Origin of the sequence: Rhodococcus sp. RD6.2, from assembly GCF_001040705.1 — a bacterium.
In the GTDB taxonomy this organism is placed as follows: Bacteria; Actinomycetota; Actinomycetes; order Mycobacteriales; family Mycobacteriaceae; genus Rhodococcus_G.
Window position 1 is genome coordinate 570,997 of the sequence record NZ_CVQP01000007.1, and the last position, 113,187, is coordinate 684,183.

At 68.4% G+C, this 113,187-nt stretch carries 109 protein-coding genes and 1 pseudogene (2 of these 110 cut by a window edge); 72 read left to right on the top strand and 38 right to left on the bottom strand.

Annotation, left to right across the window (positions count from 1 at the left end):
• A protein-coding gene (locus tag RHCRD62_RS16240) for a class I SAM-dependent methyltransferase (protein ID WP_050065711.1) crosses the window boundary here: on the bottom strand, positions 1–875 show its 5' portion. 190 nt of this gene lie to the left of the window's left edge; 875 of the gene's 1,065 nt are visible here — the first part of the coding sequence; its start codon is at positions 873–875; its stop codon lies off the left edge, out of view.
• A gap of 98 nt (positions 876–973) precedes the next feature.
• Complete coding sequence (locus RHCRD62_RS16245; RefSeq protein ID WP_050065712.1) at positions 974–1,429, bottom strand: SRPBCC family protein; 456 nt, start codon at positions 1,427–1,429, stop codon at positions 974–976.
• Positions 1,430–1,539: 110 nt separating this feature from the next.
• On the opposite strand from RHCRD62_RS16245, the gene RHCRD62_RS16250 reads away from it, so the two are divergent.
• Positions 1,540–2,013, top strand: coding sequence for a DUF309 domain-containing protein (locus tag RHCRD62_RS16250; protein ID WP_050065878.1), 474 nt, complete (start codon positions 1,540–1,542; stop codon positions 2,011–2,013).
• Between the two features lie 76 nt (positions 2,014–2,089).
• Here the strand turns inward: RHCRD62_RS16250 and RHCRD62_RS25905 are convergent, their stop codons facing one another.
• Together RHCRD62_RS25905 and RHCRD62_RS25910 are read right to left on the bottom strand one after the other, a co-directional pair.
• The gene (locus RHCRD62_RS25905; RefSeq protein WP_157050952.1) at positions 2,090–2,227 is read right to left on the bottom strand and encodes a hypothetical protein; all 138 of its coding nucleotides are present in this window, start codon (positions 2,225–2,227) and stop codon (positions 2,090–2,092) included.
• A 490-nt stretch (positions 2,228–2,717) separates the two neighbouring features.
• A complete protein-coding gene (locus RHCRD62_RS25910; protein WP_157050953.1) occupies positions 2,718–2,888 on the bottom strand; it encodes a hypothetical protein in 171 nt (56 codons plus the stop codon).
• Between the two features lie 365 nt (positions 2,889–3,253).
• On the opposite strand from RHCRD62_RS25910, the gene RHCRD62_RS16255 reads away from it, so the two are divergent.
• From RHCRD62_RS16255 to tuf, 13 genes are all read left to right on the top strand, one after another.
• The gene (locus RHCRD62_RS16255) at positions 3,254–4,045 is read left to right on the top strand and encodes a TIGR03084 family metal-binding protein (protein ID WP_050065713.1); all 792 of its coding nucleotides are present in this window, start codon (positions 3,254–3,256) and stop codon (positions 4,043–4,045) included.
• Positions 4,042–5,772 (top strand): acyclic terpene utilization AtuA family protein, encoded by a 1,731-nt coding sequence (locus tag RHCRD62_RS16260; RefSeq protein ID WP_050065714.1) that lies wholly within the window; start codon positions 4,042–4,044, stop codon positions 5,770–5,772. Before RHCRD62_RS16255 ends, RHCRD62_RS16260 begins: the two co-directional genes overlap by 4 nt.
• The gene (locus RHCRD62_RS16265; protein ID WP_050065715.1) at positions 5,769–6,920 is read left to right on the top strand and encodes an acyl-CoA dehydrogenase family protein; all 1,152 of its coding nucleotides are present in this window, start codon (positions 5,769–5,771) and stop codon (positions 6,918–6,920) included. The genes RHCRD62_RS16260 and RHCRD62_RS16265 overlap by 4 nt, the downstream gene beginning before the upstream one ends.
• Positions 6,921–6,978: 58 nt before the next feature.
• The gene (locus RHCRD62_RS16270) at positions 6,979–8,577 is read left to right on the top strand and encodes an acyl-CoA carboxylase subunit beta (RefSeq protein WP_050065716.1); all 1,599 of its coding nucleotides are present in this window, start codon (positions 6,979–6,981) and stop codon (positions 8,575–8,577) included.
• Between the two features lie 7 nt (positions 8,578–8,584).
• The gene (locus RHCRD62_RS16275; RefSeq protein ID WP_050065717.1) at positions 8,585–10,597 is read left to right on the top strand and encodes an acetyl/propionyl/methylcrotonyl-CoA carboxylase subunit alpha; all 2,013 of its coding nucleotides are present in this window, start codon (positions 8,585–8,587) and stop codon (positions 10,595–10,597) included.
• Between the two features lie 5 nt (positions 10,598–10,602).
• Complete coding sequence (locus RHCRD62_RS16280) at positions 10,603–11,763, top strand: acyl-CoA dehydrogenase family protein (protein WP_050065718.1); 1,161 nt, start codon at positions 10,603–10,605, stop codon at positions 11,761–11,763.
• A complete protein-coding gene (locus tag RHCRD62_RS16285) occupies positions 11,763–12,545 on the top strand; it encodes an enoyl-CoA hydratase family protein (RefSeq protein ID WP_050065719.1) in 783 nt (260 codons plus the stop codon). Before RHCRD62_RS16280 ends, RHCRD62_RS16285 begins: the two co-directional genes overlap by 1 nt.
• 15 nt (positions 12,546–12,560) lie before the next feature.
• A complete protein-coding gene (locus RHCRD62_RS16290; RefSeq protein ID WP_050065720.1) occupies positions 12,561–13,160 on the top strand; it encodes a TetR/AcrR family transcriptional regulator in 600 nt (199 codons plus the stop codon).
• Positions 13,161–13,267: 107 nt separating this feature from the next.
• Complete coding sequence (locus tag RHCRD62_RS16295; RefSeq protein ID WP_050065721.1) at positions 13,268–14,689, top strand: wax ester/triacylglycerol synthase domain-containing protein; 1,422 nt, start codon at positions 13,268–13,270, stop codon at positions 14,687–14,689.
• Between the two features lie 300 nt (positions 14,690–14,989).
• Positions 14,990–15,364, top strand: coding sequence for a 30S ribosomal protein S12 (gene rpsL, locus RHCRD62_RS16300; protein WP_007531705.1), 375 nt, complete (start codon positions 14,990–14,992; stop codon positions 15,362–15,364).
• On the top strand, positions 15,364–15,834 hold the full coding sequence (gene rpsG, locus RHCRD62_RS16305) for a 30S ribosomal protein S7 (protein WP_050065722.1): 471 nt from the start codon (positions 15,364–15,366) through the stop codon (positions 15,832–15,834). Before rpsL ends, rpsG begins: the two co-directional genes overlap by 1 nt.
• 137 nt (positions 15,835–15,971) lie before the next feature.
• Positions 15,972–18,074, top strand: coding sequence for an elongation factor G (gene fusA, locus RHCRD62_RS16310; RefSeq protein ID WP_050065723.1), 2,103 nt, complete (start codon positions 15,972–15,974; stop codon positions 18,072–18,074).
• Between the two features lie 107 nt (positions 18,075–18,181).
• Complete coding sequence (gene tuf, locus RHCRD62_RS16315) at positions 18,182–19,372, top strand: elongation factor Tu (protein ID WP_050065724.1); 1,191 nt, start codon at positions 18,182–18,184, stop codon at positions 19,370–19,372.
• Between the two features lie 306 nt (positions 19,373–19,678).
• Here the strand turns inward: tuf and RHCRD62_RS16320 are convergent, their stop codons facing one another.
• The 5 genes from RHCRD62_RS16320 to RHCRD62_RS16340 are packed head-to-tail and all read right to left on the bottom strand — an operon-like array spanning position 19,679 to position 22,181.
• Positions 19,679–20,254 (bottom strand): hypothetical protein, encoded by a 576-nt coding sequence (locus RHCRD62_RS16320; RefSeq protein ID WP_050065725.1) that lies wholly within the window; start codon positions 20,252–20,254, stop codon positions 19,679–19,681.
• The gene (locus RHCRD62_RS16325) at positions 20,251–21,252 is read right to left on the bottom strand and encodes a DUF6286 domain-containing Asp23/Gls24 family envelope stress response protein (RefSeq protein ID WP_253277340.1); all 1,002 of its coding nucleotides are present in this window, start codon (positions 21,250–21,252) and stop codon (positions 20,251–20,253) included. Before RHCRD62_RS16325 ends, RHCRD62_RS16320 begins: the two co-directional genes overlap by 4 nt.
• Positions 21,245–21,424 carry a hypothetical protein gene (locus RHCRD62_RS16330; RefSeq protein ID WP_050065726.1) on the bottom strand — a complete coding sequence of 60 codons (180 nt, stop codon included), beginning with the start codon at positions 21,422–21,424 and terminating at the stop codon, positions 21,245–21,247. The genes RHCRD62_RS16325 and RHCRD62_RS16330 overlap by 8 nt, the downstream gene beginning before the upstream one ends.
• Positions 21,421–21,753 (bottom strand): hypothetical protein, encoded by a 333-nt coding sequence (locus RHCRD62_RS16335; protein ID WP_050065727.1) that lies wholly within the window; start codon positions 21,751–21,753, stop codon positions 21,421–21,423. The genes RHCRD62_RS16330 and RHCRD62_RS16335 overlap by 4 nt, the downstream gene beginning before the upstream one ends.
• The gene (locus RHCRD62_RS16340; RefSeq protein WP_050065728.1) at positions 21,750–22,181 is read right to left on the bottom strand and encodes an Asp23/Gls24 family envelope stress response protein; all 432 of its coding nucleotides are present in this window, start codon (positions 22,179–22,181) and stop codon (positions 21,750–21,752) included. The genes RHCRD62_RS16335 and RHCRD62_RS16340 overlap by 4 nt, the downstream gene beginning before the upstream one ends.
• A 149-nt stretch (positions 22,182–22,330) precedes the next feature.
• Here RHCRD62_RS16340 and RHCRD62_RS16345 point away from each other — a divergent pair, with 149 nt between their 5' ends.
• From RHCRD62_RS16345 to RHCRD62_RS16370, 6 genes are all read left to right on the top strand, one after another.
• Entirely contained in the window at positions 22,331–22,873 is a 543-nt protein-coding gene (locus RHCRD62_RS16345) for a hypothetical protein (protein WP_050065729.1), read from the top strand.
• A gap of 44 nt (positions 22,874–22,917) precedes the next feature.
• A complete protein-coding gene (locus RHCRD62_RS16350) occupies positions 22,918–23,388 on the top strand; it encodes a hypothetical protein (RefSeq protein WP_050065730.1) in 471 nt (156 codons plus the stop codon).
• Positions 23,389–23,479: 91 nt separating this feature from the next.
• Positions 23,480–24,682 carry an NAD(P)/FAD-dependent oxidoreductase gene (locus tag RHCRD62_RS16355; protein ID WP_050065731.1) on the top strand — a complete coding sequence of 401 codons (1,203 nt, stop codon included), beginning with the start codon at positions 23,480–23,482 and terminating at the stop codon, positions 24,680–24,682.
• Between the two features lie 68 nt (positions 24,683–24,750).
• Positions 24,751–25,179: a Zn-ribbon domain-containing OB-fold protein gene (locus tag RHCRD62_RS16360; protein ID WP_050065732.1), complete on the top strand. Its 429-nt coding sequence runs from the start codon at positions 24,751–24,753 to the stop codon at positions 25,177–25,179.
• Positions 25,176–26,264: a thiolase C-terminal domain-containing protein gene (locus RHCRD62_RS16365; protein ID WP_050065733.1), complete on the top strand. Its 1,089-nt coding sequence runs from the start codon at positions 25,176–25,178 to the stop codon at positions 26,262–26,264. The genes RHCRD62_RS16360 and RHCRD62_RS16365 overlap by 4 nt, the downstream gene beginning before the upstream one ends.
• A gap of 151 nt (positions 26,265–26,415) precedes the next feature.
• Positions 26,416–27,204, top strand: a complete 789-nt coding sequence (locus RHCRD62_RS16370) for a glutamate racemase (protein ID WP_050065734.1) — start codon at positions 26,416–26,418, stop codon at positions 27,202–27,204.
• Here the strand turns inward: RHCRD62_RS16370 and RHCRD62_RS16375 are convergent.
• Both RHCRD62_RS16375 and RHCRD62_RS16380 read right to left on the bottom strand, forming a co-directional pair.
• A complete protein-coding gene (locus RHCRD62_RS16375; RefSeq protein WP_172671075.1) occupies positions 27,190–27,798 on the bottom strand; it encodes a TetR/AcrR family transcriptional regulator in 609 nt (202 codons plus the stop codon). The two genes, RHCRD62_RS16370 and RHCRD62_RS16375, sit on opposite strands and share 15 nt — an antisense overlap.
• A gap of 65 nt (positions 27,799–27,863) precedes the next feature.
• Positions 27,864–28,235: an SPW repeat domain-containing protein gene (locus RHCRD62_RS16380; protein ID WP_050065735.1), complete on the bottom strand. Its 372-nt coding sequence runs from the start codon at positions 28,233–28,235 to the stop codon at positions 27,864–27,866.
• Between the two features lie 125 nt (positions 28,236–28,360).
• Here RHCRD62_RS16380 and RHCRD62_RS16385 point away from each other — a divergent pair, with 125 nt between their 5' ends.
• Entirely contained in the window at positions 28,361–29,146 is a 786-nt protein-coding gene (locus RHCRD62_RS16385) for a DNA alkylation repair protein (RefSeq protein ID WP_050065881.1), read from the top strand.
• On the opposite strand, the gene RHCRD62_RS16390 is transcribed toward RHCRD62_RS16385, so the two are convergent.
• The 3 genes from RHCRD62_RS16390 to mftR form a co-directional block, all read right to left on the bottom strand.
• On the bottom strand, positions 29,118–30,173 hold the full coding sequence (locus tag RHCRD62_RS16390) for a ferredoxin--NADP reductase (RefSeq protein ID WP_050065736.1): 1,056 nt from the start codon (positions 30,171–30,173) through the stop codon (positions 29,118–29,120). The two genes, RHCRD62_RS16385 and RHCRD62_RS16390, sit on opposite strands and share 29 nt — an antisense overlap.
• Before the next feature lie 139 nt (positions 30,174–30,312).
• Entirely contained in the window at positions 30,313–30,993 is a 681-nt protein-coding gene (mftR2, locus tag RHCRD62_RS16395; protein WP_084734322.1) for a mycofactocin system transcriptional regulator MftR2, read from the bottom strand.
• A 138-nt stretch (positions 30,994–31,131) separates the two neighbouring features.
• Positions 31,132–31,755: a mycofactocin system transcriptional regulator gene (mftR, locus tag RHCRD62_RS16400; RefSeq protein WP_050065883.1), complete on the bottom strand. Its 624-nt coding sequence runs from the start codon at positions 31,753–31,755 to the stop codon at positions 31,132–31,134.
• Between the two features lie 107 nt (positions 31,756–31,862).
• Between mftR and mftA the strand changes: the two genes are divergently transcribed.
• From mftA to RHCRD62_RS16460, 13 genes are all read left to right on the top strand, one after another.
• On the top strand, positions 31,863–31,961 hold the full coding sequence (gene mftA, locus RHCRD62_RS25535; RefSeq protein WP_084734304.1) for a mycofactocin precursor MftA: 99 nt from the start codon (positions 31,863–31,865) through the stop codon (positions 31,959–31,961).
• Entirely contained in the window at positions 31,946–32,242 is a 297-nt protein-coding gene (mftB, locus tag RHCRD62_RS16405; protein ID WP_007531746.1) for a mycofactocin biosynthesis chaperone MftB, read from the top strand. The genes mftA and mftB overlap by 16 nt, the downstream gene beginning before the upstream one ends.
• Before the next feature lie 39 nt (positions 32,243–32,281).
• Entirely contained in the window at positions 32,282–33,517 is a 1,236-nt protein-coding gene (gene mftC / locus RHCRD62_RS16410) for a mycofactocin radical SAM maturase (protein WP_050065737.1), read from the top strand.
• A 10-nt stretch (positions 33,518–33,527) separates the two neighbouring features.
• Positions 33,528–34,706 carry a pre-mycofactocin synthase MftD gene (gene mftD, locus RHCRD62_RS16415; RefSeq protein WP_050065738.1) on the top strand — a complete coding sequence of 393 codons (1,179 nt, stop codon included), beginning with the start codon at positions 33,528–33,530 and terminating at the stop codon, positions 34,704–34,706.
• A 4-nt stretch (positions 34,707–34,710) separates the two neighbouring features.
• Positions 34,711–36,666, top strand: a complete 1,956-nt coding sequence (locus RHCRD62_RS16420) for a mycofactocin system FadH/OYE family oxidoreductase 1 (RefSeq protein WP_050065884.1) — start codon at positions 34,711–34,713, stop codon at positions 36,664–36,666.
• The gene (locus RHCRD62_RS16425) at positions 36,663–38,615 is read left to right on the top strand and encodes a mycofactocin system FadH/OYE family oxidoreductase 2 (RefSeq protein ID WP_050065885.1); all 1,953 of its coding nucleotides are present in this window, start codon (positions 36,663–36,665) and stop codon (positions 38,613–38,615) included. Before RHCRD62_RS16420 ends, RHCRD62_RS16425 begins: the two co-directional genes overlap by 4 nt.
• Before the next feature lie 118 nt (positions 38,616–38,733).
• The gene (mftE, locus tag RHCRD62_RS16430) at positions 38,734–39,444 is read left to right on the top strand and encodes a mycofactocin biosynthesis peptidyl-dipeptidase MftE (protein WP_050065739.1); all 711 of its coding nucleotides are present in this window, start codon (positions 38,734–38,736) and stop codon (positions 39,442–39,444) included.
• Between the two features lie 25 nt (positions 39,445–39,469).
• Positions 39,470–40,867 (top strand): mycofactocin biosynthesis glycosyltransferase MftF, encoded by a 1,398-nt coding sequence (gene mftF, locus RHCRD62_RS16435; RefSeq protein WP_050065740.1) that lies wholly within the window; start codon positions 39,470–39,472, stop codon positions 40,865–40,867.
• Positions 40,864–42,312 (top strand): mycofactocin dehydrogenase MftG, encoded by a 1,449-nt coding sequence (gene mftG / locus RHCRD62_RS16440; RefSeq protein WP_050065741.1) that lies wholly within the window; start codon positions 40,864–40,866, stop codon positions 42,310–42,312. The genes mftF and mftG overlap by 4 nt, the downstream gene beginning before the upstream one ends.
• Positions 42,313–42,373: 61 nt before the next feature.
• Positions 42,374–43,711: a transcriptional regulator gene (locus RHCRD62_RS16445; RefSeq protein WP_050065742.1), complete on the top strand. Its 1,338-nt coding sequence runs from the start codon at positions 42,374–42,376 to the stop codon at positions 43,709–43,711.
• 83 nt (positions 43,712–43,794) lie between these two features.
• Complete coding sequence (gene adh, locus RHCRD62_RS16450) at positions 43,795–45,318, top strand: aldehyde dehydrogenase (RefSeq protein WP_050065743.1); 1,524 nt, start codon at positions 43,795–43,797, stop codon at positions 45,316–45,318.
• 145 nt (positions 45,319–45,463) lie between these two features.
• The gene (adhP, locus tag RHCRD62_RS16455; RefSeq protein ID WP_172671076.1) at positions 45,464–46,489 is read left to right on the top strand and encodes an alcohol dehydrogenase AdhP; all 1,026 of its coding nucleotides are present in this window, start codon (positions 45,464–45,466) and stop codon (positions 46,487–46,489) included.
• Complete coding sequence (locus RHCRD62_RS16460) at positions 46,486–47,007, top strand: DUF779 domain-containing protein (RefSeq protein WP_050065744.1); 522 nt, start codon at positions 46,486–46,488, stop codon at positions 47,005–47,007. Before adhP ends, RHCRD62_RS16460 begins: the two co-directional genes overlap by 4 nt.
• 22 nt (positions 47,008–47,029) lie before the next feature.
• Here RHCRD62_RS16460 and RHCRD62_RS16465 read toward each other — a convergent pair whose 3' ends face one another.
• From RHCRD62_RS16465 to RHCRD62_RS16490, 7 genes and pseudogenes are all read right to left on the bottom strand, one after another.
• On the bottom strand, positions 47,030–48,001 hold the full coding sequence (locus RHCRD62_RS16465; RefSeq protein WP_050065745.1) for a glycine betaine ABC transporter substrate-binding protein: 972 nt from the start codon (positions 47,999–48,001) through the stop codon (positions 47,030–47,032).
• On the bottom strand, positions 48,001–48,738 hold the full coding sequence (locus tag RHCRD62_RS16470; protein WP_172671077.1) for an ABC transporter permease: 738 nt from the start codon (positions 48,736–48,738) through the stop codon (positions 48,001–48,003). The genes RHCRD62_RS16465 and RHCRD62_RS16470 overlap by 1 nt, the downstream gene beginning before the upstream one ends.
• Positions 48,735–49,964, bottom strand: coding sequence for an ABC transporter ATP-binding protein (locus RHCRD62_RS16475; protein WP_050065746.1), 1,230 nt, complete (start codon positions 49,962–49,964; stop codon positions 48,735–48,737). The genes RHCRD62_RS16470 and RHCRD62_RS16475 overlap by 4 nt, the downstream gene beginning before the upstream one ends.
• A complete protein-coding gene (locus RHCRD62_RS16480) occupies positions 49,961–50,605 on the bottom strand; it encodes an ABC transporter permease (protein ID WP_050065747.1) in 645 nt (214 codons plus the stop codon). Before RHCRD62_RS16480 ends, RHCRD62_RS16475 begins: the two co-directional genes overlap by 4 nt.
• A 475-nt stretch (positions 50,606–51,080) precedes the next feature.
• Positions 51,081–51,161, bottom strand: a pseudogene (locus RHCRD62_RS26440) (LLM class F420-dependent oxidoreductase); the annotation flags it as partial.
• 43 nt (positions 51,162–51,204) lie between these two features.
• Positions 51,205–52,032, bottom strand: a complete 828-nt coding sequence (locus tag RHCRD62_RS16485; protein WP_050065888.1) for a class I SAM-dependent methyltransferase — start codon at positions 52,030–52,032, stop codon at positions 51,205–51,207.
• Between the two features lie 119 nt (positions 52,033–52,151).
• Positions 52,152–53,441: an MFS transporter gene (locus RHCRD62_RS16490; RefSeq protein WP_050065889.1), complete on the bottom strand. Its 1,290-nt coding sequence runs from the start codon at positions 53,439–53,441 to the stop codon at positions 52,152–52,154.
• A 270-nt stretch (positions 53,442–53,711) separates the two neighbouring features.
• Here RHCRD62_RS16490 and RHCRD62_RS16495 point away from each other — a divergent pair, with 270 nt between their 5' ends.
• Positions 53,712–55,178 carry a glycoside hydrolase family 5 protein gene (locus RHCRD62_RS16495; RefSeq protein WP_050065890.1) on the top strand — a complete coding sequence of 489 codons (1,467 nt, stop codon included), beginning with the start codon at positions 53,712–53,714 and terminating at the stop codon, positions 55,176–55,178.
• Between the two features lie 58 nt (positions 55,179–55,236).
• On the opposite strand, the gene RHCRD62_RS16500 is transcribed toward RHCRD62_RS16495, so the two are convergent.
• A complete protein-coding gene (locus RHCRD62_RS16500) occupies positions 55,237–56,592 on the bottom strand; it encodes an MFS transporter (protein WP_050065748.1) in 1,356 nt (451 codons plus the stop codon).
• A gap of 50 nt (positions 56,593–56,642) precedes the next feature.
• On the bottom strand, positions 56,643–57,035 hold the full coding sequence (locus tag RHCRD62_RS16505; RefSeq protein ID WP_050065749.1) for a carboxymuconolactone decarboxylase family protein: 393 nt from the start codon (positions 57,033–57,035) through the stop codon (positions 56,643–56,645).
• Between the two features lie 299 nt (positions 57,036–57,334).
• On the opposite strand from RHCRD62_RS16505, the gene RHCRD62_RS16510 reads away from it, so the two are divergent.
• Both RHCRD62_RS16510 and RHCRD62_RS16515 read left to right on the top strand, forming a co-directional pair.
• Positions 57,335–58,018, top strand: coding sequence for a TetR/AcrR family transcriptional regulator (locus RHCRD62_RS16510; protein WP_050065750.1), 684 nt, complete (start codon positions 57,335–57,337; stop codon positions 58,016–58,018).
• A 56-nt stretch (positions 58,019–58,074) separates the two neighbouring features.
• Positions 58,075–59,295: a serine hydrolase domain-containing protein gene (locus RHCRD62_RS16515; protein WP_050065751.1), complete on the top strand. Its 1,221-nt coding sequence runs from the start codon at positions 58,075–58,077 to the stop codon at positions 59,293–59,295.
• Here the strand turns inward: RHCRD62_RS16515 and RHCRD62_RS16520 are convergent.
• Positions 59,292–60,296 carry an AraC family transcriptional regulator gene (locus RHCRD62_RS16520; protein ID WP_050065752.1) on the bottom strand — a complete coding sequence of 335 codons (1,005 nt, stop codon included), beginning with the start codon at positions 60,294–60,296 and terminating at the stop codon, positions 59,292–59,294. The genes RHCRD62_RS16515 and RHCRD62_RS16520 overlap by 4 nt on opposite strands.
• A 204-nt stretch (positions 60,297–60,500) precedes the next feature.
• Here RHCRD62_RS16520 and RHCRD62_RS16525 point away from each other — a divergent pair, with 204 nt between their 5' ends.
• From RHCRD62_RS16525 to RHCRD62_RS16555, 7 genes are all read left to right on the top strand, one after another.
• The gene (locus RHCRD62_RS16525; protein WP_050065753.1) at positions 60,501–61,475 is read left to right on the top strand and encodes a quinone oxidoreductase family protein; all 975 of its coding nucleotides are present in this window, start codon (positions 60,501–60,503) and stop codon (positions 61,473–61,475) included.
• A gap of 35 nt (positions 61,476–61,510) precedes the next feature.
• Positions 61,511–62,404, top strand: coding sequence for a TauD/TfdA dioxygenase family protein (locus RHCRD62_RS16530; RefSeq protein ID WP_050065754.1), 894 nt, complete (start codon positions 61,511–61,513; stop codon positions 62,402–62,404).
• A 50-nt stretch (positions 62,405–62,454) separates the two neighbouring features.
• The gene (locus RHCRD62_RS16535) at positions 62,455–63,510 is read left to right on the top strand and encodes a beta-keto acid cleavage family enzyme (RefSeq protein WP_050065755.1); all 1,056 of its coding nucleotides are present in this window, start codon (positions 62,455–62,457) and stop codon (positions 63,508–63,510) included.
• 93 nt (positions 63,511–63,603) lie between these two features.
• Complete coding sequence (locus tag RHCRD62_RS16540) at positions 63,604–64,188, top strand: RBBP9/YdeN family alpha/beta hydrolase (protein ID WP_050065891.1); 585 nt, start codon at positions 63,604–63,606, stop codon at positions 64,186–64,188.
• Positions 64,185–64,973, top strand: coding sequence for a CoA transferase subunit A (locus RHCRD62_RS16545; protein ID WP_050065756.1), 789 nt, complete (start codon positions 64,185–64,187; stop codon positions 64,971–64,973). The genes RHCRD62_RS16540 and RHCRD62_RS16545 overlap by 4 nt, the downstream gene beginning before the upstream one ends.
• Entirely contained in the window at positions 64,970–65,665 is a 696-nt protein-coding gene (locus tag RHCRD62_RS16550) for a CoA transferase subunit B (protein ID WP_050065757.1), read from the top strand. The genes RHCRD62_RS16545 and RHCRD62_RS16550 overlap by 4 nt, the downstream gene beginning before the upstream one ends.
• A complete protein-coding gene (locus RHCRD62_RS16555; protein WP_050065758.1) occupies positions 65,659–67,224 on the top strand; it encodes a long-chain-fatty-acid--CoA ligase in 1,566 nt (521 codons plus the stop codon). Before RHCRD62_RS16550 ends, RHCRD62_RS16555 begins: the two co-directional genes overlap by 7 nt.
• On the opposite strand, the gene RHCRD62_RS16560 is transcribed toward RHCRD62_RS16555, so the two are convergent.
• Entirely contained in the window at positions 67,196–68,095 is a 900-nt protein-coding gene (locus RHCRD62_RS16560; protein WP_050065759.1) for a LysR family transcriptional regulator, read from the bottom strand. The two genes, RHCRD62_RS16555 and RHCRD62_RS16560, sit on opposite strands and share 29 nt — an antisense overlap.
• 102 nt (positions 68,096–68,197) lie before the next feature.
• Here RHCRD62_RS16560 and RHCRD62_RS16565 point away from each other — a divergent pair, with 102 nt between their 5' ends.
• The 6 genes from RHCRD62_RS16565 (at position 68,198) to RHCRD62_RS16590 (ending at position 75,764) form a co-directional block, all read left to right on the top strand.
• Positions 68,198–69,250, top strand: coding sequence for a YeiH family protein (locus RHCRD62_RS16565; RefSeq protein WP_050065892.1), 1,053 nt, complete (start codon positions 68,198–68,200; stop codon positions 69,248–69,250).
• A gap of 44 nt (positions 69,251–69,294) precedes the next feature.
• Entirely contained in the window at positions 69,295–70,173 is an 879-nt protein-coding gene (locus RHCRD62_RS16570; RefSeq protein ID WP_050065893.1) for an alpha/beta fold hydrolase, read from the top strand.
• A gap of 99 nt (positions 70,174–70,272) precedes the next feature.
• Complete coding sequence (locus tag RHCRD62_RS16575; RefSeq protein ID WP_050065894.1) at positions 70,273–70,764, top strand: hypothetical protein; 492 nt, start codon at positions 70,273–70,275, stop codon at positions 70,762–70,764.
• Between the two features lie 122 nt (positions 70,765–70,886).
• Complete coding sequence (locus RHCRD62_RS16580) at positions 70,887–72,254, top strand: MFS transporter (RefSeq protein ID WP_050065760.1); 1,368 nt, start codon at positions 70,887–70,889, stop codon at positions 72,252–72,254.
• Positions 72,255–72,496: 242 nt separating this feature from the next.
• Positions 72,497–74,086 carry an AMP-binding protein gene (locus RHCRD62_RS16585; RefSeq protein ID WP_084734324.1) on the top strand — a complete coding sequence of 530 codons (1,590 nt, stop codon included), beginning with the start codon at positions 72,497–72,499 and terminating at the stop codon, positions 74,084–74,086.
• Between the two features lie 13 nt (positions 74,087–74,099).
• On the top strand, positions 74,100–75,764 hold the full coding sequence (locus RHCRD62_RS16590; RefSeq protein WP_050065762.1) for a sigma-54-dependent Fis family transcriptional regulator: 1,665 nt from the start codon (positions 74,100–74,102) through the stop codon (positions 75,762–75,764).
• Between the two features lie 16 nt (positions 75,765–75,780).
• On the opposite strand, the gene RHCRD62_RS16595 is transcribed toward RHCRD62_RS16590, so the two are convergent.
• Genes RHCRD62_RS16595 through RHCRD62_RS16605 form a run of 3 tightly spaced genes read right to left on the bottom strand, consistent with a single transcriptional unit; the run spans position 75,781 to position 77,856 of the window.
• A complete protein-coding gene (locus RHCRD62_RS16595) occupies positions 75,781–76,026 on the bottom strand; it encodes a helix-turn-helix transcriptional regulator (protein ID WP_084734306.1) in 246 nt (81 codons plus the stop codon).
• Positions 76,016–76,867, bottom strand: a complete 852-nt coding sequence (locus tag RHCRD62_RS16600; RefSeq protein WP_050065763.1) for an ABC transporter permease — start codon at positions 76,865–76,867, stop codon at positions 76,016–76,018. Before RHCRD62_RS16600 ends, RHCRD62_RS16595 begins: the two co-directional genes overlap by 11 nt.
• Positions 76,864–77,856: an ABC transporter ATP-binding protein gene (locus tag RHCRD62_RS16605; protein WP_050065764.1), complete on the bottom strand. Its 993-nt coding sequence runs from the start codon at positions 77,854–77,856 to the stop codon at positions 76,864–76,866. The genes RHCRD62_RS16600 and RHCRD62_RS16605 overlap by 4 nt, the downstream gene beginning before the upstream one ends.
• Positions 77,857–78,013: 157 nt before the next feature.
• On the opposite strand from RHCRD62_RS16605, the gene RHCRD62_RS16610 reads away from it, so the two are divergent.
• The 4 genes from RHCRD62_RS16610 to RHCRD62_RS16625 all read left to right on the top strand — a co-directional run bounded on the left by RHCRD62_RS16610 (position 78,014) and on the right by RHCRD62_RS16625 (position 81,794).
• Positions 78,014–79,516, top strand: coding sequence for an aldehyde dehydrogenase family protein (locus tag RHCRD62_RS16610; protein WP_050065765.1), 1,503 nt, complete (start codon positions 78,014–78,016; stop codon positions 79,514–79,516).
• Between the two features lie 28 nt (positions 79,517–79,544).
• Complete coding sequence (locus RHCRD62_RS16615) at positions 79,545–80,654, top strand: NDMA-dependent alcohol dehydrogenase (RefSeq protein ID WP_050065766.1); 1,110 nt, start codon at positions 79,545–79,547, stop codon at positions 80,652–80,654.
• Positions 80,655–80,815: 161 nt separating this feature from the next.
• Positions 80,816–81,085, top strand: a complete 270-nt coding sequence (locus RHCRD62_RS16620) for a GlsB/YeaQ/YmgE family stress response membrane protein (protein ID WP_050065896.1) — start codon at positions 80,816–80,818, stop codon at positions 81,083–81,085.
• Positions 81,086–81,134: 49 nt separating this feature from the next.
• Positions 81,135–81,794 (top strand): YoaK family protein, encoded by a 660-nt coding sequence (locus RHCRD62_RS16625; RefSeq protein WP_253277341.1) that lies wholly within the window; start codon positions 81,135–81,137, stop codon positions 81,792–81,794.
• Here RHCRD62_RS16625 and RHCRD62_RS16630 read toward each other — a convergent pair.
• From RHCRD62_RS16630 to RHCRD62_RS16645, 4 genes are all read right to left on the bottom strand, one after another.
• Positions 81,775–82,104 carry a YnfA family protein gene (locus RHCRD62_RS16630; RefSeq protein WP_050065768.1) on the bottom strand — a complete coding sequence of 110 codons (330 nt, stop codon included), beginning with the start codon at positions 82,102–82,104 and terminating at the stop codon, positions 81,775–81,777. The genes RHCRD62_RS16625 and RHCRD62_RS16630 overlap by 20 nt on opposite strands.
• Positions 82,105–82,125: 21 nt before the next feature.
• Positions 82,126–82,899 (bottom strand): maleylpyruvate isomerase family mycothiol-dependent enzyme, encoded by a 774-nt coding sequence (locus tag RHCRD62_RS16635; RefSeq protein WP_050065769.1) that lies wholly within the window; start codon positions 82,897–82,899, stop codon positions 82,126–82,128.
• Between the two features lie 35 nt (positions 82,900–82,934).
• Positions 82,935–83,318 (bottom strand): hypothetical protein, encoded by a 384-nt coding sequence (locus RHCRD62_RS16640; RefSeq protein ID WP_050065770.1) that lies wholly within the window; start codon positions 83,316–83,318, stop codon positions 82,935–82,937.
• 103 nt (positions 83,319–83,421) lie between these two features.
• The gene (locus RHCRD62_RS16645) at positions 83,422–84,036 is read right to left on the bottom strand and encodes an SACE_7040 family transcriptional regulator (protein ID WP_050065771.1); all 615 of its coding nucleotides are present in this window, start codon (positions 84,034–84,036) and stop codon (positions 83,422–83,424) included.
• Positions 84,037–84,165: 129 nt separating this feature from the next.
• Here RHCRD62_RS16645 and RHCRD62_RS16650 point away from each other — a divergent pair, with 129 nt between their 5' ends.
• The 9 genes from RHCRD62_RS16650 (at position 84,166) to RHCRD62_RS16690 (ending at position 97,117) form a co-directional block, all read left to right on the top strand.
• A complete protein-coding gene (locus tag RHCRD62_RS16650) occupies positions 84,166–85,698 on the top strand; it encodes a carboxyl transferase domain-containing protein (RefSeq protein WP_050065897.1) in 1,533 nt (510 codons plus the stop codon).
• 26 nt (positions 85,699–85,724) lie between these two features.
• Positions 85,725–87,734: an acetyl-CoA carboxylase biotin carboxylase subunit gene (locus tag RHCRD62_RS16655; RefSeq protein WP_050065898.1), complete on the top strand. Its 2,010-nt coding sequence runs from the start codon at positions 85,725–85,727 to the stop codon at positions 87,732–87,734.
• Complete coding sequence (locus RHCRD62_RS16660; protein WP_050065772.1) at positions 87,731–88,894, top strand: acyl-CoA dehydrogenase family protein; 1,164 nt, start codon at positions 87,731–87,733, stop codon at positions 88,892–88,894. The genes RHCRD62_RS16655 and RHCRD62_RS16660 overlap by 4 nt, the downstream gene beginning before the upstream one ends.
• Complete coding sequence (locus RHCRD62_RS16665) at positions 88,891–89,382, top strand: MaoC family dehydratase (protein WP_050065773.1); 492 nt, start codon at positions 88,891–88,893, stop codon at positions 89,380–89,382. The genes RHCRD62_RS16660 and RHCRD62_RS16665 overlap by 4 nt, the downstream gene beginning before the upstream one ends.
• On the top strand, positions 89,382–90,224 hold the full coding sequence (locus tag RHCRD62_RS16670; RefSeq protein WP_050065774.1) for an HpcH/HpaI aldolase/citrate lyase family protein: 843 nt from the start codon (positions 89,382–89,384) through the stop codon (positions 90,222–90,224). Before RHCRD62_RS16665 ends, RHCRD62_RS16670 begins: the two co-directional genes overlap by 1 nt.
• A gap of 1 nt (position 90,225) precedes the next feature.
• Complete coding sequence (locus RHCRD62_RS16675) at positions 90,226–92,190, top strand: acetoacetate--CoA ligase (protein ID WP_050065775.1); 1,965 nt, start codon at positions 90,226–90,228, stop codon at positions 92,188–92,190.
• Between the two features lie 208 nt (positions 92,191–92,398).
• Positions 92,399–93,631, top strand: coding sequence for an ABC transporter substrate-binding protein (locus RHCRD62_RS16680; protein ID WP_050065776.1), 1,233 nt, complete (start codon positions 92,399–92,401; stop codon positions 93,629–93,631).
• Positions 93,632–93,659: 28 nt separating this feature from the next.
• Positions 93,660–96,374 (top strand): branched-chain amino acid ABC transporter permease/ATP-binding protein, encoded by a 2,715-nt coding sequence (locus tag RHCRD62_RS16685; RefSeq protein ID WP_050065777.1) that lies wholly within the window; start codon positions 93,660–93,662, stop codon positions 96,372–96,374.
• Positions 96,371–97,117, top strand: coding sequence for an ABC transporter ATP-binding protein (locus RHCRD62_RS16690; RefSeq protein ID WP_050065778.1), 747 nt, complete (start codon positions 96,371–96,373; stop codon positions 97,115–97,117). Before RHCRD62_RS16685 ends, RHCRD62_RS16690 begins: the two co-directional genes overlap by 4 nt.
• Positions 97,118–97,335: 218 nt before the next feature.
• Here the strand turns inward: RHCRD62_RS16690 and RHCRD62_RS16695 are convergent, their stop codons facing one another.
• The gene (locus RHCRD62_RS16695) at positions 97,336–98,220 is read right to left on the bottom strand and encodes an alpha/beta hydrolase (protein WP_172671078.1); all 885 of its coding nucleotides are present in this window, start codon (positions 98,218–98,220) and stop codon (positions 97,336–97,338) included.
• 94 nt (positions 98,221–98,314) lie between these two features.
• On the opposite strand from RHCRD62_RS16695, the gene RHCRD62_RS16700 reads away from it, so the two are divergent.
• On the top strand, positions 98,315–98,788 hold the full coding sequence (locus RHCRD62_RS16700; protein WP_050065780.1) for a MarR family transcriptional regulator: 474 nt from the start codon (positions 98,315–98,317) through the stop codon (positions 98,786–98,788).
• 6 nt (positions 98,789–98,794) lie between these two features.
• Here the strand turns inward: RHCRD62_RS16700 and RHCRD62_RS16705 are convergent, their stop codons facing one another.
• Both RHCRD62_RS16705 and RHCRD62_RS26630 read right to left on the bottom strand, forming a co-directional pair.
• The gene (locus RHCRD62_RS16705; protein WP_050065781.1) at positions 98,795–99,259 is read right to left on the bottom strand and encodes a GNAT family N-acetyltransferase; all 465 of its coding nucleotides are present in this window, start codon (positions 99,257–99,259) and stop codon (positions 98,795–98,797) included.
• A 135-nt stretch (positions 99,260–99,394) separates the two neighbouring features.
• Positions 99,395–99,526 carry a hypothetical protein gene (locus RHCRD62_RS26630; protein WP_301280724.1) on the bottom strand — a complete coding sequence of 44 codons (132 nt, stop codon included), beginning with the start codon at positions 99,524–99,526 and terminating at the stop codon, positions 99,395–99,397.
• A gap of 292 nt (positions 99,527–99,818) precedes the next feature.
• Between RHCRD62_RS26630 and RHCRD62_RS16710 the strand changes: the two genes are divergently transcribed.
• From RHCRD62_RS16710 to RHCRD62_RS16725, 4 genes are all read left to right on the top strand, one after another.
• The gene (locus RHCRD62_RS16710; RefSeq protein ID WP_050065782.1) at positions 99,819–101,045 is read left to right on the top strand and encodes an ABC transporter substrate-binding protein; all 1,227 of its coding nucleotides are present in this window, start codon (positions 99,819–99,821) and stop codon (positions 101,043–101,045) included.
• Positions 101,046–101,072: 27 nt separating this feature from the next.
• Entirely contained in the window at positions 101,073–103,814 is a 2,742-nt protein-coding gene (locus tag RHCRD62_RS16715; protein WP_050065783.1) for an ABC transporter permease subunit, read from the top strand.
• Positions 103,811–104,536: an ABC transporter ATP-binding protein gene (locus RHCRD62_RS16720; RefSeq protein ID WP_050065784.1), complete on the top strand. Its 726-nt coding sequence runs from the start codon at positions 103,811–103,813 to the stop codon at positions 104,534–104,536. Before RHCRD62_RS16715 ends, RHCRD62_RS16720 begins: the two co-directional genes overlap by 4 nt.
• A gap of 134 nt (positions 104,537–104,670) precedes the next feature.
• Positions 104,671–105,426 (top strand): FadR/GntR family transcriptional regulator, encoded by a 756-nt coding sequence (locus RHCRD62_RS16725; RefSeq protein WP_050065785.1) that lies wholly within the window; start codon positions 104,671–104,673, stop codon positions 105,424–105,426.
• Between the two features lie 36 nt (positions 105,427–105,462).
• Here the strand turns inward: RHCRD62_RS16725 and RHCRD62_RS16730 are convergent, their stop codons facing one another.
• Together RHCRD62_RS16730 and RHCRD62_RS16735 are read right to left on the bottom strand one after the other, a co-directional pair.
• On the bottom strand, positions 105,463–106,386 hold the full coding sequence (locus RHCRD62_RS16730; protein ID WP_253277342.1) for a DUF6777 domain-containing protein: 924 nt from the start codon (positions 106,384–106,386) through the stop codon (positions 105,463–105,465).
• A 151-nt stretch (positions 106,387–106,537) separates the two neighbouring features.
• On the bottom strand, positions 106,538–107,974 hold the full coding sequence (locus RHCRD62_RS16735) for an MFS transporter (protein ID WP_367379648.1): 1,437 nt from the start codon (positions 107,972–107,974) through the stop codon (positions 106,538–106,540).
• Positions 107,975–108,185: 211 nt separating this feature from the next.
• Between RHCRD62_RS16735 and RHCRD62_RS16740 the strand changes: the two genes are divergently transcribed.
• Entirely contained in the window at positions 108,186–109,079 is an 894-nt protein-coding gene (locus RHCRD62_RS16740; RefSeq protein ID WP_050065787.1) for an SDR family oxidoreductase, read from the top strand.
• A gap of 56 nt (positions 109,080–109,135) precedes the next feature.
• Here RHCRD62_RS16740 and RHCRD62_RS16745 read toward each other — a convergent pair whose 3' ends face one another.
• A complete protein-coding gene (locus tag RHCRD62_RS16745) occupies positions 109,136–110,032 on the bottom strand; it encodes a TetR-type transcription factor C-terminal domain-containing protein (protein WP_050065788.1) in 897 nt (298 codons plus the stop codon).
• Between the two features lie 233 nt (positions 110,033–110,265).
• Here RHCRD62_RS16745 and RHCRD62_RS16750 point away from each other — a divergent pair, with 233 nt between their 5' ends.
• The 3 genes in view from RHCRD62_RS16750 to RHCRD62_RS16760 are tightly spaced (each overlapping or abutting the next) and all read left to right on the top strand, a layout consistent with a single transcriptional unit that may run on beyond the window.
• The gene (locus RHCRD62_RS16750; RefSeq protein ID WP_050065789.1) at positions 110,266–111,471 is read left to right on the top strand and encodes an acyl-CoA dehydrogenase family protein; all 1,206 of its coding nucleotides are present in this window, start codon (positions 110,266–110,268) and stop codon (positions 111,469–111,471) included.
• Positions 111,471–112,493 (top strand): phosphotransferase family protein, encoded by a 1,023-nt coding sequence (locus tag RHCRD62_RS16755; protein WP_050065790.1) that lies wholly within the window; start codon positions 111,471–111,473, stop codon positions 112,491–112,493. Before RHCRD62_RS16750 ends, RHCRD62_RS16755 begins: the two co-directional genes overlap by 1 nt.
• A protein-coding gene (locus RHCRD62_RS16760) for an SDR family NAD(P)-dependent oxidoreductase (RefSeq protein WP_050065791.1) crosses the window boundary here: on the top strand, positions 112,490–113,187 show its 5' portion. The gene runs 43 nt beyond the window's last position; only the first 698 of its 741 coding nucleotides appear in the window; it begins with the start codon at positions 112,490–112,492; the stop codon falls past the right edge of the window. The genes RHCRD62_RS16755 and RHCRD62_RS16760 overlap by 4 nt, the downstream gene beginning before the upstream one ends.

Below are 113,187 nucleotides of genomic sequence, written 5' to 3' on the forward strand. Positions count from 1 at the left end.
TCGGTCTCGTTGCCGGGCGCAGTGAATTCGTGTGCGACGGCCTCGTCCATGACAACGACGGTGCCGCCCGGACGGAGCGACCGCCGGGCCGCGGCGAGCACGTCGACCGGGTCGGGCATGTCGTGTACGCATTCGAACGCGAACACGACGTCGAACTCCGCTTCCGGTAGCAGCGCGGCGGTTCCGGCGTGGAAGGTGACGCGATCGGCGACGTCCGCGCCCGTGTTGGCGACTGCCATCGCGATGGACGGTTCGTCGATGTCGTAACCGTCGACGCGGGCGTCCGGCCAGGCGCGGGCGAGTGCGAGGGACGACCACCCGGCGCCGCATCCGACGTCGGCGATCCGGGCACCTGGCCTACGCAGGGTCGCGTCGAGGTCCGGTACGGAGGCCAGCGCACCCGGCAGTTCCCGCTCGTACCACGGCCGATTCATGTCGGCCTGCGATTCGCGGGCGTCCGCCCCGAACTGGGCCCAGCTCACCCCGCCGCCGGAGCGGTACGCGTCGAGGAGTGCGGGCAACTGCCCGGCAGCGCCCGCGAACATCCGGGCCAACGGTGCGAGGTACGAGAGGTTGGACGTGTCGGTCAGGACCTCCGCTGCCGCCGGGGGAAGCGAGAACCGTGGCGCCTGCGGGTCGCTCGCGTCGATGTCGAGCAGTCCGGTCACCGCCTGCTGCTCGAGCCATTCGCGTGCGTACCGGGGATGGGTGTCGGTGCGGGCGGCGAGGTCGTCGGCGGACAGTGGGCCGTCCTCGGCGAGGCACCGATACCACCCGAGCCGGTCACCGACGTGGATCGTGAGCAGGTCGACGGCACCGAGGCTCGCCTCGAGTATCCGCTGGGCCAGTGCATCGACGGGACTGATGGCGGACACGACGGTCCTCCTTTGATCAGGGACCTGCGGACAGGGACCTTCGATCAGGAATCGGACAGGTCCATCGTGACTCCGGGGCCCGGCCCGCCGTGGTGTTTTCAGCCGCGTTGGCCGGACAACTCTTCGACTCTGCGCCGCAAGGTGGACTCGGTCTGGGCGATCGCCGTACCGACGATCGGTTCGACGATCTTCGCGAGCGCCTTTCCGAGCAGCCCACCGGGCAGTGTGTAGTCGAAGTCGACGGACAGTTCGCAGCCGCCGCTGGGGGTCGGTGCGAACTGCCAGCTGGAGGAGCTGGAGATGCCGCCGATCGAATCGAGGACGATCAGCCGATCCTGCTCCCACTCGGTGATGCGCACACGCGAGTGCAGTGCCTTGGGGCCGAGCTGCATGGTGACGTCGAAAACCGACCCGAGACCCTGCGACTGCTCGCCGACCGGTTCGAATCGGGTGACGCCGAACATCCAGTCGGGGACGTTGCGGTAGTCGTCGACATAAGCGAAACAGGCGGCGACGGGCGCGGTGGTCGTCGCGATGCGGTGGATGTGACCCATGGAGGCTCCTCGTGGACGATCGACCCGGGTCGATCCATTTCTGTTACTCACGGTAACGCACAGAATGTCCACTCGTGCCCGGGTTGGGCCGGAATAGGGTGGATGCTGTGGTGGATGAGAAGGATCGCGAACGTGACGAACGGGGCCGTCCACGGAACGCACGCCCGCGGGACGGGCTGGGTCGACCGCTCCCGCGCGGCGCGGTCGGGATCCCGCGGGCGCCTGAAGGGCTCGTCCGCCCGCCCGCCGAGACGATCGCCGAGGCGCAGCGACTGCTCGACGCCGACATGCCGTTTCACGCGCACGAGGTGCTCGAGGACGCCTGGAAAGCGGCGCCCGACGACGAACGGTCACTGTGGCAGGGTCTCGCGCAGTTGGCGGTCGGCCTGACCCACCTGCGGCGCGGCAATGTGTCGGGGGGCCGAAAGGTCATCGCACGCGGCGTCGTTCGGCTTCGCCCGTATGCCGCGCAGCCCCCGCACGGACTCGACGTGCCGGGATTGGTCGTGTGGTCGACCGATGTACTTGCCGCCCTCGACCAGGGTCTGGGAGAAGGGGTTCCGGGACCGCGGCTGGTTCGCTGACGCCGGTGGGCTCGATCTTGCGGAGGGCGACTGTCAGTGGTCCCTCCGCAAGATCGCGACACCGCGTTGCCGCGAGTTAGCTTCCGAGGCCGAATCCGCCGAGGCTACCGAATGAGATCTCGAATCCACTCGGGCTGATACTGCTGCCAACGCCTTGCGAGTTGATGGGCTGGATGCCCAGCAGGCCGTTGATGAGGTTGTCGAGCGATCCCATGTGTGCTCCTCGGTTCGATGTTCATGTGACGCCCCCGCGTGTCGGGGGCACCAGTTCTATCGCACTCCGGATAGGCATGGATCCGATTCCGCTACCTCGGATTGCGGACAGGGCAGAGGTCCGCTTCGTGATCAACGCTGTCGTCGGGCATGTCACGCAGAACGGGAGGCCACCGGCTGAGTGCCGGTGGCCTCCCGTGAGGTGTTGAAACTACTTGGACGAGCCGCTGGACGAGCCGCCGCCGTCGCCGGAGCCGCTGGAGAGGCTGTCGAGGGCGTCGAACACGGTGGCCAGGCCGCCGAACAGATCTGCGAGGTCAGAGGACATTGCGTAACTCCTGATTTGCTGGTGACGTGATATGTACGCCTGGGCAAGCGTTCGGCTATTTGTACCCGATGAGACCGGGTTGTGACCAGGCTTTCGACGTGAATATCGAGGAGGTGTCGATTGTTCGACGGACAGCGGTGACCGGGTCCGGGGTGGCTGTCTGTCAGCCCATGAAGGTGACCGAACCGAGATTCATGACGTAACTGGGCTCAGCCGACGAGACGCCGACGGTCGATTGTCCATCCGTGTTGGTGCCCGTGCCATTGGTGCCCGTGCCGGCCATGGTGGCCAATATCGCGAACAGGCCCTTGAGGTCGAGGGATGAGAGGTTCACGGTCGTCTCCTTGTGGTACGTGGCGGATCGTCCGACTCGCCGAGGTTGTCCTGACGTGTGACGGTCAGCTGCCGAAGTGAAGGTTGAGGAATGGCAGGCCGACGCTGCTGCCGACCTCGCTCGCGATGTCGGTGGTGGAGAGCAGGCTGTCGAGAACGGCGATCGGATCGGACATGACGCGCTCCTGAGGTTCGTCGGTGTGCATCCAGGTCGGTGTGGCTCGGAGAATTTCTACAGCAAGCGGGGATCGTCCGTGGCTCTTTCGTGATCCGGCCGGGGAGGTGACGCTGAAAATAACAAGCAAGCAAGCTTGCTTTTTTATTCTCGCGGGGTGATGCTTGACACATCATCGTGGAAGGAGACGCATGGCCGAGTTGAACGCAGTGGTTGCCGACCTGGCGGCAGAGGGTGCTGCGCTGGACGTTCTCGTCGCAGATCTGCCCGAGGATCGGTGGTGCACCGACACGGCTGCGGCAGGCTGGACCATCGCGCACCAGATCGGACACCTGGCCTGGACCGACCGCGCGGCGCTGCTGTCCGTCACCGACCCCGACGGATTCGCCGAGTCGCTGGCAGCGGCCTGGCTCAATCCCACCGGCTTCGTGGACGAGGCCGCCGAGGTCGAGTCGCAGCGGCCGGTGCCGGAACTGCTCGCGGACTGGCGGGCCGGACGCGCTGCGCTCGTCGACGCACTCCTCGCGCTGCCCGCCGGGACCAAGCTGCCGTGGTACGGACCGCCGATGAGCGCGATGTCGATGGCGACCGCGCGCCTGATGGAGACGTGGGCGCACGCCCAGGACGTCGCCGACGCGCTCGGCGCGGAGGTCGTGCCCACCTCACGGCTGCGGTCCGTTGCGCACCTGGGTGTGCGGACCCGCGACTTCGCCTATTCCGTCAACGAACTGCCGCCGCCCGCCGAGGAGTTCCGTGTCGAGCTCGTCGGCCCGGACGGCGACACCTGGGTGTGGGGACCTGCCGACGCCGTCCAACGCGTCACCGGACCAGCCGTCGACTTCTGCCTGCTCGTCACCCAGCGCGCACACCGCGACGACCTCGCACTGACAGCGGTCGGCGCGGACGCCACCACCTGGCTGACCATCGCCCAGGCCTTCGCCGGTCCGTCCGGCGCCGGCCGTGATCGCAAGGAGGACTCGTGAGCGTCCGCATCGGAAACTGCTCCGGCTTCTACGGTGACCGTGCCTCCGCAGTGCGGGAGATGCTCACCGGTGGCGACCTCGACTACCTGACCGGTGACTACCTCGCCGAGCTCACCATGCTCATCCTCGGCAAGGACCGCATGAAGGATGCGGGCCTCGGCTACGCGAAGACCTTCCTGCGTCAGATGGAGGACGGGCTCGGGCTGGCGATGGACCGCGGCGTGCGGATCGTCGTCAACGCGGGAGGCCTCAACCCGGCCGGGCTGACCGCACAGCTGCGGGACCTGGCCGACCGGATCGGGATCCAGGCCCGGTTCGCTCACGTCGAGGGCGACGACGTGACGGCACGCGCGTCGGAACTCGGTCTGGGGCAGCCGCTCACGGCGAACGCGTACCTCGGTGCGTGGGGAATCGCGGAGTGCCTCGCCGCCGGAGCCGATGTGGTGGTGACCGGCCGTGTCACCGACGCGTCCCTCGTGGTCGGGCCCGCGGCGCACCACTTCGGTTGGCGCCGAGACGATTACGATGCCCTCGCGGGCGCGGTGGCGGCAGGCCACGTGATCGAGTGCGGCACGCAGGCGACCGGTGGTAATTTCTCGTTCTTCACCGAGATTCCCGACCTCGGCCGACCCGGGTTCCCGCTCGCCGAGATCCGCGAGGACGGCTCCTCGATCATCACCAAGCATGCGGGCACCGGGGGCGCGGTCACCGTCGACACCGTCACCGCGCAGCTGATGTACGAGATCCAGGGTGCGCGCTACGCCGGCCCCGACGTCACCACCCGACTCGACAGCGTGACGTTGCGGCAGGACGGGCCCGATCGCGTGGAGATCTCGGGGGTCCGCGGCGAGGCGCCGCCGCCGCAGGTGAAGGTCTCGCTCAACACCCTCGGTGGGTTCCGCAACGAAATGGCCTTCGTGCTCACCGGACTCGACATCGAGGCGAAGGCCGAGCTCGCACGCACCCAGCTGGAGTCGTGGCTTCCGGAACGTCCCGCCGAGCTGACGTGGGACCTGGCCCGGTTGGACCGTCCGAACGCTGAAACGGAGGAGCAGGCCAGCGCGATCCTGCGCTGCGTGGTCCGCGATCCCGACCCGAACAAGGTCGGACGGGCGTTCTCGAACGTCGCGGTGGAGTTGGCGCTAGCCAGTTACCCGGGCTGTACCTTCCTGTCGATGCCGGGCAACGGCTCCGCCTACGGCGTCTACACCCCCGGCTACGTCGACGCGGACCTGGTCCCGCACGTCGCGGTGCTGCCCGACGGCACCCGCGTCGACATCGCGCCCACGGCGGAGACGAGGCCTCTCGAATCCGTGGTCGATCCGGTGCTGCCGCAACCGCTTCCGCTCGGTGAGACGGTCGACGCGCCGCTCGGCGCGCTTGCTGCGGCGCGCAGTGGCGACAAGGGCGGCAACGCGAACATCGGCGTCTGGGTTCGCACCGACGAGCAGTGGCGGTGGCTGGCGCACGCACTGACGGTGGACGAGGTGCGTCGGATGCTGCCGGAGGCGGCGCAGTTGCCGATCACCCGGACTCTCCTGCCGGAGTTGCGAGCGATCAACTTCGTGATCGAGGGCATCCTCGGACCCGGCGTGGCCTACCAGGCTCGGTTCGACCCGCAGGCGAAGGGGCTCGCCGAATGGCTGCGCTCGCGCCATCTCGCGATTCCCTCCGCGCTGCTCGACTCGGCGACATCCGGCACCACACTCCAGGAGGCGATCTCGTGACCGATGCGTGGAACACCCCCGAACGACGCGACCTGCGCGAGACCGTTCGGCGCTTCGTCGACAAGGAGATCCTGCCCCACCTCGACGAGTGGGAGCGGGGCGGTGAGCTTCCTCGCGCACTGCATCGGCGGGCCGGCGAACTCGGCCTGCTCGGGGTGTCGTTCCCCGAATCCGTCGGTGGCGGCGGCGGAGATCCGGTCGACTCGATCGTCGTGTGCGAGGAGATGCACCAGGCCGGGGCGTCGGGTGGCCTGTTCGCGTCGCTGTTCACCTGCGGCATCGCGTTGCCGCACCTGGTAGCGGCGGGTGACCCCGACCAGATCGAGAAGTGGGTTCGTCCCACCCTCGCCGGTGAGCTGATCGGGTCGCTCGCGATCACCGAGCCGGGCGGCGGATCCGACGTCGGGCACCTGACCACCCGCGCCGTGCGCGACGGCGACGACTACATCGTCAACGGCGCCAAGACGTTCATCACGTCGGGATGCCGCGCCGACTTCGTGGTCACCGCGGTCCGCACCGGCGGTGACGGCGCGGGCGGAGTGTCGCTCCTCGTGATCGAGAAGGGCACATCGGGATTCACCGTCTCGCGCAAGCTGGAGAAGATGGGCTGGCTGGCGTCGGACACGGCCGAGCTGTCGTTCGTCGACTGCCGCGTCCCGGTCGCCAACCTGGTCGGCGCCGAGAACTCCGGCTTCGCCCAGATCGCGCAGGCCTTCGTCTCGGAACGGGTGGCGCTGGCAGCGCAGGCGTACTCCAGCGCGCAGAGGTGCCTCGACCTGGCGCTCGACTGGTGCCGTGACCGGGAGACTTTCGGCCGCCCGCTGATCAGCAGGCAGTCGGTGCAGAACACCCTCTCGGAGATGGCCCGCAAGGTCGACGTGGCTCGGGTGTACACCCGCATGGTCGTCGACCGGTACACCGCGGGCGACCAGAACCTCCTGGCCGAGGTGTGCTTCGCGAAGAACACCGCGGTCGAGAACGGCGAATGGGTTGCGCACCAGGCGGTGCAGCTGTTCGGCGGTCTCGGCTACATGCGGGAGAGCGAGGTCGAGCGCCAGTACCGCGACATGCGGATCCTGGGGATCGGCGGCGGCACCAACGAGATCCTGACGTCGCTGGCCGCGAAAGTGCTCGGATACCAGGCATGACCCGGAAGAACCGAAACCCGATGACCCGAAACCCGATGACACAGTGGGGTAGACAACGATGACAGTGATCGGATCGACACTCGACACGGCAGGTGAGGCGTACCTCGCCGCAGCCGAGTCGACCAACACGAAGCTCGCCGAGATCGACGTCGAGCTGCAGAAGGCCCTCGCAGGCGGCGGGCCGAAATCCGTCGAGCGGCACCACAAGCGCGGCAAGCTGACGGCCCGGGAACGGATCGAGCTGCTGGTCGACGAGGACTCGCCGTTCCTCGAGCTGTGCACCCTCGCGGCGTGGGGAAGCGACTTCCCGGTCGGCGCCAACGTCGTCACCGGCATCGGTGTCGTCGAGGGTGTCGAGTGCATGATCGTCGCCAACGACCCCACGTCCCGGGGTGGCGCGAGCAACCCGTGGACGATCAAGAAGAGCTTCCGGATCAACGAGATCGCCATGCAGAACCGGCTCCCGGTGGTGTCGCTGGTCGAGTCGGGAGGCGCGGACCTGCCCACCCAGAAGGAGGTCTTCATCCCGGGTGGCCGGGCCTTCCGTGACCTGACCAGGGCGTCGGCGGCCGGAATCCCCACCGTGGCACTGGTGTTCGGTAACTCGACCGCGGGTGGCGCCTACATTCCGGGCATGTCCGACCATGTCGTGATGATCAAGGAACAGTCCAAGGTGTTCCTCGGTGGGCCGCCGCTGGTGAAGATGGCGACCGGTGAGGAGTCAGACGACGAGTCGCTCGGCGGCGCCGAGATGCACGCCCGTAAGTCGGGGCTCGCGGACTACTTCGCGCAGGACGAGTACGACGCGATCCGCATCGGTCGCAACATCGTCAAGCGTTTGAACTGGCGCAAGCAGGGCCCGGCCCCGCGGGCCGAGGTGATCGAACCGCTGTACGACGCCGAGGAACTGGCCGGCATCGTGCCGGCCGATCTGAAGGTTCCGTTCGATCCGCGCGAGGTGATCGCCCGCATCGTCGATGGCTCCGACTTCGACGAGTTCAAGCCGCTCTACGGCAGCTCGCTCGTCACCGGGTGGGCCGAGCTGAACGGATATCCGGTCGGCATCCTCGCCAACGCGCGCGGCGTGCTGTTCTCGGAGGAGGCGCAGAAGGCGACCCAGTTCATCCAGCTCGCGAACCGCGCGAACACCCCGCTGATCTTCCTGCACAACACCACCGGCTACATGGTCGGCAAGGAGTACGAGCAGGGCGGCATCATCAAGCACGGCGCGATGATGATCAACGCGGTCTCGAACTCCACCGTCCCGCACATCTCCATCCTGATGGGCGCCTCCTACGGCGCCGGCCACTACGGCATGTGCGGCCGCGCCTACGATCCGCGGTTCCTGTTCGCCTGGCCCAGCGCCAAGTCCGCCGTCATGGGCCCCGCGCAGCTTGCGGGCGTCGTCTCGATCGTCGCCCGCGGTAGCGCGGCGTCGAAGGGTCTGCCGTACGACGAGGAAGCCGACAAGGGCATGCGGGCGATGGTCGAGGCCCAGATCGAGGCCGAATCGCTCCCGATGTTCCTTTCCGGCCGCGTCTACGACGACGGCATCATCGACCCTCGCGACACCCGCACGGTGTTGGGTATGTGTCTCTCGGCGATCGCCACCGCCCCGATCGAAGGCACCGAGAACTTCGGTGTCTTCAGAATGTGAGCCCAGCGTGACTGTCACCACCACCGCCGTCACCTCCGTCCTGGTGGCGAACCGCGGAGAGATCGCACGGCGCGTGTTCGCGAGCGCCCGCGCCGCGGGCATCGCGACCGTCGCGGTGTACTCCGATGCCGACGCCGACTCCCCGCACGTCCGGGAGGCCGACGTCGCGGTCCGCCTGCTCGGCAACGCCGCCGCCGACACGTACCTGCGCAGCGAGAAGATCATCGCCGCTGCGCGTGCGGCGGGAGCGGACGCGATCCACCCCGGTTACGGATTCCTCTCCGAGAACGCCGAATTCGCGAAAGCGGTCCAGGACGCCGGGCTCACCTGGATCGGGCCGCCCGTCAAGTCGATCGAGCTGATGGGCTCGAAGGTCGAGTCGAAGAAGATGATGGACGCCGCAGGCGTCCCTGTGCTCGCGGAACTCGACCCCGGGCAGGTCACCGAGGCCGATCTGCCGGTCCTGATCAAGGCCTCCGCCGGCGGCGGCGGGCGCGGCATGCGTGTCGTGCGTACGCTCGCCGACCTGCCCGGGCAGATCGAGGGGGCGGCTGCCGAGGCGCTGTCCGCCTTCGGCGACGCGACGGTCTTTTGCGAGCGCTACCTCGAGACCGGCCGGCACATCGAGGTTCAGGTGATGGCCGACGCGCACGGCACCGTCTGGGCGGTTGGCGAGCGTGAGTGCTCCATCCAGCGCCGCCACCAGAAGGTCGTCGAGGAAGCCCCGTCGCCGCTCGTCGAGAAGCTCGATGCCGAGGGCGCGGGCATGCGCGACAAGCTGTTCCAGGCCGCGGTCGACGCGGCAGCCGCGATCGGCTACGAAGGTGCGGGCACGGTCGAGTTCCTCGCGGACGAGAAGGGTGGCTTCTACTTCCTGGAGATGAACACCCGACTCCAGGTCGAGCACCCCGTCACCGAACTGACCACGGGACTGGACCTGGTGGACCTGCAGTTGCAGGTCGCGCAGGGCATCGCGCTGCCCGCGCAGCTGCCCGCTTCCCGCGGGTACGCGATCGAGGTCCGGCTCTACGCGGAGGACCCGGCCCAGGAGTGGCAGCCGCAGTCCGGCACCGTGCACCGCATCGACATCCCGGGCGTCGACACCGAGTTCACGGTCCCCGCGGCGCCGCGTGGCCTTCGGCTCGATTCCGGCATCGTCGACGGGTCGGTCGTCGGCGTGTTCTACGACCCCATGCTCGCGAAGGTGATCGCATGGGCGCCGACCCGGCGGGCCGCGGCGGCGCGACTCGCGACCGCGTTGGCGCAGGCCAAGATCCACGGCCTGGTCACCAACCGTGACCTGCTGGTGAACGTGTTGCGCCACCCGGCCTTCCTGTCCGGGGACACGGACACCGCGTTCTTCGACAGGCACGGGCTCGAGGCACTCGCAGCTCCCGTCGCATCGGGTGACTCCGAGCGGGTGTCGGCCCTCGCGGCCGCACTCGCGACGGCCGCGGCGAACAGGCAGGCGGCACGGGTCGTCGGGAGTGCGCCGAGCGGATGGCGCAACGTGCCCTCGCAGCGCCAGCGCAAGGTGTTCGAGAGCGCGACGACGACGCACGAGGTCGACTACCGGATCCTGCGCGGAGGTGTGCTCGACACCGACGTCGTCGACGACGTCGAACTCGTCTCGGCGACACCGCAGTCCGTGGTCCTGACCGTGGGCGGGCTCACCCGTCGGTTCGCCGTCGCCCGCTACGGCGACCTCGTGTGCGTCGATTCCGCGGCGGGCGCGAGCGCGTTCCGTGCCGTGCCCCGGTTCGTCGACCCGTCCACGGTCGTCGCGGCCGGATCCTTGATCGCGCCGATGCCGGGCACGGTCGTTCGCCTCGGAGCCTCCGTCGGTGACCACGTCACCGCGGGTACGCCGATCCTGTGGCTCGAGGCCATGAAGATGGAGCACACCATCACCGCTCCCGCGGACGGCGTGCTCACCGAACTGAACGTCGCAGTCGGCCGGCAGGTCGACGTCGGCACCGTCCTCGCGATCGTCGACGACACCATCGAAGCAGGGGAGTGAACCCAATGAGTTTCATCGAGACCGACGAGCAGAAGGAACTGCGCGCCGCAGTCGCCAAGCTCGGCGAGCGCTACAACTACATCGACTACGTGCTGCCCCGGTCGCGCCGCGGCGAGCCGCTGACCGAACTGTGGAACGAGGCGGGCAAACTCGGCTTCCTCGGCGTCAACCTGCCCGAGGAGTACGGCGGCGGCGGAGCCGGTATCTACGAACTCGCCCTCGTGCAGGAGGAACTGGCTGCCCAGGGAGCCGGCCTGCTGCTCGTGGTCGTCTCGCCCGCGATCTGCGGAACGATCATCGGCAAGTACGGAACCGACGAGCAGAAGCAGAAGTGGCTGCCCTCGCTGGCCGACGGCAGCAAGATCATGGCGTTCGGTATCACCGAGCCGGATGCCGGCTCGAACTCGCACCAGATCACCACGACCGCCCGCCGGGACGGCGAGGACTGGATCCTGCGCGGCAACAAGATCTTCATCTCCGGTGTCGACCAGGCCGACGCGGTGCTCATCGTCGCCCGGACCGAGGACCACAAGTCGGGCAAGCTCAAGCCCGCGCTGTTCATCGTTCCCACCGACACCGAGAACTTCGTGCGGACGCCGATGGAGATGGACATCGTCGAGCCCGACCACCAGTACACGCTGTTCCTCGACGACGTGCGGCTGCCCGCCGACGCGCTGGTCGGTTCCGAGGACGCGGCGTTGATGCAGTTGTTCGCCGGGCTGAACCCGGAACGCATCCTCGGCGCGGCCATGGCAGTCGGCATGGGCCGCTACGCCATCGAGGCGGCCACGAAGTACGCACGGGAGCGCACCGTCTGGAAGACGCCGATCGGCGCCCACCAGGGCATCGCGCATCCGTTGGCTCAGTGCAAGATCGAGCTGGAGCTGGCCAAGCTGATGATGCAGAAGGCCGCATCGCTGTACGACGCGGGCGACGACTTCGGTGCCGCCGAGGCCGCGAACATGGCCAAGTACGCCGCGGCCGAGGCCAGCATCAAGGCGCTCGACCAGGCGATCCAGACGCACGGCGGCGCAGGCCTCACTAAGGAGTACGGCCTCGCTGCCATGCTCGGGGCGGCCCGGATCGCCCGCGTCGCGCCGGTCAGCCGCGAGATGATCCTCAACTTCGTCTCCCAGCACTCCCTGCGGCTGCCGAGGTCGTACTGATGACCGATCGCGTCGTGCGGTACGAGGTCGCGGGTGGGTTCGCCACCGTGACGCTGGACTCGCCGCACAACCGCAACGCGATCTCGACGCGGCTGGTCGCAGAGCTGCGCCAGTCGCTCGCCGACGCGGCGGCGGACCCGGACGTCCGCGCGGTCGTGCTCACGCACACCGGCGGAACGTTCTGTGCCGGTGCCGATTTGTCGGAGGCGAGCGGAGCGACCGAGGATCCGGCGACACTGGCGGCCCAGCGCACCACCGCAATGACGGATCTGCTGCGCGCGTTCCTGGAACTGCCGAAGCCGATCGTCGGGAAGATCGACGGGCACGTGCGTGCGGGCGGGATGGGTCTCGTCGGGGCCTGCGATCTGGTGGCGGCGGGCCCCGCGTCCACCTTCGCGTTGACGGAGTCGCGGCTCGGGTTGGCCGCGTCGATCATCTCGTTGACGGTGCTGCCGCGGATGTCACCGCGGGCCGCAGGTCGCTACTTCCTCACCGGCGAGAAGTTCGGTCCGGCCGAGGCGGAAGCGATCGGCCTCGTCACCACGGCCTCGGACGACGCGGACGCGACGGTGTCGAAGTGGCTCGGTGAGCTGGCATCGGCCTCCCCACAGGGGTTGGCGGAGTCGAAGCGACTGACGACGGTGCGAATGCTCGCCGACTTCGACCGGTACGGTTCCGACGTGGCCGCACAGTCGGCCAGGCTGTTCGGCTCCGAGGAGGCGATCGAAGGGATGACGGCTTTTCTGCAGCGTCGGCCGCCGTCGTGGGCGCCGCCGCGCTGAGAACAGGGGTGAGCGATGCGTGAACCACAGCAGGACCGCAGCCGGGTGACCCGGCAGCGTCTGCTCGAGGCGACCATCGACTGTCTCGCGGAGAACGGGTGGGCGGCGACCACGGTCGGGGTTGTCGCCACCCGCGCGGGGGTGTCCCGCGGTGCGACACAGCACCACTTCCCGACCCGGGAAGACCTGATCACCGCAGCTCTCGAGTACATGTTCGACGCCAGGATGCAGAGCGCGCGAGAGGAAGCCGTCGAGTTTCCGGTGGGGGAGGGACGGACGGTCGCGGTGGTCGAACGTCTCGTCGAGTACTACACGGGGAACCTGTTCAAGGCGGCGCTACAGGTGTGGACTGCAGCGGCATCCGATCCGGCGCTGCGCGAGCGGGTGCTGCCGCTCGAGGACCGGTTCGGCCGCACCGCGCACCGGATGGCCATCGATCAGCTCGGTGTCGACGGCACCGACCCGGGCGTTCGCGCCGCGGTCCAGGCGACGCTCGACCTGGCGCGCGGACTCGGCCTCGCCGACGTGCTGACCGACGATTCCGCGCGTCGCGCCGAGGTGGTTCGGATGTGGGCGTCGGCGCTCGACGCCCAGCTCGGCGCAGGGTTGGGCTGAGGCCCGGTGCAGGTGAGGCCGGTGAATCCAGGCATTCCGCACTAGGCTGTCGCGTGCGACCCGGTGATCTATCCGGTGAGGCGGCACCAACCGGTGAGGCGGAGTACATGCACCAACTGACAGCAACCGATGCGACACATGTTCTCTCGGAAGCAGGCTCGCACGTCTCCCGCATCATCGACGGTTACGTGTTCGACCCCGCGGGAGCCACCGTCGATCTCGAGGCGGTTCTGGAGTGGCTGACGCCGCGCATCGAGCACTCGCCGGTTTTCCGCAGCTGGATCCGTCGGGTTCCCGCTGACCTGGACTACCCGTACTGGGCCCCGGACGCCGAGTTCGACCTCCGCAACCATGTGACGGTCGAGCCGGCACGTGCCCCCGGGTGGCCTGCCGTGCGCGATCGGATCGTGGAGGTCTGCGGCACTCGCCTGGCGTCGGCGCGGCCGCCGTGGGAAGTACTCGTCATCACGGATGTCAGCGGAGTCGACCGAGTCCCGGACGGTGCCTGCGTGGTGGTGCTGAAGATCCACCACGCCGTGGGCGACGGGATGGCAACCGTCGAGTTGGCTCGCGAACTCTTTGCGGCGCAACCGCTTCCTGCGGGAACGGGATATCGGGATGTGTCCTCCGGCGCCGCGTTCGGCCGTGCCGTCCTGCGGATCCCCGGCAACGCACTCCGCTTCGCCCGCGGTTCGCTCCGCGCCCAAGCGCTCACCAGGGCCGCGGCGCGGGCGGCGGCGAGCGGGGAAATCCGGACGCCGCGTTTCCGGTGGCCGATGACACGGTTCAATCGGACGCACGGAGGTGGAATCACGTTCGACGTCGTGACCTTCGACCTCGCCGAGATCCGGGCGCTGCGGTCCCGGCATCCGGGTATCGCAGTCACCGACGTCATCGCCGCCGTGGTCGGGGACGCGATGTCGTCCTACCTCCGTGCGGATGGCGAGGTGCCAGCGGGTTCGCTCGGCGGCAAGGTGTCCTACTCGCTGCGCGGAGCGGTCGACTCCGACTCCGGCAACAACTTCGTGGTTCTCTCCGTCGACCTGCACACCGACGTCGAGGATCCGGTCGAGCGACTGCGTGCAATCCACGACTCGATGGTGTCCGAGAAGCGCAGGTTCGCGCATCCCGCTGTCGCCGAGTTGTCCGGTGCGCTCGACGTCGCGCCCGCGGTGTACGTGAACTGGCTGGTGTGGCGCCGGTCGCGCTTGCCGATCGGCCGGGGGGAGACGGTGTCGCTGGGCAACACGATGCTCTCCAACGTCCCGCGCGGGGCCGAGAACATGCGGTTTCTCGGCGGTCGTGCGGTCGAGTCGTTCGGCATCCTCGGAGTCGGCGACGGGTCCCGTCTGAATCACTATGTCGTGTCGGTCGGGGACCGGCTGACGGTGACCTTCGCTGCCGACCCCGACGTGATGCCCGATCCGGATCGGTATGCGGATGCACTGCGACGTGCGTACCGCACCGTGGTCGATGCGCACCTCGGAGAGACCGAGGCCGCCCACCTCGGAGAGGTCGATCAGGCTTGAGTGAGGTGTGGGTGCTCACTTTGACCTTCTTGTCCGCGGGCGGGTAATGTTGTAGGTCGTGTCCGGACTTTCCGGGCCGATTTGTGTGCCTAGCTAGGTGAGCCATGCGCGCAGTCGCGTCGATTTCGATGCGGGTTGCGGTTGTCAGGCTGCCTGTGTGGGGGTATGCGACACGCCCGACCTCGGGGTCGAGGAACGGGTGAGGAGCAGCGTTTTCTTGCTCCAACTGCTAGATCCCTGAATACACACCAGTCCGGTTTCCCCGCGGGGAGAACGGGCGAAGAAGAAGAAAGCCGGTATATGCCAACCATCAATCAGTTGGTCCGCAAGGGACGGCACGACAAGCCGTCCAAGCAGAAGACCGCTGCACTGAAGGGCAGCCCGCAGCGTCGTGGCGTGTGCACCCGCGTGTACACCACCACCCCGAAGAAGCCGAACTCCGCGCTGCGTAAGGTCGCCCGTGTGCGCCTGACCAGCTCCGTCGAGGTCACCGCGTACATCCCCGGTGAGGGCCACAACCTGCAGGAGCACTCGATGGTGCTCGTCCGCGGCGGTCGTGTGAAGGACCTCCCGGGTGTTCGCTACAAGATCATCCGCGGCTCGCTCGACACCCAGGGTGTCAAGAACCGCAAGCAGGCGCGTAGCCGCTACGGCGCGAAGAAGGAGAAGGGCTGATGCCTCGTAAGGGTCCCGCTCCCAAGCGGCCGCTCGTCGCGGATCCGGTCTACGGTTCGCCGCTGGTCACCCAGCTCGTCAACAAGATCCTGCTGGACGGCAAGAAGTCCACGGCCGAGCGCATCGTCTACGGCGCGCTCGAGCAGGCTCGCGAGAAGACCGGCACCGATCCGGTCGTCACCCTCAAGCGCGCGCTGGACAACGTCAAGCCCGCCCTCGAGGTCCGCAGCCGTCGTGTCGGTGGCGCCACCTACCAGGTTCCGGTCGAGGTTCGCCCCGGCCGCTCCACCACCCTCGCCCTTCGCTGGCTGGTCACGTTCTCGCGTGCCCGTCGTGAGAAGACGATGGTCGAGCGTCTCGCCAACGAGCTCATGGATGCCAGCAATGGCCTCGGTGCAGCTGTGAAGCGTCGCGAGGACACTCACAAGATGGCTGAAGCCAACAAGGCGTTCGCGCACTACCGCTGGTGATTCGACGCCGGGCGGCACTCACATGGGTGCCGCCCGGGCGTCGTCACTGCAGTGTCGGGTCCGATCAGGGCCGGCTGCGAAACAACGAAGACGTGGTCCGGTAGGGCCGACACAAGCTACGAGCGGGGAAGAATCCTGTGGCACAGGAAGTGCTGACCGACCTGAACAAGGTCCGCAACATCGGCATCATGGCGCACATCGATGCCGGTAAGACCACCACCACCGAGCGCATCCTCTTCTACACCGGTGTGAACTACAAGATCGGTGAGACGCACGACGGTGCGTCGACGACGGACTGGATGGAGCAGGAGAAGGAGCGTGGTATCACCATCACCTCCGCTGCTGTGACCTGCTTCTGGAACAAGAACCAGATCAACATCATCGACACCCCCGGCCACGTCGACTTCACCGTCGAGGTCGAGCGCTCGCTGCGCGTCCTCGACGGCGCCGTCGCGGTGTTCGACGGCAAGGAAGGCGTCGAGCCGCAGTCGGAGCAGGTGTGGCGTCAGGCCGCCAAGTACGACGTTCCGCGCATCTGTTTCGTCAACAAGATGGACAAGATGGGCGCGGACTTCTACTTCACGGTCCAGACCATCATCGACCGTCTCGGTGCGAAGCCCCTCGTCCTCCAGCTGCCGATCGGCGCCGAGGACGACTTCGACGGCGTCGTCGACCTCGTCGAGATGCGTGCCATCACCTGGCGTGGCGTGGTGCCGACCGGTGCCGAGCCCACCTTCGAGGAGATCCCCGCGGATCTGGCCGACAAGGCCGCCGAGTACCGCGAGAAGCTGCTCGAGACCGTTGCCGAGTCCGACGAAGCTCTCATGGAGAAGTACTTCGGCGGCGAGGAGCTCACGGTCGAGGAGATCAAGGGCGCCATCCGCAAGATGACGGTCAACTCCGAGCTGTACCCGGTGCTGTGTGGTTCCGCGTTCAAGAACAAGGGCGTTCAGCCCATGCTCGACGCGGTCATCGACTACCTGCCGAACCCGCTGGACATCGGTGAGGTGCACGGTCACGCGCTGAACAACGAGGAAGAAGACCTCACGCGCAAGCCGAGCAAGGACGAGCCGTTCTCGGCTCTCGCCTTCAAGATCGCGGCGCACCCGTTCTTCGGCAAGCTGACCTTCGTGCGTGTCTACTCCGGCCGGATCGATCCGGGCGCCCAGGTGCTCAACGCCACCAAGGGCAAGAAGGAGCGCATCGGCAAGCTCTTCCAGATGCACGCCAACAAGGAGAACCCGGTCGACGAGGCCGTCGCGGGCCACATCTACGCGATGATCGGTCTGAAGGACACCACGACCGGCGACACCCTGTGCGCGCAGGACGCCCCGATCGTTCTCGAGTCGATGAGCTTCCCGGACCCGGTCATCCAGGTCTCGATCGAGCCCAAGACCAAGTCCGACCAGGAGAAGCTGGGCACCGCGATCCAGAAGCTCGCCGAAGAGGACCCGACCTTCTCCGTCGAACTCGACGAGGAGACCGGCCAGACCGTCATCGGCGGCATGGGCGAGCTGCACCTCGACATCCTCGTCGACCGTATGCGTCGCGAGTTCAAGGTCGAGGCCAACGTCGGCAAGCCGCAGGTCGCGTACCGCGAGACCATCACCAAGACGGTCGAGAAGCACGAGTTCACCCACAAGAAGCAGACCGGTGGTTCCGGTCAGTTCGCGAAGGTGATCATCGCGCTCGAGCCGTACATCGGTGAGGACGGCGAGTCCTACGCGTTCGAGAACAAGGTCTCCGGTGGCCGCGTTCCGCGTGAGTACATCCCCTCCGTGGACCACGGTGCTCAGGACGCCATGCAGTACGGCGTGCTCGCCGGCTACCCGCTGGTGAACCTGAAGCTGACCCTGCTCGACGGCGCGTACCACGACGTCGACTCCTCGGAAATGGCCTTCAAGGTCGCTGGCTCGCAGGCGCTCAAGGAAGCTGCCCGCAAGGCCGGCCCGGTCATTCTCGAGCCCCTCATGGCCGTCGAGGTCACCACGCCCGAGGATTACATGGGCGACGTGATCGGCGACCTCAACTCCCGCCGTGGCCAGATTCAGGCCATGGAGGAACGCAGTGGTGCCCGTGTCGTGAAGGCGCTGGTTCCGCTCTCGGAGATGTTCGGCTACATCGGCGACCTGCGGTCGAAGACCCAGGGTCGCGCGAACTTCTCCATGGTGTTTGATTCCTACGCAGAGGTTCCCGCGAACGTCTCGAAGGAAATCATCGCCAAGGCGACCGGCGAGTAACACCAGCTGGGAGCACGACCGCTGGCGAGTTTTCACCAGCTGAGCACGACCAAGTAAAACAACCGCACTGCTGCATTTACGCAAGCAACACAACAGGAGGCCATCAAGTGGCGAAGGCGAAGTTCGAGCGGACGAAGCCGCACGTCAACATCGGGACCATCGGTCACGTTGACCACGGCAAGACGACGCTGACCGCGGCCATCACCAAGGTCCTGCACGACAAGTACCCGGATCTGAACGAGGCCTCGGCCTTCGATCAGATCGACAAGGCGCCTGAGGAGAAGGCTCGTGGTATCACGATCAACATCTCCCACGTCGAGTACCAGACCGACAAGCGCCACTACGCGCACGTCGACGCGCCGGGCCACGCCGACTACATCAAGAACATGATCACCGGTGCCGCTCAGATGGACGGCGCGATCCTCGTTGTCGCCGCCACCGACGGCCCGATGCCCCAGACGCGTGAGCACGTGCTGCTCGCTCGCCAGGTCGGCGTGCCCTACATCCTCGTCGCCCTGAACAAGGCCGACATGGTCGACGACGAGGAAATCCTCGAGCTCGTCGAGATGGAGGTCCGCGAGCTGCTGGCTTCGCAGGACTTCGACGAGGACGCTCCGGTTGTCCCCGTTTCCGCGCTGAAGGCGCTCGAGGGCGACGAGAAGTGGGGCCAGTCGGTCCTCGACCTCATGCAGGCCGTCGACGACTCCATCCCGGACCCGGTCCGTGAGACCGACAAGCCGTTCCTCATGCCCGTCGAGGACGTCTTCACGATCACCGGTCGTGGCACCGTCGTCACCGGTCGTATCGAGCGCGGCATCGTGAACGTGAACGAAGAGGTCGAGATCGTCGGCATCCGCCCGACCTCCACCAAGACCACGGTCACGGGCATCGAGATGTTCCGCAAGCTGCTCGACTCCGGCCAGGCGGGCGACAACGTCGGTCTGCTGGTTCGTGGCATCAAGCGTGAAGATGTCGAGCGCGGCCAGGTCGTCGTCAAGCCGGGTACGACCACCCCGCACACCGAGTTCGAGGGCCAGGCGTACATCCTGTCGAAGGACGAGGGCGGCCGCCACACCCCGTTCTTCAACAACTACCGCCCGCAGTTCTACTTCCGTACCACGGACGTTACGGGCGTCGTGACCCTCCCCGAGGGCACCGAGATGGTCATGCCCGGTGACAACACCGAGATGTCCGTCGTGCTGATCCAGCCGGTCGCCATGGACGAGGGCCTGCGGTTCGCGATCCGTGAGGGTGGCCGCACCGTCGGCGCCGGTCGCGTCACCAAGATCATCAAGTGATTTCCTGATCACTGACTGATCAAGCTGGACAACGGAAACGGCGTCCATCCCTTCGGGGGTGGGCGCCGTTTTCGCGTTCCGCGATGTCCTCTACGGGGCGGGACCCGATCCGGCAAAGAAGTCGTGAGCCCGACGCTGATCAGGCCGGGCGTGGATCGAGGCGCACGACGTCGTCGACGACGGTGACCGGCGCGCCGCCGAGGATCGTCATGCCGGCTCCGTGTTGGCGGAGGCGTCGGCTCAGGTGGTCGGTCGTGTGGAAATGGCCGCGCGACTCCTCGGAGAGGACGCGGTCCCGCTGGCCGACTAGTCCGCCGGAGCGAGGTGCAGCAGGACCTGCGTGGCGACGGGCGCGCCGGGAAGTGCGGCCGCCATCGCCCGCGCGAACGACTCGGCGCTGCGCGTGAAGCTGGCGACGTCGATGCTCGGATCGGCGACGACGGTCACCCGCAGGGTCGCAAGTCCCCGGTCGTCGATGGCGGACTGACGAACCGTGCGTACCCCGTCGAGACTCGACAGCTCCCCGGCCAAGCCTGCGGCCAGGGGACCGAGATCCACGGACAGCGACGTGTCCGAACCCTCGTCGGCCCAGTGCGGCCCCGACGGCAGCACCGGCATCGTCTCGGGACGTCCACGCCGCACGTTCACCAGTAACAGTGCGAGACCTGCGACGAACGCGACGACGGCCGTCACGCCGAGCGCGGTCGGCCACCACGACTGGTCCGGAAACTCCGACAACGTGCCCCGATCGAGACGCCGGACGAACGCGCGAACCGACTCGACCCCGACGAACCACGTCAGCGTGAGACCGGCTGCGCCGATGAGCACCAGTCCCGCGGTGAGCGCGACCAGGCGGTCCAGGATGGACGTTCGCCGTTTCACTGCTTGACCCTCCCGACCCGGACGCGGAGTTCCCGCGGTGACGACACCGCGGCGAGTGCGGGTTCGACGGCGTCGCGCACCTGCTGTTCCAGGGCGTCCGACGCCACCTCGCCGTTCGGTGTCACGTGCACCGTTGCGCGCCTGCGATCCACAGTGGTGTGCACAGCGGAAACACCGCCGACGGTGCCGGCGCGGGAACTGCACATGCGTGCGACGTCGGTCGGGCGCATCCACACTACGGCGCTGCCGTCGTCGCCGACCGGAACGTGGGTACGGGTACGTGGCATCAGGGACAGACAGATCAGGATCAGGCCCACGGCCGTGGCACCCAGCGCTGCAGCCACCATCCACGTCTGCCCGTGCAGGTCCGCGATCCACCGAACCGAGTTCCGAACCCACGCCGCAGGTGCGATGGCGCCCTTCTCGATGAGGAATTCACGGCCCGCGACCACCGCGACACCGATCAGCAGTACAGCCGCGGCCACCGCGACGACCGCGGATCCCGGACGCGCCAGCGGTGGCCGCGCCCGCACGGGAACGATCTCCGGGTCGCACTCGGCAGCGAGTTGGCGGGCGTCCATGTCGGTGGTGCCCTCCGGACGGGGGACCGCGGCGGCGACAACGACGTGCAGGTGTTCGAGGGCCATTCCGGTGAGGGTCTCGACGCGATCGGCGACCGCGGCGTGCACCTCACGGGAGAGGACGGCGACGGGGCACGGCCACGTCACGGCGAGGTAGAGGGTGACGGCGACGGAGTCCGGTCCCGTCGTCACGTCCGCGCGCGGTAGGTCGCGCGCGGACAGGGCGAGCAGGCTGCCCGTGTGGCGGACGACTCCGGGAACCGAAAGAGCCGCTGCAACAGCGATCTTCGATACCGCGCGGTCCTTGACGACGAGCTGTCCGCGCGCGCCACGTTCGAGGTCGACGTCGCTGTGCGGCGCCGCGGAGATCGTCTCCCCGGACGCGGGATCCCCGGTGACGGCGACCGGATCAGCCACGGCCCCTGCTTCGCAACAGTGCCCCGAGATCGAAGTGGCCGTCGCGGTGCGCGCCGATCGCCATGCCTGCACCGCCGAGCATCACGGCGAACACGAATCCGGCGAATCCGCCGAGGATCCCGGCCAGCGCGAGCAACAACCCGGCCAGCAGTCCGACGACCGTGCTGTTCATCGCGATGTCCCTTCCAAGGTGTCGGCCGGTGCCGCGGCGGTGCTGTCGGCGACGTCCTCCACGGTCACCGTGACGGGACCCGCGATCAGCGGTGCCACTGCGCGGTGGACCGCGTCCGCGACGTCGACGACGTTGTTCGGGTACGCGACCACGATGTGAACGGCGCACCCGGGATCGGTGAGCCGGACGCCGAGGACACGGCGACCGGGAAGGTAGGTGGCGACCTCGCCGAACTCGCCACCGTGCAGTCCGGCGACACCGGGCACCGCGAGCACTCGCGCCGCTATCAGGTCGGCGTCGGTGTCGGCACTGCCGGCGTGGCTGCTCACTGCACCCTCGGGCGCGGATCCGGTTCGTTCGACTGCTGGGCGTCGTCGAAGAGGACGACGTCGAAGATGGTGATGTCGACCTCGGTGACCTCGAGACCGGTCATCCGTTCCACGGCGGCGATGACGTTGCGGCGGATACCGGCCGCGAGTTCGTGGAGGGCGACGCCGTACTCGGCGACGATCCCGATGTCGATCGCGGCCTGTTTCTCGCCCACCTCGACGGCGACGCCCTGCCCGTGATTGACGCGGGCGCCGGGGATGCGGTCGCGGAGCGCGCCGACGACCCGCGCGGTGCCGCCTCCGACGTCGAAGACGCCGCTGATCTCGCGGGTGGCGATTCCGGCGATCTTCGCGACGACGGCGTCGGCGATGATCGTGCGGCCCTGGGACCCGACCAGTTCGGTCGAGGCCGCGGACGCGAACTGCACGGTCCCGTGGCCGGGTCGTTGCGCGGGGGTGTCGCCGGGGTCGGGTGCTGTGGTCACCCCTCAACCCTAGTGAGTGCGGAGGTGCAGCGGAGGTTGTGAGTCGGATCACCTACGGTGGAGCGCGCACTGGAGTCGGACGAAGGACGGGTATGGCGCAGACACACGTGGACGACGCGTCCCCGTCGGACGAGGACGGCCGCGCCGGGACGACCCGGCGCGGGCGCGTCGTGGTCGCGGCGTTCGGGGTTGTCTGTCTGCTGCTCGTGGGGGTGTGTGGGGTGTTGCTGTGGCAGTACCGGCAGGCGTCCGCGCTGGAGTCGCAGCAGCGTGACGCGCTCGCCGCGGCCCGCGACACCGCGATGAACCTCGCGACCGTCGATCACGCGACGGCCGAGAGCGACGTCCGCCGCGTCCTGGCCGGAGCCACCGGCGAGTTCCACGACGATTTCGCGTCGAGTGCCGAGTCGTTCGTGTCGGTCGTCAAGGACACCGAGGTCACCACCGTCGGCCAGGAAGCGGACGCTGCGATCGAGTCGTGGAACGGTGACAGCGGAGTCGTCCTCGTTCAGGTTCGATCCACCGTCACCAATCGCGTGCAACCCGAGGAGAAGTCGAGGGTGTGGCGGTTGAGGCTGACGATGGACGAGGTGGACGGCGTATATCGCACGGCAGCGCTGGAGTACGTCGCATGAGGGGCTCACCGGGGCGAGCGCAGCGACGGGGAATGTCTCGACTGATGACGTGGTCTCTCGGCGTGCTTGCGGTGCTGTTGGCGGCGGGTGCCGCGATGCTGTCCGTGACGGTGGACGATGCGCAGGCGCGGGTGAGCGCACAGACACGGGACGAGGTCGCGCAGGCGGCGGCGGAAGCGTCCACGGCGTTGCTGACCTACACACCGGACACCGTCGCGGCGGATCAGTACGCCGCCGGGGAACGGCTGACGGGAGAGTTCCGAGCCCGGTACGGACAGTTCACCGACACGGTCGTCGTTCCAACTTCGCGGACGAATCGGGTCACCTCGACCGCCACCGTCACGGCGACGGGAGTCTCGAGTGTCGACGGCGACGATGCCGAGGCGCTGGTGTTCCTGACGCAGGTGACCAGCACCGATGCTTCTCCCGATCCGGTGACCACGAAGGTCGGTGCGCGCGTCGATCTGACCCGGATCGAGGGCCGGTGGCTCGTCTCGGACTTCGAACCGTCATGACGTGGCACTACTGAAACGCGTGTCAGTTTGGTATGAACTTTCCACACGATCGAGCACGGTCGTGGACGAGGTGTGAAGGGGAAATCGCGCGATGGGTGTCGGACGGATTGTGATCGTCGGGGCAGGGCTTGGCGGCCTGCGGACCAGTGAGGAACTGCGCAGGGCCGGTCACGACGGCGAGATCGTCCTCGTCGGGGACGAATCGCACCTGCCGTACGACCGGCCGCCGCTGTCGAAGGACGTCGTCCGCGGTGAAACCGACGACGTGACGCTCAAGCCCGCCGACCACTACGACGACCTGCGAGTCGACCTGCGGCTCGGTTCGGCCGCAGTCGCTCTCGACTCCGCGGCGCGCACGGTCACCCTCGTCGACGGCACCACCCTCGACTACGACCACCTGGTCATCGCGACGGGACTCACGCCGCGGCGCATCCCCGGCCTCGCCGACCTGGCCGGCGTGCACGTGCTGCGAACCCTCGAGGACGCGCACGCCCTCCGCGGCGACCTGGTCGCAGGCCGGACCGCACTCGTCGTCGGAGCCGGGTTCATCGGCTGCGAGGTGGCCGCCAGCGCCCGCGCCCGCGGACTCGACGTCGTCCTCGTCGAACCGCAGCCCACGCCGCTGGCATCGGTGCTCGGCGAGCAGGTCGGCGCCCTCGTCGCCCGCCTGCACACCGGCGAGGGTGTCGACGTGCGTAACGGGATCGGACTCGACTCTCTCGTCGGAGACGACCGGGTCACCGGAGCCGTACTCAGCGACGGCTCCCAGATCACCGCAGACCTCGTGGTGATCGGCATCGGCTCGCATCCCGTCACCGGATGGCTCGACGACTCCGGGATCGCCCTCGCGGACCGTGCCGCAGGCGGCGGGGTCCTCGCGGACGCCACCGGACGCACCAGCGACCCCAACGTGTGGGTCGTCGGCGACGTCGCGTCCTGGCAGCAGCCGGAGGGCGAGCATCGACGAGTCGAGCACTGGAGCAACGTCGGAGAGCAGGCCAAGATCGCCGCACACGCACTCGTGACCGGGGCCGCACCCGACGCCCCCGCTCAGGTGCCGTACTTCTGGAGCGATCAGTACGACGTCAAGATCCAGGCACTCGGTGAGCCGTCCGGCACCGACACCGTCCACATCGTCCGTGACGACGGACGCAAGTTCCTCGCCTACTACGAGCGCGACGGCAACCTCGTCGCCGTCGTCGGCGGCGGACTCGCGGGCCCGGTGATGAAGATGCGTGCCAAGGTGTCGGGCCGCGTCCCCATCGGCGACGTACTCGACCCCGCGGGGGTTTGATGCACGGCACCGCCGTGTGCCTCTGATTCACGGCACCGCGGTGGCGTCACTGCGGCTACCGTGAATTCATGGTGCACGGTCGGCGTGCGCTTCCGGAACCGACGGAGCTGACCGCGGCGCACTGGACCAGTGGTGCGTCGGGGCGACTGCTGGTGCAACGGTGCCCGAGGTGCGGTCGCTGGTCGTTTCCCCCGGTTCCGAGTTGCAGGCACTGCTGGTTCGATCGCCTCGAGTTCGAACCGGTCAGCGGCAAGGGTGTGTTGGCGTCCTGGACCGGCATCCCGGGCGCTCGCTCCCCCGCGCGCCTCGTCGGGATCGTCGACCTTCTCGAGGAAGTGCGGCTCCTGCTCGGGTTGGTCGAATGCGATCCGGACGACCTTCGGGTCGGAGCACCGGTCCGGTTGGTGTTCGAGCAGGTCGACGACCGGATCTGGTTGCCGCTGGCCGAACTCGAGGAGTCCGACCTGTTCGAGGCCCGGATCGAGGCGGTGTCGTGAGCGGCGCCGGCGGGGTCGTCGTGTCCGGCGTCGGCCGCGCGGCGCCCGGCGATGCCCTCGCATCCACGGGTGCAGCGGTACGTGCCGCACTCTCCGACGCCGGAACCTCGGTCTCCGACGTCGACGGTCTGCTGGCCTGCGGGGTCGACGCCTACGCGGTCTCCGATCTGTTCGGATTCGAATTGTGTTGGCGGACGGAGATTTCGGATCACGGTGCCCTGGGCGCGGCCGCAGTGCAGGCGGTCGACGCGGTCGTGTCCGGGCGGCTGCGGGCGATCGTGTGCGTCGAGACCGTGCCGCCGCCGGATCCACGGTCCGGCGCCGATCGCTTCGGCCGCGCCGAGGCCGTCACCGGGTGGGCGAGTTGGCACGCACCGTACGGCGCGGACGACGAGACGGTCGACGTCGCGCTGGACGCCCGCGCGTACATCGAGCGTTTCGGGCTGACCCGCCCCGATCTGGCCCGGATCGCGATCGTCGCATCCGCGAACGCGGGGCGGGTACTGAGTCTGCGGGACTACCTGTCGGCACCGATGCTCGCCGACCCTCTCTGCGTGCACGACCGCGCGCGACCCGTCGGGGGATCGGCGGCAGTGGTGCTCGAACCCGTGGGCCGTGTGGAGCGGCGGTCGGGGAGTCGCTCCGTCGGCGTCGGTGGTGTCGGCGCCGCCTATGCGGTCAGTCCGCTGGCGGAGCGGGATTCCGAGCGCGCCGCCGACCGTGCCGGAGCATCGCTGCGCGAGGATCTGCACGGTGCCGTACCCGGCATCCTCCTGATCGGCGACGAGTACTCGTTCCGGGTCGTGACCTGGCTGGAGGCACTGGGCCTCTGCGATCCGGGGTGTGCGGGCAGCGTTCTGGCGACGGCGGGCACCATCTCGCGCGGCGGCAGGTTTCCGGTCAATCCGCACGGCGGCCACCTCGGTCTGGGCAGACGACCGGACCTCGATCTGGTTGTCGAAGCCGTCGCTCGGATGCGCGGGAACGAGGGTGGCTCCGAGTCCGGTGGTCCGCCGTCGACGGCGGTGGTCGCGCTCGGTGGATCGGGGTCGGCGGGGTGCCTGTTCCTCCGTCGCACCAGCTGAGCCGCGAATGCTGCCGAGCGCGCGGTCGCGGGCTGCGGATACTCTCGACTGTCGAGGTGAATTCGGTGGAGAGGACAGTGGTGAAGGATTCGGCGGTGAAGGACTCGTCGGACCGGGTGTGGCTTCTCGCAGCGGTCACCGGGCGGGTCCGATGACGGTTGCACTGATCGACTCGGGTCTCGGGTTGCTGCCGACGTCGGCTTGGCTGCGTCGACTGCGTCCGGAGCTGGATCTGCTGCTGTCGATGGATCCGGATGGCGCCCCATGGGGTCCGAAGCCAGCGCAGTGGGTCGTCGACCGGGTGGTGGCAGCCGCGGATCGGGCCGTCGGGCTCGGCGCCGAGGTGGTCGTACTGCCCTGCAACACGGCCAGTGTGACGGCGCTGGACCACGTGCGGACGCATCTGGGGGACTCGATCCCGGTGATCGGGACGGTGCCCGCGATCAAGCCTGCCGCGGCGGTGTCCCGGTCGGTGGCCATCTGGGCGACGGCCGCGACGACGGCGAGTGCTTATCAGGCGGATCTGATCGCCCGGTTCGGCAACGGCAGCGACGTCGTCGGCGTCGCCTGTCACGGGCTCGCCGACGCCATCGACCTCGGCGACACCGACCGGATCTCGGCGGCGGTGGACGCGGCCGTGGCGGGCACGCCCGACTCCTGTGATGCGGTGGTTCTCGGTTGCACGCACTATCCGCTGGTCGCGGATCTGATCACCGAGCGACTGCCCGCCGGAGTGACGCTCTTCGACAGTGCGCGCGCGGTCGCGGCTCAGACCCTTCGTCGGATCGACGCCCTCGGGCGGGACGTCGGCGGCGGCGGGACGGTGTCGGTGCTGGTCAGTGGTCGGCCGGGGGCTCTGCCCGCCAGTGCCGGTGTCTACGCCGACGGTCGTGAACTGGTTGTGCCGGTGCGGGGCGTCGAGGATTCACGGATGCGATAGCGCGCCCATTCCGGCGGTCACGACCCGCGCGACCGATCGCAGGTACTCCACCCGCTCGTCGCGTTCGAGGAATCGGTCGAGGTGGGTGGCGGTGAACATCGCGGCGACCCAGGCGCTCGCGCAGGAGTCGAGGACGCGTGCCGGTGCGGTCAGCGGGGCGCTGGCCCGTAGCACCTCCACGGTCAGTGCCTGCAGATGTGCGCGCAGGGCCCGCAGTTGTTCGCGTGCGGCGGGATGGGTGCCCGCTTCCCTCCAGAGGATCTCGCGGACGGTGGGGCTGTCGTCGCGGCCGAGTGCCGCGTCGAGGTTGACGAGGGCGTCGATCGGCGCGCCCGTCACCGCGACACCGGTGACGTCGACGGCGGGTCGGGTGGACAACCGTTCGGTGAGGAGTGCGGTGAGAATCGACTCTTTCGTGGGGAAGTAGTAGAAGACGAGGCCTTTGGGAACGTCTGCGCGTGCGGCGATCGCGGCGGTGGGTGTCGCGTCGAATCCGCGGGTGGCGATGAGTTGTTCGGCGGCGTCGAGGATCCTCGTCCGGGTGTCGCTGCCTGCGTGCGATCGACCTCTCCGGGTGCCGGGCACGTCGAACACCTCCTCCTTCGCCGGGACGGGAGCGATCCGTCCCGGCGCGATGACGGGATCAGTGGTGGACGTGCTCAGTGGTGCGGGGCGAGTCCTCCGCCGTGGCCGATGTGCATGCGGGAACCCTCGGGCATCGCGGCCAGTGCGGTCAGCACGGTCGCGGCGCCGCCGACCCAGGACGTCCATGCGGCGCCCGCCATGTCGGCGTAGCCGGTGACCCAGGGTGCGACGAAGAGCAGGACGCCGAGGACACCCATCGCCCCCACGACCATTTCGGAGGTGGGCGCCATCATGTTGGCGACGCCGGTAGCGGCGACGAGGACGCCCAGGACGATCATCGACCACTGGGCGGCGTTGTTGGTGTCGACCCAGAGCGGTGAGAGCGCCACGACTGCGCCGATCACCACGGCGACCCAGTCCTGCCACCTGTTGACGGATGCGTTCATTTCCAGCCTCCTTCGCCGGATTTGTCGCGTATGCCGGTATTGCGGCACACCTTCAGGTATAGCCCTGATCGACCGTCCGATCAAGGTGTTCGTGCAGGTGAGTGGGTATGTGGCAGGGTCGGGGCATGAGCACCGTCGGATACGGCCACCGTGACGTCGTAGGGGCGCTCGCGGAGGTCTCGGATCCGGTCGACGCCGAGAATCTGCAACGCTTCTTCCGGACCGGTCCGGGGGAGTACGGCGAGGGCGACGTGTTCGTCGGGGTGCGGGTACCGGCGACGCGGAAGGTCGTACAGCGGTTCGCCGACCTACCGCTGCCGGAGGTCGACGCCCTTCTGGACAGTGAGGTGCACGAGCACCGGCTGGCAGGTCTGCTGATCCTGGTGCGGCGGTTCGAGAAGGCGAGCGGGGTTCGTACCCGCGACGATGCGCAGCGGGAGCGGATCGCCGAGTTCTATCTGGCCGCGGTGCTGCGTGGCCGAGTGAACAACTGGGATCTGGTGGACGCGTCGGCGGAACGCATCCTCGGCGGCTGGCTGTTCGACCGTCCTCGCGATCCGGTGTTCGACCTCGGTGCAGACGAGGATCTCTGGCGCAGGCGGGTGGCCCTGCTGACCACGTTCGGCTTCATCCGGCGCGGCGACGCGTCGACGACGCTCGAGTTGGCGCCGCGGCTACTCGCCGACCGGCGCGACCTGACGCAGAAGGCGCTCGGCTGGATGCTTCGGGAGGTCGGCAAGCGGGTCGATCGTGCGTTGCTGACGGGCTTTCTCGACGAGTACGCCCCGGCGATGGGAGCGACGGCGCTGAGTTATGCGACCGAGCACCTCGACCCGTCTGCGCGCACCCGCTATCGCCGGATGCGCGCAGACGGTGCGGGTGTCAGAACTCGATCTCGAGGCGGTCGGTGACGGGCTTGGCCTGGCAGCCGAGGATGTAGCCGGCCGCGATGTCCTCGGGGTCGAGGATTTCGCTGTTCTCCATCTCGACCTTGCCCTGGAGCACGGTGCAGGCGCAGGAGCCGCACTCGCCTTCCTGGCAGGAGTAGGGCACGTCCAGGCCCTTCGCGAGCATGATGTCGACGAGCGTCTGCTTGCGCGGCCAGCTCAGTTCGTGGGTCTCTCCGTCGAGGGTGACGGTGACGGTCGCCGCGTCGGCGGCCTCCTCCTCGCTGACCTCCGCGAGCTCGACGTCCTGGAACGGGTCGCCCGCGAGCGAGTTGAACACCTCGGCGTGCACCTGGTTCCGCGGAACGCCCGCCTCGGCGAGCGCCTTGTGGACCGTGTCCATGAAGGGGCCGGGGCCGCACATGAACGACTCGAACGACGTGAACGGGGCAGCGAGCGTCGCGAACTGGTCGGGGGTCGGCAGGCCCTGCAGCGACTCGAGCCAGTGCACGACGGTGAGGCGCGTCGGGTACTCGGCGGCGAGGGCGCGCAGCTCGTCGCGGAAGATCACCGAGGTCTCGTCCCGGTTGGCGTAGACCAGCACCACTCGGCCGCTGCCCTGGCTCAGGGCGGACTTGAGGATGGAGATGACGGGGGTGATGCCGCTGCCCGCACCCCACAGCAGGAAGTCGTGGTCGAGCGACTTGGGGGTGAACACTCCGGAGGGCGGAAGCACCTCGATCGTGTCGCCGACCTTGACGTTGTCGCACAGCCAGTTGGAGCCGTAGCCGTCGACGGTGCGCTTGACGGTGACCTTGGGATCGCCGTCGACGAACGGGGAGCTGGCCAGCGAGTAGCAGCGTGCGACGGAACCCGTCTGGTCGCTGGGGATGCGCAGGGTCAGGAACTGGCCGGGCTTGTACTCGAATCGGCTGCGCAGGTCGTCCGGGACCGCGAACACCAGTGAGCGGGCGTCCGACGTCTCCTCCACGACACCCGACACTGTCAGCACAACCGACCTGGAGCTGTGCGGAACGTCAACAGTGGTCATGGTCGATCCTCTCGGGGCGCTGCATGGGGAGCGGTGCACACGTTCTGTAACGTGTTCTAGTTTTGCAGAGTAGCAGAAAGCATGTAAGCAGCTGGATCGTAGATTGTGCACGCCCGCTCCCGGCAATCGGGACGACGCGTCACTCGTGCTGCGCCTCGCCCTGACGCTCGAGCTGCGCCTTCAGCCCCGCGATCAGCGTCGCAACACCGAATCGGTAGACGTCGTGACCGTGGATCCGATCGATGTGGGCGGTCGCGCGGGCGATCGACTCGGGGAGCACGGATCGGTCCGGCGTCGGCGGATCCTGCGTGGTCACGCCGCTGCGGCCGTACAGATAGGTGTGGATCGTCGCGTACGCGCAGTAGACGTTGCGGTCGGTGAATCCGGCTTCGAAGAGGATGTCCATCACCAGCGCGACCAGGTGTCGTTGCGATCGCAGCATCCGATCGAGCAGTACCTCGCCCAGTCCCGGATACGTCGAGAGCCGCTCGTCGATCTGGTCGATCAGGTTGCGGAGCCGCTCGGTCCAGTCGGGGCCTGGCTCGGGCGCGGTGATCCCGCCCAGTGCCGCGGTGGCCACGAGGTCGAGCAGTTCGTGCTTGTCGGTGACGTAGTAGTACGGCGCCATCGCCGACACGCCGAGTTCACGCGACAGGCGGCGCATCGAGAGTTTGTCGAGGCCGTCCTGGTGGATGACGCGCAGGGCCGCGTTCACGATCTCCTGCTCGGACAGGTTGCCGTGTGTGGTGCCGGTCGTCCGTGAGTCGGCGCCGACATTGCGTCGAGCAGGCCGACCCAAGATCACGGACTTGTCCGTCATCGAGCGTCCCATGGCGAGTGTTCGGTCGACTCGTGCCGACCTCTGGCCCAAGTTTAAGGCCGATCGCCCGAGATGAGGTCGGGTCCGGGGAATTTCGGTACAGGAATCGGCCGCACGAGGTCGACCGGCCTGTCCGGGTCACGAATCGGTGGTCGCCGGCAGCGTCGTGAGTCCGTCGGTCAGGATCGCGCTGCCCGCCCGCAGCAGGTCGGACAACTCGAGGCTTTCGTCGGTGAGCCACTGCTCGTACGCGGCCAGCGCGGTGCCCAGCACCAGCCAGCCGACCGTCCGGGGAAGGTGGTCTGTCGTGCGGCAGCCGAGGCGGGCGGCGACGTATTCGGCGATGGCGTCGCGCCATCCCGTGTACATGACCATGGAGTACGCCTGCAGTGCCGGCGCGTTCAGGATCACCTCCATGCGCTTGCGGTGGATCGGCGCGATGTCCGGCGGGAACCGGTTGAACTCGAGCAGTGCCCTGGTCAGTCCGTCGGCGAGCGAGATGTCGCCGGGAAGGTTCGCGAGCTGCTCGCGCATGTCGGACAGGTGGGTGTCGAAGTCGCCCCACGGCACCGCGTTCTTCGAGGGGAAGTACCGGAAGAAGGTGCGCCGTGCGATGCCCGCGGCTTCGGCGATCTGGTCGACGCTCGTCTCCTCGAATCCCTGTTCCGCGAACAGGGCGATCGCGATGCTGCTGATCCGATCAGGAGTCGTCGAGGGTCTGCGGCCGATTCGGACCGGCTCCGACCTGCTGTTACCCGCCAAGTTCGCGTCCTGCCTTCCATTCTGCACTCGATGCCATTATTGTCGTGAGCCGAGTCACAGCAACAGAGGGCTGAGACCGGATCAACACTGACACAGGAGGTAAGTGAATGTCCGACACTCGTGAATCCGTGGTCGCCGAGACCGAGCTCGTCCAGGAGTCTCTCGTGGAAGAGGTCTCGATCGACGGCATGTGCGGCGTGTACTGACCGTGAATCTCGACACCGGGTGGCAGCTGCACCCGCAGGTGGCGCTTCGCCCCGAACCTTTCGGGGCGTTGCTCTACCACTTCGGGACCCGCAAGCTGTCCTTCCTGAAGAACGTGACCATCGTCGGCATCGTGAAGTCGTTGGCCGACCACCCCGACGCCCGCAGTGCGATCCGCGCGGCAGGTATCGAGGACGCCCGGATCGACATCTACGCGCGTGCCCTGGCCACACTGGCCGAGTCGAAGATGATCGTCCCCGCGGCCGCGGCCTCCGCCGCCTGATCGTCCGCACCTACTTCTTTCTGACGAGGACTAGAACCCATGACCTCCGTTCTGGAACCACCCGCCACCAGCCCGCCGCCCGCGGTGGGGCGACTGGTCGATCAGTTCGAGCTCGGCCTCGACGCGCCGATCTGCCTGACCTGGGAGCTGACGTACGCGTGCAACCTGTCGTGCGTGCACTGCCTCTCCTCGTCCGGGCGGCGTGACCCGCGGGAGCTGTCGACCGAGCAGTGCAAGTCGATCATCGACGAGTTGCAGCGCATGCAGGTCTTCTACGTCAACATCGGTGGCGGTGAGCCGACCGTCCGCTCGGACTTCTGGGAGCTCGTCGACTACGCGACCGAGCACCAGGTGGGTGTGAAGTTCTCCACCAACGGCGTCAAGATAGACAAGAAGGTCGCCGAACGCCTGGCCTCGTCCGACTACGTCGACGTACAGATCTCCCTCGACGGTGCGACCGCCGAGGTCAACGACGCGGTCCGTGGCCCCGGCTCGTTCGCGATGGCGGTGCGTGCGCTGGAGAACCTGGCCGAGGCCGGGTTCAAGGACGCGAAGATCTCCGTCGTCGTCACCCGTCAGAACGTGTCCCAGCTCGACGATTTCAAGGCGCTCGCCGACAAGTACGGTGCGACGCTGCGGATCACGCGACTCCGCCCGTCAGGCCGCGGCGCCGACGTGTGGGACGAGCTGCATCCGACGCAGGCGCAGCAGCGCGAACTCTACGACTGGCTGGTCGCCAACGGCGAGGGCGTGCTCACCGGTGACTCGTTCTTCCACCTGTCCGCCTACGGCGACGCGCTGCCCGGACTGAACCTGTGTGGCGCAGGCCGCGTCGTCTGCCTGATCGACCCGATCGGTGACGTCTACGCGTGCCCGTTCGCGATCCACGACCAGTTCCTCGCCGGAAACATCGTGTCCGACGGTGGTTTCCAGCACGTGTGGCAGCACTCCGACCTGTTCCAGGACCTGCGCTCCCCGCAGACCGGCGGCGCCTGCTCCAAGTGCGCGCACTACGACGCATGCCGCGGTGGATGCATGGCCGCGAAGTTCTTCACCGGCCTGCCGATGGATGGTCCGGACCCCGAATGCGTTCAGGGATACGGCGAATCGGCGCTCGAAGCGGACCGCAGTGTCCCGAAGTCCAGTCAGGACCATTCCCGAACCGGCAAGCGTGCCGAGCGCCGCATCCCGCAGGCGCCGGTGCCGCTGACGCTGCTCACCACCCGGCCTCCGGCCAAGATCTGTGACGAAAACCCGCTCGCGGGAATGAAGTAGAGGAATCTCGATGGCTAAGAATGCGTGGTTCGAGACCGTTGCCGAGGCGCAGCGGCGGGCCCAGAAGCGTCTGCCGAAGCCGGTGTACATGGCGCTCGTCGCCGGCTCCGAGAAGGGCGTGTCGACCTCCGACAACACCGAATCGTTCGCCGAGCTCGGCTTCGCGCCGCACGTGGCGGGACTGTCGGACAAGCGGGAACTGTCGACCACGGTGATGGGGCAGCCGCTGTCCTTCCCCGTGATGATCTCCCCGACGGGCGTGCAGGCGGTGCACCCCGACGGTGAGGTCGCGGTCGCCCGCGCCGCGGCGGCCCGCGGCATCGCGATGGGCCTGTCCTCGTTCGCGTCGAAGTCCGTCGAGGACGTCGTCGCGGCGAACCCGCAGACGTTCTTCCAGATGTACTGGGTCGGCACCCGCGACGAGCTGCTGCATCGGATGGAGCGCGCAAAGAAGGCGGGCGCCACCGGTCTGATCATGACGCTCGACTGGTCGTTCTCGATGGGCCGCGACTGGGGCTCCCCGGCGATCCCGGAGAAGATGGACTTCGCCGCGATGCGCGCCAACGCCCTGCAGGGAATCCTGCACCCGAAGTGGCTGTCGCAGTTCGTGAAGTCGGGTTCCATCCCGGACCTGACGACCCCGAACCTCGCGCCCGCCGACGGCGGTCCGGCTCCGACGTTCTTCGGCGCGTACGGGTCGTGGATGGGGACGCCGCTGCCCACGTGGGAGGACGTCGCGTGGCTGCGTGAGCAGTGGGACGGCCCGTTCATGCTCAAGGGCGTCATGCGTGTCGACGACGCCAAGCGCGCCGTCGACGCCGGCTGCACCGCGATCTCGGTGTCGAACCACGGCGGCAACAACCTCGACGGCACCCCGGCGCCGATCCGGGCGCTGCCCGCGATCGCCGAGGCCGTCGGTGAGCAGATCGAGGTCGTGCTCGACGGCGGTATCCGCCGCGGCTCCGATGTCGTCAAGTCGCTCGCGCTCGGTGCCCGCGCGGTCATGATCGGCCGCTCGTACCTGTGGGGTCTGGCGGCCAACGGTCAGGCCGGTGTCGAGAACGTCCTCGACATCCTGCGCGGCGGCGTCGACTCCGCCGTCCTCGGTCTCGGGCACTCCAACATCGCGGACCTGTCGCCCGCAGACCTGGTCATCCCCGAAGGCTTCCGCCGCGACCTCGGGGTCTAGACCGCTGCCGGGTATCACCGACGAGACCACCCTGGCCGGGCGCAGAGCCCGGTCACGGGTGGTCTTCGGCGCTCACGAGACCAATCTCGGTGTGGGCCGCGCGTTCTCACCCCGGCACACCGACTACTACGAAGCGCGGGCTCGCGGCGGATGCGGCATCGTCGTGACCGAGACCGCGTCGGTGTGCGCGGACGACTGGCCGTACGAGCGGGCGCCGCTCGCCGCCGAGTGCGGGCCGGGGTGGCAAGCCGTCGTCGCGGCATGCCGACCGCACGGCACCCTGGTCCTGGCCGGACTCGGCCACCACGGATCGCAGGGGTCGAGCGCGTACTCCCAGTCGGTGCTGTGGGCGCCGTCGCCGGTCGCCGACGTCGTGAGCCGGGAGATGCCCGCGGAGATGGGCGACACCGAGATCGTGTCCGTGATCGCGGGATTCGCGGAGTCCGCGGCGATCGCTGTCGCGGCGGGCGTCGACGGGGTCGAGGTCGATGCGGGCCCGACGGCGCTGCTGCGGCAGTTCCTGTCGCCGCTCACCAACGTCCGCGCCGACGAGTACGGGACCGACCGCGCTCGACTGCTGCGCGAGGTGGTCGCCGCCGTCCGCGCGGTTCTCGGCCCGGACCGGATCCTCGCTCTCCGGCTGTCCTGTGACGAGCTCGCTCCGTGGGGTGGGATCTCGCCCGATGACGCCGCGGAACACGTTCGGGAGCTGTCGGATTCGCTCGATCTCGTGACCGTCGTCCGTGGCGGGCCGACGACGGCGACCCGGCTCAGGCCGGACGCGCACACCCCGCCCATGTTCAACGTGGAACCGGCGCGGCGGATCCGCGCGATCGGGGTGCCGGTGGTGTTGCAGGGCAGCGTCGTCGACCCCGCGGCCGCGTCGCGCGCGCTCGAGGACGGCGTCGCGGACCTCGTCGAGATGACGCGAGCGCAGATCGCCGACCCCGACCTGGTGCGCGCGGTTCGGGAGGGTCGCGCGCCGCGCCCGTGCGTGCTCTGCAACCAGACCTGCCTCGTCCGCGACCCCCGCAACCCCGTCGTCACCTGCATCGGCAACCCCACCCCGGGTGAGGGGAACCCAGAGGCGGTTGGACCGGGCGAGGGTTCCCCTCACCCGGGCGACGGTCGCGACGTGTGGGTGGTCGGGGGCGGACCCGCGGGTCTCGAGGCAGCCCGGGTGCTGGCGGCGGGCGGCCACCGGGTCCGGCTGACCGAGAGGTCCGGGCGTCTCGGCGGGATGGTGGCGCGCACGGCGACGGGCCCGGGACGGGAACCGTTGTCCGCGTTGACCGAGTGGCTCGCCGACGAGTGCCATCGCCTCGGCGTCCGGGTGGAGTTGGAGCGTGAGGTGACCGGCCGCGAGATCGCCGCCGAACGCGCCGCCGCGGTCGTGGTCGCCACCGGAAGTGTCGCCGGGCAGTGGCCGGTGCCGGGGGACGGCACCGTGCCGGTGGTTGCCGCCGCCGACGTGTTCGAGGGGACGCTCCCCGACGGCACGGCGGTGGTGTGGGATCCGATCGGCGGATCCGTCGGTGTCGCGGTCGCCGAGATGCTCGCCGCGCGGGGTCGAAGCGTGGTCGTGGTGACGCCCGATCCCGTCGTTGGAACCCAACTCGGGCGCACCGGTGACCTCGCCGACGCCAACGGCCGCCTCCAGCGCGCCGGGGTCGTACGGCACCTGCGGTCCCGAATCGTCGGACTCTCCGCCGGCCGGGTCGAACTCGAGCACGTGCACACCGGGACGCGGGATGTGGTTCGTGCCGATGCCGTCGTCGACTGCGGACACCGCGTCCCCGACGAGTCGGTGGCGGTGGACGGCACTGGGCAAGGGGGAGAGCGGACCTCCGCGAAAGGCCGGTTCGTGGTGGGGGACAGGATCGCGCCGCGCACGGTGGCCGAGGCGATCCGCGAGGGTCGCGAAGCCGCGACACATCTGCTGACGGAGTGGTCGCGGTGAGTACGACACCGACCCTCACGTCACCCCTGACGATCGGACCGCGCCGCCTCGGGAACCGCGTCGTGTTCACCGCGCACCTGACGAACGCGGCCGTCGACGGGCTGCCGACCGAGCAGCATGCCGCCTACTACGAGGCACGGGCCAGGGGCGGCGCCGGACTGATCATCACGGAGGAGCACTGCGTCCACCCGACGGACCGGCCGTACGAGAAGGTGATCCAGGGCCACAGGCCGGAGGTGGTGACCGGCTACCGGCGGATCACCGACGCCGTGCACGCCCACGGCGCCGTCGTCCTCGCACAGCTCAACCACAACGGGGGCCAGGGGTCGGGCATGTACTCGGGTCTGCACCTGTGGGCGCCGAGTCCCGTCGCGGATCCGCTGTTCCGTGAAGTACCCCGGCAGATCGGCGCGAGCGAGATCGGCGAACTGGTGCAGAGTTACGCCACCGTCGCCGAGCGGTGTCGCGCAGGGGGATTCGACGGCGTCGAGATCCAGGCGTCACAGTCGTCGATCCTGCGCGCATTCCTCTCCCCACAGACCAATCAGCGCACCGACGACCATGGCGGGACGCTCGCCAACCGAGCCCGACTACTCCTCATGGTGATCGCAGCGGTCCGCGCCGCTGTCGGTCCGGACCTGGTGGTAGGGGTCCGGTTGACGGGGGAGGAGTCGATTGCGAGCGGAATCCACCTCGACGAGGCGGTGTCGGTGGCGCGGATGATCGAGGCGTCCGGCCACGTCGACTATCTCAACACGTCGATCGGGATGGCCACCGAGACGCTGCACCTGATCGAGGCCTCGATGGCGGTGCCGCGCGGCTATGCGCTGTTCGTACCCAACGCTATTCGCCGCGCGGTGTCGCTCCCGGTCGTCGGCGTCGGCCGCTTCACCGACCCGGAGCAGGCCGAGCAGGCGCTCGCCGAGGGACACTGCGATCTCGTCGGCGTGGTGCGCGGACAGATCGCCGACCCGGACTTCGCAGCCAAGGCCGTGCTCGGTCGCGCCGAGGACGTACGCACCTGTCTCGGATGCAACCAGGAGTGCATCGGTCGGGTCGGCATGAACCGGTGGCTCGGGTGCGTCGTCAACCCCGACGCGGGGCGGGAGTCGGTGCCGTTGCCGTCACCCCGGCGTCGCGGGCGTGCCGTCGCCGTGGTGGGAGGCGGGCCCGCTGGCATGAGGGCCGCCGCGACCGCGGCCGCGCTCGGCCATCGAGTGACGTTGTTCGAGCGTGACGGGCATCTGGGTGGGCAGGTGCTCACGGCCGCACGTGCCGTCGGGCGAGGCGAATTCGGTGAAATGGCAGTCGATCTGGAACGCGAGTGCAGGCGCGCCGGTGTGACGATCCGGACCGGGGTCGACGTGGACGCCGACCTGCTGCGCCGCCTGGAACCGGAGGTGGTGATCGTCGCGACGGGGGCACGTCCCCGCAGGCCCGACTGGGCCGCCGACAGCGCCGCGGTCGTGGACGTGCGCGACGTGCTGGAGGATCGGGCGGAGCCGGTCGGCCGGGTTCTGGTGTTCGACGAGTTGGGATTTCACCAGGCGACATCCGTCGCGGAGACGCTCGCGGCGCGCGGCTGCGCGGTCACCGTCGCGACACCGGCGCTGATCGTCGGCCAGGACCTGGGACTGACGCTGGACATGGAGGGATGGCAGCGCCGCGCCCATGCCGCGGGCATTGCCCAGGTGACCGACGTGGTCCCGATGGCGGCGGTCGACACGGGTACCGGCGTGCGATTGCGTCTGCTGCATCATCCGACGGGCACGGTCACCGAACCGGAGTTCGACGCCGTCGTGTGCTCGGTCCACCAGAGTCCTGTGGACGAACTGTGGAAAGAACTGTCCAACAGTGGGTTCGAGATTCACCGGATCGGCGACGCCCTGGCCCCGCGCCGCGCCCACGCCGCCGTCGTCGAAGGCCACCGCGCCGCCTCGGCGCTCTGACCGAGACGCCCGCTCCCGGTCCGCCCCCCGCCGCTGGTTCCCTGATGTCACATCGGGGGTCGCCAAGTGAGCCGATGTGACATCAGGGAACCTCGCGGGGCGGCATAGCATCGGGGGTATGCCCGCACCCGATTCCCTCGACCGCCCCGGACCGCTGGCCGTCGCGACGTGGCCGGAGACGGATGGGTCCCGCCCCGCGCTCGCGGTACCGGTCGGGTCCGTCGAGCAACACGGCCCACACCTTCCGCTCGACACCGACACCAGAATCGCGTCGGCGGTTGCCGGCCGGTTGCCGGGGTTGGTGGTCGCGCCTGCGATCGCGTACGGGGCGAGCGGCGAGCACGAAGGGTTCGCCGGCACCGTGTCGCTGGGCAGCGAGGTGCTGAAGTCGGTGGTCGTCGAGTACGGGCGTTCGGCGTGTCGCTGGTCGCCGCGCGTGTTGTTCGTCAACGGGCACGGCGGGAACGCGCCTGCCCTCGCGGAGGCGGTGGCATTGCTTCGGTACGAGGGTCGGGACGCGGCGTGGCTGCCGTGCGCGGTTCCTGGAGCGGACGCGCATGCCGGCCGCACGGAAACGTCCTTGTTGCTGCACCTTTCGCCCGTACTGGTGCGCGCCGACCTGGTCGAGTGCGGTGACGTGCGTCCGATCGCCGACCTGATGCCTGCGCTGAGAAGCGGCGGTGTTGCGGCGGTCAGTCCGAACGGCGTGCTCGGTGATCCGAGGGGCGCGACGGCCGAGGAGGGGGCACGCGTGTTCGAGCAGATGTGCGCGCGAGCTGCGGATGCGGTGCACCGATGGGATCCGGATGCCCGCGGGATGTTGCGGTGAGCACAGAAGCGAATACGATCGCCTGATGCGTCACGCTCGACTGCCCGACGGATTCGGGGTTCGCCTCGATCCGACGGTGCGTACCTTCTCCTCCGGTCGGGTCCTGATCGGGGGATCGCCGACTCGGATGCTCAAGCTGGCGCCGACCGCGGCCGCGATGATCGGCGACGGATATCTGCGGGTCGTCGATCACCAGACGGCGGAGGTTGCCCGGCGACTGCTGGACTCCGGAGTCGCGAATCCGCGACCGATGAGTTCGCCGCCGAATCAGGACGTCACCGTCGTCATCCCCGTCAAGGACAATGTCGCGGGGCTCAACCGACTGCTGCCCGCTCTGCACGGACTGCGGGTGATCGTCGTCGACGACGGTTCCGCGGTGCCCGTCACGACTCCGCCTGTGCAGGGCGAGAGGGGCAGTGTTCGGGTCGTGCGGCACGACGTCGCGCGCGGTCCGGCAGCGGCACGCAACACCGGAATCGCGGAGGCCACAACCGGATTCGTCGCCTTTCTCGACTCGGACGTGGTGCCCCGCTCCGGCTGGCTGGATGCGATGCTGGGACATTTCAGTGATCCGGCAGTGGCGATGGTGGCGCCGCGGATCGTTGCGCTGGCTCCCGAGGGCGGCTCGCTGGCGCGATACGAGCACGCACGTTCCTCGCTCGACCTGGGTCGCAAGGAGGGGCAGGTCCGTGCGGGTGGTGCCGTGTCGTACGTGCCGAGCGCGGCGATGCTGGTCCGGGCGCGTGCCCTCGAGGATGTCGGCGGGTTCGACGAGTCCATGCACGTCGCGGAGGACGTCGACCTGTGCTGGCGGCTCCACGAGGCGGGATGGCGGCTGCGCTATGAGCCCGTCGCGCACGTCGCTCACGACCATCGGGTGTCGTTCCGGAAATGGTTCGGGCGCAAGGTTTTCTACGGGACCGGTGCGGCGCCGCTGGCGTCCCGGCATCAGGGCCTGGTTCCGCCGCTCGCCATGTCGGTGTGGACGGTGCTCGCATGGCTGCTCGCCGTGACGGGAACGCGGATCGGGTTCGTCGGAGCCCTCGTCACGCAGGCGGTGACGGTTCATCGCCTGCGTCGCACCTTCGGCGATCTGGACCGTCCGACGAGAATCGCGACCGTGCTCGCCATCCAGGGCATGGCGGGCGGGGCGTGGCAGCTCGCGTCGGCGATGTGCAGGCACTACTGGCCGGTGACGGTGATCGCGGCCCTCTGTTCGCGGCGGGTCCGCCGGATCGCACTCGCGGTCGCGGTCGCGGAGGGTGCGGCCGACTGGTGGACGCATCGCGAGCCGGGCGGACTCGGACCGGTGCGGCACCTGGCGTACAAGCGGCTCGACGATCTGGCGTACGGGACCGGTCTGTGGCGGGGTGCGTTGATGCATCGCAGCCGGGCCGCGTTGACGCCACGACTGACGCGGTGACTCCGGCCCCGCCGCATACCGACGTCCTCGTGATCGGTGGCGGTTCGGCGGGGTGCGTCATCGCGGGACGGGCGAGCGTGGACCCCGACTGCGCGGTGACGCTCGTCGAAGCGGGACCGCGGGGGACGGGACCCGGCGCCCTCGGACTCCTTCCGGTGGGGCCGGACAGCGACCTCGTGTGGCGCTACCCGGCGCACCTGTCCGACGGCGGCGAGGAGGCGCTGCTCGCCCGAGGCCGGGTGCTCGGCGGCTCGGGTGAGGTCAACGGCGGCTACTTCGTGCGGGCGACCGCGGACGACTTCACCCGGTGGCCGCGGTCGTGGTCGTACGACGAAGTGTTGCCGCACTTTCGTCGCCTCGAGTCCGACCCGTTCGGCGACCGGGCCTGGCACGGCGACAGCGGACCGATGCCGGTGACCCGCACCGGCGAGGACGAGTTACATCCCTACAGTGCGGCGTTCGTGCGTGCAGCGACGGCCGCGGGACACGAGTACCGCGCGGACCTGAACGAACCCGATGCGGCAGGGGTCGGACCGGTCCCGCTCAACGCGTGGGCGGGCGTTCGCGTCAGCACCGCGACGGCCTACCTGGTCCCGCACCTGGGTCGGCCGAATCTGCGGGTGCGGACGGCGGCCCGGGCGGTGCGTCTGGTGCTGGAGGGCGCGCGGGTGGTCGGCGCGGAGGTCGAGGAGAGCGGACGGGTGCGGGTGCTCCGCGCCGATACGGTCGTCCTCTGCGCGGGCGCGGTCGGGACGCCGCACCTGCTGATGCATTCGGGGATCGGTCCGGCGCAACAACTTTCACGAACAGGTCTCCCGGTCGTGCTGGACCGGCCGGGGGTCGGCCGGGATTTCGAGGACCATCCCGAGGTGACCCTCGCCTACCGTCCGGTCGACGCGCCTCCCCACAGTTCCGGCCGCGCCGTCCTCGAAGTGGTCCTCGAGACCGACGATCTCGAGCTGCGCCCGTACACCGCCCCGTTCGGCGAGGCCATCGCCGGTGTCGACGATCCGTTCGGCAGGATTGGAGTCGCGCTGATGCGCCCCCGCAGCCGCGGCGAGATCGCCCTGCGATCCGCGGACCCGACCGTTCCGCCGCTCGTTCGGTACCGGTATCTGAGCGACGCCGCGGACCGGGCGGCAATGCGCGCGGGCCTCGACCTCGCCCGGGGACTGCTCGGTGCGTCCGGATTCGGTGTGGCGGTGGAGCATCCAGCGGGCGCAGTGGGTCTGGGTACCTCGATGCACCTGGCCGGGAGCTGCGCGATGGGATCGCCCGACGACCCCGCCGCGGTCGTCGACGACCGGTGTCGCGTGATCGGCGTCGACGGGCTCTGGATCGCGGACGGGTCGGTGATGCCGTCGTTGCCCAGCCGCGGCCCGCACGCCACGGTCGTGATGGTCGCGGAGCGCGTCGCGCGATTCGTCACCGGACTGGACGCCTGACCAGGGCGGCTGCAGCGGGGAACCCCGAACCGTGACCTGTGACTCGCGTTACAGTGGGGGCATGGCCTTGCAGTCGTCCACCCCGCACGGCAATCCGTGGGTTGCCGTACGGCCGGGAGCCGACGTCGCCGAACTCGCCCGCACCGTGTCCACCGCGCACCGCGCCTTCGTCACCGGAGACGAGGCGATCCGGCAGGCCGCGGCGGACCGCGCGGTGCGGTCGGTGGTCCTCGACTCCTGGTTGCGCAGCCGCGACCGCGGTGTAAATCCCGACCTCGTCGGCGACCAGCTCGACCTCGACGGCCTCGAACTGGACCGGTACCGCGCGAGCCACCCGATGGCGCTGATCCGCCCGGTGGTGCGGCAGCTCCTCGTCGAGGACATCGCTGACACCGGCCTGCTGGTCGCGATCAGTGACGCGTCCGGGCGGCTCCTGTGGGTCGAGGGCGATTCGGCGGCGCGGGACCGTGCCGTTGCGATGCACTTCGTCGAGGGTGCGGACTGGAGTGAGGACCGCGTCGGGACCAATGCCCCTGGTACGGCGCTCGCCGTCGACCAGTGCGTGCAGATCTTCGGTGCCGAGCACTTCAGTTCCGTCGTCCACGACTGGAGCTGTTCGGCGGCTCCGGTGCACGATCCGACGACCGGTCGGATTCTCGGCGCCATCGACATCACAGGTGGACCTCAGGTCGCCGAGCCTCAGGTCCTGGCACTGGTGCGGGCGACCGTCGCGGCCGCCGAAGCCGAGTTGAGGCTGCAACTGCTGAACTCGCCGGGGCTCCACCTGCTGGGGGCGCCCGGTCCGCTCGGCGCGGCGCCGCCGCGGCTCTCGGTGCTCGGATCGGAACGCCCGACACTCGTCGTCGGAGGTGACCGAATCGCGCTCTCCCGCAGGCACGCCGAGATCCTCCTGCTCCTTGCGCATCGGCCCGAGGGGGTCAGCGGCGATCAGCTGGCGGTCCTGCTGGACGAGTCCGAACTCGACTCGGTGACGATCCGCGCCGAGATGTCCCGGCTGCGCAAGGTGTTCGGAGCCGAGCGGCTGCAGTCGCGGCCCTACCGGCTGCGCGGCGAACTCGACACGGACGTCGCCGACGTCGGTCGGGCGCTGGACCGCGGTGACGCAGCGGCTGCGCTCGCCGCCTACCGGGGTCCGGTGCTGCCCGGGTCCGTCGCTCCGGGAGTCGAGGAGATTCGGGACGAGTTGCGGGTCCGGATGCGGGCGGCGCTGCTCCGATCCGCGGACCAGTCGTTGCTGGCGCGGTGGACCGCGACGCCGGACGGCCGCGAGGACTCGGCCGCGTGGTCCGCGTACCTGTCGTCGATCGATCCACGATCACCGATGTACGACCAGGTCAGGGCCCGTATCGCGATCTTCGACGAACAGTTCGGTCACTGACCGCGTGTACGCAACGTGGTTGCAACCCTCACGGTCGTAGTGTTCTGGATCACACCACCAGATGCACGACGACAGGAGTTCCGATGACCGTCTACGCCCGTCCGGGTACAGCCGAAGCACTCATGTCCTTCCAGCCGCGTTACGGCAACTACATCGGCGGCGAGTGGATCGCGCCGGTCAAGGGGCAGTACTTCGAGAACTCCACCCCGGTCACCGGCCAGGTCCTCTGCGAGATCCCGCGCAGCACCGCGGAGGATGTCGAGCTTGCTCTCGACGCCGCGCATGCCGCCGCACCGGCCTGGGGCAAGACGTCCGTCGCCGAGCGTGCGGTGATCCTGAACAAGATCGCCGATCGGATCGAGGAGAACCTCGAGTCGATCGCGCTCGCCGAGTCCTGGGACAACGGCAAGCCGATCCGCGAGACCCTCAACGCCGACATTCCGCTGGCGATCGACCACTTCCGCTATTTCGCGGGAGCCATTCGCGCACAGGAGGGTTCGCTCTCCGAGATCAACTCGGAGACCGTCGCCTACCACTTCCACGAGCCGCTCGGCGTCGTCGGGCAGATCATCCCGTGGAACTTTCCGATCCTGATGGCCGTGTGGAAGCTCGCGCCCGCACTCGCGGCGGGCAATGCCGTGGTGCTCAAGCCCGCCGAGCAGACGCCTGCGTCGATCCTGTACCTCTTCGGTCTCATCGGTGACCTGCTGCCCGTGGGCGTGGTCAACATCGTCAACGGTTTCGGCACCGAGGCGGGCAAGCCGCTCGCGTCGAGTCCTCGGATCAAGAAGATCGCGTTCACCGGCGAGACCACCACCGGCCGGCTGATCATGCAGTACGCGTCGCAGAATCTGATCCCCGTGACCCTCGAACTCGGCGGCAAGAGCCCCAACATCTTCTTCTCCGACGTCCTCGCCGCGAACGACGACTTCCAGGACAAGGCCCTCGAGGGCTTCACGATGTTCGCGCTGAACCAGGGCGAGGTGTGCACCTGCCCGTCGCGATCGCTGATCCAGGAGGACATCTTCGACGAGTTCCTCGCGATGGCCGCGATCCGCACCAAGGCCGTCCGCCAGGGCGATCCGCTCGACACCGACACGATGATCGGCGCGCAGGCGTCGAACGACCAGTTCGAGAAGATCCTGTCCTACATCGAGATCGGCAAGTCCGAGGGTGCCAAGCTGATCACCGGTGGCGAGCGCGCCGACCTCGGTGGCGATCTGTCGGGTGGCTACTACATCCAGCCGACCGTCTTCACCGGCAACAACAAGATGCGGATCTTCCAGGAGGAGATCTTCGGCCCGGTCGTGTCCGTGACCTCCTTCACGGACTACGCCGAGGCCATCTCCCTCGCCAACGACACCCTCTACGGTCTCGGCGCGGGTGTGTGGTCCCGTGACGGTGGCGTCGCCTACCGGGCGGGCCGCGACATCGAGGCGGGTCGCGTGTGGACGAACACGTACCACCAGTACCCGGCGCATGCGGCGTTCGGCGGCTACAAGCAGTCCGGTATCGGCCGCGAGAACCACCACATGATGCTCGACCACTACCAGCAGACCAAGAACCTGCTGGTGAGCTACGCACCGAAGGCACAGGGCTTCTTCTGATCCACGCTTCTCCCGTCCCCTCGGTCGGGAGTATCGGCGCGGTGCCCGCCGCACCCCCCTCCGCGGCGGGCACCGCGTTTCCAGTCACGACATCCACACGTCCGAAGCCACAACCACCCGACCCACGACCCCCACGGAGGACACGATGGTCGACACGATGAAGGCAGCGGTAGTACACGAGTTCGGCAAGCCCCTCACGATCGAGGAGGTGCCGATTCCCGTCCCGGGTCCGAACCAGGCCCTGGTGAAACTGGAGACCAGCGGTGTGTGCCACACCGATCTTCATGCGGCGGAAGGGGACTGGCCCGTCAAGCCGAGTCCGCCGTTCGTTCCCGGCCACGAGGGTGTCGGCACGGTGGTGCAGTTGGGGGAGGGCGTCACCGAACTCGAGGTGGGGCAGCGGGTGGGGAACGCCTGGCTGTGGTCCGCGTGCATGGAGTGTCGCTTCTGCCGCACCGGCTGGGAGACGCTCTGCGAGAAGCAGGTCAACGGCGGCTACTCCGTGAACGGGTCGTTCGCGGAGTACATGCTCGTCGACGCGCGGTTCGCCCCGCGGATCCCGGACGGCTCGGACCTCGTCGAGGTGGCCCCGGTGCTGTGCGCGGGCGTCACCGTCTACAAGGGCATCAAGGTGGCCGACGTGGTACCGGGCGAATGGATCACCATCTCCGGCATCGGCGGACTCGGACACGTCGCGGTCCAGTACGCGACGGCGATGGGCCTGCGGGTCGCCGCGGTCGACGTCTCGGACGCCAAACTGGACCTCGCCGCGAAGTACGGTGCCGAGGTCCTGGTCAACGCGACCAAGGAGGATCCCGTCGCGAAGATCCAGGAAGCCACCGGCGGCACCGACGGCGTACTCGTCACGGCGGTGCATCCCCAGGCGTTCGGGCAGGCCATCGGCATGGCCCGGCGCGGCGGCACCATCGCCTTCAACGGGTTGCCTCCCGGCGACTTCCCGGCACCGATCTTCGACACGGTGCTCAAGGGGCTGACCATCCGCGGGTCCATCGTCGGCACGCGACAGGACATGGTGGAGGCGTTGGACTTCTACTCCCGCGGCAAGATTCGGCCGACCGTGCACACCCGGCGACTCGAGGAGATCAACGACGTGTTCGACGAACTGCGCGCCGGAACCGTCGACGGTCGCGTCGTGCTGGACTTCAGGTGAGCGCACCCCCGCGCATCGTCGCGACCGTGGCCGCGGCCGACCTGCTCCGCAGGCTGGTCGCGGCCCACGGGCCGGTGATGATGCACCAGTCCGGCGGTTGCTGCGACGGTTCGGCACCGATGTGTTATCCCGCAGGGGAATTCATCGTCGGCGACCGGGATGTTCTCGTCGGCGTGCTCGACCTGCGCCTGGGCGCCGGTGACGTGCCGTCGGCACTGCCCGAGGGTGGAGACGCGGTCACGGTGTGGATCTCGGGGCCGCAGTTCGAGCTGTGGAAGCACACGCAGCTCGTGATCGACGTCGTCCAGGGCCGCGGTTCCGGGTTCAGCCTCGAAACGCCGGAGGGCCTGCGGTTCCTGAGTCGAGGACGGGCCTTCACCGGGGACGAGACGACCGCCCTCGCGGGCGACGAACCCGTCACCGGCGAGCAGTGGGAGGCGGGGCGCCGACCCAGTGTGCCGACGGTGCCGCAGATCGTTGCCGAGGCCGCGGACGCCTGCCCCGTGCCGCCGCGCTGACGGGCCACTCCTCGACGAGCAGCTACTCGACGAGCTGCTCGCTGCGGAGCCAGTCGTAGGCGACGTCCGCCGGATCCTCGCCGTCGATGTCGACGCGGCCGTTCAGTTCCTGCATCAGCTCGTCGGTGAGGCGCTGCGAGATCACGGCCATCAGGTCCGCGATCTGCGGGTACTGCTCGATGATCTCGCGGCGGACGACGACGGTTCCGCTGTAGGGCAGGAAGAAGTCGCGGTCGTCCTCGAGCACGGTGAGATCGAGGTTCTTGACGCGGCCGTCCGTCGTGTAGACCATCCCGAAGTTGCAGGGCTCGCTGCGCGCGGTCGAGGTGTAGACGACGCCTGCGTCCATCCGCGTCACGTTCTGGGTCGGGACCCCGTCCGGGGCGCCGAGCGGCATGTCGTACGCCTCGAGCATCGGCACGAATCCGTCAGCACGGCTGTAGAACTCGTCGTCCACACAGAACGTTCGCTCCGACTCGGGTAACTGTGCGACGTCGGAGAGCGTGGAGACGCCGAGCCGCTGCGCGGTCTCGGCGGATGCCGCGAAGGCGTACGTGTCGTTGAAATTCGCGGGCGGCAACCATACGAGGTCGTTCTCCTGCAGTTCGATGTCGTGCACTCGCTGCCACAGTTCGGTGGGATCGGAGATGGTCTCCGTCTGGCCGTGATAGTTCACCCACCCGGTACCCGTGTACTCCCAGAGGATGTCGGCATCGCCGTTCAGCTGGGCCTGTCGCGACGACGCCGATCCGGGTGCGCCGGTGAGGTCGGTGACGTCGGCGCCCGCGGCGGCCAGGTAGGTGGCGGTGATCTTCCCGAGCAGCACGCCCTCGGTGAAGCTCTTCGACGTCACGACGAGACCCGCGTCGTCGAGTGGCCGCTCGCCGCCGGGCAGTGTCGCGTCGTGGAACGTTCCCGACGAGCTGACCAGACCGCATCCGGACACAGCGACGGCTACGAGCAGCGAGGCTGCCACGCCGCGCAGTAGCCGCATCACGACACGCCTCGCGGGGTCGCGGCCAGCTCGACCAGCCGGCCGAGCCAGTCGATCGTCAACGCCAGCAGGCCGACCAGGACGGCCCCCGAGACGAGGAGTTTCGGGAGGAACAGCGTCACCCCGGTGGTGATGAGGGTGCCCAGGCTGGTGGCGCCGATGAACGTGCTCAGGGTCGCGGTTCCGACGAGGATCACCAGCGCGGTCCGGACGCCGTTGAGGATGACGGGAACCGCGAGCGGCAACTCCACCTGCACGAGGGTGCGCGGCGCGGAGTAGCCGATTCCGCGCGCGGCCTCGATGGTGCGCTTGTCGACCTGGTCGAGGCCGACGATCGTGTTCTGCAGGATGGGCAGGACGGCGTACGCGACGAGTCCGATGACCGCGGTGCGGAATCCGGTGCCGAGCCACATGGTGAGCAACACGATCAGACCGATGGCGGGCGCCGCTTGGCCGACATTCGCGACGTTGATCACGATCGGCTTGAGGCGTTTGGCCGCGCCGCGGGTGAGCAGGATTCCCAGCGGGATCGCGATCGCCACGACGATCACCGTCGCCGTCACCGTCAGGCGGATGTGATCGAACAGGGTGAGGCGGAGTGCATCCCAGCCGAGGGACGCTTCCTCGGTCGGCGTCAGTGTCGTGGACCGATACCAGAGGACGTAGGCGGTTCCGAGCACGACGATGATCAACGGCTCGAACCACACGTCGATGGGGGCGCGCCGGAAGCGCGTCACGGCGCGGGCTCCTCGCCCTGTCCGGTTGCGCCGCCGTGTGCGCGTTCGTCGTATCCGGTGTAGGTGACGTGTCCGTCGTCGGCTCGGACATCGGACAGTTGTCCGCGGATGACGGACATGACGGTGGCGATGGTGAGTGCACCGGTCACCGCGCCGCGCGCGTCGGTGACGAGGACGCCGCCCTGGCTCGCCGCGAGCATGGTGTCGAGTGCGTCGTTGAGCGTCGACGACGGCGCCACCACGGGCAGGCGGGGGTCGAGGTAATCGGAAACCCGGTCCTTCGTCGCCACTTCGTCGAGCGACGGCCATGCCCGTGGTCGTCCGTGTGCGTCGACGACCACGATCCAGGTGGCGCCTCGCGCCCTCGCCCTGTCGATGACCTCGTTCGACGGGTCGCCGACACGGGCGGTCACGACCGCGTCGTGGTCGACGTCCTTGACCCGGGAGAGGGTCAGATGGGCCAGCGTGGCACCGGATCCGACGAACTCCTCGACGAACGGGGTCGCAGGGGTCGCGAGGATCTCCTCGGGCGTCGCGTACTGCTCGATGTGCCCGCCCTCGGACAGGATCAGGACCTTGTCGCCGAGCTTGGTCGCCTCCTCGAAGTCGTGGGTGACGATCACGACGGTCTTCGCGAGTTCCTGTTGGATGGCGATCAGGCTGTCCTGCAAGCGGACCCTGGTGATCGGGTCGACCGCGCCGAAGGGTTCGTCCATGAGGAGGACCGGTGGGTCGGCGGCCAGTGCGCGCGCGACGCCGACGCGCTGCTGCTGCCCACCGGACATGTCCTTCGGGAGTCGGTCTCGGAAGGTGTCGGCGTCCAGTCCGACGAGGTCGAGCAGGTACTCGGTGCGTTCCTCGATCCGCTTCCGGTCCCACCCGAGCACGCGCGGCACCGCGCCGATGTTCTTCGCCACCGACCAGTGCGGGAAGAGTCCGCCCGACTGGATGACGTAGCCGATCGACTGGCGGAGCTTGTCGGGGTTCTCGTTGGTGACATCGCGGTCGCCGATGAAGATGCGGCCCGCGGTCGGCTCGATGAGGCGATTGATCATTTTCAGTGTCGTTGTCTTGCCGCATCCGGACGGGCCGACGAAGGCCACGACCTGGCCGGCCTCGATGTCGAGGTCGATCTTCCTGACGGCCGGTGTGGACTGGCCGCGGTACTGCTTGACGACAGCGTCGAGTCGGATGGAGGCGCCGGTGACGGTTCGGTTCTCGGTCACTGGAGTCCCTTCGAGACGGTGAGGCGCCCGAGGAGAACGAGCAGGGCGTCGAAGACCAGGGCGATGGCGACGATGAGAATCGTTCCGGTGAAAGCCATCTCGACGGAGTTGGTTCCACCGAGCCGGGAGAGGCCGTTGAAGATGAGCGAGCCGAGGCCGGGTCCGAGAACGTATGCGACGATCGCGGCGACGCCGACGATCATCTGGGTGGAAACCCGGATTCCGGTGAGAATGACCGGCCAGGCGATCGGCAGTGACACCGTCAGCAGGATGCGACTGCGGGACAGTCCGATTCCGCGAGCGGACTCGATGAGGGAGTCGGGTACCGACCGAAGGCCGACGATTGCATTGCCGATCACCGGCATCGCCGCGAAGAAGGCCAGCATGACGAATGACGGGACGACACCGAGCCCGAACGGGATGATCAGCAGTGCGAGCAGTGCGAGCGACGGAATGGTCAGCGCGACCCGGCTGCTGGTGAGAGTCAGTGCCGATGCGAGTGGAAGGCGATGCACGGCAACAGCGATCGCGATGGCGACCAGCGTCCCCACCAGGACAGTCTGGAAGGCCAGCGACGCATGCTGATAGGTCAGGAACGCGAGAAACTCACCCCTACCCTGAAGATAGTCCCAGAGATTCACGAAGCTCCTTCTCGCGGCGGCGCCTTCCGGAGTGCTCGAATCCGACGCTAGCAGGAGTCACGTGCAGAGTTCTGGATTTGTGTGACCAGGGGTTTCGTGTGGGGTGTTCACCAAGGCCGGTTCGTTCTGGGCTGCATGCGGATTGAATAGATTGATCAGTCGGTAATCACACCTGAGGACGGCTCCAGATCACACAAATCTGGATGAGTTCCAGCTTGGTTGCGACGTTTGGGGAGAGACTGCAGCGACAACCGCTGTTGTGGATTGGCAGCCGAACAGGGATCGGATACTGGGGCCGTGACCGACGGGATAATTCGACAGGCCGAGCCCGACGACGACCTGGCCGGTCTTCCGGCCATGCAGGTCGCGGCTGGCGCCAGCTCATGTACGCCGCCGAACACCTTGCCCTCCACGAGGGATTCAGCCGCATGACTCTCACCATGTTCCGCGAGGTCCCGGTCAACGGTCCCTTCTAGCCGCCGCCGACCAGCGCGCCGATCTCCACCCGCGCGGTCTGCTCGGCAAAGGCCCCGAGCATCGTCCAGCACTCGAAATGGACCGTGAGGCCGACCCCGCAGTCCTCCGCGGGGGTCGGGAGATCAGCACCCTCTGACCGCACAGAGTGTGTACGACGCGGGGAGCCGCTCGGGGTTCTCGGCGAGCCGCCACTCCCCGCGCTCGTCACACACCATCGCGTCGGGCAGGGCATTCCAGGGAACGCTGTCGTGCTCGGTGAGCGCGGTGATCTCCATGCCTGCCCTGAGAAGTGCGGTCACGATCTCGCCGAGGCCGTGGTTCCACTCGTGCGTTGTGCTGGCCTGGAGCCGGATCTCCGTGTCGACGTACGTCTCCTCGTCCGTCCACACCAGCGGTTCGACCTGCTCGAAATAGGGGTACCGGAGGGCGAGCACATCCGAGCGGGCGTCGTCGAGCGCCCACAGCACGGGATGGGCCTCGCGCAGGAACAGCCGGCCGCCCGGTCGGAGGAGCCCCGCAACCGTCTCGGCCCACCGCTCGATGCTCGGCAGCCAGCACAGCGCCCCGATTCCGGTGAACACCAGATCCTGTGACGCCGGACCGAGGATCGTCACGGCGTCGTATACGTCCGCCTCCACGAAGTCGACCGGGTCCGCGGTGCGGGCGACCAGCTTGCGGGCCTCCGCCAGCGAGGCCCCGGAGAAGTCCAGCCCGGTCATCCGCGCTCCGAGCCGGGCCAGCGACACCGTGTCGGTGCCGATGTGGCACTGCAGATGCACTCCCGTCAGCCCCGAGATGTCGCCGAGCATCGGACGGTCGAACTCGACTACCGCGCTGACGAATTCGGGATCACAGACGAATCGCTCCACCGCATAGTCCGACGAGACGGCGTGCACGGGTGCGCGTTCGTCCCAGTTCGCCTTGTTGATCTCTCGGTACTCTTCGCCCACGAGCACACCCTAGCCTCGAACTTTCGCGCGTCTGACGTGCCGGCCTGATCTGTTTCCGATTGGTGGTTTGGCGTGGACGGATGGATGGACGCGTGTAGGGGGCTGCAGCGCGGCGGGGCCTACAGCGCGGCGAGCTTGCGGAGTCCGGCGGGGTAGGTGCGCAGTCCGACGAAGAGGACGGCGATGGCGAGCACGTAGGCGAGCGGAACCCATTGCAGGACACCGAGCAGACCCAGTCGATCGGACAGGAGTCCGACGACGAGGGGCCCCAGGGCCATGCCGAGGATGTTGTTCACGAGGGTTCCGACGCCGAAGGCCGAGGCCCGGATCGAGGGATGCGTCAGGCTCGCGACGAGTGCGGTGGTCGCGCCGGAGGATCCGGCGCAGAAGAATGCTCCGATTCCGATGAGGATCATCTGTGCGGAGCCGCCTGCCACACCGAATCCGACGGTGAGGGTCACGAGGGCGATTGCGGCGGTCACGACTGCGACGGTCCACTTGCGTTCGGGGCGGTGTCGGCTCACGCGGTCGGCGATGATGCCGCACGACACGATGCCGACACCCATCAGGAGCACGAACACCGACGCGGTCAGGCCGGCCGCCGAGGTGTCCATACCGTGGTAGCGGTTGAAGTAGCTGGGCAGCCAGGCGAGCAGCACACCGGACACGAAGAGTTGAAGCGCGGCACCGACGTACGCGCACACGAGCGGTGTGTTGGTGAACAGGCTCGACAGCGGGGCGCGGGTGCCGGTCGTCGTGGTGGCTGCCTGCTCGGGTGTGTGGCGCTCGAGCCTGGACGGGGTGGCGACCATCCGGAACGCGGCGACGAGGAGGAGTCCGACGACCGCCATCATCAGGAATGCTGCACGCCACCCGTATCGATCGGCGAGCACGCCGCCGAGGGCGACGCCGAGTACCGATCCGAAGAAGGTCGACGCCTGAAAGGTTCCGCTGAGTGTCGCGTGCAGTCGGGGAGCGAACACGCTCAACATGACCGCCATGCCGACACTGGCGTAGGCAGCCTCTCCGAAGCCGAGCAGGAAGCGTGCCCCGAGCAGCTGGCCGTAGTTGGCCGCGGCGGCGCACAGGACCGTCGCGGCACTCCACAGGACGGCCATCGCCACGATGCTGCGGACCCGTCCCCAGCGATCGGCGAGGAGCGACAGCGGGAGGGCGAGGACTCCGACCATCAGGGCGACGACGCTGGTGAGCGAGGCCAGCTGGGTGTCCGACAGGTTCCACTCGGCCTTGAGGAGCGGGAAGACGGCGCTGAGCACCTGCCGGGACATGTAGTCCGACATCATCAGTCCGCAGATCAGGGCGAACACCACCCAGGGGAATGCCCGTGACCCGGCGCTCGCCCGTTCGGGCGTGGTGACGGTGGGTCGCGTCGCGGTCTGCAACTGCATGTGAATGGATCCTGTCCCGAAACGAGCGAAGGTGCGCTCGGTCCGTTTCTCCGAGCGGTGTCCAGCCGTGACGAATCCGGCCGTGACGTACCGGCCGAGCGGCGGCAAAGGTGACTGCAGTCACGTTAGCCCGGGTTGCGTGACGTAACTTGCCCTGCCGGGACATATTTCTTGCTGTTTCGGGACGTGATGTGTTCGCGGTGCCGTGCAGGATGTGGCGCGGGTTACCCTGCACAAAGTTGGACAACTGTTCAGGAGGATGTAGTGCGCTTGTCATTCCTTTCGTCGCTGACGGCGGCGGCAGCCGTCGCCGCGCTGACGCTCGGTACCGCGCCTGCGGCGCAGGCCGCGGATGCAACCGACGGGTGGACGCTGCCGCGGCTGACGGTCTCGGACAGCACGATCAGTGACGTCGACGGCCGCACGGTGCTACTCCGCGGGGTGAACGTCAACCAGCTCAACGACTATGCGGACAACGGAACCGGGCTGCCGACCGTGATGCCGCTCGAACGCGCCGACTTCGCGCGGATGGCGGCGATGGGGTTCAACGTCGTCCGGCTCAACGTTGCATGGTCGGCACTCGAGCCCACGCCGGGGGCGTTCGACACGGCCTACGTGGACCGGATCCGCACCGCGGTCCGAGATGCGAAGGACCACGGCATCTACACGCTTCTCGACATGCACCAGGACGCGTGGGGCAAATTCATCGGCACCCCGCCCGGCGTCTCCTGCCCGCCGCTGACGGAACCCGGGATCGGCTGGGACGGCGCGCCCGAGTGGGCAACCATCACCGACGGCTGGACCACCTGCACCGCCGGCGGGGTCCGCGAGGTCTCGCCGGCTGTTGCCCGGGCGTTCCAGGCGTTCTACGACGACGAGCAGGGAGTGCAGGGCCACCTGGTGTCGACCTGGGCGAAGCTGGCCGCGGAGTTCAAGGACGAACCGGCCGTCGTCGGGTACGACCTGCTCAACGAGCCCAACCCCGGTCTGCGTGACCCGGTCACCGCCGCCGATCAGCTCGGCCGCTTCTACCAGCGCGCGATCGACGCGATCCGGCAGGCCGAGACCGGCGGATTCGAGCACCTGGTGATCGTCGAGCCGAGCGCGATCTGGTCCGGCTTCGGCTTGGACGCGATACCGCCTCGGCAGTATCTGACCGATCCGCTGATCGTGTTCTCCCCGCACCTCTACAGCCAGTCCATCACCGTGAGCAGCGACTTCCCCAGCGTCGAGGACGGGTTCAAGATCGCTGCGAACGCGGCGGCCGTCTACGGTGCGCCGCTGTGGACGGGGGAGTGGGGTTGGTGGGGCGACGACGCGGCCGCCGACACCGAACGTTTCCTCGACTCAATGGATCGTCATCGCATCGGCGGCGCCTGGTGGTCGTGGACCCAGGCATGCGGCGACCCGCACGCCGTGCGCGACGGCAACACCTCGACCATGCAGGAGAACCTGAACCGCGTCGACTGCCCCTCCGGAACCCCGCTCGGCCCGATCGAGGACGTGGCGGCCGCGCTGTCCCGGGCGTACCCGCGGGCTGTTCCCGGCGTCCTGACGGAGTTGTCGCGAGGCGATTTCAAGGGCTCCGGGTCGGGTCTGGTGGAGGCGTGGTACCCGGGTTCGGTGCAACCCGACCTGCAGACCGTGAACCTGTCCGACGTCGTGCTGGAACAGCTGGACGGTGGCTGGCGGATGACGGCCCAGGCGCAGGGCGACTACTCGGTGGCGCAGTCCTGAACACGACCGGACCTGCTGTGGGGGTTGCCCCCCACAGCAGGTCCGGTTCGTTGCCGAGCTATGCGCGCGCAGCGGCGGCGGCACTCTGCTCGGTGAGCTTCCGCAGCCCGGCGGGGTAGGCCCGCTTGCCGATGAGCAGCGCGGCGATGGCGAGCACGTACACCAGCGGCGCCAGCTGCAGGGCGCCGAGCAGGCCCAGGTGGTCGGCGAGTACGCCGATCAGGAACGGACCGGTCGCGAGGCCGAGGATGTTGTTGGCGACGGTGAGGGATCCGAGCGCCGACGATCGGACCGACGGGTGGGTCAGGCTGGCCACCATCGCGGCGGTGGGCCCGGACGAGCCGGCCGAGAAGAACGCGCCGATGCCGAGCAGGATCAGCTGGGGCGCTCCGGTGTCCAGTGCGAATGCGCCGCCGAGCGCAGCGAGCGAGATGACGCAGAATGCGACGGCACTGGACCACTTGGCCGCCGGGTTGTTCCGGCCGACCCGGTCGGTGATCATGCCGCACACCACCATGCCGGTTCCGATGAGGAGCACGAACACCGAGGCGATGACGCCTGCCTTGTCGGGGGCCAGGCCGTAGTACCGGTTGAAGAAGCTGGGGGTCCAGGCGAGCAGCACGGCGGCGGTGAACATCTGGAGTCCGCCGCCGAGGTACGCGCACCAGACCGCCGGGTTCGTGAACAGCGTGGACACCGGCACGCGGATTCCGGCCGCCGCGGGCCCTGCGGTGTGCGGGTCCTGCTCGGTGTTGTACTCGGCCAGGCGGCGTTCGGTGACGACGGCGCGGAACACGGCCACGAGCAGGAGGCCGAGGACGGCCATCGCCGCGAACGACCACCGCCAGCTCAGGTGCACTGCGATCACGCCACCGAGCGAGACGCCGACGACCGAGCCGAACGATCCGCCTGCCATGAAGGCACCGCTCAACGTCGAGTGCACGCGGGGGGCGAACACGCTGAGCACCAACGCGATTCCGACGCTGCCGTAGGCGGCCTCGCCGACACCGACCAGGAACCGGGCGGCAAGCATCTGTTCGTAGTTTGCCGCGATCGCGCAGAACAGTGTCGCGACGCTCCAGACCACGGCCATGAGGACGAGACTGCGTACGCGGCCCCATCGGTCGGCCAGGAGCGAGAGCGGGAAGGTGAGCAGGCCGACCATGAGGGCCACGATGCTGGTGAGTGAGGCCAGCTGCGAATCCGTCAGGGCCCAGTCGGCTTTCAGGAACGGGAACACCGCGCTGAGTACCTGGCGGGACATGTAGTCCGACAGCAGGAGTGCGAATGTGAGTCCGAACACGGCCCAGGGGTAGATGCGCCTGCGGTTCCGTGTGCTGTTCATCGTCGGTCCCGGGCTGGTGGGATCGTCGGTCCCGAGCGGCTCGGGGGTCGTGGTGGTGGTGAGTCCCATTATTGCTCCTCGGGCGGGCAGGAATGTGGTGTCGGGTTGCGGAGCGACGGTCAGGACGCGGCGCGGCGGGACTCGAACGCGTCGAGTTCTTCCTCGAGGATGGGGACGCCCAGGTTGCAGGCGTGGATGCCGAGAACGCTCACCATCTGGAGAACCGTGAGGATCTCCTCTCGGGAGACCCCGAGTTCGAGAGCGGCCCGGATGTGCCGGCGCACTCCGGGTGCATACATGTGGGTGGCCGCGGCGTCGATGGCGATGCTGAGGAGTTCGACGAACTCGGGGGAGAACACGCCGCGCCGGATGGGTGTGGCGTTCATCGCCATGAACTGCTCGGTCCACTCGGGATCCCAGTCGGACAGGGTGTCCCACAGTGGGTTCCAGTTGCCGCTGCGACGCATCCCGTCGATGGTCGGGGTGTGCGGCGGTTCGGAGTTGGTGTTCATGCAGCACTCGTTTCACGCGTGGGGTGAATGGGGTGACGCAGGACGCGCCCCCCGCCGAAAGTGGCGTAGATCACGTTAGCGCGATCATCGGCTGCATTCTTATCCCTACGGGACGCAGTTCTGTGCATCTCGGGACACTCGGTGCGCATGGAAGGGCGCCGTGTGGCAGTTTCGCAAACTGCCTCCCGCCGTCACGCCAGTGATGTCAACATTGATGACAACATTGATGACAGCTTGCCCGTGAGTCCTTCTGGCCCCTGAGTGGACCAGAAGGACTCACGACAGGAGGGACACAACGAATGGTCGACGACGGTTCACGCACGCGGTTGACGCCCGAGGTGATCGTGGACGCCGCCGTTCGGATCGCCGCACGGGGCCGCCCGGACGGGCTGACCGGACGCGCGCTCGGCGAGGAGCTCGGGGTCGACCGGTCGGCGGTGTGGCGACACTTCGCCGACAAGGACGCGCTCCTGCGCGCGGTCGGCGACCGGCTGCTGACGATGGCGCACGAGCGCGTCCCCGCCGGGCTCGGCCCGAAGGAGCGGATGGAACACCTCGCAGGCGCGGTGATCGCGGTGTTCACCGAGCACCCCCACGTCGGCGCCGCCGTGGCCCCGCGCACCACCCGCGGCCCCGGCGAATTCGCCCTTGTCGAGATGATGCTCACCGCGCTCGACGAGCTGGGGCTCGAACCGGCGGATGTGGTCCGCTATCAGCGGATGCTGGCCGAGTCCGTGCTGTCGTACGCAGGGATGCGGGCCGGCTACGCGATCCTGCCGGACACGCTGCGCGCGGGCGATCAACGCGCCTGGGCCCACGAGTACGTGGGCGCGGACCCGGCGAGGTACCCCGCGATCGCCGCACACGCCCCCGCGCTCGCCGAGCTGAGCCCGGACCTGGTGCTCGACACCCTGATCGAGGCGTTCTGGACGGCCGTCGACGCCAAGGCCAACGCCGCGGCCACCCGCGAGCACGCTGACTGACCACGCCTGCACGGTGCCACCGACCCACCATCCCCGAGATCGAGGATCAGCCACGCATGACCGAGCCCAGCACCACCGCGATCGAGCCCCCCGCAGCCGAGGCCGGAGCCCCACGTAAGCGCTCTCGCCTGCGCACGGCCGCGATCGTCGTCCCGGTGGTCGCCGCGACGCTGGTGGCGGGGACCTATGCCGCCGCCGCTGTGCTCGAGATCCCGGCGCCGCCGACCCTGGTCCGACTACTGACCGAGGCACCGTCGAAGCAGGGCGAGCTGTACCCCTCGCGCGCGGTGGCGGCATCGCCCGATCCCACTCCGCTGCAGGCGAACCCGACTCCGCTGCCCGAGACGGTGCCGTGGAAGGGCGAGCAGATCCCGGTCGCGCAGTTCCTCGAGACCACCCACACCAACGCCTTCCTGGTCCTCCGCGACAGCGCCCTCACCCACGAGTGGTACCGCGACGGTGTCGAGGCCACGACGCCGCTGGCGTCGTGGTCGATGGCCAAGTCGGTCGTCGCGCTGATGATCGGGCAGGCGATCGACGCGGGCACGCTCCGCGAGGACAACCGGCTCGTCGATGTCCTGCCGGAGCTCGCGACCGGCGGCGAGTACGACTCCGTCACGGTGCGGGACCTGCTGGACATGACCGCGGGCGTCGATGTGTCCGAGAACTACAACCCGTACTGGCCGCTCACCGGCACGGCCCGGATGTACCTGACCCAGGACCTCGACGAATTCGTCGCCGACCACCGCGAGGTCACGTACACGCCTGGCAGCGAAGGCGACTACCGGAGCGTCGAGACCCAGCTCCTCGGACAGGTGCTGGCCCGGGTCGAGGGGAAGCCGCTCACCGAGCTGCTCGAGCGGAACCTGTGGGCCCCGATCGGCGCCGAGGACGGCGCTACCTGGAATCTCGACCGGCCCGGCGGCCAGGAAAAGGCGTTCTGTTGCCTCAACGCGACCGCCCGCGACTACGCCAAGATCGGCCGGCTCGTCCTCGACGGTGGGCGCGCAGGTGACACCCAGGTCGTCCCGCCCGCATGGATCGAACGCATCAGCACCCCTGCCCCGCACCGGGTCACGAACGAGAAGTGGGGTTACTCCGCGCAGTGGTGGCACCCCACCCCCGACAGCCCGGATCTGTCCGCGCTCGGAGTCTACGGCCAGTACACCTATGTCGACCCGGCCACCGGCACCGTCATCGTCAAGCTCAGCGACCACGGCACCGAGCAGGACGAGGAGGCGACGTTCGAGGTGTTCCGGGCGATCGCGGGCCGCTAGGCCTCCGAGCGGGTGCGCCACTCCCGGGGGCTCATGCCGAAGTGCCGGCTGAACCACCGGGAGAAGCTGCTGGGCGTGGAGAACGCGAGCATTTCGGAGATCTCGGTGAGCGAGTAGCGCCGGCTGCTCACCATGCGGTTCGCGAGTTCGGCCCGGGTCTCGTCGAGAACGGTGGTGAACGTCAACCCCGACTTGGCCAGGTGGCGGTGCACGGTGCGGCGGTCGACGCCGAGGCTGCGCGCGACCTGATCGACGGAGCAGCGTCCCGTCGGAAGGAGCAGTTCGACAAGCTCGCGGACTCGCGTGGTGGTCGTGGGTTCCTCGGGGACGGCGACGGTGTCGAGGACTTGGCGGACGTAGGACCGGAGCAGGGGGTCGGACAGCCTGTTGGGCTGGTCGAGGTCGCTGGTGTACGCGACGATTCCGGAGTATTCGGCCTCGAACCTCAGTGGTGCCCCGAACACCCGCCGATGGGTGGTGTCGTCCGCGGGTCGGGGGTGCTCGAAGCAGACCGACACGGGATGCCAACGCTCGCCCAGTAGTTGGGCGAGCAGTTGGTAGGTCGCAGTCACTGCCAGTTCGACGGACTGGCGAACGGGCATCGGCTCACCGGTGTCGACGTGGATCCGAATGGTCGAGAGCCCGTCGCGCTCCGACAGACGAATGTGCAGGGACTCGTTGAACATGTGCTGGTATCTGATCAGCAGGCGGACGGCGCCGCGGGCGTCGGGCTCCTCGCGCAGGCTGACGCTGAGCGGGCCAAGTGTCGAGAGGCGGCGACGGTCCGCGAGCTTGAGGGCGAAGTCCGGTCTGTCGGACACGGCGGCGGACAGTTCGAGCAGGCGCGCGACCGAGCCCGCGGGCACCCAACGGTCCTGCAGGTCGAGGCTCGCGGGGTCGAGATCGACGCTGCGCATCAGCTGGATCGGATCGAGTGACAGGGATCGGCTCAGGTCGATGTAGCCGGTCAGTGCGGCGTAGCGGGCGAGTGGCTTGCTCACGGCGGTCCCATTCTGTCGGGCCTGATCGTCCCGGCGTTGTCCCGAATCGGCAACAAATATGTCCCCTCAGGGTAAGTGTGATGGGCGACTCGTGGCTACTGTTGTGTCATCAACATCACAACACCGGCGGGTGAAACTCCGAAATGTGTTGTGGCTCAACGGGTGGATCCCGCCCCAGAACGGTACCGATCGAGGAGAACTCACATGGCACACGCGATCCGCTTCCACGAGACCGGCGGCCCCGAGGTCCTGAAGTGGGAGTCCGTCGAGGTCGGTGACCCGGGAGCCGGTGAGGTCCGCGTCCGGCACGAAGCCGTCGGACTGAACTTCGCGGACACCTACTTCCGGACCGGCCTGTACCCGGCTCCGCTGCCCGCGGGAATGGGTGTCGAGGCCGCCGGTGTCGTCGAGGCGGTCGGCGCCGGTGTCACCGGCTTCCGCGAAGGTGATCGCGTCACCTACACCGGTAGCCCCCTCGGTGCGTACAGCACGGAGCGTGTGATGCCGGCCGAGCACCTGATCGCCGTGCCCGACGGGATCGCACTCCAGACGGCGGCCGCAATGACCATGCGCGGCCTGACCACGTCCTACCTGCTGCGCCGGATCCATCCGCTCAGCGCAGGCGACACGGTGTTGCTGCACGCGGCGGCGGGCGGGGTTGGACTCATCTTCACCCAGTGGGCGAAGCTCTTGGGCGTCAACGTGATCGGCACCGTCTCCTCGGACGAGAAGGCCGCCGTTGCCCGGGCGCACGGTTGCAGTGAGGTCATCGTCTACACCCGGGAGAACGTCGCAGAGCGAGTTCGTGAGATCACGGAGGGCAAGGGCGTCCCGGTCGTGTACGACAGCATCGGGGCATCGACCTTCCAGTCGTCCATCGACTCGCTGGCACGGCGTGGCCTCCTCGTCGCCTTCGGTACCGCGTCCGGGCCGATCCCGCCGATCGACGCCATGCAGCTCGCGGTGAAGGGGTCGCTGTTCGTGACCCGCCCGGCTCTTGCGGACTACATCGCCGACCCGGCCGAGCGCTCCGAACTCGCGGGAGAGCTGTTCGACCACGTCGCCGCAGGCCGGATCTCCATCGAGATCAACCAGCAGTACGCGCTCGACGATGCCGTCCGTGCCCACCGGGACCTGGAAGCCGGCCGCAGCGTCGGCTCGTCGGTCTTCACCTGCTGAGACCAGTCCTCACCTGCCGAGAAAGCGAGACGACCATGACCGCCACCGTCGACATCGACTCCGGCCGCACCCGGATCACGATGGACGCCCGCCCGCTCACCTGCAGCCTCGGTGCCGAGGTGCACGGAGTGGACCTCGCCGAGGTCAGCCGCGACGACGACCGCTTCGCCGAACTGAAGGCGCTGCTGCTCGAGCACAAGGTCCTCTTCTTCCGTGACCAGGGCATGAGCCGTGCCGAGCACGTGACGCTCGCGGAACGGTTCGGTCCGCTCGAGGACCACCCCGTCCTCGGCAGCGACCCCGAACATCCCGGCCTGGTCCGGATCTACAAGGACCTCGACAGCCCGCGCGAGGCGTTCGAGAACTCATACCACTGCGATGCGACCTGGCGGGAGAACCCTCCGATGGGATCCGTGCTGCGGTGCGTCGAGGGTCCCGAGGTCGGGGGCGACACGATCTGGGTCAACATGGCCTTGGCCTACGAGCGGTTGCCCGAGCAGGTCAAGGAACGGATCGACGGACTGCGGGCACGTCACAGCATCGAGTCGTCCTTCGGTGCGCGGCTGCCGATGGAGAAGCGACTCGAACTCAGGGATCGCTTCCCGGACGCCGAGCATCCGGTGGTCCGTACCCACCCCGAGACCGGCGAGAAGGTCCTGTTCGTCAACAGCTTCACGACGCACCTGACGAACTTTCACACCGACGACAACATCCGGTGCGGCATCGACTACGCGCCAGGGGCTGGAGAGTTGCTGCGGTACCTGCAGAGCCAGGCGACCATCCCCGAGTACCAGGTGCGCTGGCACTGGACGCGCAACAGCGTCGCGATCTGGGACAACCGCTCGACCCAGCACTACGCCGTACAGGACTACTGGCCCGCGGTCCGAAAGATGGAGCGCGCAGGCATCGTCGGCGACCGCCCCTTCTGACCGCCCACTACATCCGAAGTCACCCAGCTACTCGAAACAGGAGTTCTGCCATGCATTTCCACGACGACGCATTCTTCCCGGAGAACCAGGACAAGCTGGTCATCACCGTCGCCCCGTACGGCCCGGAGTGGGCGGTCGAGGACTTCCCCGAGGATCTGCCGCTGACAATGGACGAGCACGTCCAGCAGGCGGTGGACTGCTTCGAGGCAGGCGCGACCGTGCTGCACATCCACGTCCGCGAGGAGGACGGCAAGGGCTCCAAGCGCCTGTCGAAGTTCAACGAGCTCCTCGGCCGCCTCCGCGAGGCCGTGCCGGAGATGATCCTGCAGGTCGGTGGCTCGATCTCGTTCGCGCCGGAAGGCGACGGCGCGGACGCGAAGTGGCTGCCGGACAACGTCCGGCACATGCTCGCCGAGCTGGATCCGAAGCCGGACCAGGTCACCATCGCGATCAACACCAGCCAGATGAACATCATGGAGCTGATGACGCCCGGCGACATCAAGGGCACCTCCCTGGAGAACGCCGACCTCGCTCACACCTACCGCGAGATGACCGTGCCCGCGGGTCCGGAGTGGGTCGAGGAGCACCTGCGTCGCCTGCAGGCCGCCGGTATCCAGCCGCACTTCCAGCTGTCGTCGATCCCGCAGCTCGAAACGGTGGAGCGGCTGATCCGTCGTGGTGTTTACACCGGCCCGCTGAACCTGACCTGGGTGGCGATCGGTGGCGGCTTCGACGGCCCGAACCCGTACAACATGATGCAGTTCGTCAATCGGGTGCCGGACGGCGCCTGCCTGACCCTCGAAACCCTGATGCGCAGTGTGCTGCCGGTGAACACGATGGCCATCGCGATGGGTCTGCACCCGCGGTGCGGCAACGAGGACAACCTGTGGGCGCCGAGCGGCGAGGTCAAGATCACCTCGGCCGAGCAGGTCCGTCAGTTGGTGCGCGTGGCCAAGGAGCTCGGCCGTGAGGTGGCGACGGCGAAGGAGGCCCGCGACATCTACAAGATCGGCACCACCTACAAGGATGCCGACGAGACCCTGGCCCAGCTCGGTTACGCGCCGAACCGTCAGCCCGGTCAGGTCGGCTTCACCCAGCACGCCTGAGACCTGCCCTTCGCGCCCGTGCGTGGTCTTCATCCCGACCGGGGTGAAGACCACGCACGGGCGGTGGAACCGCTCGCCACGTTTGGAGAACTGATGACCCGCACCGCAGACCCGACCGTCGTGATCGTGCCCGGACTCCGGGACCACGTCGCCGATCACTGGCAGACTCTGCTCGCCGCGAAGCTCGACCGCGTCGCCACCGTTCCGCCGCTCGAACACGACAAGCTGAGTCTGCGGGCCCGGGTCGAGGCGCTCGACGCGGTCCTGGCCGACATCGACGGACCGGTCGTCCTCGTCGCGCACAGCGCGGGCGTGATGATCACCGTGCACTGGGCGCAGCAGGCGACCCGCCCCGTCCAGGGTGCGCTGCTCGCCACCCCCGCCGACCTGGAACTGCCTCTGCCGGAGGGATATCCGACGACCGCCGACCTCGATCGCGGCGGCTGGCTTCCGCTCCCGCGACGACGACTGCCGTTCCCGAGCATCGTCGCTGCGAGCAGCAACGACCCGCTCGCGTCGTACCGCCGCATTGCGGGCCTCGCGGAGGTGTGGGGCAGCCGACTCGTCGACCTCGGCGAGGTGGGACACTTGAATCCCGGCTCCGGATACGGGTACTGGCCTCGAGCCGAGGAATTCGTGCGCGAGCTGACCGCGGAGACCGCGGCGGTGTCGTCGTGACCCGGGTGTTCGTGTCGGCCACCGACGCCGTCGCCGATATCCCCGACGGCGCATCACTCGCCGTCGGCGGATTCGGCCTGTGCGGCATCCCCGACGCCCTGATCGCTGCGCTCGCGGACGGCACCGCAACCGACCTCGAAGTGGTGTCGAACAACTGCGGAACCGACGGTCACGGTCTAGGACTTCTGCTGGAGAAGAAGAGGATCCGGCGTGTAACCGCATCCTATGTCGGCGAGAACCGGGAGTTCGCGCGCCAATACCTGGACGGCGAGCTCGAAGTGGAGCTGTCGCCGCAGGGGACGCTCGCCGAGCGGCTGCGGGCGGGCGGCGCGGGCATTCCCGCATTCTTCACGCCGGCGGGAGTCGGAACTCCGGTGTCCGAGGGCGGGTTGCCCTGGCGATACGCGTCCGACGGTTCCGTCGAGGTGGCGTCGCCGCCGAAGGAGACCCGCGAGTACAGGGGCAGGCGTTACCTGCTCGAGGAGTCGATCACCACCGACTACGCCCTGGTGCACGCGGCGATCGGGGACACCGCGGGAAATCTGGTGTTCAACCTCGCCGCACGCAACTTCAATCCACTCGCCGCGATGGCGGGCCGGGTGTGCATCGCCCAGGTCGAGACGCTGGTCGAGCCCGGAGTACTGGATCCGGGAATGGTGCACCTGCCGGGGATTTTCGTGGACCGGGTGGTCTGCACCGGACGGCAGGACAAGCAGATCGAGAAGCGCACCGTGGCGTCACGCCAAGACGCCGCCCACCGCCAGAGGGACGGAGTTCCCGCATGACCGCCACGCTCACCGCCGTCACCGGGTGGACCCGCGAGCAGATGGCGGCTCGCGTCGCCTCCGAGCTGACCGACGGGGACTACGTCAACCTCGGAATCGGTCTTCCCACGTTGATTCCCAACCACCTTCCGTCCGGCCTCGACGTGACTCTGCACAGTGAGAACGGGATCCTCGGCACCGGGCCGTACCCGGACGAGGACCAGGTGGACGCGGATCTGATCAACGCGGGCAAGGAAACCGTCACGGTCAACGCAGGCTCCGCGTTCTTCGACTCCGCGCTCTCCTTCGGGATGATCCGCGGCGGGCACATCGACGTCGCCGTGCTCGGCGGCATGCAGGTGTCGGCGTCGGGGGATCTGGCCAACTGGATGGTGCCCGGCAAGATGGTGAAGGGCATGGGCGGGGCGATGGACCTCGTGCACGGCGCCAAGAAGGTGATCGTCCTGATGGATCACACCGACAAGGAGGGGAATTCGAAGATCGTGCATACGTGCACGCTTCCCCTGACCGGGCAGGGTGTCGTCCATCGGATCGTGACCAACCTGGCCGTCATCGACGTCACCGCAACGGGGTTGGTGCTGCGGGAGCGCGCTCCCGGTGTGACGGTGGACGAAGCGCTCGCGGCCACCGACGCGCACCTACAGGTGACGTCACCGTCTGCCGGCCGCGACGGAGCGGATGCATCGTGCTGAATCTGTGCCTCCTGCTGGAGGATTCCGCCCGACGCCACCCGGATCGGGACGCGCTGGTCCTCGGCGATGCGAGGATGACGTACGCGGAGCTCGACGCCCGCTCGAATCGGGTCGCCAACCTGCTCGGAGCGCGGGGCGTCGGCCCCGGTGACCGGGTGGCGATGTCGCTGCCGAATGTGCCCGAGTTTCCGGTCGTCTACTACGGGATCCTCAAGGCAGGCGCCGTCGTCGTCCCACTGAACACCATGCTCAAGGGCCGCGAGATCGCCTATCACCTGCAGGATTCCGGGGCCTCCGCCTACTTCTGCGCCGAGGGCACCGCCGACCTGCCGATCGGCGAGTACGCGCGCGCCGGTGTCGCTTCCGCGTCGACGTGCCGCGACCTGTTCGTCGTGTCCGGGGATTCGGACATCGTCGTGAGGGACGGTGAGTCGTCGTTCGAGATGGCGCTCGCCGAGCAGTCGGCCGAGTACACGTCGGCGTTGACGGGTCCCGACGACACCGCGGTCGTCCTCTACACCAGCGGGACCACGGGCAAGCCCAAGGGTGCCGAGTTGTCGCACGCCAACATGGTGTTGAACGCGGTGACCGCGAATCGAATCTTCGACAGCAATCCGGTCCGGCGGGACACCGCGCTGGTGACGCTTCCGCTGTTCCATTCGTTCGGGCAGACGGTCGTGATGAATGCGGGCGTCGCCGTCGGCGCGACACTGGTACTGCTGCCCCGATTCGAGGCAGGCGCCGCCCTGCGGCTCCTGGTGGACGAGGCGGTCACCGTCTTCGCGGGGGTCCCGACCATGTACTGGGCGCTGCTCGGTGCACTCGACAGCCCGGACTGCACGGTCGACGTCGCGCGTATCGCCGCCACGATCCGCTGCGCCATCTCCGGTGGCGCGGCTCTTCCCGTGGACATCCTGACCCGGTTCGCCGAACGATTCGGGGTGCAGATCCTCGAGGGCTACGGCCTGTCCGAGACCTCGCCGCTGGCCCTGTTCAGCGATCCCGAACGCGATCCACGACCGGGGTCGATCGGGGTGCCGGTGTGGGGGATCCAGGCGAGGCTCGTCGACGACGACTGGAACACCGTCTCGGGCTCCGACCAGGTCGGGGAGATCGCGCTCCGCGGTCACAACGTGATGAAGGGCTACCTGAACCGACCGGAGGCGACCGCCGAGGTCGTGCGGGACGGTTGGTTCCGGACCGGCGACCTCGCCCGCCGCGACGACGACGGTTTCTACTACATCGTCGACCGCGCCAAGGACCTGATCGTTCGTGGCGGCTTCAACGTGTATCCGCGTGAGGTCGAGGAAGTCCTGATGTCGCACGAGGCGGTGTCGCTCGCCGCCGTGATCGGGGTGCCGCACCCCAGTCACGGTGAGGAGGTGAAGGCGGTGGTCATCCTCGAACCCGGCTCCGAGATCGACGAGTCCGAACTGATCGCGTGGAGCCGTGACCGGATGGCCGGCTACAAGTACCCGCGCAGCATCGATTTCGTCGCCGCACTGCCGATGACGGCGACCGGCAAGATCCTCAAACGCGAACTCGCCGCACGAGTCTGACGAGGTCGCCTGCGGGGCCCTCCAGTTGGCGGGGCGGGCGCCACACGGCGCGCAGGGTGCGGTCGAGGTCGAGTCCGTCGACCTCGACCACCCTCAGTTCCCCCGAGGCCACCTGGGTGGACACGGCGAGGGTGCTCAGCACGGCCGGGCCGACTCCGCCCAGAACACTGGTCCGCACGGCGGCGCCGCTTCCCAGTTCGAGAAGTGGTGCCGCCCTGTTGTATTCGTGCAACGCAAGGTCGAGTGTCGTACGGGTTCCCGATCCGGGTTCGCGGACGACGAGCGGCGTCGCCGCGAGCTCGGCGATTGTCAGCGGGCGCCGTCTGCGTGCCCACGGGTGACCCGGGTCGACGACCACCACCAACCGGTCGCGCGCAACGGCGATGCTGTGCAGTCCGCGCGGGACGGTCGGCGATTCGACGAAGCCGACGTCGCAGGAACCCTCGGTGACGTCGTCGAACACCTGGGTCGAGTTGCGTACCTGCAGGTGAAGCGTGACATCCGGTGTCATCCGCCGGAACTGTCCGAGCCAGGCGGGCATCAGGTGCTCCGCCACCGTCATGCTCGCGCTGACCGTCAGTTCGGCGGCGCGCTTCTCGCGCATGCCTGCGGCGACGTCGAGCAGTTGCCTGGCTTCGCCGAGCACGCGCCGGGACCAGTGTGCGAGCACCGTCCCTTCCGGTGTCAATGTCGAACCCGTCGGTTTGCGCTGGAGTAGTGGAGTGCCCACCTGTGCCTCGAGTCGCTTGATCGCGCGACTGGCGTTGGGCTGTGCCATTCCCGCGACTCGCGCTGCTGCGCTGAGGCTTCCGTGATCATCCACGCCGACGAGGAGATCCAGAACGTCGAGATCCGGCCACTCGGTGAACATGCAGAAAGCATATGCCTCAGCCGATTGACATATCAAGACGATATGGGGGCATGGTGAGATGACGGCTACCGGGCGCGCACAGGATGCAGCAGAGTGATCGACATGTCCAGTGATGTGCGCACCAAGCCGGAATCGAGTGCCGATCGGCAGGGTCGACAGACCGCCGAGCGGTCGCGAGCGGTCGGCGTCACGGCGGGTGTCGCGCTGTGCGTCACCGGCGCCGCGATCGCCATGGGGATCGGCCGGCTCGTCCCCGCCGTCAACCCGATGCTCATCGCGATCGTCGCGGGAGCACTTGTCGCGAACCTCGTCACGGTGCCCGCCTGGATCAAGCCGGGACTCGACTTCTCCGCCAAGCGACTGCTGCGGGTCGGGGTGGCGCTGCTCGGACTTCAGTTGATGTTCAGTGACGTCATCGGGCTCGGGTGGGGAGTGATCGCCGTCGTGGTCGCGATCGTCGTGCTCGGCATCACCGGCACCATGTACGTGGGCAAGCTGCTCGGCCTGTCGTGGACACAGCGCATCCTCATCGCCTGCGGCTTCTCCATCTGCGGTGCTGCCGCAGTCGCGGCAACGGACGGTGTCGTCTCTGCGAAGGAGGAGGAACTCCTCACCTCGGTCGCTCTGGTCGTCGTGTTCGGCACCCTGATGATCCCGGCGATCCCGCTGCTGTCGGACGTGCTCGGCCTGAGCGAACGGCAGGCGGGCATGTGGGCCGGCGGCTCGATCCACGAGGTCGCGCAGGTCGTCGCGGCAGGCGGCATGATCGGCGGCAGCGCGCTCGCCGTCGCGACGGTGGTCAAGCTCGCTCGCGTCCTGATGCTGGCGCCGGTGATGGCCTACCTCGGTGCCCGGCAGCGCCGCGCCGCGAAGGGCGGCGACGCGGAAGGCACCCGGCCGCCGCTGGTTCCCGTCTTCGTCCTCGGCTTCCTCGGCTGCGTGGCGCTGCGCTCCTCCGGACTGCTGCCCGATGAGGCGCTCGACCTGGCCCGGCTCGCCCAGACCGCGCTGCTGACCACCGCGATGTTCGCCCTCGGCCTCGGTGTCCGGGTGAGCCTCCTGCGGGCGGTCGGACCGCGCCCCTTCGTCCTGGCCGCAGCGTCCACCGTCTGGGTCGCGGGCATCGCACTGGTGGGCACACTGCTGGTCGCGTGAACCCGACCCCGGACGCCGTCCACGCCACACCTAATGTGACCGGCGTGACTGCGAACCGCGAGACCGTCGAACTGCGAGGCACCGCCGGCGCGATCGTCGCCGACCGCTGGACCCCGGTGACCGGGTCCGGTGACCGCGGCGCGGTCGTGATGCTGCATGGCGGCGGTCAGACGCGGCACTCCTGGAATCGGGCCGCCGCCGGAATCGCCGCCGACGGCTGGACCGTCCACACGCTCGATGCCCGCGGCCACGGCGACAGCGACTGGGCGCCGGACGGCGACTACCGGATCGGCGGGTTCATCGACGACCTGCTCGCGGTGATCGAGCAACTGGGGGAACCGCCCGTGCTGTTCGGGGCGTCGCTCGGCGGGATGACGGGGCTGATCGCGGAGGGTGAGCATCCGGGTTCGGTTCGCGGCCTCGTCCTCGTCGACATCACGCCGAAGGTCGAACCGGAAGGCGTCGAACGGATCACCGCGTTCATGAAGGGCAGGCCCGACGGGTTCGCCGATCTCGACGAGGTCGCGGCCGCGGTCGCCGCGTACCAACCGCACCGGACCCGGCCCTCGAACATCGAGGGGTTGCGCCGCAACCTCCGGGAACGCGAGGACGGCCGACTGTTCTGGCACTGGGATCCCGCGTTCACCGAGCCGCGCGACGACGGCGAGACACCGGTCGCCCCGCACGCCCGGATGGTCGAGGCGGCGCGGCTCGTCGAGGTTCCGACCCTGCTGGTGCACGGCGGCCGGTCCGACATCGTCAGCGACGACGGCGTCGCCGAGTTGCTGGAACTGATCCCGCACGCGTCCGCGGTCAACGTCGCGGAAGCGGGGCACATGGTCGCGGGCGACGACAACGCCGTGTTCGTCGCCGAGGCGGGAGGGTTCCTCGACGCCCTCGGGGCAGCCCACCGCGCAGGGTAGGTGCACCCCTCGGCGCGACGTCACGCGATGATGATGCGCACGACGATGTCGCGTCGCACCCGCGACGACGAGTCGCGAAGCGAAGAGGAGAAAACGCACATGGCCTTCGCAGGCAACGTGGACGAACTGGCTCTGCTCCAGACGGTCCGTCTCAAGGAATCGGTGACGGCACCGGCACTCGCCGCCCAGTTGGGCGTCACGGAGTCGTCCGCGCAGGCCGCGCTGACCGCACTCGTCGAGATGGGTCGCGCCACCGACGACGCAGGCGCGGTCTCGTTGACGGACGCGGGGCTCGCGGAGTTGGAGAACCAGCTCGACGCCGAGCGCGTCTCCATCGACGAGTTCCTGTTCGCCGAGGTTGTCGAGCGGTTCGAGCCGCTCGACGCCGAGTTCGCCGATGCCGAGGGCGACGCCGAGAAGCTCGCCGACCTCGACCGCCGCGCCGAGGGCGTGTTCGACGACGTCTCCGCCTACGTGCCGCGCCTCGCCCGGTACCAGGAGCTGCTGTCCGGAGCCGTCGACGACCCGGACGCCTACGCCGTGGTGTGGTCCGAGCTGCGCCAGGAGATCCTCAGCGCCGCCGCCAACTGATCGAAACCATGTGACGCGGCTCACCCCACCCCCTTTCGGGGGTATTGCGGGGGTGAGCCGCGTCACTACTTTTTCTCCCAGCCCCGGCGATCCCGCCGGGCCCAGCTGTGAGAGAAGGACCCATGTCGACTGTGTCGCAGAGTTCGGCACCAGGAACGGGAACGCGGCCACCGGCCGTTCCCGGGGCCGCGAAGTCGTCCGGCACCGGGACGAGCGTTCGCCGCGTTGCCGTCGCCAGTTGCATCGGCACCACGATCGAGTTCTACGACTTCTTCATCTACGGGACGGCCGCCGCGCTGGTCTTCCCGACCGTGTTCTTCCCTGCGCTCGGATCCACCGCCGGAACGGTCGCGTCGTTCGCGACGTTCGCGGTCGCGTTCTTCGCGCGGCCGGTCGGGGCGATGCTGTTCGGGCACTATGGCGACCGGATCGGCCGTAAGAAGACGCTGGTCTCGACGCTGCTGCTCATGGGCATCTCGACGCTGCTGATCGGTCTTCTCCCGAGTGCCGAGACGATCGGCGTCGCGGCCCCGCTGATCCTGGTCCTCCTGAGGTTCGCGCAGGGCTTCGCAGTCGGCGGCGAGTGGGCGGGTGCGACACTGCTCACCGCGGAATACGCACCCCCAGGCAAGCGCGGTTTGTACGCGATGTTCCCGCAGCTCGGCCCGGCCATCGCCTTCATCCTGTCGTCCGGCACCTTCCTGGTCACCGGGGCCGTGCTCGGCGACACCAACGACGCCTTCCTGAACTGGGGCTGGCGGGTGCCGTTCCTGTTCTCCATCGTGCTCGTCGGCATCGGCCTCTACATGCGCCTCGCCATCGAGGAGACCCCTGTCTTCCGGGCCAACCAGGCCGAGCGGGCCAACCAGGCCGACCAGCCCGCCCAGAAGCTGCCGTTCGCCGACGCGTGGCGCTACCAGAGCAAGGAGATCCTGCTCTCGGCCGGTGCGCTGGCGACCCTGTTCGCGTTCTTCTACCTCGGCACCGCGTTCCTCACCAGCTACGGCACCAAGACGCTCGGCTTCTCGCGTCCCTTCGTCCTCTCGGTCGGCATCGCGTCGGCCGTCGTGTTCGGCGCCGCGATCGTCGTCTCCGCGCTGTACTCGGACCGTATCGGTCGCCGCAAGGTGATCATGGGCTCCTGCGTCGCCGCCCTGGTCTGGGCGCTCGCCCTGTTCCCGATCCTCGACACGGGCACCCCCGCCGCGTTCGTGATCGGCATGTTCGGCACCCTCGCGATCTTCGGTGTCGCCTACGGTCCGTGTGGGGCACTGCTGCCCGAGATGTTCGCGACCCGCTACCGCTACACCGGCGCCGGACTCGGCTACAACCTCGCCGGCGTGCTCGGTGGGGCGATCCCGCCGCTGATCGCGGCGCCCCTCGCTGCCTCGTTCGGCGGCATCGCGATCGGCGTGATGCTCGCGGCACTCGCGGTGCTCAGCTTCTTCTGCACCCGAGCGCTGGTCGAGACCAAGGATCTCGCGCTCTGACATGTGCCGCCGGGTGGGTGTGCAGTTCCTGGACAGTTGCCTGCACCCCGCCCGGCGGACCATGTCTGTGCCCCGATCATTTGTGTGCTCTGCATCACAGGACGCGAGTACTTTCGACGATGAACCGCCCGCAGCCGACCGGCAGGGCGCGAGGAGGATGGACGATGACCCGGAACGTGCCCGACACGGCGCAACAGTCGAGTGCGCTGCCCAGCTACACCTCGGGTGTGTGGGACGCCCCGATGCTGGGGGACACGATCGGCGACAACCTCGACCGCACGGTGGCCGCCCACGGTGACCGCGACGCCCTCGTCGACGTGGCCTCCGGTCGGCGGTGGACGTACGCGGAGTTCGCCGCCGAGGTGAACGGGCTGGCCGCGGGACTGCTGGGGCGAGGTGTCCGCAAGGGCGACCGGGTCGGGATCTGGTCGCCGAACTGCCCGGAATGGACGCTGGTGCAGTACGCGACCGCGAAGATCGGCGCCATCCTCGTCAACATCAACCCCGCCTACCGGTCCCACGAACTGCAGTACGTGCTGGAGCAGGCCGGGATCACGATGCTGATCTCCGCGGCGAGCTTCAAGACCTCCGACTACGCGGCGATGATCGAGCAGGTTCGACCGAACTGTCCCGACCTGACGTCCGTTGTCCTCATCGGCCGCGACGAGTGGCAGACGCTCGTCGCCGACGGCCTCGCCGCGCACGCCGCCGATCCGGCCGCGGTGGCCGCCGCGCAGGCGGACCTGTCGATGGACGACCCCATCAACATCCAGTACACGTCGGGGACAACGGGTTTCCCCAAGGGTGCGACCCTCAGTCACCACAACATCCTCAACAACGGCTACTTCGTCGGCGAGTTGTGCCACTACACCGAGGCCGACCGGGTGTGCATTCCGGTGCCGTTCTACCACTGCTTCGGAATGGTGATGGGCAACCTGGCCTGCACCAGTCACGGTGCGGCGATGGTGATTCCGGCCCCGGCTTTCGACCCGAAGGCCACCCTCGAGGCCGTCCAGGCCGAGCGCTGCACGTCCCTGTACGGGGTGCCGACGATGTTCATCGCCGAACTCGCCGAACCGGACTTCGACTCCTACGACCTGTCCAGCCTGCGCACCGGGATCATGGCAGGCTCGCCGTGTCCGGTGGAGGTGATGAAGCAGGTGATCGAGCGGATGGGTATGTCCGAGGTGTCGATCTGTTACGGGATGACCGAGACGTCGCCGGTGTCGCTGCAGACCCGTTCGGACGACAGTATCGATCAGCGGGTGTCCACGGTCGGGCGGGTGGGTCCGCACCTGGAGGTCAAGATCGTCGACCCGGCAACGGGTTTGACGGTCCGGCGCGGGCAGCCTGGTGAGCTGTGCACCCGTGGCTACTCGGTGATGCTGGGTTACTGGAACAACCCGGAGAAGACGGCCGAAGCGATCGACGCGGCCAGGTGGATGCACACCGGGGACATCGGCGTCATGGACGCCGACGGTTACGTTGCGATCACCGGGCGCATCAAGGACATGGTCATCCGGGGTGGCGAGAACATCTACCCCCGTGAGATCGAGGAGTTCCTCTACACCCATCCCGACGTGCTCGACGCGCAGGTGATCGGTGTGCCGGACGCGAAGTACGGCGAGGAACTCATGGTGTGGGTCCGGATGCGCGAGGGAGCCCCCGATCTCGACGCCGAGTCGTTGCGCGCCTACTGCGCCGGCAAGCTCGCGCACTACAAGATCCCCCGGTACGTGCACGTCGTGGACGAGTTCCCGATGACCGTCACCGGAAAGGTCCGCAAGATCGAGATGCGGGAGAAGTCGGTCGAACTGCTCGGAGGCAGGTGAGACGGTGACGGGCGTGACGGCAGACGGGCCAGGCGGGTCGATCGCCGTCCGGCCCGAGATCGCGCTGTCCTGGAAGCGCTCCGCACTCAGCGGAATCGACCCGGGGTGTGTATTCGACGCCACGCCCGCCGACGACCTGGACCTCACCGGCCGGTTGCTCCGGGCGGCCCGCCCGGTACTCGACGAGGTCGGTATCCAGATCGCGGGCACGGAACTGTGTCTCCTACTTGCGGATCCGGACTGCCGCATCGTGGCTCGGGTTTTCGACAACCCGGCCGTGGAACGGCGAATGGAGCGGCTCGGCGCGATCGTCGGATCGAGGTTCGGTGAGGACCTGGCGGGCACCAACGCACTCGGCACGCCACTCGAGGTGCGCCGCGGTGTCGTGGTCAACGGCGCCGAGCACTACCTCGACCAGTTCAAGGAACTGAGCTGCTACGGTCACCCGATCATCCATCCGGTCACCCGCCGGGTCGAGGGCATCCTCGACCTGACCTGCATTGCCCCGCAGGTCAACTCGTTGTTCGCGCCCTTCCTGCAGCGTGCGGCGGCGGACATCGAGCGGAGACTGCTCGACGGGTCGCGTGCTTCCGAGCAACGCCTGGTCGACGCTTTTCATCGGGTCTCGCCGCAGCGTCAGGTAGCGGTGGCCGCGATCGGCGAAGACCTGCTGCTGTCCAACCGCACCGCGCAGGAGATGCTCGACGGAGCCGACCATGCCGTCCTGCGGGCGCTGGCGGCCGACCTGTCACCGGACCAGTCCCGCACGGTGGACATCGAACTCGCGTCGGGAGAGTCGGTGTCCGTGCAGGCCGACCGGATCGCCGGCGCGGACGGCGGCGCGCTGTTCCTGGTCCGGCCGCGCGAACGCCGGTCCACACCGATTCCGCGTGGCCCGGGTCTCGGCGACCAGGCAGGTGCGCGGATCCGCCGGACACTGCTGCGGCTGCGCGACTCGGGCGATGCGGTCGTCGTGCTCGGCGAACCCGGGGCCGGACGCACCAGCGCCGTGCGTGATCTCGTCGGGAGCCGGGTGTGCCACATCCATGATGCCGCACAGATCCCGCTGCGTGGCCTCGACGTCTGGCTGGGGGAGTTGGCCCGATCCCTGGTCGGCACTGACACGGTCGTCGTCGAGCAGGTGCAACTGCTGCCCGACGCGGTGCATCCGATGTTGACGGATGCCCTCACTGCAGGTGGACCCCGGCTCGTGCTGACCGGCGAGCCCGAGCAGGATCTGCCGCGTCCGGTCGCAGCATTGGTCGCGCGATGCCCCGAGCATGTCGTGCTGCCGCCACTGCGGCAGCGCAGGGGCGAGATCCCCGACATCGCCCAGGCGATGCTCGACGAGATCGCACCGGGCGCGCGGCTGACGGCGTCGGCGTTGGAGGCACTGAGCGCGGGCCGGTGGCCGGGTAACCTCGCCGAACTGCGCGTCGTGGTCGGCAGCGCCGCCGGGCAGGCGGGTGGCAGCCGGATCACCGCGACCGACCTGCCCGACCGCTACCGAACCTCCGACCGGGTGAGCAGGCTCGGGGGTCGGGAACAGGCCGAGCGGCAGGCGATCGTCGACGCGCTGGCTCAGTGCCACGGCAACAAGGTGCACGCGGCGGCCCAGCTCGGAATCAGCCGGAGCACCCTCTACACCCGGATGCGCGCCCTCGACGTGAGGTCGTGATCCGGGTGTAGCGGGCTCACGCGGATTCGGTGTCGCGCGACCCCAGCCGGGGGAACGGCTCGGTGGAGAACACGACCTCGACCGCCACCTCGAAGTACGCGGCGATCCGGAGCGCGAGGTGCAGGCTGGCGCTGTACTCGCCGCGTTCGAGATAGCCGACGGTCTGGTAGTGAACGCCGAGCGCTTCGGCCAACTCCCGACGCGAGAGGCCGCGCTCGGCGCGGAGCATCGCGATGCGGTTGTAGACGACCTCAGAAGGCACGCTGCATCGCCTTCTCGTGTCGTGCAGCCATGCTGGATCCGGATTCGTGACGCGCCATGCGCCGCAACACTACCGGCGCGATCAGCAGCCCGGCCGCCGCCCATGCCCCGAGCACCGCGGCGGTCTCGGCGTGCCTCCAGGACTCGCCGATCTCGATGGTCACGGCTTCGGCCGACAGCAGTGCCGAACGCATGCCGAGGCCGCTCCAGTAGAACGGGAACACCTGCGCCACGCCTTGGAGCCACCCGGGCAGCGCGGTGATCGGATAGAAGATCCCCGAGATGGCGATCAGACCCATCAGCGGCATCGTGAGCAGGAAGGTGGCGCGAGGTCCCTCGAGGACCGCACCGAGCACGGCACCGAGCGGGAGTGCGGCGAGCAGACTGAGCAGCAGCACCCACAGGAACGTCGCCCACGCGTCCGGCCCGTCGAGCGACGAACCACCGATGATCGCCATTCCCGCGGCCAGCACGACCGCCACCTGCACGAGGACGGATCCGGCCGCCGTGACGATCTTGCCGATGAAGTATCCGGTCATGCCGCCCGGTATCGCCTTGGCGCGCAACAGTGTTCCGTCCTCGCGGTCGAGCACCAATACGTTGGTGACAGCGAAGAGCCCGTTGAACACGATGATCGACCCGAGCAGTCCGGGGACGGCGAGTTCGGCGACCGACATTCCACTGTCCGCGTAGTCGCGGCCCCGGAGCAGGTACAGGGCGGCGAGGCTGATGGCCGGGGTGAGGAACTGGCCGATCAGGTCCGGCGCGGCGGTGAACAGTTGACGGAGTTCGATCAGCCCGCGGGCGACGCCGCCACGAATGGATGCACTGGTGGAATTCATCGGGTGACCTCCATGAGACCGGGGACGGGAGCGACGACTCCCAGGGCGGTGGATGGATCGTCGACCTGCTCGTCGCCGGATTCGTGACGGCGCACCAACGCCATGTAGGCGTCCTCGAGTGAGGCCCGCCGCACCTCGAGGTCCTCGACGGCGTCGCCGTGCTGGATGAAGAGCCGGTGCACGAAGGACGTGGATTCGCTTGTGCTGTGGACGAATCTGCTTCCGTCGACGGTCCACCGGACCTCCGCGTCGGCGGCGATCCGGCGGGTCAGTGCGTCGGGCGACCCGTCCGCGACGATGCGCCCACCGGCGAGGATCAGGATCCGGTCCGCGATCTTCTCCGCCTCGTCGAGGTCGTGCGTGGTGAGCAGCACCGTCGTGTCCTCGAGGTCGGCGAGGCGGTGCACGAGGTCGTGGAAGTCGCGGCGAGCGGCCGGGTCGAACCCCGCGGTCGGTTCGTCCATGAACAGGACGTCGGGCCGACCGACGATGCCGATGGCCACGTCGAGCCTCCGACGCTGGCCTCCGGACAGGGTCGCGATCCGCGCGTTCGCCTGCTCGGACAGGCCGACGAGATCGACGAGTTCGTCCGTGTCCCAAGGGCGACGAACGGTGTCGGTGGTGTAGGGCCGGTAATAGGACCCGAGGTGGTCGAGCAGTTCCCGAACCCGCCATTTCGCATGGTCGCGCCAGGACTGGAGGACGACCCCGATCCGGGCGCGCCACTGCTCGTCGCCCCGGCCCGGGTCGGCTCCGAGGACGGTGACAGTTCCGTCCGAGCGGTGCCGGAACCCTTCGAGGATCTCGATGGTGGTGGTCTTTCCGGCGCCGTTCGGGCCGAGCATGACGAGAACCTCGCCCCGCCGGGCCTGGAACGTCACGTCACGTAGGACGTCGGTCTCGTCGTACCGCATACGCACCCCGCGGACGTCGATGACGGTGTCGACGTCCGCGCCATCGGCGGTGCCGGTGTGACTCTGGCTGTCCATGATCCCTCCCCGTTGTCGATCTATGGTGATTCGTAGCATATCTACTACATTCTGTGGTCACAAGACTTCCGGGCGGGTGTCCGAAGGTCGGACAGTTGACGCCCTCGAAACCGACAGAGCATGACGTACATCACATCGTCGTTTCGAAGGAGTTCCGATGACAGCGATCGCCGACTTCCCGCTCGCAGCCCCGGTTCAGGGCTTTCTGGCCGGAGGACCCAAGAAGCTCCTGATCGGGGGTGAGTGGGTGGACGCCGCGTCCGGTCGGACGTTCGCGACCCACGACCCGGCCACCGGCAACGTCCTCACCGAGGTCGCGCACGGCCAGGCCGAGGACGTGGACCGCGCCGTGCGGGCCGCGCGACGCGCGTTCGACGAGGGACCGTGGGTGGCGATGAAGCCCAACGAGCGCGAACGGCTGCTCTGGCGAGTCGGCGACATCCTGTCCGAGCGGGCCGCGGAGTTCGGTCAGCTCGAAGCCCTCGACAACGGCAAGTCGGTGGCCATCGCCAGCGCCGTCGACGTGGCGTGGGCGGCCGACGTGTTCCGCTACTACGCGGGGTGGGCCACCAAGATCGAGGGCAGCACCGTCAACGTGTCGATGCCCTTCGCGCCGGACGCGCAGTTCCACGCCTACACACTGCGTGAGCCGGTCGGGGTGTGCGGACTCATCGTCCCGTGGAACTTCCCGCTGCTCATGGCGTCCTGGAAGCTGGCCCCGGCGCTCGCCGCGGGCAACACGGTGATCCTCAAGCCCGCCGAACAGACACCGCTGACCGCACTGCTGCTCGGAGAGGTGTTCCAGGAGGCGGGCTTCCCGCCTGGGGTCGTCAACATCGTCAGCGGATTCGGCGACGCAGGCGCCGCGCTGTCGGCGCACGAGGACGTCGACAAGATCGCGTTCACCGGCTCGACCGAGGTCGGAAAGAAGATCGTCGACGCGGCGAAGGGCAATCTGAAGAAGGTCACGCTCGAACTCGGTGGGAAGAGCCCGAACATCGTGTTCGCGGACGCCGACTTCGACGCCGCAGTCGAGGGTTCCGTGAACGCGTGGTTGTTCAACCACGGCCAGTGCTGCGTCGCGGGAACCCGGATGTTCGTGGAAGACAGCATCTTCGACGAGTTCACCCAGGCCGTCGCCCACGCCGCGAGCCAGGTGAAGATCGGCCCCGGTCTCGACCCCACCACCCAGCTCGGGCCGCTGGTCTCGCAGGAGCAGTTCGACAAGGTCACCGGCTACCTCGCCGCCGGGCTCGCCGACGGTGCGCGCGCACTGACCGGCGGAAAGCGTTGGGGCGAGACCGGATACTTCGTCGAGCCCACCGTCTTCGTCGACGTCAAGCCGGAGTTCTCGATCGTGCAGGAGGAGATCTTCGGACCCGTCGTCGCCGCACTGCCGTTCAACGCCGCCGACGGTGTCGCTGCCGCCGCCAACGACTCGATCTACGGTCTCGCCGCGGGCATCTGGACGAAGGACATCTCCAAGGCACACCGCACCGCGCGGCAGATCAAGGCCGGCTCGGTGTGGATCAACCAGTACAACGGCTTCGACACCGCGATGCCGTTCGGTGGCTACAAGCAGTCCGGCTGGGGCCGCGAGCTCGGCGCCGCCGGCCTCGACGCCTACACGATCACCAAGTCCGTCAACATCGCACTCTGACCCGTCCACCGAAGCGAAGGAGACCCTCATGAAGACCACCGCTGCCGTACTGCTCGAGGCGGGCAAGCCGTTCGAGATCATGGAACTCGAACTCGACGGGCCGGGCCCAGGTGAGGTGCTGATCAAGTACACCGCCGCGGGCCTGTGTCACTCGGACCTGCACCTCACCGACGGGGACCTGCCGCCCCGGTATCCCATCGTCGGAGGGCACGAGGGGTCCGGGATCATCGAAGAGGTCGGCCCGGGCGTCACCAAGGTCAAGCCCGGCGACCACGTGGTGTGCAGTTTCATCCCGAACTGCGGCACCTGTCGTTACTGCTCCACCGGCCGACAGAACCTGTGCGACATGGGCGCCACCATCCTCGAGGGCTCGATGCCCGACGGATCGTTCCGGTTCCACGCGAAGGGCATGGACTTCGGTGCGATGTGCATGCTAGGCACCTTCTCCGAGCGCGCGACGATCTCCCAGCACTCGGTGGTGAAGGTGGACGACTGGCTGCCGCTCGAGACTGCGGTACTCGTCGGCTGCGGCGTGCCCTCCGGCTGGGGCACCGCCGTCAACGCGGGCAACCTGCGCGCCGGTGACACCGCCGTCGTGTACGGCATCGGCGGGCTCGGCATCAACGCGATCCAGGGTGCCGTCAGCGCCGGCTGCAAGTACGTCGTCGCCGTCGACCCGATCCCGCTCAAGCGCGAGACCGCACTGAAGTTCGGTGCCACGCATGCATTCCCGGACGCGGAGACCGCCGCCGCGAAGGTCTCGGAACTGACGTGGGGTCAGGGAGCCGATGCGGCACTGATTCTCGTCGGGACCGTCGACGAGGAGGTCGTCTCCGCCGCGACCGCCGTCGTCGGCAAGGGCGGAACGGTCGTCATCACCGGCCTCGCCGATCCCACGAAGCTGACGGTCCACGTGTCGGGCTGCGACCTGACGCTCAACCAGAAGACGATCAAGGGATCGCTGTTCGGGTCGATGAACCCGCAGTACGACATCGTCAAGCTGCTGCGCCTCTACGACGCGGGCCAGCTGAAGCTCGACGAACTCGTCACCACCCGGTACACCCTCGAACAGATCAACGAGGGCTACCAGGACCTTCGCGACGGCAAGAACATTCGCGGTGTGGTCGTGCACGCCTAGGCGCCTCACCTGGGCGGCGGGCGGTATCGCGGGCTCCGGCCCGCGCTGCCGTCCGCCGCTCCGGTTTCCTTCCGGTGTAGTCCGTGTCACCATGAAAAGCGTGGCAGCCGCACGAGGCTGACGTGGCCGACTGGGCTGACGTGGTAGGAGAGGAGTCCACCATGTTCTGGGACATCGTTGGCACCATCATCTTCGGCGCGGTCATCGGCGTGCTCGCACGCCTCGTCATTCCGGGCAAGCAGGCGATGGGCTGGGTCATCACCATCGTCCTCGGTATCGCCGGTGCCCTGATCGGGTACTGGGTCTGGGACATGATCAGCGACAAGGGAGACACCAGCGGAATCGACTGGTGGCGGTGGATCATCAGCATCGCGGCCGCCGCGATCCTGACTCTCGGCTACACGGCGCTGACCCGGGAGAAGGCGCGGTAGGCGCCCAACCCGACTCCGCGCACCACCGGCCTCGGCGCGCGTCGTCGTGGTGAGCGGGGAGGACCGCGGGACGTATGCGGTCGCAGTCGTCCTCGCCGCGCTGGCCGGCTGTGTGGACGCGTTCGGGTTCATCACGCTGGGTGGGTTCTTCGTCTCGTTCATGAGTGGCAACACCACCCGAATGGGAGTCTCCGCGACGGAGGGCGAGTGGCATCCGGCCCTGGTCGGCGCGTCGATCGTCACGCTGTTCGTGCTCGGCGTCGTGGTGGGATCGCTTGTCGGCGACCGAGTCGGACTCCGTCGCCGCTCGGCAGTTCTGGGACTGACCGCCGTCCTGCTGACGGTGGCCGTGGCGGGGTCCGCGGTCGAGTCGACGCAGATCGTCATCGCGGCACTGGCATTGGCAATGGGCGCCGAGAACACCGTGTTCGACCGCGGGAGCGGGTCGTCGATCAGCCTGACGTACATGACGGGGACGCTCGTCAGACTGGGTCGTGGCGTGGCCACCGCGCTGACCGGGGGTGCCCGCTGGGAGTGGCTCCGGTTCGCGGGCCTGTGGCTCGGACTGCTGGCCGGAGTCGGGATCGGAACGGGCGTTCACCGCCTCGTCGGACTGGCAGGGCTCTGGGTGGCCGTGGGAGTCGCCGCCGCCCTGGCCGCTGGTTTCGCCCGCCGCCCTGGCGTCGGGTTCAGCGCGGCGAGTACATGATGACGGCGACGCCGGCCAGACAGATCAGGGCGCCTGCGATGTCCCACCGGTCGGGCCGGAAGCCGTCCAGGACCATTGCCCAGGCCAGTGAACCGGCGACGAACACCCCGCCGTAGGCGGCGAGGATGCGCCCGAAGTTCGCGTCCGGCTGCAACGTCGCGACGAATCCGTAGACCCCGAGTGCGATCACGCCGAGTCCGGCCCACAGCCAGCCGCGGTGCTCACGCACGCCCTGCCACACCAGCCAGGCGCCACCGATCTCGAACACGGCGGCCACGGCGAACAGGGCTATCGACTTCGCGACGGTCATGCGCGAAACGATAGCCCGGGCTCAGAACGGCACGGGCTGGGCGAGCAGGCCGGTACCGGCTGGGCCTCGCCCGGACAGCATGCGGCAGAACTCGACGGCGTCGATCACGATGTGCCCGGAAGCGGTGTTCCCGAAAGCGGCGCCCAGCGAGGCGAACACGCCGCCCGCAACGCCGGTCAGCTCCACGGCGTAGGGCTTCCCGTGGCGCAGTGCCCATTCGCGGACGACGTCGGCGACGATTCGGCCGTCGTGGTCCGCGGTCAGCGTCATCGGTCGGCCCACGGCGCGAGACAGGTCGACGCGGTGCATCCAGGTGTCCCGGGTGAGGACGACGTCGACGAGATAGGCGAGGCGCCACTTCTCGTCCCGGTCGCCGACCTGCGCCGTCATCGGGATCATGCGCAAGGGCGCGGGCATGCGGGCGCGGTTGCGCGCGGCTCGGTCGCCGGCGGCGGCGAAGCGATCGATCAGCTCGTCCGTTCTCAGGGCTGCGCGCTCTCGGACCTGGACCTCCGTCATGCCGTCGATCGTCGGCCTGCCCTTGGCTGCTTCGGCGCCGGCACGGAGCTGATGGACGAACTCGCTTGGGGAGCAGAAGAATTCGGTTCCGCCCAGGATGTGGCCGGACAGTGCGCGCACGTCCCAATCGGCGCAATCGGTCGGCCGTGACCAGTCGTCGGTTCCCAACTGGGTCAGGACGTCGAGCATCCTCGCGTACTCCGTCGCCGCGAGTCTGTGCGCCTCGCCTCGGGTGTACGGGGCGATGTCGGTGGTGGGGTGGGTGATGTCGGTCATGACGACCTCGTCGGGGCAGTGTCTCCGGGCGGCGGTCAGCCGGAGACGTGGTTGTGGAACATCGTCATCGCGTCGTCGATCAGCCTGATCCAGCGATCCCCGCCGGGGTCGTTGGAGATCTGCTGATCGGCCAGTCCGGTACCGAGCGCCGTGAGGAGGTCGACGACGGTGTCGTCGTACCCATGGGCGGTGAGGCGGCGGCGCAGGAGGTCGAGACCCTGGACGGAGGTGGCGAACGACTCGGGGGAGGGCTCGAAACCGGGGAGGGTGCGTTGGAAGAGCAGGTGGTAGCGGGCGGTGTCCTCGGTGGCGAATCGGACGAAGGCGTGCATTCCGACCCGCAGGTCGGTGAGTGCGTCGTCGGTGAGGGGAACCTGCTCGTAGAAGTCCACGAACTCGCGTGATCCCTGCGCGAACATGGCGTCGTAGATGGCGTTCTTCGACGGGAAGTACGAGTACAGGGAGGGTGCCCGTATTGTCTAACGCTGTTCGGATCGGCGCAAGGGTGTCAGGCGGCGAGCGTCACGCACCCGGCGCGAGCGCCGCGAACGTCATACGGCGGAGGACGTCGCGGGTGCGTGCGGGGGTGGTGCCCGCTGCGCTGTGCGGAGTCGAGTTGATCAGGCCGAACGTGGCGTGCGCCTTGATGCGGGCGTCCGTCTCGGTCAGGTCGGGGTCGATCTCGCGCAGGACCTGCACCCACAGTTCGACGTAGCGCCGCTGGAACTGGCGGACCTGACGCCGTGCGCCCTCGGGGAGGGACGCGAGATCGCGGTCCTGCACCCGGATGAGGTCGGATTCGTCGAGGGCGAAGTCGAGGTGGAACTCGACGAGCCCGTGCAGCGCGGCCACGGCGTCCGGCGTGGACTCGACGACATCGGTGCCTCCGTCGAACAGGCGGGCGCTGATGTCGACGAGCAGCTCGACGAGCAGGGCCTCCTTGTTGGAGAAGTGCCGGTAGACGGCGGGGCCACTGATGCCGACCGCGGAGCCGAGGTCTTCGAGGCGCACTCCCGCGTAGCCGCGTTCGGCGATGAGCCGGGCGGCGGCCTGGAGCAGTTGCCTGCGTCGGTCGGCCTTTGCCTGGCCGCGTGCCGTCAGTGCCGGCTGGAGCAGCTCGTCGCGGTCGGTTGTCACGGCAGCGTCACCTCGTTGGCCTCGGGGTATGGACAACTCAGTTAAGCACAGTTATCTTAAATTCAGTTATTGGTAGTTAACCGAATGCTTCGGTGGTCACGTGATGACCTCGACACGACGGGCGGCGAGATGAGTTTCGACCGGGACGAGAACAGGGCCGAGCACGAGAGGCTGGTGGCCGAGCTGCGTACGCGGCTGGCCACGGCCGCGCTCGGCGGTAGTGAGAAGTCGCGGCAGCGGCACGTCGATCGCGGCAAGCTGCTGCCCCGCGACCGGGTCGACACCCTCCTCGATCCGGGCAGCCCCTTCCTCGAGTTCTCGCCGCTCGCGGCGAACGGTCTCTACGACGACGAGTGCCCCGGTGCGGGAATGATCGCCGGTATCGGCCGGGTCTCGGGCCGGGAGTGTGTGATCGTCGCGAACGACGCCACGGTCAAGGGCGGCACCTACTACCCGATGACCGTGAAGAAGCATCTGCGCGCTCAGGAGATCGCGCTGCAGAACAACCTCCCGTGCATCTACCTCGTCGACTCCGGCGGAGCCTTCCTGCCCCGCCAGGACGAGGTGTTCCCGGACCGCGAACACTTCGGCCGCATCTTCTTCAACCAGGCGACCATGAGTGCCAAGGGAATTGCACAGATCGCATCGGTGATGGGGTCGTGCACCGCGGGCGGCGCGTACGTCCCCGCGATGAGCGACGAGGCCGTCATCGTCCGCAACCAGGGCACCATCTTCCTCGGCGGGCCGCCGCTGGTGAAGGCCGCGACCGGTGAGGTCGTCACGGCGGAGGAACTCGGCGGCGGCGACCTGCACTCGAAGGTCTCCGGTGTCACCGACCACCTCGCGGCCGACGACCAGGACGCGCTGCGCATCGTCCGGAACATCGTCTCGACGCTCGGTCCGCGCGAGCCGCGGCCGTGGGATGTCGTCGAGACGGTCGACGCGGTCGCCGATCAGACCGAGCTGTACGACGTGGTCCCGACGGACCCGCGCACGCCGTACGACGTGCACGAGGTCATCACTCGGGTGGTGGACGGGGGAGCGTTCCAGGAGTTCAAGGCCGAGTACGGCAAGACCCTGGTCACCGGCTTCGCGCACATCCACGGGCATCCCGTCGGCATCGTCGCCAACAACGGCGTCCTGTTCGCGGAGTCCGCCATGAAGGGCGCGCACTTCATCGAACTGTGCGACAAGCGATCGATCCCTCTGTTGTTCCTGCAGAACATCGCCGGGTTCATGGTCGGGCGCGACTACGAGGCCGGCGGCATCGCGAAGCACGGAGCGAAGATGGTGACCGCCGTGGCGTGTGCGCGGGTGCCGAAGCTGACGGTGGTGATCGGCGGCTCCTACGGTGCGGGCAACTACTCGATGTGCGGCCGGGCCTACTCGCCGAGGTTCCTGTGGATGTGGCCGAACGCCCGCATCTCGGTCATGGGCGGGGAGCAGGCCGCGCAGGTGCTCGGGGCCGTCGGATCGGGCAGCGACCCCGACGCGATCCGCGCCCAGTACGAGTCGCAGGGCAACCCGTACTACTCGACCGCGCGGTTGTGGGACGACGGTGTCATCGACCCCGCCGACACCAGAACTGTTCTCGGACTGGCACTCTCGGCGTGCGCGAACGCACCCATCGAGCCGGTCTCCTACGGCGTCTTCCGGATGTGAGTGAGATGACTGAACGCAACACAGGCATGTTTCAAACCGTTCTGGTCGCCAACCGCGGCGAGATCGCGGTCCGGGTGATCCGGACGTTGCGCGCGATGGGTATCCGGTCCGTCGCCGTCTACAGCGACGCCGACGCCGACGCCCGCCACGTGCGGGAGGCGGACACCGCCGTACGTCTCGGCCCCGCGCCCGCACGGGAGAGCTACCTCGACATCGACAAGGTCGTGGCGGCGGCGCAGCGCACCGGCGCGCAGGCCGTGCACCCGGGCTACGGATTCCTCTCCGAGAACGCGGCATTCGCCGCGGCGCTGGAGAAGGCCGGCATCGCATTCCTCGGACCGTCGGCGCGGGCGATCGAGGTGATGGGCGACAAGATCACCGCGAAGAACGCCGTCGCGGCCTTCGACGTGCCGGTCGTTCCCGGTATCGCCAAGCCGGGCCTGACCGACGCCGAGCTGATCGCCGCCGCCGACGAGGTCGGCTACCCGGTGCTCGTCAAGCCGTCTGCGGGCGGCGGTGGCAAGGGCATGCGGATGGTCGAAGACCGCGGGGATCTGCCCGCGGCACTGGTCAGTGCGCGCCGTGAGGCGGCGTCCGCGTTCGGTGACGACACCCTGTTTCTCGAGCGATTCGTGCTCCGCCCCCGGCACATCGAGGTGCAGGTTCTCGCCGACGGCCACGGCAACGTGATCCACCTCGGGGAACGCGAGTGCAGCCTGCAACGCAGGCACCAGAAGGTGATCGAGGAGGCGCCGTCGCCGCTGCTGGACGAGGCGACTCGCGCGCGGATCGGTGAGGCGGCGTGCAACACCGCGCGCAGCGTCGACTACTCGGGTGCGGGCACCGTCGAGTTCATCGTGTCCGCGGACCGCCCGGACGAGTTCTTCTTCATGGAGATGAACACCCGCCTGCAGGTGGAGCACCCGGTCACCGAGATGGTCACCGGCGTCGACCTGGTCGAGTGGCAGGTGCGGGTCGCGGCGGGGGAGAAGCTGACCATCGCCCAGTCCGACGTCACCATGACCGGGCACGCGATCGAGGCCCGCGTCTATGCCGAGGACCCGGGACGCGGCTTCCTGCCGACCGGTGGCACCGTCGTCGACCTGGCCGAGCCGCGCGGCGACGGAGTGCGTGTCGACTCCGGTCTGCGCGTCGGCACCGTCGTCGGCAGCGACTACGACCCGATGCTCTCGAAGGTCATCGCCCACGGCGTCGACCGGGCGTCGGCACTGCGCGGACTCGACCGCGCTCTCGCCGAGACCGCGGTGCTCGGTGTCGTCACGAACATCGACTTCGCGCGGTTCCTGCTCGCCGACCCCGATGTGGTCGCGGGCAACCTCGACACCGGCCTGCTCGACCGTCGGGTGGAGCACTTCGCCGCGCCGGAACCGTCCGACGACCAGATCGTCGCGGCAGGCGTCTACCGGTGGCTGCAGCGCTGGCCCGCCGGCTCGGCGGACCCGTGGGAGGTCCCGACCGGGTGGCGTGTCGGAGCCGCGGCGCCGACCAGCTTCCGGCTTGCCACCGCATCCCGCGCCGAGCACGTGCGCATCACCGGGCATCCGGGAGCCGCGACCGTCGCTCTCGAGGACGGCGAAAGCCGTTCGCTGACAGCATCGCTGGACGGTGACCGACTGCGAGTCGTTCTCGACGGCCGCAGCGACACCTATCGCGTCGCCGCGCACGACGGGCACCTGTGGCTGGCGTCCCCGTCGGGTACGGCGATGGTGCGTGAGGTCGAGGAGGTCAACGTCCGCACCGGTGACGTCCATGCCGGTGAGGCGGAACTGACGAGCCCGATGCCCGGCGCCGTCATCGCGGTCGGGGTCGAATCCGGCGCCGCCGTCGCAGCTGGCACCACGATCGTCGTCGTCGAAGCGATGAAGATGGAACACGCACTGACCGCACCGATCGACGGCACCGTCGAAATCCTCGTCGCCGCAGGCGATCAGGTGAAGGTCGACCAATTGCTGGCCCGGGTGATCCCGGCCGAAAGCGCCGCCACCGACAACACCGAGAAGGGTGACCAGGCATGACCGACTATCTCTCCACCGGAGCGCTCCCGGACGAGTACGCACAGCTCGCCAAGGCGGTTCGTGACTTCGCGCAGTCGGTGGTCGCACCGGTCGCCGCCGAGCACGACGCCAACCACACCTTTCCGTACGAGGTGGTCGCGGGGATGGCCGAGCTCGGCCTGTTCGGGCTGCCGTTCCCGGAGGAGTACGGCGGACAGGGCGGCGACTACTTCGCGCTGTGCCTGGCGCTCGAGGAACTCGGCAAGGTCGACCAGTCGGTCGCGATCACCCTCGAAGCCGGCGTGTCCCTCGGCGCGATGCCGGTGTACCGGTTCGGCAACGAGGAACAGAAGCAGGAATGGCTGCCGCAGCTCACCAGTGGCAGGAATCTCGCGGCGTTCGGCCTCACGGAGCCCGGTGCAGGCAGCGACGCGGGCGGGACCCGCACCACCGCCCGCGAGGACGGCGACAGCTGGGTGATCAACGGCAACAAGCAGTTCATCACCAACTCGGGCACCGATATCACCAGGCTCGTCACCGTCACCGCGGTCACGGGCGTCGCCGCCAATGGGAAGAAGGAGATCTCCACGATCCTCGTCCCCACGTCGACTCCCGGGTTCACCGCCGAACCCGCCTACAACAAGGTCGGCTGGAACGCCTCCGACACGCACCCCCTGTCGTTCGACGACGTCCGGGTGCCTCGGGAGAACCTCCTCGGCGAACGCGGCCGCGGCTACGCGAACTTCCTGCGGATCCTCGACGAGGGCCGGATCGCGATCGCGGCGCTGTCCGTCGGTGCCGCCCAGGGGTGCGTCGACGAATCCGTGAAGTACGCCAAGGAGCGTGAGGCGTTCGGCCGGCCGATCGGTGCGAACCAGGCGATCGCGTTCAAGATCGCGCGCATGGAGGCGCGCGCCCACACGGCCCGCACCGCCTACTACGACGCGGCGGCACTGATGTTGGCGGGCAAGCCGTTCAAGAAGCAGGCGTCGATCGCGAAGCTCGTCGCGAGCGAGGCGGCGATGGACAACGCCCGCGACGCGACGCAGATTTTCGGCGGCTACGGGTTCATGAACGAGTACCCCGTCGCACGCCATTACCGCGACAGCAAGATCCTCGAGATCGGCGAGGGCACCACCGAGGTGCAGCTCATGCTCATCGCGCGGGAGGCAGGACTGTGAGCGAGGCCAGGAGGGTCGTGCAGCGCGGGCTGTGGTTCGAGGAGTTCGAGACCGGCGTCGTCTACGAGCACCGTCCCGGCCGCACCGTGACCGAGGCCGACAACGTCCTGTTCACCACGTTGACGATGAACACGCAGGCGCTGCATCTCGACGCCGCGTTCTCCGACGACCTGCCGCCGTTCAACGCGCGGCTGGTGAACTCGATGTTCACTCTGTCCACCCTCGTCGGCCTGTCGGTGGCACAGTTGACGCAGGGCACCATCGTCGGCAACCTCGGCTTCTCGGAGATCGCGTTCCCCAAGCCGTTGTTCCACGGCGACACGATGTACGCGGAGACGGAGATCGTGGAGAAGCGGGAGTCGAAGAGCAGGCCGGGAGAGGGCATCGTGACGTTCGCGCACACCGCGCGTAACCAGCACGGCGACGTCGTTGCGACCGCGACGCGCAAGACGATGGTCCGCAAGCGGCCCGTCGACGAGGAGGCGTGATGACCGGTGTCGAGAGCACTCGGGGGTGGACGCCGCCGGGACCGTCGTGGTTGTTCTGCCCGGCCGACCGCCCCGAGCGCTTCGCGAAGGCCGCGGCCGCGGCGGACGTGGTGATCCTCGATCTCGAGGACGGTGTCTCGGCAGCAGACCGGGACGCCGCACGCCGCGCCCTGATCGACACGCCCCTCGATCCGGACCGCACCGTCGTCCGCATCAACGCCCACGGCACCGACGACCAGCGCCTCGACCTCGAGGCGCTGCGCGAGACCCGCTATCCACGGGTGATGTTGCCGAAGTGCGAGTCCGCCGATCAGGTGCGCTCGTTGGCACCGCGCGAGGTGATCGTGCTGATCGAGTCGCCCCTCGGTGCACTGACCGTCGCCGAGTCGGCACACGCCGACAACGCGATCGGCGTGATGTGGGGAGCGGAGGACCTGGTCGCCGGCCTCGGCGGTACCGGCAGCCGCCGCGCTGACGGCACCTACCGGGACGTGGCCCGGCACGTGCGATCGCAGTCGCTGCTCGCCGCCAAGGCCCATGGGCGCCTGGCGCTCGACTCCGTGTACCTCGACATCAAGGACCTTGCAGGTCTGCGCGAGGAAGCGGACGACGCGGTCGCGGTCGGATTCGACGCGAAGGTGTCCATCCATCCCAGCCAGGTCGCCGTCGTGCGCGACGCGTACGCCCCCGACCCCGACGACCTCGACTGGGCTCGCCGGGTGCTGGCGGCGGCGGGCACGGAGCGCGGAGTGTTCACGTTCGAGGGCAAGATGGTGGATGCCCCAGTGTTCCGGCACGCGGAGCAGATCGTTCGTCGGGCGGGTGATCAGGAGGTCAGCTGACATGGTGGAGCCGCAGTGGGTTCCGTCGGACGAGGACGTCGCAGAAGCGCGTCTCACCGATTTCGTCTCCTGGGTTCAGGGCCGCTGCGGCGTCACCTTGGCCGACTACCAGGCCCTGTGGCGGTGGTCGGTGAACGATCTCGACGATTTCTGGCAGGCGGTCTGGGAGTACTTCGAGGTTCAGTCCACGACTCCGCCTGGCGCGGCGCTCGTCGACGACTCGATGCCCGGTGCCCACTGGTTCCCCGAGGCCCGCGTCAACTACGTTCGGCAGGCGCTGCGCCACCAGACGCGGCTCCATCCCGCGATCCGGTCGTCCGGTGAGGACACCCCCGACGTCGAGGTGTCCTGGGAGGAGTTGCGGCGGCAGGTCGGCGCGCTCGCATCGACGCTGAAAACGCACGGCGTCGGTGAAGGAGACAGGGTCGTCGGCTACCTGCCGAACATCCCCGAGGCGATCGTCGCCTTCCTCGCGACGGCGAGCCTCGGCGCCGTCTGGGCGGCGTGCGGGCAGGACTACTCGGCCGCCGCCGCACTGACCAGGCTCGGCCAGCTCGACCCGACCGTGCTGATTGCCGCCGACGGCTACCGCTTCGGTGGTCGAGCACACCGGCGGGACGCCGACGTCGCGAAGGTGCGCGCCGGACTGCCCGGTCTTCGCCTGACGGTCCGCGTGGAGCGTCTCGGCGGCGAGGCGGGCGACGTGCCCGACGGTCTTGGCCGGCCGGGAGCGGTGATGTGCTGGGAGGAGGCGTCCGCCGGCGACGCACCCCTCGACCCGGTGGACGTGCCGTTCGACCATCCACTGTGGGTCGTGTTCTCCAGCGGCACCACCGGACTGCCGAAGGGCATCGTGCACGGCCACGGTGGGGTGATGCTGGAACACCTGAAATCGATTGCGCTGCAGAACGACATCGGACCGACCGACGCCCTTTTCTGGTACACCAGCCCCAGTTGGATGATGTGGAACTTCCAGGTCGCCGCGCTGCTCGTCGGCGCGACGATCGTCTGCTACGACGGCAGCCCGTCTCATCCCGCACCGGACACGGTGTGGGACATCGCGTCCCGTCAGCGTGCGACGATGGTCGGCACGAGTCCCGGATACGTGCTCGCCTGCGCGAAAGCCGGTGTCGTGCCGCGCGCCGATCACGACCTCGGTGCCCTGCGTGCCGTCGGGATCACCGGGTCGTCCCTTCCCGCGTCGTCGTCGCTGTGGCTGTCGGAGAACGTCGGCGAGTCGGTTCCGGTGTTCTCGATCAGCGGCGGCACCGACGTCGTGACAGCCTTCGCAGGCGGCGTGCGAACTGTGCCGGTGTGGCCGGGCGAGCTGTCCGTCCCGTACCTCGGGGTCGCGCTGGACGCCTTCGACGAGCAGGGCAGGCCGGTGCGCGGCCAGGTGGGTGAACTGGTGGTGACGCGGCCGATGCCGTCGATGCCGGTGCGCTTCTGGAACGACCCCGACGGCGAGAAGTACCGCGGCGCGTACTACGGCGTGTATCCCGGAGTATGGCGGCACGGAGACTGGATCACCATCACCGACCGCGGCAGCGTCGTTGTGCACGGTCGATCCGATTCGACGCTGAACCGCAACGGAATTCGGATGGGTAGCGCCGACATCTACCAGGTCGTCGAAGGCCTTCCCGAGATCGCCGAAGCCCTCGTCCTCGGTGTCGAACAGTCGGACGGCGGATACTGGATGCCGCTGTTCGTGGTGCTCGCGGACGGCGCCGAGCTCGACGACGCGTTGCGCGGCCGGATCGCCGCCGCGGTCCGCGACCAGGTGTCGCCGCGGCACGTCCCCGACGAGATCATTGCGGCCCCCGGTATCCCGCACACCCGCACAGGCAAGAAGCTCGAGGTTCCGATCAAGAGAATCCTTCAGGGCGGTGATCCGACGACGGCCGTCGACAGGTCAGCCGTCGATGCCCCTGACCTGGTCGACTGGTACACGGCTCAGCGGCCGTGACGGGGTCGCCGCGGGGTGTTGCGTATCGCTCCGTAACGAAACTTTTGTGAAGTCGACCACAGCGCGGGTCCGATTCCCTTACGCTGCTGCCAAGTCGGGCGTCAGGGTATGGGTCCTCGGCGGGAAGCTGGCCGACAGTGCAGCTCAGCGTCGCGCGGACCTGGCTCGGGTGCCCGGAAGGAAGCTGTCCACATGCAAAGGACCCGACGTGAACCTGAAGAGAATCGCCCCCGCGATCACCGCTCTCGCGACCGTGAGCCTGATCGCTGCGGGTTGCAGCAGTGACAGCGGGTCGGACTCCGATGCGGCTGGCACCGCGGCCACCGGAGACCCGATCAAGGTCGGTCAGATCGTGCCCATCGAGGCGCCCGGTCTCGGATCGGTCGGATACGCCGCGAGCACGGTCGCGTCGGTCGACGCGTTCAACGCGCGGGGCGGCGTGAACGGACGTCCGCTCGAACTGATTCAGTGCGACTCGATGGGTGATCCGAACAAGGAAGTCGACTGCGCGAACAAGATGGTCTCCGAGGGAGCCGTCGCCACGCTCGCGGACTTCACGCCTGCCTCGTCCGAGGCGTCGTCGAAGATCCTGTTCGACGCGGGCATCGCGCGGGTCGGACTGAACCCGGTGAACATGGCGGACTTCACCGCCACCAACGTGTACACCCCGTTCTCCGGCTCGCTGCTCAACCTGTACGGGATGATCGACATGCTGGTGGCGCAGGGCAAGACCAAGCTCTCGTTGATGCGTCCGGACCTCCCGGTCACCGCGCAGCTGGTCGGCCTCCTGACCCCGGCCGTGCAGGCGAAGGGCGCAGAAATCGTCAACGACGTCGCGGTGGGCGCGGGCGCCACCGACTACACCCAGTTCATCGCCGCGGCGGAGCGCAACGGTGCGGACGGCGTGATCATGGCCCTGGGCGCGAGCGATGCCAACCCGATCTCGCAGGCATTCGAGCAGCTCGGGTCGACGCTGACCTTCGCACTGGGCACGGCGGGCTTCACCCAGGCCGACCTGCAGGACCTCGGCACCTTCGCCACCTCCTCCACCTACACCAGCCCGACCCCGGCGCCGTCGTCGAGCACCGAGGACTTCCCCGGACTCGCGGACTTCCTCGCGGACATGGAGCAGTCGGGCAAGGAGGAGCTCGAACTGCCGAACCTCAACGGCGACACGGTGAATCCGTGGCTGTCGGTGCGTGCGTTCGGTGAGGTCGCCACGGGGCTCGACGAGATCGACGCCAAGACTGTCTGGGGCGGATTCGAGAACGCCAAGAATCTCGACATGGCAGGTCTGGTCCCGGCATGGACGCCCGGTGACGTGGAGCCGTTCGGCATCTTCCAGCGGGTCTCGAACTCGATGATGTACCGGATGACGTTCGACGGTGACGTCCTCGTCACCGATCCGACGCAGTACGACCTGCGCACTCCCACCTCCTGAGCTCCGCTCCCCACCTGGAGATTGACGAATGACTGAGTTCTTGCAGTTCGCGATTCTCGGCCTGGGAGCAGGGTCCGCCTACGCTCTCCTGGCTCAGGGCATCGTGCTGGTCTACCGCGGATCAGGAGTGGTGAACTTCGCGCAGGGCGCGATCGCCATGGTGGGGGCCTACATCTGCCTGGAAACCCTGCAGCGTGACCTCGACTGGGGTCTGCTGCCTGCCTTCCTGGTAGCGGTGGTGGTGGCCGGACTGATCGGCCTGACATTTCAACTGTTGGTGTTGCGGTGGCTCGCCAACGCCGCGCCGATCGTCCGGCTCGCCGCCACCCTCGGCCTGATGGTGATCCTGCAGGCCGGGGTGCAGCAGTATTACGGCAGCACGTCGATCCGCGTGCGCACCTTCCTGCCCGACGAGGCATATCGCTGGGGAGGTGTTGTGGTGCAGCAGGATCGGATGATCCTGCTCGGCATCGCGGTGGCGTCGACGGTGGCACTGTGGGCGTGGACCAGGTTCACCCGGGTGGGCCTGGCCATCACAGCATCCGCCGAGAACGAGCGCGCCACCGCTGCGCTCGGATGGTCCCCGCAGCGCCTCGCCACGCTGACCTGGACCGTCGGCGGCGCCCTCGCCGGTGCCGCAGGCATCCTGGTGGCGCCGCTGACCGGACTCACCCCATCGGCATTCGTGGTGATCGTGACGGTGTCGGCGCTCGCCGCTGCGCTTCTCGGCGGGTTCAAGTCCTTCCCGCTCACCCTGCTCGGCGGCCTGCTGCTCGGTGTCGGCGAGAGCGTGGTCGTGCTCTACCAGGACGACCTGCGTGACCTGCTCGGAATGGAAACGCTCACCGGCGTCAACCGTGCGGTGCCGTTCCTGGTGATCCTCGTCGTCCTGGTGGTGCGGGGGAAGGGGCTGCCGTTGCGCAGCCACGTCTCCGAACGGCTGCCGACGCTCGGTTCCGGCGAGATCCGCTGGCCGCTCGTCATTCTCGGGACCGTGGTGGCGGTCGGCATCATCCTGAGCGGCGGCGACTGGCTGCGATCGCTGACCCTGACCCTCGCCGCGGCAGTGTTCCTGCTCTCGATCGTGGTCCTCACCGGTTTCGCCGGACAGCTGTCGCTCGCCCAGTACACCGTCGGTGGCCTCGGCGCCCTGTTCGCCGCACGCCTCGTGGGGCAGGCAGGCTGGCCGCTCGTACCCGCGGCGCTGGTGAGCGTGGCTGCGGTGATTGCGATCGGTGTGGTGTTCGCACTGCCTGCACTGCGCACCCGCGGTGTGAACCTGGCCGTGGTCACCCTGGGGCTCGGGTTCACCATCCAGGAGATGGTCTTCAACAACCCGACCTTCACCGGCGACAAGCTCGAAGGCTCGGTGAAGATCCACGAGCTGAGCCTGTTCGGACTCGACGTGACGCCGAGCGCCCACCCCGAGCGGTGGGCAACGGTGTGCCTCGTGGCGCTGGTGATCTGCGGTCTGATGGTCGCGAACCTGCGGCGTTCGCGCACTGGGCGACGGCTCATCGCGGTCCGCACCAACGAACGGGCCGCAGCCTCACTCGGTATCAGCGTGTTCGGGGTCAAGATCTACGCGTTCGCGCTCGCGTCGGGCCTGGCCGCGGTGGCGGGCATCATCCTGGGCCTGCGCAACACCGCCGTCACCTACCTCGAGTTCAACGTGTTCGCCTCGATCAACGCCGTCGTTCAGGCGGTGACCGGCGGACTCGGGTTCGTCACGGGCAGCCTCATCGGCTCGCTGATGGCACCCGGTGCTCTCTTCAGCCGCCTGCTCTCCGGATTGGCCATCGCCGCGCTGCTCGGCGGCGTGATCCTCATCGTCACCCTGCTCACCAACCAGAACGGCATCGCCGACATGATCTCGCGAGGACTTCGGGACATCCCCGGACTGGGTGCCCTGTTGTCGAGCACCAAGGGTCGAGGTCACGAGCTCTCGGCCGAAACGGCCACCGGAGTGGTCAGCCCGACACCGCTGTCGGTGCGCGGTCTGACGGTGCGGTTCGGGGGCGTGACCGCCGTCGACGGCGTCGATCTCGACATCGCGCCCGGACAGGTGGTGGGCCTGATCGGACCCAACGGTGCGGGCAAGACCACCGTGATCGACGCGATCACCGGTTTCGTCAGCCCCACGTCCGGGCAGCTCACACTCGGCGACGAGGACATCACCGGCTGGTCCGCAGCGCGGCGTTCCAAGGGCGGACTCCGTCGGTCCTTCCAGTCGCTCGAACTGTTCGAGGACGTGACGGTCGGCGAGAACCTGCACGCAGGCGCCGACGAGTCCGGCTGGCGTACCTGGGTCACCGACCTGATCCGCCCGGGCCGACATCCCCTCTCCCCGAGTGCGTCAACCGTGGTGCGGGACTTCGAACTCGAGAACGACCTCGACGTGCTGCCGGGCGAGTTGTCCTACGGCAGGCGCAGGCTGGTCGGTATCGCACGGGCGGTCGCGTCCGCGCCGTCCGTCATCCTGCTCGACGAGCCCGCGGCCGGTCTGGACGACGCCGAGAGCCGTGAACTCGCCGTCGCCATCCGGCACCTGGCCGTGCAGCGCGGAGCGGGAGTGCTCCTCATCGAGCACGACATGGGCCTGGTGATGACCACGTGTGATCGGATCGTGGTGCTCGAGGCAGGCAAGGTGATCGCGGCGGGCACGCCGGACGAGATCGCCGCCAGCCCGGCGGTCCGCGACGCCTACCTGGGAACCGAAGACGAGACGGAGGCGGCGCGATGAGCACCACACAACCGGAGGAAGCGCTGTCCACGACGGTGCTCGAATTCCAGGGCCTGAGCGCAGGGTACGGCGGGGCCGTGGTGTGCCGCGGCCTCGACATCACCGTGAAGTCCGGGGAGGTGGTGGCCCTGATCGGAGCGAACGGCGCGGGCAAGTCCACCACGATGCTCACGGCGGCAGGCGAACTGGCGCCGATCTCGGGCCGCGTGTCCGTGCTCGGTTCCGACAAGCGGGCGCCGCTCGCCACCCTGGCGCGGCGGGGACTGAGCTACGTCACCGAGGAACGGTCGGTGATCATGGGTCTGACCACCGCCGAGAATCTGAGGCTCGCCGGCGTCAGCGCCGAGGCGGCGTGCGGGGTGTTCCCGGAACTGCGAGCCCTCCTCGGGCGTCCGGCGGGCCTGTTGTCCGGCGGTGAGCAGCAGATGCTCACCCTGGCCCGGGCGCTGGCGCGAAGCCCGAAACTGCTGCTGGCAGATGAGTTGTCGCTCGGGCTGGCGCCGCAGATCGTGGCGCGGTTGCTCGATGTGGTCCGGGAGGCGGCTGACACCCGGAATCTCGGCGTGTTGCTGGTCGAACAGCATGTCCGGCAAGTCCTCCGGGTGGCCGATCGGGTGTACGTGATGCGCCGTGGCCAGGTGATCCTGGAGGGGTCGGCGACGGAGATCGCGGCCGATCTCGACGCTGTCCAGCGGGCATATCTGTCTGCCCCTGTCGCCGACGAGGTGCCACCGATGCTCTGAGCCGGCGGCGCGAACGCGGTTTTCGCGAATTCGTACCCGTGGCGTGTCCGCTGTTCGTGGTGCTTGCGGCGGTCGTGACGGGTGCTGCGCGCGTCACCACCCTCCGCCTGTGTGACCGAATGTGGCGTTCGGTCGGTTGAAGTGACCGAACGCCACATTCGGTCAACTGGGGTACATGGGTGAGGTGGGTGAGTGGGGTCGGCGAGCACGCCGCGAAGCTAGCCATCTGCCAGTCCGGTCAGCGCCACGCCCAGGGCCGCATCGACCTCCCGTCGGGGCGACATCGGCAGTGTGTGGTGGCTCGCTTCGTTCACCGTGATGACCGAGATCCGCGGGTAGGTGCCGTTGATGCTATCGGCGAGGCGTCGACTGTCGTGCACGCGACTACCGCCGGCAAGGATCACCGTCGTATCCGTTTGCAAGGCTGCGAGTTCGCTGGGTCGGGGGCGTTTCGGCACAACCACTTTCGCCGAGGGAAAGTGTGCGGAACCGCGTGCGAGAAGGTCGAGCCAGTCGCCGTCGACGGCGCGTCCGCGAGTCTCCCAGCGGAGAAGCCCGCGCTGTCGATCCTCGGTGGGGCGAAGAAGGAGAGGGGTGGCGCGCGCGAGATAGTGTGCGCGCATTCCCGTGAAGCACGAATTGGGGTCGAGCAGGGCAAGCGTCGACACCCGTTCGGGACGACGCAGCGTGTGGGCCAGCGCGATCATCGCGCTATAGGAGTGCCCGGCGAGCGCGTAGGTGTCGAGACCGAGGCCTCGGATCACCGAATCGAACCACGACAGGAGGTCGTCGACGGTCCGGACCGGAGTGCCCACGGCCCTGCTGCGTCCGGCGTCACCCATCAGGTCGACGGCATGCACCCGATACCGAGCGGCGAGCGCACCTGCATTGGCGAACCACACCGTCGAGGTGGCGCCCGCCCCGGGCAGGAGGATCAGGGACGGGGAATCGGGATGGCCGCAGGTGTTCACTCGCGTGATTCCGTACTCGGATTCGAGGTCCGTGGATTCGACGGCGACGGGCCACTTGTCGAGAACTCGGTCGTAGGCGCGGTAGAAGGCGACTCCATCGCTGGTGGCGGCGAACTCGGTTGTGGACGGCATGCGCGGCACCCCTCGAATTTAGCTCGATGTATCGAGATTCTTGATTGATCGAGATAGTAGGGTGAGTGTCCCGGTGTGTCGAGAGGGAGCTGCGATGAACGAGGGCGACGTGACCCGGACCGACGGGTCGATGGGCGTGGTGCATCAACTCCGGGCGCTCGTCGTCGATCTGCACCTTCTCGGCGCGGAGTTCGCGCGGGTGAACGGGCTGCATCCCACCGATGTCCGGGCGCTGATCTGCCTACTCGACGCGACGCGCGCAGGACGAGCGGCGACCCCTACCTGGCTACGAGAGCAACTGCATCTGAACTCGGCGTCCGTGACCGCACTGATAGATCGGATGGAGAGGGCCGGTCACGTGGCGAGGCGCCGCGACGACGCCGACCGCAGACGAGTCCTGCTCGAAGCGACGCCGGCGGCAATGGACCTCGGCTGGTCCTTCTTCGGTCCGCTCATCGGAAACGCGACCGGCACAGTCGATTCGTACACGCCGGCCGAACTGGCGGTGGTCGAGAGGTTCCTGGGCGACATGAGGCGCAGCGTCCTCGAGACCGGAATCCCCGAGTAGGGCGGATCAGTCGAGCGGCATCGTCATGAACACACTGTTCGGATCGGGTCGATAGTCGCCGAACGGGGGACACGGCACGAATCCAAACCAGGTGTAGAGCCGACGAGCAGGCGCGAAGAACTCCATCGATCCCGTCTCCAAGGAGACCCGTGTGATTCCGCGGCTCCTCGCGTCGGCCACCATGTGTTCGAGCAGGCTCCGCGCGATGCCCCGTCCACGCAACTCGGGGTCGGTCCGCATGCTCTTGACCTCCTCGTGTGAGGGGCTGACCTTCGCGAGGGCGCCAGTAGCGGCAATCGAACTCCGATGACGGACGACCCAGACGCGGATGGACGGATTGTCGAGTTCGGCAAGGCTCAGGGCATGCTGACTTTCCGTCGGTGCAGTCGGGGCGAGGTCGTCGAGATGTGCGCGCAGGAAGGCGGTCAGTCGCGCGTCGCCGAAGTCGGCAGGTTCGATCACGAGATCCACGGCTGAATTCTGCCCCTCTGGAGTGGGGAATCTGTCTACTTCCCTGACCGAACGTGGCGTTCGGTCAGTTGACCTGACTGAACGCCACACTCGGTCGAACGGAAATGGTGTCGGGGGCGGGTGGGGGTGGGGTGGTCAGCTGCCGAACAGCGGTGCGGGTTCCTGAGGAAGCGGCTGGGGCATGGGAGGCAGCGGCGGCTGAGGTCCGAATCCACCCTGGCCCGGGAAGGCGTTGTTGATGATGTTGTGGAAGTGGTTGATATCCATGACTCATGTCTACGGGCCGGACCTGGGTGGAGTGTGGGTGCGAGCTGGCAGTTGGCTCCGGAATCGAGCAAGGCTGCCCCGCGGGCTCCACCGAGTGGGACCGATCGTCCCAGTTCGGGGCCTTTTCGTGACAGGTGGAAACGAATTTCCCGAATTCGCGTCGCGAGCCCATCGCAGGTCCATACGATGCAACGAAATGCTAGGCAGAACGCCCGTTTCGGTGGCCCCGACGGACTTGCATCGGGGCGGTCGGCGGGCCGGTGCCTGCGTCCGTCGTCGTAAGGATGGTCCGTTGAAGCGCACACTTTCGAATCGACTTGTTCCCGCCATCGCGTCGCTCGCCGCCGCCGGACTGCTCGTCAGCGGCTGTAGTAGCAGTGATGCCGAGTCCAATGAGTCCGCCGCCACCGGTGAACCGATCAAGGTCGGTCAGATCATCCCCATCGAGGCGCCGGGTATCTCCGTCGTCTCGCAGGCCAAGGGACTGACCGCGTCGATCGATGCCTACAACTCGCGTGGCGGCGTCAACGGGCGTCCGCTGGAACTGATCCAGTGCGATTCGGTCGGCGACCCGAACAAGGAACTCGACTGCGCCGACAAGATGATCGCCGAAGGCGTCGTCGCCACCCTCGCCGACTTCACGCCCGCGTCCCCGCAGGCGGTGTCGGAAAAGCTCGCGACCGCCGGGATTCCGCGCATCGGCATGAATCCGATGAACATCGCGGACTTCACCGCGACCAATGTGTACACGCCGTTCGCGGGGTCGCTGCTCACCCTGTTCGGCACCGTCGACACCCTCGTCGCCGACGGCAAGACGAAGCTGACGCTGATGCGTCCCGACCTGCCGGTCGCCGCGATGCTGAACCAGTTCCTCGGCCCGTACGTCACCTCCCGCGGCGCTCAGATCGTCAACGAGGTCGCCGTCGGCGCCGGTGCCACCGACTACACCCAGTTCGTGGCCGCCGCCGAACGCAACGACGCGCAGGGCGTGATGATGGCGCTGACCGCGACCGAGTCGAACCAGATCGCCGAGGCGTTCAACCAGCTCGGTTCCAAGCTCAGCTTCGCGCTGGCCGCGACCGGATTCACCCAGACCGACCTGCAGAATCTCGGCGACTTCGCCACCAGCTCCGTCTACACCAGCCCGGTGCCGGCTCCGTCGTCGAGCACCGAGGACTTCCCGGGTCTCGAGGAGTTCCTCGCCGACATGGAGGCGTCCGGGGACAGCGACCTCGAACGCTCGGAGATGAACGGCAACGAGATCTTCTCCTGGCTGTCGGTGCGCGCGTTCGGTGAGGTCGCAGAGGGCCTCGACACCGTCTCCGCCAACGCCGTCGCCCAGGGCTTCCTGAACGCCAAGGATCTCGACATGGCCGGGCTCGTGCCGGCATGGACCCCGAACGCGTTCGAGCCCGTCGGGATCTTCCAGCGGGTGTCGAACTCGATGATGTACCGCCAGACGTTCGACGGTGACGTGGTTGTCACCGATCCCAGCCAGTACGACCTGCGCGCGAAGTAGCGCAGAAAGCCCGAACAGGGAGCGGTGATGACGGAGTTCTTGCAGTTCGCCATCCTCGGGCTCGGGGCCGGATCGGCCTACGCCCTGCTTGCGCAGGGCGTGGTGCTGGTCTACCGCGGGTCCGGGGTGGTGAATTTCGCGCAGGGTGCGATCGCGATGGCCGCGGCCTACCTGTGCCTGGAAACCCTTCAGGGGGAGCATGATTGGCCGCTGTGGCCTGCGTTCGCCGCGTCTGTGGTGTTCGCCGGTGCGATCGGCCTGATCTTCCACCTGGCGGTGCTGCGGTGGCTCGCGAACGCCGCTCCCATCGTTCGGCTTGCCGCGACGCTCGGTCTGCTGGTGATCCTGCAGTCGGCCGTGCAACAGGTCTACGGCTCGCAATCCAACCGGGTTCGGGCGTTCCTGCCCAACGACGCCTACCACTGGGGCGACATCGTCGTCCAGCAGGACCGGTTGATCCTCCTGGCCATCGCGATCGGCTCGACGGTGGTCCTGTGGGCGGGGACGCGATTCACCCGAGTCGGCCTCGCGATCACGGCGGCGGCGGAGAACGAACGCGCCGCCGCCGCACTCGGATGGTCACCGCAGCGTCTCGCGGCGTTGACCTGGACGGTCGGCGGTGCGCTCGCCGGAGCGGCAGGCATCCTCGTCGCGCCGCTCACCGGACTGACGCCCACCGCATTCGTCGTCATCGTCACCGTGTTCGCGCTTGCCGCGGCGCTCCTCGGCGGGTTCACGTCGTTCCCGCTGACGCTGCTCGGCGGGTTGGTGCTCGGTGTCGGTGAGAGCCTGGTCGTCCTGTACCAGGACTCGATTCGCGACTTCCTGAACATGCCGACCCTCAGCGGTGTCAACCGTGCGGTGCCGTTCCTCGTGATCCTTGTGGTCCTCGTCGTCCGCGGTAAGGGCCTGCCGCTCCGCAGTCACGTCTCCGACCGCCTGCCGCGTCTCGGGTCGGGCGTCATCCGCTGGCCCGGAGTGGCCGTCGCCGTCGTGATCGCCGCGGTCGCGATCGCGTTCAGCGGGGACTGGTTGCGGTCGCTGACGCTGACACTCGCCGCTGCCGTGTTCCTGCTGTCCATCGTCGTCCTCACCGGATACGCGGGGCAGTTGTCCCTGGCGCAGTACACCGTTGGAGGGTTGGGGGCACTGATCGCGGCACGCCTCGTCGGGCAGGCCGGGTGGTCGCTGATTCCTGCGGCGGTGGTCTCCGTGGCCGCCGTCGTCGCGGTCGGCGTGTTGTTCGCGCTGCCAGCCCTCCGCACTCGCGGTGTCAATCTCGCGGTGGTGACGCTCGGGCTCGGGTTCACCGTCCAGGAGATGGTGTTCGGTAACCCGGCGCTGACGGGCGACAAACTCGACAACTCGGTGCGCATCCCGAAGCTCACCCTCTTCGGGCTCGACGTGACGGCGGCCCGATACCCGGAGCGGTGGGCGCTGGTGTGCCTCGCGGTGCTCGTGGTGGCCGGACTGATGGTCGCGAACCTGCGCCGGTCCCGGACCGGACGACGCCTCATCGCCGTCCGGACCAACGAACGTGCTGCGGCCTCGCTCGGTATCAGCGTTTTCGCCGTCAAGATCTACGCCTTCGCGCTCGCCGCCGGCCTCGCGGCCGTCGCCGGAATTCTGCTCGGACTCCGGAACAGTGCGGTCACCTACGTCGAGTTCAACGCCTTCGCCTCGATCAACGCCGTGGTCCAGGCGGTGACAGGTGGTCTCGGGTTCGTCATCGGCGGTGTCGTCGGCGCGATCCTGGGGCCGGGCGCCATCCTGAGCCGACTGCTGTCCGACGGTTCCGGGAGCGGCGCCGTCGCGACGATGATCGGCGGCATCGTGCTCATCGTCATCCTGCTCACCAATCAGAACGGTATCGCCGACATGCTCTCGCGGGCCGGGGCCGCGATCCGCAGGATTCCGGTCCTCTCGGCGCTGCCCACGCGCGCGAAGAAGTCCGGTGCGCACGATCTCTCCTCCGACGAGGACGATTCGACGGTGCCGGCGTCACCGCTGACGGTGCGTGGTCTCGGGGTGCGGTTCGGCGGTGTGACCGCCGTCGACGGTGTCGACCTGACGGTGCAGCCGGGACAGGTCGTCGGGCTCATCGGACCCAACGGTGCCGGGAAGACCACCGTCATCGACGCGATCACGGGGTTCGTCGCCCCCGCCGCGGGTCGAGTCGAGCTCGGGGCCGATGATGTCACCGGGTGGTCCACAGCCCGACGCTCCCGTGCCGGGTTGCGGCGCTCGTTCCAGTCCCTCGAACTGTTCGAGGACATCACCGTCGGTGACAACATCCACGCGGGCTCCGACGAGGCAACCCGGTGGAGTTGGCTCACCGACCTCGTGTGGCCCGGCAGACGCCCGTTGCCTGCGGGCGCGTCGACAGCCGTCCGGGACTTCGAACTCACCGCTGACCTGACGGCCATGCCCGACCAGTTGCCCTACGGCAGGCGGCGGCTCGTCGGCATCGCACGCGCGGTCGCGTCCGGCCCGTCGGTGATCCTGCTCGACGAACCGGCCGCGGGACTCGACGAGGCGGAGAGCCGCGAACTGGCGCAGTGCATCAGGCGTCTCGCCGATCGTCGCGGCGCCGGGGTGCTCCTCGTCGAGCACGACATGGGACTGGTGATGTCCACGTGTGACCGGATCGTCGTCCTCGAATCCGGTCGTGTCATCGCGGAGGGCACGCCGGACGAGATCGCGGCCGACGCCCGGGTCCGCGCCGCTTACCTGGGAACCGACGACGAGACGACGGGGGCGCTGTCATGACCGCGACGACATCGGAGGCCGCGACGGGCGAACTGCTGCTCGACTGTGCCGGGCTGAATGCCGGATACGGGGGAGCGGTCGTGTGCCGTGACCTCGACATCCAGGTCCGTGCGGGCGAGGTGGTTGCGCTGATCGGAGCGAACGGCGCGGGCAAGTCGACCACCATGCTGACCGTCGCAGGCGAGATCGCCCCGCTCGGAGGGACGGTGAGCGTCTTCGGATCCGCGGACCGCGCTCCGTTGGCGACGCGCGCTCGACGCGGACTGAGCTACGTCACCGAGGAACGATCGGTGATCATGGGGCTGACCACCGCAGACAACCTGAAGCTCGCCGGGGTGTCCGTCGACGCGGTGTGCGGAATCTTCCCCGAACTGCGTCCGCTGCTCACGAGGCAGGCGGGGTTGCTGTCCGGTGGTGAGCAACAGATGCTGACGCTCGCCCGGGCACTCGCCCGTGAACCGCGACTGCTGCTCGCCGACGAGCTCTCGCTGGGTCTGGCTCCGCAGATCGTGGCGCGGCTGCTCGGGGTGGTCCGGTCGGCCGCGGACGAGCGTGGCGTTGGTGCCCTGCTCGTCGAGCAGCACGTCCGCCAGGTGCTGAAGGTCGCCGACCGTGTGTACGTGATGCGGCGGGGTCGGGTGATCGCCGAGGGGACGTCGGCGGAGATCGCTGCTGATCTGGAATCGGTGCAGCGCGCCTATCTGTCGACAGCGACCGACTGAGGCGCCGTCCGGCCACCCCTATCGGTTCTGGTCGGGTCGTGGCCGGGTGCGACGTTAATCAGTTGAACTCTTGTACGGTTGACGCGTCGAACCGGGCACCTGTCGATGGTCACGGGTGTGCAGCGAGAGGTGCAGTGGGAGTGGTTGCGAAGTCGTCCGTCGTCCGGGTGCCGAAGGCGGGCGAACTGGTTGCCGCGAGTTTGCGACGCAGGATCATCACCGGGGAACTGAGCGCGGGTGACCCGCTGCCCAACGAGGCCGCGCTGATGGAGCAGTTCGGGGTGTCGCGTCCGACACTGCGGGAGGCGTTCCGGATTCTGGAGTCCGAGTCCATCATCACCGTTCTTCGTGGAGCGCACGGCGGGGCACGGGTGCTCGCTCCCGACTCGTCCGGAGCCGCTCGATACACGGGATTGCTGCTGCAGTATCAGGGCGTTCCCCTCGTCGACGTCTACCGTGCCCGGGCGTCCCTCGAGGTGACTGCGGTCGGCACGCTAGCCGACGGTACCCACGACGCGGAACTCGGAACCTTCGCCGCCCTGCTCGAGGCGGGGGCGGATCTGATGGAGGATCCGGAGGCATTCGCGCGTCACGACGTCGACGTCCACCAGGCGCTCATCGATCTCGCGGGCAATCAGACATTGTCGGTGTTGTCGGGAATGCTCGTGCACATCATCGACGCGCACAACGACCTGTTCATCGCCTCGAAGGGCGACGACCTCGAACAGCCGGCGGCGCAGCGGGCGCACCGTTCGTACCTGCGACTGCTTGCGTTGATGCGCGACGGTGATCCGATTGCGGCGCAACAGTTCTGGCGCAAGCACCTCGATGCGATCGAGAGAGTGATGCTCAGTGACCCGGAGACGACGCTGGTCGAGGTGCTGTCCTGACCGTGGACGCCACGACGTCCTGACGGCGCTCGGTCCTCAGTTCGGAAGCGGAATCACCAGCGGGGGCAGCCCCGGCAACTCGACGCGGATCTCCGGCGGCGGAGCCGGCGGTTGCGGCACCACGACCGGCGCAGGCGGTGGTGGCTCGGGTGCGGGCGGTGGCGGTGGCGGTGGCGGTTCGGGGGGAGGCGGTGCCGGAATCTCGGCGAGTGCGCGTTGCGGTGCCCGCTGGACGGGGGCGTCCGGAGTCGTCGCGGCAGCAGTTGGGGTCGGCAGCGTGGTTCCGGGCGCAGGGTGGACGCCGGATCCGACCGGCACCATCGTCAGCACTCCCGTCGTCAGATCGACCACGGCGACGGTGCCCATCGGACCGGCCGCCGGTCGCACCTCCATCACCCGGTCGACGTTGAATCCGGGCCAGGGCACCGCGTCCGGATCGACCGTTTCGTCGGACGCGGGTGCATCCAGCGGGTCGCCGTATTCGCATCGGACCTTCGGTTCGCCGTACTCGTCGATGAGGACGATGGTGCCCGATTCGAGGACGGCGTCGTGTCGCTGGGCGCGGCCGTCGTCGTAGCCGTAGCTGGTCACGCGGGTGTCCGCACGCAGCAGTACGGGCGTCAGCGATTCGACGAACCCGCGCACGTCGCTGACGCCCTGAACCCTGGCCCAGGCATTCAACTTCGCGGGATCACCCTCGAGTGTGCCGACCAGTCGCGCGGTGTCGCAGAGGGGGCGCTCGAGGGTTCCGCCGTAGAGGCCGCCGCGGTCACCGGTGACGACGGGTGTCGATTCGTCCGGCAGTGCGGTGTCCGGTGGTCCGCTCGGTACGAGTACCGGGGTTTGTGGCGGCAGGAGTCGATCCGTCCACGGTTGGTCGCCCGATGACGTGGTGGCGACGAGGGCAACCTCCTGCGGGGCGGAGCTCCGCGAGCATCCCGCCGCGAGTGCGAGAGTCACACAACCGGCCACCACCAATCCAACCGGCCACACGCGGTGTGTGCCGGTCGCGCCGGTGCGACGTCGGGCTCGATCCGCAGCCCGCCCGCCGTTGTCGGGGGCCACTCGGCCATCGTAGGCCCGCGGGCGCCGCGACGCGCATCGCGCGGACTCAGTGCACGGCGCTCGGTTCGAGAGCGTCGTCGACGTCGTCGGTCGAGGCGGGGGAGCGGCCGGGAATGAAGCACGCGATCAGCAGGGCGGCCAGCGCGGCCCCTCCGCCGATCAGGAAGGTCGCGAGGAACGCGCCCTCCGTCGGCACGTCGACCGGTCCGAGGGGCTTGGTGTTGCCGGTCAGGACGATGGTCATGACCGCAGCGGCGAGCGAGGTGCCGACCAGGCGCATCAGTGAGTTCAGGCCGTTGGCCGCACCGGTCTCGTGCAGGGGCACGGCGCCCATGATCAGTGCGGGCATCGCCGCGTACGCGATTCCGATTCCCGCCCCGATGACGGTCGAGACCAGTGTGAGTTGCCAGATCTCCTGCATCGCGATCGCGCCGAGCAGGTATCCGGCGGCGATCACGACGGTGCCGACCATGAGTGTGATGCGCGGGCCGTGGCGTCCCGTCATCCGGGCCGACACGGGGGAGAGCAGCATCATCACGATCCCGCCGGGGGCCATGACGAGGCCCGCGGTCACCATCGACTGGCCGAGACCGTAGCCGGTTTCCGGTGGGGCCTGCAGCAACTGGGGGACCGTGAGCGCCATCGCGTACATCGCGAAACCGACGAGGATCGACGCGGTGTTCGTCAGCAGCACCGTGCGTGACGCCGACACCCGCAGGTCGACGAGCGGCTCGGGGGTACGCAGTTCGGCGAGGCCCCACAGTACGAAGAGTACGAGGGACGCGCTGCCGATTCCGAGGGTGAGGGGACTCGTCCAGCCCCATCCGGAGCCCTGGGTCAGCGTCAGCAGCAGCAGGACGAGGGCTGCCGCGAGACCGACTGCACCCGGCACGTCGAACCGGCCCGGTCGGCGCACCGTGGACTCCGGAACGGCCGCGACGATGGACACGGCGACGAGGCTGCCGAGCACGGCGGCCGCCCAGAACAGCGCATGCCAGCTGTAGTTCTGGGCCGTCCAGGCGGCGAGTGGCAGTCCGACGGCTCCGCCGACGCCCATCGTCGAGCTCATCACGGAAATCGCCGAGGCGACCTTCTCCTTGGGCACCTCGTCGCGGAGGATGCTGATGCCGAGCGGGATCGCTCCGGTTGCCGCACCCTGCAGAGCACGTCCGATGATGACGGGTACGACGGTGCTGCTCAGCGCGCACACCACGGATCCGACGACCAGGAAACCCATGGACACCAGGATCATTCGGCGCTTGCCGATCATGTCTCCGAGGCGACCGGAGATCGGGGTGACGACGGCGGCTGCGAGCAGTGTGGATGTCACCACCCACGACGCGGTCGACGCCGATGTGCCGAGGATGGTCGGCAGCGTGTGGACGAGGGGGACGACGAGGGTCTGCATCAGCGACACGACGATGCCCGCGAAGGCGAGGGCGGGAAGCATCAGCCGGGCCGCGCGGGTGTCGTCGGCAGTCACGGCGATCTCCTCAGGGCAGGTCGGGTGCAGGCCGGTCGGTCTGCGTGATGACGAGTCAGAATCGTGTGCACGATACACACGATGTGTATCGCGCACCATCTTGGCCTGCGGCGGCAGCGGAACCGCTCGAATCCCGCCGTGCCCCTGCTCTTGTACGGTGACGTCGGCCGAGATTCGGCCCGATACGTCACCGAACTGGGAGTGTGCAGGGATGGGCATCAACGACGGACGCGTGGTCATCGTCACCGGAGCCGCCGGAGGCATCGGGCGGCAGCACGCGCTGGAATTCGCCAGGCAGGGCGCGAAGGTCGTCGTCAACGACCTCGGTCCGGCCGAGGACGTGGTCGAGGAGATCAAGGCCCTCGGTGGCGAGGCCGTCGCGAACAAGGACGACATCTCCGACTTCGACGGAGCCGGCCGACTGGTGCGCACCGCGATCGAGGAGTTCGGCACGCTGCACGTGCTCGTCAACAACGCGGGCATCCTGCGGGACAAGATGTTCGTGAACATGACCGTCGACCAGTGGGACGACGTCATGCGCGTGCACCTTCGCGGCACGTTCGCGCCCTCGCAGCACGCCGCGTCGTACTGGCGGGAACAGCACAAGGCGGGCACGCCCGTTGCACATCCGCGGATCATCAACACGTCGTCGCCCTCCGGGCTGTACGGAAACCTCGGCCAGACGAACTACGGTGCCGCGAAGGCGGGCATCGCCGCATTCACCGTCATCCTCGCCGACGAACTGGCTCGCCTCGGTGTCACGGTCAACGCGATCGCCCCGACCGCGCTCACCCAGATGACGGCCGGGCTGGACGGATTCGTCGCGGCGGCTGAAGCGGAGAAGGCCCGCACCGGGTTCGACGCGGCCGCTCCGGAGAACATCTCGCCGACCGTCGTGTGGCTCGGCTCGCCGGAGTCCGAGGGGGTCACCGGCCGGGTGTTCAACGTCCACGGTGGTTCGATCAGCGTCGCCGAGACCTGGGTTGCCGGTCCGAGCGTCTCGAAGGACGCCCGCTGGGATCCGGCGGAGCTCGGTGAGGTCATCCCCGCCCTCGTTGCGCAGGCCCGCCCCAACTCGACGATGGCAGGCACGACCCGCTCCTGACGGAAGCGCCGGACGGGGTTCCACGATCGCCGGAAATCCCGTCCGGTCCCGCCGGTTCAGCCCGCGGTGCGTCCGAGGAGGTCGAGCGCGAACTCCGCGTACTCCGTGGCGATCTGTTCGGGTGTCGACGGGCCGTCCGACCGGAACCACTGCGGCAGCGACGTGCACATCGTCGCGATGGCTCGACCGGCATCGCGTGGATGCCGTGTGGAGAGGTCGCCGTCCCGCACCGCGGCATCGATCTGCTCGTCGAGCAGGTATTGGATCTGACTGCGGGAAAGCGTAATTCGCGTTCGATCGGGTTCCTCGACGCTGCGCATCTCGCTCGCCCCGATGAACGCGAGCTTGCGACGGTGTGTGTGGTAGAGCGCGAGTGCCTCCACGATCAGGGCCACCCGCCGCACAGCCGTGACGCCTTCGTCGCGGGCGGCTCGTATCCGCCAGTGCAGCTCGTCCATCGTGAGATCGAGCGCGCGGACCAACAGTGCCTGCTTGTCCCGGTAGTGGTGGTAGACCCCGGGGACACTCATTCCGGCCCGGCCGGCCAGTGCGCGGACCGTGGCGCCGTGGTAGCCGGTCTCGACGAACGCGTCGATCGCCGCGGCCAGAACCGGATCGACCTCCAGTGGCGGGAAGTCGCGCCAGTGCACTCCTGTCGAGGTGATGTCCGGGGCGTCGTGGGGCTCCCGCGGCGCAGCGGACCTCGGGGCACCGCTGCTCCTGTGGTGTGACGGCATCGGCTCGTGGTGGTCGCCGAGCAGTCGGCCCGCGGTGGTGCCGACCGCCTCGGCGATGGCGCGAATACGTTCGACACTGACCCCGGTCCTGCCGTTCTCTATCGCGCTGACCGTTGCCGGACTGACGGCGAGGCGCCGCGCCAGTTCGCGCACCGTCAGATCCGCATCGAGCCGCGCGGCCCTGATCGCCGCCGGTGTGTCCTGCTTGTCGTTCACCGATCTCCCTCTCGTCGGCGCCGGGCTCGCCTGTCGTGTGCGAGGCTGCGCCCGGAACATGTTCAGTATAACTGAACACTCCGGTGAGATCAGGGAATCTGAACGTCGAAGACCGCGCGGAGCCGTGTGGTCATGGGGCCATAACCACTAGTGTTGACCCGATCGACGCGCCTGTGGCACCCTGGCCTGCAGGCCGAGCGATCGCTCGGACAACGTGACCGAGGAGAGTTTCCGTGGCGATCGACCTGACCTATTCGCCCGACGTGGAGTCGCTGATCGAGCGGACCCGTGCGTTCACCCGGGACCACGTGCTGCCGATCGAGGACGAGCACGGCGGCGACATTGCCGTCGCAGGCGGCGACGAGATACGGGTGAAGCTGCAGCAGGCCGCGAAGGACGCGGGCGTGTTCGCGCCGCACGCGCCGGTCGAGTACGGCGGCCACGGACTGAACATGTCCGACCGCGCCCCCGTGTTCGAGGAGGCCGGGTACTCGCTGTTCGGCCCGACCGCGCTGAACATCGCGGCCCCGGACGAGGGCAACGTCCACATGCTCGCCCACATCGCGAACCCGGAGCAGAAGGAGCAGTACCTCGCGCCCCTCGCCCACGGCGACGTGCGGTCGGCGTTCGCGATGACCGAACCGGCGCCCGGCGCGGGAGCCGATCCGTCGGCGCTGACCACGCGTGCCGTCAAGGCCGACGGCGGCTGGCGGATCAACGGGCACAAGTGGTTCATCACCGGTGCCGACGGAGCGGGCTTCTTCATCATCTTCGCGCGCACCGCGGGCGAACCCGGCGACCGCGGCGGCGCGACGATGTTCCTCACGCCCGCGGACGCGCCCGGTATCCGGGTCGGGCGGCACATCGACACGCTCGACAAGTCCATGATCGGTGGGCACTGCGAGGTGTTCTTCGAGGACCTGCTGGTCCCGGACTCCGCGGTGCTCGGCGAGGTGGACCGCGGCTTCGAGTACGCGCAGGTGCGCCTCGGACCCGCTCGCATGACGCACGTGATGCGCTGGCTCGGTGCCGCTCGACGTGGGCACGACATCGCGGTCGACTACGTCGCGAAGCGGGAGGCGTTCGGTGGCAAGCTCGGTGACCTCGGCATGGTGCAGCAGATGGTCGCCGACAACGAGATCGACATCGCCGCCACGCGTGCGCTGCTGACCCGCGCGTGCTGGGAACTGGACCAGGGCGACAAGGCAGCCAACTCGACGGCCATCGCCAAGACCTTCGCCGCGGAGGCCATCTTCCGGATCGTCGACCGCAGCGTCCAGATGTGCGGTGGCATGGGCGTCTCCGGCGACCTTCCGCTGGCGCGACTGTCCCGTGAGGTTCGCCCGTTCCGGGTGTACGACGGCCCGTCCGAGGTGCATCGCTGGGCGCTGGCCAAGCGCGTCGTCGGCGCGGCCAAGCGCGCACAGAAGGAGTCCTGATGACCCTTCCCGGTATGGATGCCCCGGCACTGCGCCGGTTCCTGGTCGACAGTGGCGTCGACGTCGCTGGTGACCTGACGGTCGAGTTGGTCAGCGGTGGGCGCTCGAATCTGACGTTCAAGGCCTCCGATTCGACGCACACCTGGATCGTGCGACGACCCCCGACCAGTGGTCTGACGCCGTCGGCGCACGACATGGCGCGCGAGTTCCGCGTGACCAGCGCGCTGCAGGACTCGGCGGTGCCGGTGGCGCGGACCGTCGCGTTCGACGAGGAGGGCGCGGCGCTCGGTGCGCAGATGACCGTCGTCGAGTTCGTGGACGGTCGTGTCGTGCGTGACCAGGCCGACCTCGCCGCCCTGTCCGACGTCGAAGTTCGCGATTCGACCCATGCACTCGTCCGGGTGCTCGCGGACCTGCATTCCGTGGACTACCGGGCCGTCGGGCTCGGCGAGTTCGGCAGGCCCGACGGGTTCGTGACGCGTCAGGTGAAGCTGTGGGCGGGCCAGTGGGACCGGGTGAAGACCCGTGAGTTGCCCGACGTCGCACGGCTGCACGCGCGCCTCGCCGAGTCCATTCCGGAGTCGTCCGCGGCGTCGATCGTGCACGGCGACTTCAGGATCGACAACACGATCCTCGATGCACGCGATCCGTCGACGGTGCGCGCGGTGGTGGATTGGGAGATGTCCACGCTCGGCGACCCGCTGACCGACGCCGCGCTCATGTGCGTGTACCGCACCCCGGTCTTCGATCTGGTCCTGGGTTCGGAGGCGGCGTGGACCAGTCCGCGGCTGCCGTCCCCGGACGAGCTCGCTCAGACGTACGCGACGGCGTCGGGACGCGATCTCGGCGACTGGAACTTCTACCTGGCGTTGGCGAACTTCAAGCTCGGTGTGATCGGTGAGGGCATCACGCATCGGGCGCGGCAGGGGTCGGATGCGGGTAGCGGCGCCGAGCGGGCCGCGGAGGCCACCGGCGAATTCATGGCAGCGGGCCTGCGGGTCCTGACGGGAGCATCGGCATGAGCGAGAAAAGTGCACTGGTCACCGGGGCATCCCGGGGAATCGGGCTTGGCATCGCGAACAGGCTTGCAGCGCAAGGTTATTCGCTCACCATTTCGGCGCGGGACGAGCAGCGGCTGACCGAGGTCGCGGACACGCTCAAGGCAGCGGGGGCTCCCCGGGTGGTCGCCGTGGCGGGTGATCTCGCCGATCCGGATGCCGTCGGCGTTCTCACCGAGCGTCACGCCGCGGAGTTCGGTGCGATGGACGCACTGATCGTCAACGCGGGCGTCGGAACGGCGGGCGCGATCGGGGACTTCCCCATGCGGCGTTTCGACAAGACCCTCGCCGTGAACCTGCGCGCGCCGGTGCTGCTGCTGCAGCAGTGCCTGCCTCTGTTGCGTGTCGCTGCCGCCGCGAATCTCGGTCGGGGCGCGAAGGTCGTCGCACTGTCGTCGATCACCGGGGTGTACTCGGAAGCGCAGCTCGGGGTGTACGGCGCGACGAAGGCCGCCCTGATCTCACTGGTGTCGACGTTCAACACCGAGGAGTCCGGGAACGGCGTGACGGCGACGGCGATCTCGCCGGCGTACGTCGACACCGACATGAGTGCGTGGATCCACGACAAGATCCCGGCCGAGGAGATGATCGAGGTCGGTGACATCGTCGAACTGGTCGATTCACTGCTCCGATTGTCGTCGAAGGCGGTCGTTCCGAA

Excerpts from the sequence above, each read along its gene's own strand:
- RHCRD62_RS16360 (WP_050065732.1), top strand. The coding sequence starts at position 24,751 with ATGGTGCACGGTCGGCGTGCGCTTCCGGAACCGACGGAGCTGACCGCG.
- RHCRD62_RS16695 (WP_172671078.1), bottom strand. The coding sequence starts at position 98,220 with ATGCCGTCCACAACCGAGTTCGCCGCCACCAGCGATGGAGTCGCCTTC.
- mftA (WP_084734304.1), top strand. The coding sequence starts at position 31,863 with ATGTCCGACACTCGTGAATCCGTGGTCGCCGAGACCGAGCTCGTCCAG.
- RHCRD62_RS16255 (WP_050065713.1), top strand. The coding sequence starts at position 3,254 with ATGGCCGAGTTGAACGCAGTGGTTGCCGACCTGGCGGCAGAGGGTGCT.
- RHCRD62_RS16565 (WP_050065892.1), top strand. The coding sequence starts at position 68,198 with ATGTCCAGTGATGTGCGCACCAAGCCGGAATCGAGTGCCGATCGGCAG.
- RHCRD62_RS16630 (WP_050065768.1), bottom strand. The coding sequence starts at position 82,104 with ATGACCGTCGCGAAGTCGATAGCCCTGTTCGCCGTGGCCGCCGTGTTC.
- RHCRD62_RS16560 (WP_050065759.1), bottom strand. The coding sequence starts at position 68,095 with ATGTTCACCGAGTGGCCGGATCTCGACGTTCTGGATCTCCTCGTCGGC.
- RHCRD62_RS16575 (WP_050065894.1), top strand. The coding sequence starts at position 70,273 with ATGGCCTTCGCAGGCAACGTGGACGAACTGGCTCTGCTCCAGACGGTC.
- RHCRD62_RS16285 (WP_050065719.1), top strand. The coding sequence starts at position 11,763 with ATGACCGATCGCGTCGTGCGGTACGAGGTCGCGGGTGGGTTCGCCACC.
- mftF (WP_050065740.1), top strand. The coding sequence starts at position 39,470 with ATGCGTCACGCTCGACTGCCCGACGGATTCGGGGTTCGCCTCGATCCG.
- RHCRD62_RS16515 (WP_050065751.1), top strand. The coding sequence starts at position 58,075 with ATGACCGAGCCCAGCACCACCGCGATCGAGCCCCCCGCAGCCGAGGCC.
- RHCRD62_RS16535 (WP_050065755.1), top strand. The coding sequence starts at position 62,455 with ATGCATTTCCACGACGACGCATTCTTCCCGGAGAACCAGGACAAGCTG.
- RHCRD62_RS16650 (WP_050065897.1), top strand. The coding sequence starts at position 84,166 with ATGAGTTTCGACCGGGACGAGAACAGGGCCGAGCACGAGAGGCTGGTG.
- RHCRD62_RS16635 (WP_050065769.1), bottom strand. The coding sequence starts at position 82,899 with ATGACCGACATCACCCACCCCACCACCGACATCGCCCCGTACACCCGA.
- mftE (WP_050065739.1), top strand. The coding sequence starts at position 38,734 with ATGCCCGCACCCGATTCCCTCGACCGCCCCGGACCGCTGGCCGTCGCG.
- RHCRD62_RS16600 (WP_050065763.1), bottom strand. The coding sequence starts at position 76,867 with ATGAATTCCACCAGTGCATCCATTCGTGGCGGCGTCGCCCGCGGGCTG.
- RHCRD62_RS16720 (WP_050065784.1), top strand. The coding sequence starts at position 103,811 with ATGACCGCGACGACATCGGAGGCCGCGACGGGCGAACTGCTGCTCGAC.
- RHCRD62_RS25905 (WP_157050952.1), bottom strand. The coding sequence starts at position 2,227 with ATGGGATCGCTCGACAACCTCATCAACGGCCTGCTGGGCATCCAGCCC.
- RHCRD62_RS16640 (WP_050065770.1), bottom strand. The coding sequence starts at position 83,318 with ATGTTCGCGCAGGGATCACGCGAGTTCGTGGACTTCTACGAGCAGGTT.
- RHCRD62_RS16290 (WP_050065720.1), top strand. The coding sequence starts at position 12,561 with ATGCGTGAACCACAGCAGGACCGCAGCCGGGTGACCCGGCAGCGTCTG.
- RHCRD62_RS26630 (WP_301280724.1), bottom strand. The coding sequence starts at position 99,526 with ATGGATATCAACCACTTCCACAACATCATCAACAACGCCTTCCCGGGC.
- RHCRD62_RS16380 (WP_050065735.1), bottom strand. The coding sequence starts at position 28,235 with ATGAACGCATCCGTCAACAGGTGGCAGGACTGGGTCGCCGTGGTGATC.
- RHCRD62_RS16670 (WP_050065774.1), top strand. The coding sequence starts at position 89,382 with ATGACCGGTGTCGAGAGCACTCGGGGGTGGACGCCGCCGGGACCGTCG.
- RHCRD62_RS16445 (WP_050065742.1), top strand. The coding sequence starts at position 42,374 with ATGGCCTTGCAGTCGTCCACCCCGCACGGCAATCCGTGGGTTGCCGTA.
- adh (WP_050065743.1), top strand. The coding sequence starts at position 43,795 with ATGACCGTCTACGCCCGTCCGGGTACAGCCGAAGCACTCATGTCCTTC.
- adhP (WP_172671076.1), top strand. The coding sequence starts at position 45,464 with ATGGTCGACACGATGAAGGCAGCGGTAGTACACGAGTTCGGCAAGCCC.
- rpsL (WP_007531705.1), top strand. The coding sequence starts at position 14,990 with ATGCCAACCATCAATCAGTTGGTCCGCAAGGGACGGCACGACAAGCCG.
- RHCRD62_RS16755 (WP_050065790.1), top strand. The coding sequence starts at position 111,471 with ATGACCCTTCCCGGTATGGATGCCCCGGCACTGCGCCGGTTCCTGGTC.
- RHCRD62_RS16490 (WP_050065889.1), bottom strand. The coding sequence starts at position 53,441 with ATGCAGTTGCAGACCGCGACGCGACCCACCGTCACCACGCCCGAACGG.
- RHCRD62_RS16270 (WP_050065716.1), top strand. The coding sequence starts at position 6,979 with ATGACAGTGATCGGATCGACACTCGACACGGCAGGTGAGGCGTACCTC.
- RHCRD62_RS16510 (WP_050065750.1), top strand. The coding sequence starts at position 57,335 with ATGGTCGACGACGGTTCACGCACGCGGTTGACGCCCGAGGTGATCGTG.
- RHCRD62_RS16505 (WP_050065749.1), bottom strand. The coding sequence starts at position 57,035 with ATGAACACCAACTCCGAACCGCCGCACACCCCGACCATCGACGGGATG.
- RHCRD62_RS16530 (WP_050065754.1), top strand. The coding sequence starts at position 61,511 with ATGACCGCCACCGTCGACATCGACTCCGGCCGCACCCGGATCACGATG.
- RHCRD62_RS16700 (WP_050065780.1), top strand. The coding sequence starts at position 98,315 with ATGAACGAGGGCGACGTGACCCGGACCGACGGGTCGATGGGCGTGGTG.
- RHCRD62_RS16500 (WP_050065748.1), bottom strand. The coding sequence starts at position 56,592 with ATGGGACTCACCACCACCACGACCCCCGAGCCGCTCGGGACCGACGAT.
- RHCRD62_RS16685 (WP_050065777.1), top strand. The coding sequence starts at position 93,660 with ATGACTGAGTTCTTGCAGTTCGCGATTCTCGGCCTGGGAGCAGGGTCC.
- RHCRD62_RS16605 (WP_050065764.1), bottom strand. The coding sequence starts at position 77,856 with ATGGACAGCCAGAGTCACACCGGCACCGCCGATGGCGCGGACGTCGAC.
- RHCRD62_RS16620 (WP_050065896.1), top strand. The coding sequence starts at position 80,816 with ATGTTCTGGGACATCGTTGGCACCATCATCTTCGGCGCGGTCATCGGC.
- RHCRD62_RS16715 (WP_050065783.1), top strand. The coding sequence starts at position 101,073 with ATGACGGAGTTCTTGCAGTTCGCCATCCTCGGGCTCGGGGCCGGATCG.
- RHCRD62_RS16740 (WP_050065787.1), top strand. The coding sequence starts at position 108,186 with ATGGGCATCAACGACGGACGCGTGGTCATCGTCACCGGAGCCGCCGGA.
- RHCRD62_RS16615 (WP_050065766.1), top strand. The coding sequence starts at position 79,545 with ATGAAGACCACCGCTGCCGTACTGCTCGAGGCGGGCAAGCCGTTCGAG.
- RHCRD62_RS16330 (WP_050065726.1), bottom strand. The coding sequence starts at position 21,424 with ATGAACAGCACGGTCGTCGGACTGCTGGCCGGGTTGTTGCTCGCGCTG.
- RHCRD62_RS16280 (WP_050065718.1), top strand. The coding sequence starts at position 10,603 with ATGAGTTTCATCGAGACCGACGAGCAGAAGGAACTGCGCGCCGCAGTC.
- RHCRD62_RS16295 (WP_050065721.1), top strand. The coding sequence starts at position 13,268 with ATGCACCAACTGACAGCAACCGATGCGACACATGTTCTCTCGGAAGCA.
- RHCRD62_RS16690 (WP_050065778.1), top strand. The coding sequence starts at position 96,371 with ATGAGCACCACACAACCGGAGGAAGCGCTGTCCACGACGGTGCTCGAA.
- mftC (WP_050065737.1), top strand. The coding sequence starts at position 32,282 with ATGACCTCCGTTCTGGAACCACCCGCCACCAGCCCGCCGCCCGCGGTG.
- RHCRD62_RS16465 (WP_050065745.1), bottom strand. The coding sequence starts at position 48,001 with ATGCGGCTACTGCGCGGCGTGGCAGCCTCGCTGCTCGTAGCCGTCGCT.
- RHCRD62_RS16675 (WP_050065775.1), top strand. The coding sequence starts at position 90,226 with ATGGTGGAGCCGCAGTGGGTTCCGTCGGACGAGGACGTCGCAGAAGCG.
- mftD (WP_050065738.1), top strand. The coding sequence starts at position 33,528 with ATGGCTAAGAATGCGTGGTTCGAGACCGTTGCCGAGGCGCAGCGGCGG.
- RHCRD62_RS16660 (WP_050065772.1), top strand. The coding sequence starts at position 87,731 with ATGACCGACTATCTCTCCACCGGAGCGCTCCCGGACGAGTACGCACAG.
- RHCRD62_RS16525 (WP_050065753.1), top strand. The coding sequence starts at position 60,501 with ATGGCACACGCGATCCGCTTCCACGAGACCGGCGGCCCCGAGGTCCTG.
- RHCRD62_RS16540 (WP_050065891.1), top strand. The coding sequence starts at position 63,604 with ATGACCCGCACCGCAGACCCGACCGTCGTGATCGTGCCCGGACTCCGG.
- RHCRD62_RS16390 (WP_050065736.1), bottom strand. The coding sequence starts at position 30,173 with ATGACCACTGTTGACGTTCCGCACAGCTCCAGGTCGGTTGTGCTGACA.
- RHCRD62_RS16385 (WP_050065881.1), top strand. The coding sequence starts at position 28,361 with ATGAGCACCGTCGGATACGGCCACCGTGACGTCGTAGGGGCGCTCGCG.
- RHCRD62_RS16355 (WP_050065731.1), top strand. The coding sequence starts at position 23,480 with ATGGGTGTCGGACGGATTGTGATCGTCGGGGCAGGGCTTGGCGGCCTG.
- mftR2 (WP_084734322.1), bottom strand. The coding sequence starts at position 30,993 with ATGACGGACAAGTCCGTGATCTTGGGTCGGCCTGCTCGACGCAATGTC.
- RHCRD62_RS16350 (WP_050065730.1), top strand. The coding sequence starts at position 22,918 with ATGACGTGGTCTCTCGGCGTGCTTGCGGTGCTGTTGGCGGCGGGTGCC.
- RHCRD62_RS16610 (WP_050065765.1), top strand. The coding sequence starts at position 78,014 with ATGACAGCGATCGCCGACTTCCCGCTCGCAGCCCCGGTTCAGGGCTTT.
- RHCRD62_RS16245 (WP_050065712.1), bottom strand. The coding sequence starts at position 1,429 with ATGGGTCACATCCACCGCATCGCGACGACCACCGCGCCCGTCGCCGCC.
- rpsG (WP_050065722.1), top strand. The coding sequence starts at position 15,364 with ATGCCTCGTAAGGGTCCCGCTCCCAAGCGGCCGCTCGTCGCGGATCCG.
- RHCRD62_RS16655 (WP_050065898.1), top strand. The coding sequence starts at position 85,725 with ATGTTTCAAACCGTTCTGGTCGCCAACCGCGGCGAGATCGCGGTCCGG.
- RHCRD62_RS16550 (WP_050065757.1), top strand. The coding sequence starts at position 64,970 with ATGACCGCCACGCTCACCGCCGTCACCGGGTGGACCCGCGAGCAGATG.
- RHCRD62_RS16580 (WP_050065760.1), top strand. The coding sequence starts at position 70,887 with ATGTCGACTGTGTCGCAGAGTTCGGCACCAGGAACGGGAACGCGGCCA.
- RHCRD62_RS16345 (WP_050065729.1), top strand. The coding sequence starts at position 22,331 with ATGGCGCAGACACACGTGGACGACGCGTCCCCGTCGGACGAGGACGGC.
- RHCRD62_RS16370 (WP_050065734.1), top strand. The coding sequence starts at position 26,416 with ATGACGGTTGCACTGATCGACTCGGGTCTCGGGTTGCTGCCGACGTCG.
- RHCRD62_RS16585 (WP_084734324.1), top strand. The coding sequence starts at position 72,497 with ATGCTGGGGGACACGATCGGCGACAACCTCGACCGCACGGTGGCCGCC.